The sequence below is a fragment of the Pseudomonas sp. GW821-FHT01A09 genome, assembly GCF_058986725.1.
Window position 1 is genome coordinate 1 of sequence record NZ_JBYSWB010000024.1, and the last position, 82,404, is coordinate 82,404.

General features: G+C 62.8%; 65 protein-coding genes and 1 pseudogene. 28 read left to right on the forward strand and 38 right to left on the reverse strand.

The window, feature by feature from the left end:
• Positions 1 to 190: 190 nt before the first annotated feature.
• Together AC3WJP_RS22330 and AC3WJP_RS22335 are read right to left on the reverse strand one after the other, a co-directional pair.
• Positions 191 to 475, reverse strand: a complete 285-nt coding sequence (locus tag AC3WJP_RS22330) for a HigA family addiction module antitoxin (protein WP_493722884.1) — start codon at positions 473 to 475, stop codon at positions 191 to 193.
• Between the two features lie 13 nt (positions 476 to 488).
• Positions 489 to 767, reverse strand: a complete 279-nt coding sequence (locus AC3WJP_RS22335; RefSeq protein WP_493722883.1) for a type II toxin-antitoxin system RelE/ParE family toxin — start codon at positions 765 to 767, stop codon at positions 489 to 491.
• A 285-nt stretch (positions 768 to 1,052) separates the two neighbouring features.
• Here AC3WJP_RS22335 and AC3WJP_RS22340 point away from each other — a divergent pair, with 285 nt between their 5' ends.
• Genes AC3WJP_RS22340 through AC3WJP_RS22360 form a run of 5 tightly spaced genes read left to right on the forward strand, consistent with a single transcriptional unit; the run spans position 1,053 to position 8,678 of the window.
• A complete protein-coding gene (locus AC3WJP_RS22340; protein WP_493722882.1) occupies positions 1,053 to 2,435 on the forward strand; it encodes an efflux transporter outer membrane subunit in 1,383 nt (460 codons plus the stop codon).
• On the forward strand, positions 2,432 to 3,616 hold the full coding sequence (locus tag AC3WJP_RS22345) for an efflux RND transporter periplasmic adaptor subunit (RefSeq protein WP_493735693.1): 1,185 nt from the start codon (positions 2,432 to 2,434) through the stop codon (positions 3,614 to 3,616). The genes AC3WJP_RS22340 and AC3WJP_RS22345 overlap by 4 nt, the downstream gene beginning before the upstream one ends.
• Entirely contained in the window at positions 3,613 to 6,693 is a 3,081-nt protein-coding gene (locus AC3WJP_RS22350; RefSeq protein ID WP_493722880.1) for an efflux RND transporter permease subunit, read from the forward strand. The genes AC3WJP_RS22345 and AC3WJP_RS22350 overlap by 4 nt, the downstream gene beginning before the upstream one ends.
• Before the next feature lie 25 nt (positions 6,694 to 6,718).
• Positions 6,719 to 7,993, forward strand: coding sequence for a sensor histidine kinase (locus tag AC3WJP_RS22355; protein WP_493722879.1), 1,275 nt, complete (start codon positions 6,719 to 6,721; stop codon positions 7,991 to 7,993).
• A gap of 10 nt (positions 7,994 to 8,003) precedes the next feature.
• The gene (locus AC3WJP_RS22360; protein WP_493722878.1) at positions 8,004 to 8,678 is read left to right on the forward strand and encodes a response regulator transcription factor; all 675 of its coding nucleotides are present in this window, start codon (positions 8,004 to 8,006) and stop codon (positions 8,676 to 8,678) included.
• A gap of 191 nt (positions 8,679 to 8,869) precedes the next feature.
• On the opposite strand, the gene AC3WJP_RS22365 is transcribed toward AC3WJP_RS22360, so the two are convergent.
• From AC3WJP_RS22365 to AC3WJP_RS22385, 5 genes are all read right to left on the reverse strand, one after another.
• A complete protein-coding gene (locus AC3WJP_RS22365) occupies positions 8,870 to 9,814 on the reverse strand; it encodes a hypothetical protein (protein ID WP_493722877.1) in 945 nt (314 codons plus the stop codon).
• Positions 9,815 to 10,037: 223 nt separating this feature from the next.
• Positions 10,038 to 11,159 carry an ABC transporter substrate-binding protein gene (locus AC3WJP_RS22370; RefSeq protein WP_493722876.1) on the reverse strand — a complete coding sequence of 374 codons (1,122 nt, stop codon included), beginning with the start codon at positions 11,157 to 11,159 and terminating at the stop codon, positions 10,038 to 10,040.
• Complete coding sequence (locus AC3WJP_RS22375) at positions 11,160 to 13,268, reverse strand: TonB-dependent receptor (protein ID WP_493722875.1); 2,109 nt, start codon at positions 13,266 to 13,268, stop codon at positions 11,160 to 11,162.
• An 11-nt stretch (positions 13,269 to 13,279) separates the two neighbouring features.
• A complete protein-coding gene (locus tag AC3WJP_RS22380; protein WP_493722874.1) occupies positions 13,280 to 14,044 on the reverse strand; it encodes an ABC transporter ATP-binding protein in 765 nt (254 codons plus the stop codon).
• Positions 14,041 to 15,060 carry a FecCD family ABC transporter permease gene (locus AC3WJP_RS22385; RefSeq protein ID WP_493722873.1) on the reverse strand — a complete coding sequence of 340 codons (1,020 nt, stop codon included), beginning with the start codon at positions 15,058 to 15,060 and terminating at the stop codon, positions 14,041 to 14,043. Before AC3WJP_RS22385 ends, AC3WJP_RS22380 begins: the two co-directional genes overlap by 4 nt.
• A gap of 223 nt (positions 15,061 to 15,283) precedes the next feature.
• On the opposite strand from AC3WJP_RS22385, the gene AC3WJP_RS22390 reads away from it, so the two are divergent.
• Positions 15,284 to 15,925 carry an HAD family hydrolase gene (locus tag AC3WJP_RS22390; protein ID WP_493722872.1) on the forward strand — a complete coding sequence of 214 codons (642 nt, stop codon included), beginning with the start codon at positions 15,284 to 15,286 and terminating at the stop codon, positions 15,923 to 15,925.
• 199 nt (positions 15,926 to 16,124) lie between these two features.
• Here the strand turns inward: AC3WJP_RS22390 and AC3WJP_RS22395 are convergent, their stop codons facing one another.
• Positions 16,125 to 17,471, reverse strand: coding sequence for a cation:proton antiporter (locus AC3WJP_RS22395; protein WP_493722871.1), 1,347 nt, complete (start codon positions 17,469 to 17,471; stop codon positions 16,125 to 16,127).
• 245 nt (positions 17,472 to 17,716) lie between these two features.
• Between AC3WJP_RS22395 and AC3WJP_RS22400 the strand changes: the two genes are divergently transcribed.
• The 3 genes from AC3WJP_RS22400 (at position 17,717) to AC3WJP_RS22410 (ending at position 21,481) form a co-directional block, all read left to right on the forward strand.
• Positions 17,717 to 19,165, forward strand: coding sequence for an ATPase domain-containing protein (locus AC3WJP_RS22400; protein WP_493722906.1), 1,449 nt, complete (start codon positions 17,717 to 17,719; stop codon positions 19,163 to 19,165).
• 21 nt (positions 19,166 to 19,186) lie between these two features.
• A complete protein-coding gene (locus AC3WJP_RS22405) occupies positions 19,187 to 19,555 on the forward strand; it encodes a response regulator (RefSeq protein WP_493722870.1) in 369 nt (122 codons plus the stop codon).
• Positions 19,556 to 19,669: 114 nt separating this feature from the next.
• Positions 19,670 to 21,481 carry a monovalent cation:proton antiporter-2 (CPA2) family protein gene (locus tag AC3WJP_RS22410; RefSeq protein ID WP_493722869.1) on the forward strand — a complete coding sequence of 604 codons (1,812 nt, stop codon included), beginning with the start codon at positions 19,670 to 19,672 and terminating at the stop codon, positions 21,479 to 21,481.
• A gap of 237 nt (positions 21,482 to 21,718) precedes the next feature.
• On the opposite strand, the gene AC3WJP_RS22415 is transcribed toward AC3WJP_RS22410, so the two are convergent.
• The 5 genes from AC3WJP_RS22415 to AC3WJP_RS22435 form a co-directional block, all read right to left on the reverse strand.
• Positions 21,719 to 22,468, reverse strand: a complete 750-nt coding sequence (locus AC3WJP_RS22415) for a substrate-binding periplasmic protein (protein WP_493722868.1) — start codon at positions 22,466 to 22,468, stop codon at positions 21,719 to 21,721.
• Positions 22,468 to 23,817: a GGDEF domain-containing protein gene (locus tag AC3WJP_RS22420; protein WP_493722867.1), complete on the reverse strand. Its 1,350-nt coding sequence runs from the start codon at positions 23,815 to 23,817 to the stop codon at positions 22,468 to 22,470. The genes AC3WJP_RS22415 and AC3WJP_RS22420 overlap by 1 nt, the downstream gene beginning before the upstream one ends.
• A complete protein-coding gene (locus tag AC3WJP_RS22425; RefSeq protein WP_493722905.1) occupies positions 23,818 to 24,534 on the reverse strand; it encodes a substrate-binding periplasmic protein in 717 nt (238 codons plus the stop codon).
• Between the two features lie 232 nt (positions 24,535 to 24,766).
• On the reverse strand, positions 24,767 to 25,387 hold the full coding sequence (locus AC3WJP_RS22430) for a trimeric intracellular cation channel family protein (RefSeq protein ID WP_493722866.1): 621 nt from the start codon (positions 25,385 to 25,387) through the stop codon (positions 24,767 to 24,769).
• 96 nt (positions 25,388 to 25,483) lie between these two features.
• Positions 25,484 to 26,491, reverse strand: a complete 1,008-nt coding sequence (locus tag AC3WJP_RS22435) for a zinc-binding alcohol dehydrogenase family protein (protein WP_493722865.1) — start codon at positions 26,489 to 26,491, stop codon at positions 25,484 to 25,486.
• A 107-nt stretch (positions 26,492 to 26,598) separates the two neighbouring features.
• On the opposite strand from AC3WJP_RS22435, the gene AC3WJP_RS22440 reads away from it, so the two are divergent.
• Together AC3WJP_RS22440 and AC3WJP_RS22445 are read left to right on the forward strand one after the other, a co-directional pair.
• Positions 26,599 to 27,495: a LysR family transcriptional regulator gene (locus AC3WJP_RS22440; RefSeq protein ID WP_493722864.1), complete on the forward strand. Its 897-nt coding sequence runs from the start codon at positions 26,599 to 26,601 to the stop codon at positions 27,493 to 27,495.
• A gap of 128 nt (positions 27,496 to 27,623) precedes the next feature.
• The gene (locus tag AC3WJP_RS22445; RefSeq protein ID WP_493722863.1) at positions 27,624 to 28,934 is read left to right on the forward strand and encodes an Nramp family divalent metal transporter; all 1,311 of its coding nucleotides are present in this window, start codon (positions 27,624 to 27,626) and stop codon (positions 28,932 to 28,934) included.
• A 22-nt stretch (positions 28,935 to 28,956) separates the two neighbouring features.
• On the opposite strand, the gene AC3WJP_RS22450 is transcribed toward AC3WJP_RS22445, so the two are convergent.
• Positions 28,957 to 30,036 (reverse strand): hypothetical protein, encoded by a 1,080-nt coding sequence (locus tag AC3WJP_RS22450; RefSeq protein WP_493722862.1) that lies wholly within the window; start codon positions 30,034 to 30,036, stop codon positions 28,957 to 28,959.
• A 509-nt stretch (positions 30,037 to 30,545) separates the two neighbouring features.
• Between AC3WJP_RS22450 and AC3WJP_RS22455 the strand changes: the two genes are divergently transcribed.
• Together AC3WJP_RS22455 and garD are read left to right on the forward strand one after the other, a co-directional pair.
• A complete protein-coding gene (locus tag AC3WJP_RS22455) occupies positions 30,546 to 31,904 on the forward strand; it encodes an MFS transporter (RefSeq protein ID WP_493722861.1) in 1,359 nt (452 codons plus the stop codon).
• An 85-nt stretch (positions 31,905 to 31,989) separates the two neighbouring features.
• Positions 31,990 to 33,543, forward strand: coding sequence for a galactarate dehydratase (gene garD, locus AC3WJP_RS22460; protein WP_493722860.1), 1,554 nt, complete (start codon positions 31,990 to 31,992; stop codon positions 33,541 to 33,543).
• A gap of 27 nt (positions 33,544 to 33,570) precedes the next feature.
• Here garD and AC3WJP_RS22465 read toward each other — a convergent pair whose 3' ends face one another.
• Both AC3WJP_RS22465 and AC3WJP_RS22470 read right to left on the reverse strand, forming a co-directional pair.
• A complete protein-coding gene (locus AC3WJP_RS22465) occupies positions 33,571 to 34,035 on the reverse strand; it encodes a DUF2442 domain-containing protein (protein ID WP_493722859.1) in 465 nt (154 codons plus the stop codon).
• Positions 34,019 to 34,270: a DUF4160 domain-containing protein gene (locus AC3WJP_RS22470; RefSeq protein WP_493735694.1), complete on the reverse strand. Its 252-nt coding sequence runs from the start codon at positions 34,268 to 34,270 to the stop codon at positions 34,019 to 34,021. The genes AC3WJP_RS22465 and AC3WJP_RS22470 overlap by 17 nt, the downstream gene beginning before the upstream one ends.
• Before the next feature lie 163 nt (positions 34,271 to 34,433).
• Between AC3WJP_RS22470 and AC3WJP_RS22475 the strand changes: the two genes are divergently transcribed.
• Positions 34,434 to 35,693 carry a 3-phosphoshikimate 1-carboxyvinyltransferase gene (locus AC3WJP_RS22475; RefSeq protein WP_493722858.1) on the forward strand — a complete coding sequence of 420 codons (1,260 nt, stop codon included), beginning with the start codon at positions 34,434 to 34,436 and terminating at the stop codon, positions 35,691 to 35,693.
• Between the two features lie 102 nt (positions 35,694 to 35,795).
• Here the strand turns inward: AC3WJP_RS22475 and AC3WJP_RS22480 are convergent, their stop codons facing one another.
• From AC3WJP_RS22480 to AC3WJP_RS22490, 3 genes are all read right to left on the reverse strand, one after another.
• Positions 35,796 to 38,024 (reverse strand): xanthine dehydrogenase family protein molybdopterin-binding subunit, encoded by a 2,229-nt coding sequence (locus tag AC3WJP_RS22480; protein WP_493722857.1) that lies wholly within the window; start codon positions 38,022 to 38,024, stop codon positions 35,796 to 35,798.
• 175 nt (positions 38,025 to 38,199) lie between these two features.
• Positions 38,200 to 39,204, reverse strand: a complete 1,005-nt coding sequence (locus AC3WJP_RS22485) for an FAD binding domain-containing protein (RefSeq protein ID WP_493722856.1) — start codon at positions 39,202 to 39,204, stop codon at positions 38,200 to 38,202.
• A gap of 10 nt (positions 39,205 to 39,214) precedes the next feature.
• Entirely contained in the window at positions 39,215 to 39,856 is a 642-nt protein-coding gene (locus tag AC3WJP_RS22490) for a (2Fe-2S)-binding protein (RefSeq protein ID WP_493722855.1), read from the reverse strand.
• A gap of 214 nt (positions 39,857 to 40,070) precedes the next feature.
• On the opposite strand from AC3WJP_RS22490, the gene ligD reads away from it, so the two are divergent.
• The 6 genes from ligD (at position 40,071) to AC3WJP_RS22520 (ending at position 46,589) form a co-directional block, all read left to right on the forward strand.
• Positions 40,071 to 42,827 carry a DNA ligase D gene (gene ligD / locus AC3WJP_RS22495; protein WP_493722854.1) on the forward strand — a complete coding sequence of 919 codons (2,757 nt, stop codon included), beginning with the start codon at positions 40,071 to 40,073 and terminating at the stop codon, positions 42,825 to 42,827.
• Positions 42,828 to 42,862: 35 nt separating this feature from the next.
• Complete coding sequence (locus tag AC3WJP_RS22500; RefSeq protein WP_493722853.1) at positions 42,863 to 43,396, forward strand: hypothetical protein; 534 nt, start codon at positions 42,863 to 42,865, stop codon at positions 43,394 to 43,396.
• 103 nt (positions 43,397 to 43,499) lie between these two features.
• Complete coding sequence (locus AC3WJP_RS22505; protein ID WP_493722852.1) at positions 43,500 to 44,519, forward strand: acyl-CoA dehydrogenase family protein; 1,020 nt, start codon at positions 43,500 to 43,502, stop codon at positions 44,517 to 44,519.
• Complete coding sequence (locus tag AC3WJP_RS22510) at positions 44,516 to 45,295, forward strand: PIG-L deacetylase family protein (RefSeq protein WP_493722851.1); 780 nt, start codon at positions 44,516 to 44,518, stop codon at positions 45,293 to 45,295. Before AC3WJP_RS22505 ends, AC3WJP_RS22510 begins: the two co-directional genes overlap by 4 nt.
• Before the next feature lie 11 nt (positions 45,296 to 45,306).
• Positions 45,307 to 45,936: a class I SAM-dependent DNA methyltransferase gene (locus AC3WJP_RS22515; RefSeq protein WP_493722850.1), complete on the forward strand. Its 630-nt coding sequence runs from the start codon at positions 45,307 to 45,309 to the stop codon at positions 45,934 to 45,936.
• On the forward strand, positions 45,933 to 46,589 hold the full coding sequence (locus AC3WJP_RS22520; RefSeq protein ID WP_493722849.1) for a glycosyltransferase family 2 protein: 657 nt from the start codon (positions 45,933 to 45,935) through the stop codon (positions 46,587 to 46,589). Before AC3WJP_RS22515 ends, AC3WJP_RS22520 begins: the two co-directional genes overlap by 4 nt.
• A gap of 71 nt (positions 46,590 to 46,660) precedes the next feature.
• On the opposite strand, the gene AC3WJP_RS22525 is transcribed toward AC3WJP_RS22520, so the two are convergent.
• The 16 genes from AC3WJP_RS22525 to AC3WJP_RS22600 form a co-directional block, all read right to left on the reverse strand.
• Complete coding sequence (locus AC3WJP_RS22525) at positions 46,661 to 46,921, reverse strand: hypothetical protein (protein ID WP_493722848.1); 261 nt, start codon at positions 46,919 to 46,921, stop codon at positions 46,661 to 46,663.
• Between the two features lie 164 nt (positions 46,922 to 47,085).
• Complete coding sequence (locus AC3WJP_RS22530) at positions 47,086 to 48,123, reverse strand: NADP(H)-dependent aldo-keto reductase (RefSeq protein WP_493722847.1); 1,038 nt, start codon at positions 48,121 to 48,123, stop codon at positions 47,086 to 47,088.
• Positions 48,124 to 48,237: 114 nt separating this feature from the next.
• Positions 48,238 to 49,629 carry an undecaprenyl-phosphate glucose phosphotransferase gene (locus AC3WJP_RS22535; RefSeq protein ID WP_493722846.1) on the reverse strand — a complete coding sequence of 464 codons (1,392 nt, stop codon included), beginning with the start codon at positions 49,627 to 49,629 and terminating at the stop codon, positions 48,238 to 48,240.
• 405 nt (positions 49,630 to 50,034) lie between these two features.
• Positions 50,035 to 51,120: an acyltransferase family protein gene (locus AC3WJP_RS22540; RefSeq protein WP_493722845.1), complete on the reverse strand. Its 1,086-nt coding sequence runs from the start codon at positions 51,118 to 51,120 to the stop codon at positions 50,035 to 50,037.
• 71 nt (positions 51,121 to 51,191) lie between these two features.
• Positions 51,192 to 52,148, reverse strand: coding sequence for an acyltransferase family protein (locus tag AC3WJP_RS22545; protein WP_493722844.1), 957 nt, complete (start codon positions 52,146 to 52,148; stop codon positions 51,192 to 51,194).
• 127 nt (positions 52,149 to 52,275) lie between these two features.
• On the reverse strand, positions 52,276 to 53,484 hold the full coding sequence (locus tag AC3WJP_RS22550; RefSeq protein WP_493722843.1) for a glycosyltransferase family 4 protein: 1,209 nt from the start codon (positions 53,482 to 53,484) through the stop codon (positions 52,276 to 52,278).
• Positions 53,485 to 53,520: 36 nt separating this feature from the next.
• Positions 53,521 to 54,594, reverse strand: coding sequence for an acyltransferase family protein (locus AC3WJP_RS22555; protein ID WP_493722842.1), 1,074 nt, complete (start codon positions 54,592 to 54,594; stop codon positions 53,521 to 53,523).
• A gap of 24 nt (positions 54,595 to 54,618) precedes the next feature.
• Positions 54,619 to 55,392 (reverse strand): WecB/TagA/CpsF family glycosyltransferase, encoded by a 774-nt coding sequence (locus AC3WJP_RS22560; RefSeq protein ID WP_493722841.1) that lies wholly within the window; start codon positions 55,390 to 55,392, stop codon positions 54,619 to 54,621.
• Between the two features lie 147 nt (positions 55,393 to 55,539).
• Positions 55,540 to 56,073 (reverse strand): polysaccharide biosynthesis/export family protein, encoded by a 534-nt coding sequence (locus AC3WJP_RS22565; RefSeq protein WP_493722840.1) that lies wholly within the window; start codon positions 56,071 to 56,073, stop codon positions 55,540 to 55,542.
• A gap of 19 nt (positions 56,074 to 56,092) precedes the next feature.
• The gene (locus AC3WJP_RS22570; protein ID WP_493722839.1) at positions 56,093 to 57,250 is read right to left on the reverse strand and encodes an outer membrane beta-barrel protein; all 1,158 of its coding nucleotides are present in this window, start codon (positions 57,248 to 57,250) and stop codon (positions 56,093 to 56,095) included.
• A gap of 84 nt (positions 57,251 to 57,334) precedes the next feature.
• Entirely contained in the window at positions 57,335 to 58,567 is a 1,233-nt protein-coding gene (locus AC3WJP_RS22575) for a lipopolysaccharide biosynthesis protein (protein ID WP_493722838.1), read from the reverse strand.
• 12 nt (positions 58,568 to 58,579) lie between these two features.
• Positions 58,580 to 59,701 carry an acyltransferase family protein gene (locus tag AC3WJP_RS22580; protein WP_493722837.1) on the reverse strand — a complete coding sequence of 374 codons (1,122 nt, stop codon included), beginning with the start codon at positions 59,699 to 59,701 and terminating at the stop codon, positions 58,580 to 58,582.
• Entirely contained in the window at positions 59,698 to 60,825 is a 1,128-nt protein-coding gene (locus AC3WJP_RS22585; RefSeq protein WP_493722836.1) for a glycosyltransferase family 4 protein, read from the reverse strand. The genes AC3WJP_RS22580 and AC3WJP_RS22585 overlap by 4 nt, the downstream gene beginning before the upstream one ends.
• Positions 60,822 to 62,114, reverse strand: a complete 1,293-nt coding sequence (locus tag AC3WJP_RS22590; protein WP_493722835.1) for a hypothetical protein — start codon at positions 62,112 to 62,114, stop codon at positions 60,822 to 60,824. The genes AC3WJP_RS22585 and AC3WJP_RS22590 overlap by 4 nt, the downstream gene beginning before the upstream one ends.
• A gap of 20 nt (positions 62,115 to 62,134) precedes the next feature.
• The gene (locus tag AC3WJP_RS22595; RefSeq protein WP_493722834.1) at positions 62,135 to 64,384 is read right to left on the reverse strand and encodes a GumC family protein; all 2,250 of its coding nucleotides are present in this window, start codon (positions 64,382 to 64,384) and stop codon (positions 62,135 to 62,137) included.
• A gap of 158 nt (positions 64,385 to 64,542) precedes the next feature.
• Complete coding sequence (locus AC3WJP_RS22600; RefSeq protein ID WP_493722833.1) at positions 64,543 to 65,574, reverse strand: glycoside hydrolase family 5 protein; 1,032 nt, start codon at positions 65,572 to 65,574, stop codon at positions 64,543 to 64,545.
• Positions 65,575 to 66,254: 680 nt separating this feature from the next.
• Between AC3WJP_RS22600 and AC3WJP_RS22605 the strand changes: the two genes are divergently transcribed.
• Positions 66,255 to 66,524 (forward strand): hypothetical protein, encoded by a 270-nt coding sequence (locus AC3WJP_RS22605; RefSeq protein WP_493722832.1) that lies wholly within the window; start codon positions 66,255 to 66,257, stop codon positions 66,522 to 66,524.
• A 71-nt stretch (positions 66,525 to 66,595) separates the two neighbouring features.
• On the opposite strand, the gene AC3WJP_RS22610 is transcribed toward AC3WJP_RS22605, so the two are convergent.
• The 3 genes from AC3WJP_RS22610 to egtB all read right to left on the reverse strand — a co-directional run bounded on the left by AC3WJP_RS22610 (position 66,596) and on the right by egtB (position 70,388).
• Positions 66,596 to 67,726: a mechanosensitive ion channel family protein gene (locus AC3WJP_RS22610; protein ID WP_493722831.1), complete on the reverse strand. Its 1,131-nt coding sequence runs from the start codon at positions 67,724 to 67,726 to the stop codon at positions 66,596 to 66,598.
• Between the two features lie 184 nt (positions 67,727 to 67,910).
• Entirely contained in the window at positions 67,911 to 68,135 is a 225-nt protein-coding gene (locus tag AC3WJP_RS22615; RefSeq protein ID WP_493722830.1) for a DUF6555 family protein, read from the reverse strand.
• A gap of 87 nt (positions 68,136 to 68,222) precedes the next feature.
• Positions 68,223 to 70,388 (reverse strand): ergothioneine biosynthesis protein EgtB, encoded by a 2,166-nt coding sequence (gene egtB / locus AC3WJP_RS22620; RefSeq protein ID WP_493722829.1) that lies wholly within the window; start codon positions 70,386 to 70,388, stop codon positions 68,223 to 68,225.
• A gap of 344 nt (positions 70,389 to 70,732) precedes the next feature.
• Here egtB and AC3WJP_RS22625 point away from each other — a divergent pair, with 344 nt between their 5' ends.
• The 7 genes and pseudogenes from AC3WJP_RS22625 to AC3WJP_RS22655 all read left to right on the forward strand — a co-directional run bounded on the left by AC3WJP_RS22625 (position 70,733) and on the right by AC3WJP_RS22655 (position 82,083).
• The gene (locus tag AC3WJP_RS22625) at positions 70,733 to 71,641 is read left to right on the forward strand and encodes a DUF72 domain-containing protein (RefSeq protein ID WP_493722828.1); all 909 of its coding nucleotides are present in this window, start codon (positions 70,733 to 70,735) and stop codon (positions 71,639 to 71,641) included.
• Positions 71,642 to 71,866: 225 nt separating this feature from the next.
• On the forward strand, positions 71,867 to 72,127 hold the full coding sequence (locus AC3WJP_RS22630; protein ID WP_493722827.1) for a DUF1652 domain-containing protein: 261 nt from the start codon (positions 71,867 to 71,869) through the stop codon (positions 72,125 to 72,127).
• A 140-nt stretch (positions 72,128 to 72,267) separates the two neighbouring features.
• Positions 72,268 to 72,768 (forward strand): thiol peroxidase, encoded by a 501-nt coding sequence (tpx, locus tag AC3WJP_RS22635; protein ID WP_493722826.1) that lies wholly within the window; start codon positions 72,268 to 72,270, stop codon positions 72,766 to 72,768.
• Positions 72,769 to 72,989: 221 nt separating this feature from the next.
• Positions 72,990 to 74,291 carry an MdtA/MuxA family multidrug efflux RND transporter periplasmic adaptor subunit gene (locus AC3WJP_RS22640; protein WP_493722825.1) on the forward strand — a complete coding sequence of 434 codons (1,302 nt, stop codon included), beginning with the start codon at positions 72,990 to 72,992 and terminating at the stop codon, positions 74,289 to 74,291.
• A pseudogene (locus tag AC3WJP_RS22645) lies at positions 74,288 to 77,416 on the forward strand (MdtB/MuxB family multidrug efflux RND transporter permease subunit); the annotation flags it as partial. The gene AC3WJP_RS22640 and the pseudogene AC3WJP_RS22645, both read left to right, overlap by 4 nt.
• A 78-nt stretch (positions 77,417 to 77,494) precedes the next feature.
• Complete coding sequence (locus tag AC3WJP_RS22650; RefSeq protein WP_493722824.1) at positions 77,495 to 80,602, forward strand: efflux RND transporter permease subunit; 3,108 nt, start codon at positions 77,495 to 77,497, stop codon at positions 80,600 to 80,602.
• Entirely contained in the window at positions 80,599 to 82,083 is a 1,485-nt protein-coding gene (locus AC3WJP_RS22655; RefSeq protein WP_493722823.1) for an efflux transporter outer membrane subunit, read from the forward strand. The genes AC3WJP_RS22650 and AC3WJP_RS22655 overlap by 4 nt, the downstream gene beginning before the upstream one ends.
• Positions 82,084 to 82,404: the final 321 nt, after the last annotated feature.

The following is an 82,404-nucleotide window of genomic DNA, read 5'->3' on the forward strand; positions in this document are numbered from 1 at the left end:
AGCCGGAACGCGGGAACCCCGAGCGTCAGCGAGGGGCCAATGTGGGGCGCCGCCCAGGCTGGAGCGCAAGCAGGGCCACTCCCCAATCCCAATCCCCCCAGAAATCAGCAGATCAGCAGATCAGCAGATCAGCCATCGCCTGAGCAAGCTCGGTATTCGCGTCAACATCGCACGGTAATAGCTGCCGCGATCACGCGACCGCCAGCCGCTCGATGGTCGGGCGGGTCTGCTGGCGAGCCCGCCACAGATCATAGTCAGCCTGGATCCCAACCCACAGCCTTGCGGAACTGATGCCTGCTTGTTCCAGCCGCAGCGCAAGGTCGATAGAGATACCCGCCCGGCCATGCAGGACGCGCGACAGCGCTTCGCGGGAGATACCCAGATGGCGGGAGAACGCGGCGATCGTCAGGCCTAAAGCAGGCAGTACATCTTCGAGTAGTGTTTCGCCGGGGTGGGGCGGGTTATGCATAGCCATGCGAGGGCTCCTTTCAATGGTAATCAAGATAATCGACCAGTTCGATATCCGAGCCAATGAAGCGAAATATCAGGCGCCAGTTGCCAGAAACGCTCACTGACCAATAGCCGTCCAGCTTGCCTTTGAGCGGGTGTAGCCGCCAGCCGGGAATATCGACATCGCCAGGAACCGCCGCCCGATCGATAATCGGCAGCATTCGGGCGAGCCGCCGCGCATGCTCAACGCGGATCCCGCGGGTAGAGCCACTCTGGTAGAAGGCTTTGAGGCCTTGATGCTGGAAGGTCTTGATCATCAGCATAGCGTGACGTCAGGCGTCACACAATGCAAATGACCAACTGTGTCTCGATACGTCCGCGCGTCAACAGGAAGGTTTGTCCTCACCGAGGCCGCTGCAGGCGATCCGAACGGCTACGCAGTCTGGTCCACCGTCCACTTGAGCGACAGGGTCAAGGCTTCAACGGCCGATGCGGCATCCCTAAACAAAAGTTTATCCCGCGGCGAATCCGGCGCTAAACGCCGCCCCCTAATCTGCACCCTGTTCACAACCGTTCGTGTTGGCTTGGGGTGCTGTGTGTCGATGTCCCGTGGATTGCTCAATGTTCCCGCTGTAGTGATGCTGGCCACGCTGGCAGGCTGTTCCATTGTGCCCAGTTACCACACGCCCGATCTGCCGGTGGCCGATCGCTGGGACGGTCAGTCCGCAGTCGCACCTGCGGCCGGTGGGCAGTGGTGGCACGGCTTCGCCAGCCCCGAGCTCGATCAACTGATCGATCAAGGCCTGAGTCGCAACTACGATCTCAAGGCCGCCATCAGCCGCATTGACGAAGCCCGAGGCAGCGCTCAGCTAGTCGGCGCGGCGCAGTTCCCGCAGGTCAGTCTGGGCGGCCTCAAGCAACGCCAGAACAACTACGGCGTCACCCCCAAGGCCAGCGTGTTTGGCGAGGCCACCTACGAGCTCGACTTCTGGGGCAGGAACCGCGCCCGGGCCAGCTCCGCCGATGCCCTGGCCGACGCCACGGTATTTGACGCGCAGACGTTGCGCATGACCCTCAGCGCCGACATCGCCAACGCCTATTTCACCGTGCTGTCGCTGGACGAACGCCTGAACCTGGCGCGCTCGATCGCCAAGGACGCCGAACAAGTGCTCGAACTGGTGCAATACCAGGCCAGCCAGGGCGCGGTGTCCAACCTTGAAGTCGAGCAACAGCGCAACGCTCTGCAAACTTTCCAGGCGGCCGTGCCGACCCTGCAGCAACAGCGCGATCAGGCCTTGTATCAGCTGGCCGTGCTGACGGGCGTGCCCCCCGAAGGTTTCAATATCCATGGCCCGGCGCTGCACACCCTGCAGGCACCGCAGCCGTCGGCCGGCTTGCCCATCGGCCTGCTGCGTCAGCGCCCGGACGTGCAGGCAGCCGAAGCACGGTTGCAATCGGCCAACTTCGATGTCGGCGTCGCCCGTGCGGCGTTCCTGCCGAGCCTGTCCATTGACCTGCTGGCGGGTGTCGACACCCTCGCCGGCGGTGGCATCTGGAGTGCCATCGGCACCCTGGCCCAACCGGTGTTCACGGGCGGCCAACTCAAGGGCCAGTTGAAGTTCGATCAGGCCCATGTGCAGGAGCTGACCGCCAGCTATCGGCAATCGATGCTGCTCGCCCTGCAAGACGTCGAAACCCAGCTCAGCGCCACCCGCGAGCTCGACAAGAACTACAGCCTCAGCCAGGCCGCTGTCACCTCGGCCCGCGAATCCGCGCGCCTGGCCCAAGTGCGCTATCGCCTCGGCTCCACCGACTTCCAGACCCTGCTGATCGTCGAGCGCACCCAATACCAGGCCGAAGACTCGCTGCTGCAAGTGCGACTGGCGCACCTGCAGGCCGCCGTCGGTCTGTTCCGCGCCTTGGGTGGCGACTTCTCGCCGCAGGCCATTGCCGCTTCTACTTCCTCTCAGGCTGTCAAACGATGAACGCGCCGATGAATGTCCACGATCCTGTCGTCAAACCTCGGCTGCGCCTGCGCTCGGTGGTCATCCTCGTGGTGCTCGCCGCCCTGGTTGCGCTGGTGTATGCCTACTGGCCCGCCGAAAAGCCCATCAGCGCCCACGCTGGCGGCGGCCCGGTACCGGTGCGAGTGGCCAAGGTCACCCAGCAGGACTTGCCGATCTGGCTCGACGCCATCGGCAATGTTCAGGCCCTCAATACCGTCAACGTGCGGGTGCGGGTGGATGGCGAGCTGCAGAAGGTGCTGTTCGAGGAAGGCCAGACGGTCAAGGCCGGCGCTTTGCTGGGGCAGATCGATCCGCGGGTCTATCAGGCCCAGGTCGATCAGGCCAAGGCGCTGGTGGCCAAGGACCAGGCGCAGCTGGCCAGCCTCAAGGTCAATCTGGATCGCGCCGTCAACCTGGCCAACGCCAAGGCCGGCCCGACCCAGGACGTCGATACCTATCGCGCCGAGGTCGCCGCTCAGGTCGCCTCGGTCCAGGCTGACCAGGCCGCGCTGGATAACGCCCGGCTGCAGCTGGAATTCACTCAGGTGCGGGCACCAATCGACGGCCGCACCGGTCAGCGCCTGCTGGATGTCGGTGCCATCGCCCACGGCGCCGAAGCCACCGGCCTGGTGACCGTCACGCAGATGAATCCGATCAGCGTGGCCTTTTCCGTGTCCCAGGATCAACTCCCGGAAATCCTCGAAGAAAACGCCAAAGGCCAGCCCCTGCAAGTGCTGGCCCTGCGTCGCGACGCCAGCAGGACCTTGGCCAGCGGCAAGCTGAGCTTTATCGATAGCCAGGTGGCGGCCAGCAGTGGCCAGATCCAGCTCAAGGCACAGTTCGACAACAGCCAGTACCAGCTGTGGCCGGGGGAGCTGGTGAGCGCGCGGTTGCTGGTCAACACCCAGCGCAACGTCACCGTGGTGCCGGTCAACGCCGTGCAGCTGGGCCGTGACGGCAACTTCGTCTACGTGCTCGGCGCCGATGACAAGGTTCAGGTGCGCCCGGTCAAGGCCAAGCAAGTGGTCGACGGCATGCAGTGGATCAGCAGCGGCCTGCAGCCCGGTGAAACCGTCGTCATCCAAGGCCAATCGCGCATCGCCAGCGGCGTCAAGGTCAGGGTGCTGCCAGCGGCCAGCACCCCGGCGGTGCAGCCATGAACGCGCTGGTCAGCCTGATTCAGCGGCGCGTCGGCCTGTGCATGCTGGCGGCGGGAGTGTTGTTGCTGGGGATTTTCTCCTACCTGCAACTGCCGGTGGCAGCGCTGCCGACCGTGGATTTCCCGACCATTCAGGTCACCGCGACGCTGTCCGGTGCCAGCGCCGAGACCATGGCCTCCTCGGTGGCCACGCCTCTGGAACGAGCCTTCGCGGCGGTGCCGCAGGTGACCTCGATGACCTCGTCGAGCGCCGCCGGCAAGACCCAGATCGCCTTGCAATTCGACCTCAACCGCAACATCGACGGCGCCGCCGGTGACGTGCAGGCGGCGCTGTCGGCGGCCAAGTCGCAGTTGCCGAAGACCATGACCACCGACCCGACCTTCCACAAGATCAACCCGGCCGAAGCCACGGTGCTGTCGCTGGCGGTCACCTCGCCGACCCGCACCCTGCCAGAGCTCAACCTCTACGCCGATAACTACCTGGCCCAGCGCCTGTCGCAGCTGCCCGGCGTCGGCCAGGTGGATTTCCATGGCCAGCAGGTGCCGGCCATTCGCATCCAGATCGACCCCGACGCCATGGCCGCCCGCGGCCTGACCCTCGAAGACGTGCGCAGCATCGTCGGCATCAGTACCCTCGACCAGCCCAAGGGGAACCTCGACGGCGCGACGCGCACCGTGACCCTGGGCACTTCCGATCAGTTGCTCGAACCCCAGGGCTATCGTGATCAGGTGGTCGCCTATCGCAACGGCGTGCCGATCAAGGTCAGCGACATCGGCCGGGTGGTGGCGGGGGCCGAGGACACCGAGCAGTACGCGCGCATCAATGGCGAGCCGACGGTGATCGTCGACATCCACAAGCAGCCGGGCTTCAACGTGCTGTCGACGATCAACGGCATCAAGGCCAATCTGCCGGTACTGACTGCCTCGCTGCCGCGGGACGTGCAGATCCTGGTCGCCGGGGATCGCACCCAGACCATCGACGCCTCGATCAAGGACGTGCAGTTCACTCTGATGATTTCGGTGCTGCTGGTGGTCGTGGTGATCTACCTGTTCCTGCGCAAGGCCACCGCCACGCTGATCCCGGCGATGACCATCCCGCTGTCGCTGATCGGCACCTTCGGGGTCATGTACCTGCTGGGCTACAGCCTCGACAACCTGTCGATCATGGGCCTGGCGATCGCCGTCGGCTTCGTGGTGGATGATGCCATCGTGGTGATGGAAAACATCGTTCGCCATCTGGAAATGGGCAAGTCGCGCTTGCAGGCGGCCGGCGATGGCTTGCGCGAGGTGGGCTTTACCATTGTCTCGATGACCATCTCGCTGATCGCGGTGTTCTTGCCGATCCTGCTGATGTCGGGGATGGTCGGGCGCTTGATGCGCGAGTTCGCGGTGACCGTCAGTGTGGCGATCCTGGTGTCGTGCGCGGTGTCCCTGACCATGACGCCGATGCTCTGCGCCTGGTTGCTCAAGCCCCACGCCGAGGATCGGCCCGCCAATCGCTTCGAGCGGGCCTGCGAGCGCGTGCTGGACCACATCAACGACGGCTATCGGCGCAGCCTCGACTGGGTGCTGGGCCATCAGCGCCTGACCCTGGCCTTCGCCATCGTCACGGTGCTGGCCACCGCGGCGCTGTATGTGGTCATCCCCAAGGGTTTTTTTCCGCAGCAGGACACCGGCCTGATGACCGGTATCGCCGAAGGCGGCGCCGATACCTCACCGGCGCAGATGCTCGGGCTGGTGTCGCAGCTCGCCGATGTGGTCCAGGCTGACCCGGCCGTGGCCAAGGTGTACTTCTGGATCGGGCCCAACCCGACCATCAGTCAGGCGCGGATGGTGGTCAACCTCAGGCCGTTCGAGGCGCGCACGGCCAGTGCCCAGCAAGTCATCCGCCGCCTGCAACCGGCGCTCGATGCGGTGCCGGGCATCAAGCTGTACCTGCAACCCCAGCAGGACATCCAGGTGGGTGGGCGGGTCAGCAAGACCCAGTACCAGTACACCCTGCAGGACCCGGACACCGCCGAGCTGGAGCGCTGGAGCAAGGTGCTGATGGACAAGCTCAAGACCTTGCCGCAATTGACTGGCGTGACCTCGGACCAGCAGCAGGGCACCCAGCAGGCGACCCTGACCATCGACCGCGCCACGGCGGCGCGGCTGGGCGTGAGCATTCAGGCCATCGACGACGTGCTCTACGACGCCTTCGGCCAACGCCAGGTGGCAACCATGTTCACCGCGCTGGACCAGAACCACGTGATCCTCGAGCTGGACCCCAGCTGGCAGACTTCGACCGAGACCCTGGCGCACCTGTACGTGCGCTCCACCAGCGGCGCCATGGTGCCCCTCGACCTGCTGACGCACCTGAGCCACGAGCAGGTGCCGATCATCATCAACCACCAGGGCGTGTTCCCGGCCATCACCTTGTCGTTCGATCTGGCGCCGGGCATGGCCTTGAGCGATGCGGTCAACGCCATCGATCAGGCGGCCCTGCAGGTGGGCCTGCCCGATGCCGTACAGGGCAGCTTCCAGGGCACCGCCCAGGCCTTCCAGGCTTCGCTCAAGTCTCAGCCGTGGTTGATTCTGGCGGCGATCATCACCGTGTATATCGTGCTCGGGGTGTTGTACGAGAACGCCATTCATCCGCTGACCATCATCTCGACGCTGCCCTCGGCCGGGTTCGGCGCGCTGCTGGCCCTGCTGCTGGCGGGGCTGGACCTGTCGGTGCTGGGGATGATCGGCATCATCCTGCTGATCGGCATCGTCAAGAAGAACGCGATCATGATCGTCGACTTCACCCTCGAGTGTCAGGCCCGGGGTATGGAACCGCTGGACGCGGTGCGCGAAGCCTGCCTGCTGCGCCTGCGGCCGATCCTGATGACGTCGATGGCGGCCTTGCTGGGCGCCATCCCGCTGGCCTTCGGGCACGGCGCCGGCGCCGAGCTGCGCCAGCCGCTGGGGATCACAATTGTTGGCGGATTGCTGGTATCGCAAGTGCTTACCCTGTATACCACCCCCGTGGTCTATCTTTGGTTCGAGCGTCGCCGCACCAAAGGGTTGGTAATCAGGGGGAACGTACCGGTTTGAGGTCGGTGCGTCGTTTTGGAGCGTTATGGAATTCAAACAAAGCCTGGCGAGGCGAATCGTTGTGGTCTTCGCCTTGATGAGCGCCTTTGTCGCTGGGGTGTTCGCCGTCGGTATCGTTGCCACCGTGCATGTGGTGGAGCGCAAGCTGACCACCATCAGCCTGAGCGGCAACCTGCATCGCCTGTTGATGATGGACAACGCCGATGACTGGCGTTTCCAGCCGGACAAGGACGAGTTGTTCTTCGCCACCGAAGGCCAGGGCGACATGGCCATGACCGAGGACCTCAAGCCGCTGCCCGAGGGTTTCCAGGAAATCAGCCGCGACGACAAGACCTACTACGCCATGGTGCAGACCGTGGGCGATCGCAAGTACGTGCTGTTGCGTGACCAGGAAGACCTCAAGCAGCGCGAGCGGTTGCTGTTCACCGTGGTCACCTCGGGCTTCGTGCTCAGCATCATCCTCGCCGTGCTGCTGGGCTGGATGCTCGCCCGCCGGGTGATGGCACCGGTCATCCGCCTGTCGCGCCAGGTGCGCCATCGCGATCAGTTGCTGGAAATGGCGCCGCCGTTGTCCCCTGATTACGCCGCCGACGAGGTGGGCGAGGTGGCCCTGGCCTTCGATGAGGCCTTGAGCAAGCTGCGCGCGGCGCTGGGTCGCGAGCAGATGTTCACCAGCGATGTCAGCCATGAACTGCGCACGCCATTGATGATCCTCGCCAGTTCCTGCGACGTGCTGCTGGAGACCTCGGTGCTGGACCCGCGCGCTCGTCAGCAGGTCACGCGCATTGCCCGCGCCACCGAGGCCATGACGCAGCTGGTAGCGACCTTTCTGCTGCTGGCGCGGGACAAGGACAACGTCACCGCGCAAGGCAACCTGGTGACCCTGCGAGCGACCGCCGACGAGCTGGCGGACATCTGGGGCAAGCAGATCGAGGCCAAGGGCCTGGAATTCATCTATCACCCGGACCAAGCCATGACCGGTCTCTACAATCAGACATTCCTGCACTCGGTCATGGGCAATCTGCTGCGCAACGCCTGGCACTACTCGGATTACGGTTTCGTCAGCCTGACCCTGACGCCGACCGGTTTTACCGTCGAGGACAGCGGTATCGGCATCGCCCCGGATCAACAGGATGCGATGTTCGAGCCGTTCATCCGCGGGCCGGAAAAACGCGGTGAAGGGCTGGGCCTTGGGCTCTCGCTGGTGCAGCGCATCTGCAACAGCCAGGGCTGGGAAGTCAGCCTGAGCACCCGCGAACCCAATGGCTGCCGGTTCACCGTGCAGCTGCTAAAAGTTTAGGAGACGGCCGATGCGTATTCTCGTGGTGGAAGATCACCAGGACATTCACGACAACCTGATCGAGTTCTTCACCCTCAAAGGGCACGAAGTCGAGGGCGCGCTTACCGGCCTGATCGGTTTGAACCTTGCGGCCTCGAAACCATTCGACGCGATCGTGCTGGACATCATGCTGCCCGGCATCGACGGCAACCAGATCTGCCATACGCTGCGCCATCATTCCAAGTCCAACGTTGCTATTGTCATGCTCAGTGCCCGGGACGAGTTGGCCGATCGCTTGACCGGCTTCGATGTCGGCGCCGATGACTACGTCACCAAGCCCTTCGCCATGAGCGAGGTGCTGGCGCGGATAGAAGCGGTGGTGGCGCGGCGCAGCCGACGGGGCAATCGCATGCTGAAGGTCGGTGCCTTGCATTTCGACCTGGACACCCTGGAAGTGACTCGAGATGGGCAGTTGCTCAGGCTCAACCCGACCAACCTGAAAATCCTCGAACTGCTGATGCGCAAGAGCCCCGGCATCGTGCAACGCCGGGAACTGGAAGAGGCGGTGTGGGGGCGGGATGTGCCCAGCAGCGACAGCCTGCGCAGCAACATCCATCTGTTGCGGCGCACCCTGGACAAGGACTTCGAGCAGCCGCTGCTGCACACCGTGCATGGCTTGGGTTACAAACTGGCGCCAGAAGCGTAGCGGGGGGGCTTGCCCCCGAAAAACTGCCGCCTTGAACATCTTCATCAGGCGGAGCATTTTCGGGGGCAAGCCCCCCCGCTACAGGGTTGCGGTCAATGCATGAACAGGGCGATCAGGATGATCACAGGGATTGGCACACCGAGAAAGAACAACAGTAATGAACGCATGATGGATCTCCTTTCGGGTTTGATTCAGATCGCGCTGGCGCGGTGATGTTCGGTTTCGACATAGGTCACGGCGTCGCGACGGCGACCGCCATAGATGGCTGCGAAGCTGGCGAAGAACGCACCGCACAGCAGTGCCACGAACATCCACAAAGCAGCAGCGGCAGCGACCTTGGCAGCCTGGTCAGCGGCTTTCTGGGCGGCGACCTTGGCGTCTTCGACGCTTTGACGCGCCTGACCGTAGATCTGGTCGACCCGCTGCTCGGCCTGGGCCTGGGTGAGGTTGGTGCGCTGAGTGACCATCTGGGCCAGGTAGGCGCGGTCATCAGCGGCCAGTTGGCCACCATTGGAGATCGTGCGACCGATGATGCGGCTCACTACACCGTGGGCAGCGTCATCGCTGACCGCGACCGGACGGCTGTCGCGGAACAGCGCATCGATAAAGTAGCCGTAGGGGTCGCTGCTGTTGGCAGCAGCTGCACCGGCAACGCTCGCGCCGCCGACCGCTACTGCCGCTCCCGCCTTGGCACCACCGCTGACCACGGCGCTGGCCGAACCGACAACCAGCGCGACAGTAACCAGTGTGGCAACGGCCCACGCCAGAAAACCGTGGGCGGTGTCGCGGAAATACACCTCGTCACCGTGAGTATTCACCCAGCGTGAGCGCAGGCGACCGGCCAGATAGCCGCCCATGCCTGCCGAAATGATCTGCGTCAACGCCAGCCAGACGACCGACGAGATGCCCAGGGTGGTGGCGCTGGCGCCGCGATCCGCCCAAGGCGACATGGCAGAAAAGCCGAGGCCGCTGCCCAGCAGGATCAATATCAACGACAAGGCCGCGGCCCCCGCCGCGCCAGCGAAGATCGCTGCCCAGGAAACCCCTGATCGGTGCGTGTGGCTGCGGTCTGTGACGGTATCTCTGGCCAGCCCGCCGGGCTGGGTCAGGGTAGGTGTTTCGGCGTAGGTAACCATTGTTGTAATACTCCAATGTCGCGGGCAGTGAAGATCCAAAGCAGATCCGTACCAGTGCAGGAGCAGATGTCATGCCAACGCCTGTGTTTTATAAATACCTTAGAAATCAAATAGCTATGTAAAGTTGTAAATCCTTTTTCATGCATTCTGCATGATTGTGCCGTCCATGCCGGGCGAACTGCACAGGAGGTCATGGCTCAGCCGAGCTAGCCACTCGGTCGGATCAGCGAGGAACCTGCGGTGGCAGGCCGGCGAGAATGCGTTGAGCGTCCTCTGTGGTCAGCGAGTAATCGAAAAACTGCCGGTAAAAATCCTGGGTCCTGGAGACCATGTCGACGTCCTTGAAGCGCTCCGGGTGCAGCAGTTGTGCGGCCCACTGCAACTGCAGCGCGACTTCGGTGCCATAGCGGTCCCACGGGAACACTCCGGCGGGGTTGCGCACCACGTGGCCTTGCTGCACGGCGGGCAGTTGGCGCAATAGCGAAGACGGGCCGATGTCGCCCGCGTTGGCGGCGAGCACGATCACATCGGGCTGCCAGACCAGCAACTGCTCGGCCGAGACTGCTTGCAGGTTGCCTTTGAGGCCTTGCGCGGCATTGCGTCCGCCTGCCAACCGAATCCACTGGTCGATCAGGGTATCGCTGCCATCGACCTTCAACGGGTCGAGGGAGGCGATATGCAGCACCCGTGGACGCTGGGCCGGGAGCAGGTCGCCGACACGGGCCATGAGCCTGGTCAGTTGCGCGTCCAGATAGCTGTTGTAAGCCTTGGCGCGAACCATCGGCTGGGTCCCGCCCAGCGCCTGTGCGGTGGCCAGCATGGAGCGTTGCAGGCCGGGCAGGTCGGTATAGCCCATGCGCATCACTGGCACGCCGGCCTGCTCATAGGCCAGCGCCTGGCGATCGCCGCTGCTGGCGAACACCAGATCGACGCGCTCGCTCAGCAGGGTTTCGACATTGAAGGCAGTGCCGTTGATGGCGGTGGCCTGGTTCAGGCTGGGTAGCACCTTGAACATCCACGGCTGGCCTTGCGGATGATTGACCGTGGCGACGATCCGCTGGCCGGCGCCCAGGGTCATCAGCAACACGTGGTGGGCGTACCAGCCATCGGCGATGCGCTTGACCTGAGCGGGTAGCTCGACCTCGCGGCCGCTGTCGTCGCGTACGCACCTGGCCGCGCTGGTGGCTCCTGTGGCGAGGGGGCTTGCTCCCGATTGCGGTGTATCTGACGGTGCAACTGTGACTGCCGAGCCCTGATCGGCAGCAAGCCCGCTCACCACTGGGTTGGCTGCATGTGCGGCGCTGGTCAGGCACATCGCAGCCAGCAATAGAGGGTACCTGCGCATTTACAGATCCACCTGCACCGAGGCCTGCAGCATCCGCGGTGCGCCGAGGCTGGCGCTGGTCTGCCCGGCGCCGGTGTAGCCGTTGAGCCCGCCCGGCACGATGTTGGTCCAGTAATGGCTGTTGCCGACGTTGGTCATTTCCAGGCGATACACCGTGTCGCGCTTGAGCACGCGGGTGCTGTAGCTGGCCCCCAGGTCGAAGGTCTCGTAGCTGCCGACCCAGTGATCGTTGCTGTCATCGATGGGGCGCGCGCTCATGTAGCGTGCGTTGAGGTTGACCGCCAACCCCGGTACCTGCTCGATCTGGTAGGTGGTCAAGAGGTTGGCGGTGGTGCGCGCCAGGCCGACGATGCGGGTGTCTTCGGTGCTGGGGGTACCGGTGTCGAGCAGTTTGGGATCGAGCCAGGTGACCCCGCCGAACATCCGCAGATTACGGGTCAAGCTGCCGTCGGCCATGAATTCCAGGCCGCGGTTGCGTTGCTGGCCGGCAATTGCGTAGACGTCGTTCTGGGCGTAAGCGAACGGGCGTTTCATCTGGAACGCCGCCAGCGACAGGTTGACGCCATCGACCACCCACTTGCCGCCCACTTCCACCATGCGGCTGCGGTATGGCGAGAGGATCTGCCCGGCATTGAGGCTGCCGGCAGGGATGCTGTCGCCTTGTTGCAGGCTGTCGGCGTAGGTCACGTACAGGGTCAAGTCCTCGACCGGCTTGTACATCAGGCTCTCGGCGCTGCTGATGCCGGTGGCCTGGTTGCTGAAGTGTCCGGCCGTTTGCGTGTAGTTGTCGGTGGTCAGGCGACTCTGACTGCCGCTGAGCATCAGGCTCCACTGCGGATTGAAGGTCAGGGTGTCGCCGACTATCAGCGAGCGCGAGGTGGCGTTTGCCGAATGGTAGCGGTCGGTGAAGTCCGGATAGTCGGGTTCGGCAAAGTTGGGCGGGTCGCTCAACGACGAGCTGCCCAGCTTTTGCGTGGCACCCGCCACCGGGTTGTAGTTGTCCCAGTCGAAGCCGGTGAGGCCGAAGGTCAGCTGATGTTGAATACTGCCGGTGTACACCGTGCCATTGAGGTTGGCCAGGTAGCTGTTGATGGTGAAGCGGCTGGCCGTGGCACTTGAGACCGAACTGTTGTAGTGGCCGGCATTGTCGGTGAAGGTGTTGGTGACGGCCGTGGATTCGCGGTCGGCGATCTGCCGCAGGGCGCCGATGTCGAGCTTCCAGTTGTCGTTGAGGTTGTGCTTGAAATGCACACTGGCAGTGTCGGTGGTGTTGTTGTCGCCGGCGTAGTTCTGACCCAGATTGCTGCGGGTGGCATCGAGGGCGTGGGGCAGGGTGACACCGTTGCCGCTGGTGGCGAATTTGCCTGGCAAGCCCTTGTCCAGATAGTTGTAGTGGCTCAGGTTGGTCTCGATGACCGTGTCGTCACTGAGCTGAAAATCCGTGGCCAGGCTCACCAGCTGGCGGCGCAAGGTGCTGCCGGGGGCATAGCTGTGGCCTTGCTCGTCGACCAGGTTGAGGCGGTACCTGATCTTGCCTTCGGGATCGAAGGGGCCGCTGAGGTCGACCGCCTTGAGCCAGCTCATGCCGGTGCCCAGGCCGATCGTGACGCGGTTGCGGGTGAAGTCTGTGGGGCGTTTGGACAGCAGGTTGAAGGTACCGGCCGGGTTGGCCGGGCCGTACAGCGAGCCGGACAATCCGCTAAGCACCTCGACGCCGCCCAATTGCTCGGCCGGGTAGTCGGTGGTCGAGACCACGTTGAGGCCGTCCAGTCGCGAGTTCTGCACCACGCTGCCCTGGAACCCTCGGGTCTGCGGGCGCGCGCCGTCGGCCTGGACCGAGGGCAGGTAGCGGATCATGTCCTTGAAGCTCTTGAGCTGCTGGTCTTGCGTCAGGTCGCGGGGCACCACGCTGATGGAGTAGGGCGTGTCCTGCAATTTGCGCTGGCCCATGGGCCCGACGGTGGCGGATTTGTCCCGCGCCTGCTGCTGGGCACTGTCCACGGCGTTGACGTCGATGGGGGCCAGTTGCACCTCGTCGGCGTGGGCCAGATGAACCGCAGCGCTGAGCAGCAGCGGGGTGAAGGGCAAGCGACGGCGGTTGCGCAGCATGGTGGGGCTTCTCACAAGGGGACGAAAAAGCGTTGGCCTTCGGTGTCGATCTGGCGCACCGAGACGTGATAGAGGCGGTGCATCAGGGCACTGTCGATGACCTCGTGGGGCGCGCCATCGGCGAGCAGGCGGCCGTCGTGCAGCACCAGCACGCGGTTGCTGGCGGCCAGTGCCTGTTCCGGGCGGTGGCTGCTCGACAGCACGCACAGGCCTTGCTCGGCCAGGCGCTGGAGCAAGGCCAGCAAGCGTAATTGGTGGCCGAAATCCAGGCCGGTGATGGGCTCGTCGAGGATGATCAGGCGCGCTTGCTGCACCAGCGCACGGGCGATCAGCACCAATTGCCGTTCACCACCGGACAGCTCGGTGTACAGCCGCTCGCGCAGCGCTTCGATGCCCAATTGTGCCAAGGCAAGGCTGACGGCGTGCAGATCGGCGGCGCCCGGTGCGCGGCCCAGGCCGGTGACCGGCAGGCGACCCTGGGCGACGATGTGTTCGACCCTGTACGGGAAGCTCGGCACATGGCTTTGCGGCACGTAGGCCAATTGCCGGGCGATGGCGCGACGACTCAGGGCATTGAGTGGCTGGTCGTCCAGATAGACCTGGCCACTGGCGGGACGAATCAACCCCAGCAGCAGGCGCAGCAGGGTGCTTTTGCCGGCACCGTTGGCGCCGAGCAGGGCGATGTTGTCGCCGGCGTGCAGGGTCACGGACAGGTCCTGCAGGATCGGCCGCTGGCCCAGGTGGTAACTGAGTGACTCGGTGCGCAACAAGGTCATAGCCAGCCCTTGCGCACGCGTTGCAGCACCAGCACGAAGGCCACTGCGCCGAACAGTTCGGTGATGATCCCCAGTGGAATCTCCCCCGGCGCCAGGCTGCGCGCGGCACCGTCGGCGGCCAGCAGAAAAACCCCGCCCAGACACGCGCTGACCGGCAACAGCCGGGCGTTGCTCGGGCCCACCAGCAGCCGCGCCAGATGCGGCACCAGCAAGCCGACCCAGCCGACCATGCCGGCCAGGCTGACCGTCAGTGCGCAAATCAGGGTGGCCAGCACGATCACCCCGTAGCGGATACTGCGCACCGGTACGCCGAGGCTATGGGCTTCGTCGTCGCTCAAGGACAGCGCATCGATGGCACGACCGCCCAGGCACAGCAGCACGATCCCCATCATCAGCAAAGGCGCGATGACCCCCAGCGCTTGGTGATCGACGGCACTGAGGCTGCCGAGCAGCCAGTAGACGATGCTCGGCAGTTGATCCACCGGATCGGCCAGGTACTGAGTGATCGACAGCAGCGCGGTGAACAGCGCATTGGCGACGATGCCGCCGAGCACCAGCAGCATGATCGAGGGGTTGTAAAACAGATTGGCGATGCCCACCCCGACGGCCACGGCAATCAGCCCGGTGACGCAGGCCAGCGCCGGGATGGCCAGGCCGTGCAGTTGCAGGATGATCCCCAGCGCGGCGCCGAACGCGCAGCCGCTCAGTACGCCCAGCAGCCCCGGGGACACCAGTGGATTGCGAAACACCGCCTGGTACGCAGCGCCGGATACCGAGAGCCCGGCGCCCACCAGCAAGCCGGCCACCACCCGTGGCAGCCGTGATTCGATGATCAGACCGTGCAGCAGCTGAAAACGCCCGGCCGGCATGTCGCCCAGGCCAGCGGCGGCCTTGAAGAATTGCACGGATTCGCTCAGGGATATCGCGTAACGCCCGCATGACAATGCCAGCAGGCTTGCCGCCAGCAGCGATAGCGCGCTGAGCCACGGCAGGGAACATCGGGGGAGGCGGGGCATTGAACGCTCAGAACAATCGGTGTGTAGTGGAATATATAGCGATGCGCTATGAGGCGCTACCTAGACGGCTCGCGGCTGAGTTATCTTTCACTTTCGCGCCTCCGAGACGCGGGCTTTCCCGCTTGCGGCTGAACTCTAGGGTGTCGCAAAGATCAGATGGGCGTTACGCCCGGGGGTACGCTACAGGCGGCCACGGGCCAATGAATGAGCCGAGGAGTGGCATGTGGCTATAAAAGGTGTGATTTTCGATTCCGACGGAACCCTGGTCGACAGTGAAAACGTCGCGGCAGCCTTGCTGCACAAGATGCTCATCGAGCGCGGCATCGAACTGCCCGAAGCCGAAGTGCTGCGGCGTTTTCGCGGCGTGCAGTTCGCGGTGTTCATCGCCGAACTGTGCAAGGAGCACCCGAGCCTGGATGGCGAGCCGTTCATGGTGGCGTTCCGCGAGCGCAGTCTGGAGGCGTTTCGCCAAGGTCTGCAGCCCATGCCCGGCGCCAAGGCCTTCGTCACCAGTCTCGACCTGCCCAAGTCCGTGGCCTCCAATGGTCCGCGGCTGAAGATCGAGACCTGCCTGGGGCAGGCGGGGCTGCTCGAACATTTCGAGCATATCGCCAGTGCCTATGAAGTGCGTTCCTGGAAGCCGGCGCCGGGCTTGATCATCGAAGCTGCGCGCTTGCTGGGGCTGGAGCCCCATGAATGCCTGTTGGTCGAAGACAGCATCGCCGGGGCAGAGGCAGGATTGGCGGCCGGTGCGCAGGTAGCGGGGTTTGGCGAGTTCGATTTCTCGACCTTCGACAACACCGCCAACTTTCACCGCACCCCGACCTATGACGATGTGAACGCATTGCTGCAGCGGCTGCGTTGATTGCATTCTCGGGGATAACTCAAATGCCCGATATAACATCGATGGTCGATACAACCCTGATGCCCGATCTAACGCTGCTGCCCGATACAACCCTGTAGTGAGGGGGCTTGCCCCCGATGCGGTGGGCCAGACACCATCATGGCGTCAGACATACCCCATCGGGAGCAAGCCCCCTCACCAAAGGGCAGGCCGGTAGCGGCTACACCTGTTCGCTGTTGCGCCGCTCATAATGCTCCAGCAGCGGCTGGGTGCTGACGCCATGCAACAGGATGCTCAGCGCCACCACTGACACCGTCAAACCTATGCAGGTCCGCGCGACGTCATCGGGCAGGCCATGGCCCAGCGCGAAGCACAGGTAATAGATAGACCCAATCCCACGAATCCCGAACCAGCCCAGCAACGCCCGCTGATGGCGGTTGAGCAGCCGTGGGCCGACCAGCAACCACACGCTCAACGGCCGGATCACGCAGAACAGCGCCAGCCCCAGGCCCATGGCGCGCCAGTCCCAGTAACTGGCCAGCAGGGTGCCGAGCAAGGTGATCAGCAACACCTCCATCGAGCGCTCCACCAGGCTGCCGAACGCCAGCATGTCGCCCATCATCACCCCGGCCGCCAGCTGCGGCGCTTCCAGCTCATCGTAATTGCCAGCCACCGCCTGCTCGGGTTTGGCCGACAGGCTATGGCCCAGGACCGGTTGAGTCAGATGTTCGGCCGGCACTTCGCTGCCCGACGAACGCGCCTCGGCCTGTCGCAGCCCCAATCCGGCGGCGAATACCGACAGAAAGCCGAACGCCCCCACTGACGACGCGGCGACATAGCTCAGGGCAATCAGCGCCAGGGCCAGGAAGTCGTTGGGCGACATCGTGCTGTCGGCGTACTTGATACGCAGGTAGATCATCAACTGGCCGATCAGCCGCCCGAGGGCGTAGCCGATCAACAGGCCTACCGGCACCGCCCAGAGCAGACTCTTCAGCGCCCATTGGCCGACCCAGTCGCCGCCCAGCGAGCCTTGCTGCAGCAGCAACAGGCTGAAAATCACGAATGGGAAGGCCGTGCCATCGTTCAGGCCCGCCTCGCCGGACAGGCCGAAGCGCACCCGGTCGAAGTCCTGGGCATTGTTGACCTGCACCATGTTGGCCAGTACCGGATCAGTAGGCGCCAGCATCGCGCCGAGCAGCGCGGCTACGCCCCAGTCCAGGTTCAAGGCGTAATGGGCGACCAGCGTCGCGCCGAGAATGGTCATGATCATCACCGGCCCGGCCAACATATAGGCGGCGCGCCAGGCCGAGCGTCCCAGGGACAGGCGCAATTTGATGCCGGTGCCGAACAGCGAGAACAGCACCGCGACTTCGGTCAGGCGTTCCAGCCACGGCGCGGCGTCTTGCAGATCCAGATCGAACAGGTTCAGGCCCAGCGGGCCGATGCCCAGGCCGAACAGCAGGCACACCGCCGAAGTGGTGACAGGCAACCAGCGCAGGTAGGAAGACGTCAGCGCCAGGATCAGCAACAGGACGCCCATGACCGTCAGGCAAAGGATAAAACTCATGTAACCTCGAGGCCGGGTGGAAGAACAGGGGCCACACTGGCCACGCAGTTGTGACTTTGCCGAGCCGCAATAGTTGAGTCTTTTACTGTCAATACTCTTTTCAATGCAGAAAATGTCCGAAACGGATAGAATCGCCGCTACTTTCAAAAGCGCCCGCCCCGCCAACGGTCCAGCACCCCTTGGCTCCCGGCGCTTATTGCGCTCGCGCAACAGACTTCTAGCGACAATTGACAAAGGCAGACCGGATCTTGGAACAGCTAACACGCCTCAAGAGCGGAATAGAAGGGCTTGATGCCTTGTTGAAGGGCGGTCTGGTGGCCGGTTCGTCCTATATCATCCAAGGTCGTCCGGGCTCCGGCAAAACCATCCTGGCCAACCAGCTGGGCTTCAATCATGTGCGCAACGGCGGCCGCGTGCTGGTCGCCACCTTGCTGTCCGAATCCCATGAGCGATTGTTCCAGTACCTGTCCACGCTGAGTTTCTTCGACGCCTCGAAAATCGGCGGCGACATTCAGTTCGTCAGTGCCTTCGATACCCTCGAAAACGAAGGCCTGGACGAAGTCGTCAAGTTGCTGCGCCGCGAAATCAGCCGGCAGAAAGCCACGGTGATGATCGTCGACGGCCTGCTCAACGCACGCTCCAAGGCCGACTCGCAGATCGACACGAAAAAATTCATTTCCGAACTGCAAGGCCATGCGGCCTTTGCCGGTTGCACCGTACTGTTTCTCACCAGTTCGCGTCTGGACGACGGCAGCCCTGAGCACACCATGGTCGATGGCGTCATCGAGATGGGCGAAGAACTGTTCGGCACGCGCTCGGTGCGGCGCATTCAGCTGCGCAAGACCCGTGGCAGCGGTGCGCTGTCGGGCCTGCACGAGTGCGAGATCACCGACGACGGTATCGTCATCTACCCGCGCCTCGAGTCGCTCTACAGTCATCCGTCCCGCGCCGATCAGGCCGACATGACCCGTGTCACCAGTGGCATGGCGTCCCTCGACAGTCTGATCGGTGGCGGCCTGGCGCGCTCGTCGGTGACCCTGGCCATGGGGCCGTCGGGTATCGGCAAGACCAGCCTGGGGATCAACTTCCTGGCGGCGTCCACGGTCGAGGAGCCGGGTCTGCATTTCGGTTTCTACGAGACCCCGCAGCGCCTGTGCATGAAGGCCAGCGCATTGGGCTTCGACTTTACCGGCATGCTCGATACCGGCGCGCTGCATGTGGCGTGGCAGCCGACCACTGAAGGCTTGCTCGATGGCCTGGGCGCCAATCTGCTGCGCCTGGTCGACGAGAAGAACATCAGGCGGGTGATGATCGACAGCCTCGGTGGCATGACCCGCGTGGCCAGCAATCCAGTGCGTCTGACCGAGTTCTTCAGCGCCTTGATGGGCGAGTTGCGCGCACGCGGGGTTACGGTATTTGCAACTTGGGAAGTGCGGGGTTTATTTGGGCCTGAAATAACCTCGCCCGTGCCGGATTTATCCAGTGTGGTCGACAATATACTGTTGATGCGCTTCGTTGAATTTGAATCTGAACTTAAGCGCTTGCTGACCATTCTTAAAGTCAGAGACAGTATTTACGATTCATCCTTGCTGGAGATGGTCATCAAAGACAAAGGAATAAACCTGAGCAAGGCGGCGTTCAAGAACGCCGAATCCGTGCTATCAGGTTCTGCCACTCCGACAACAAATCGCTGATGTCATCCGGATCGATGTGAAATGACCACCATCCTGATCGTCGATGACGAGTATTTGATTGCCGACATAATCGGGTTAGCGCTCGAGGATGAAGGTTATATGACCGTCACCGCGAGCAATGGCATTAAGGGATTAGAGGTGCTGGCGCGCGAGCGGCCTGAACTGGTCATCACCGACTTCATGATGCCGGGGATGGACGGGCTCGAGTTCGCCAAGGCCATCAGGGCCCGCGAAGATTGTCAAAGTTTGCCGATCTTGCTGATGAGCGGCGCTCAAAGCGCCCAAGGTCGTGAACATCCCGAGTTGTTCAACGCCGTTTTCGACAAGCCATTCAAGATCGATGACGTGATCGGGATGGTCAAGAAATTCACCCCGCCCGACAAAGGCTGAAAAAGTCCTTTTTCAGTCTTATTCCTCGTTTATTCTTTGCGCCTGTGGCGTCCTCGCGCGCCCGTTTTGTGCCGTCATCGGTTTATCGCTCAACTGCAAAGGGAGATCTGGCGAATGCCGGAACAAGGCAACATGCTTCAGGTGGCTGTGGTTTTCCTGCTGGCGGCGGTCATTACCGTGCCCTTGGCCAAGCGCCTGCAATTGGGGGCGGTACTGGGTTACCTGCTGGCGGGGGTGATCATCGGGCCCTCATTGTTGGGGTTGATTGGCAATCCGCAGAGCGTTGCCCATGTCTCGGAGCTGGGCGTGGTGCTGCTGCTGTTCATCATCGGCCTGGAGCTGTCGCCCAAGCGCTTGTGGGTGATGCGCAAATCGGTGTTCGGTGTGGGCCTGGCGCAGGTGCTGCTGACCGGTCTGGTGATCGGCTGTGTGGCCTTGCTCGGGTTCGGCCAGCCGCTCAACAGCGCGGTGGTGCTGGGGTTGGGGCTGGCGCTGTCGTCCACCGCATTCGGATTGCAGAGTCTGGCCGAACGCAAGGAGCTCAACGCGCCCCACGGTCGCCTGGCCTTCGCCATTCTGTTGTTTCAAGACATCGCGGCCATCCCGCTGATCGCCCTGGTGCCGCTGTTGGCCGGTGGTAATCAGGGCGAGGGCGGCGATGCGCTCAATCACGGCCTGCGAGTGCTGGGCAGCATCGCCGTGGTGGTGGTGGGTGGACGTTATCTGCTGCGCCCGGTGTTTCGCATCGTCGCCCGTACCGGTCTGCCGGAGGTGTCCACCGCCACGGCGTTGCTGGTGGTCATCGGCACGGCATGGCTGATGGATCTGGCGGGGGTGTCCATGGCCCTGGGGGCGTTTCTCGCCGGTCTGCTGCTGGCCGATTCCGAATACCGTCACGAACTCGAATCGCAAATCGAACCGTTCAAGGGCCTGCTGCTGGGGCTGTTTTTCATCAGCGTCGGCATGGGCGCCAATATCGGCCTGCTGTTCCAGGCGCCGGCTCAGGTACTGGGCCTGACCCTGCTGCTGGTGCTGATCAAGTTGCCGTTGCTGATATTCATCGGGCGCCTGGGGGGCGGGCTTGATCGGCGCAGTGCGCTACGCCTGGGGCTGGTGCTGGCGGCCGGCGGTGAATTCGCCTTTGTGGTGTTCAAGATCGGCCGCGATCAGGGGCTGTTCGATGCCGCGCTGTATGACCTGCTAGTGCTGACCATCACCTTGTCGATGGCCCTGACCCCGCTGTTGCTGCTGTTGGGCCGGCGTCTGCTCAAGGCGCGCCCGCTGCCACCGCGGGAGATACCCGCCGAGTACAGCGAGATCGAAAGCGATGCGCCGCGAGTAGTGATCGCCGGCATGGGCCGCATGGGGCAGATCATCGCGCGGATCCTGCGGGCGCAGAAGGTCAATTTCGTCGCCCTCGACACTGCGGTGGAGAGTGTCGAGTTCTCCCGCAGCTTTGGCCACGTACCGGTGTTCTACGGCGACCCGTTGCGCCCGGAAATCCTCCAGGCGGCCAAGGTCGAGCAGGCGGAATACTTCGTGATTGCCACCGACGACCCGGACATCAACATCCGTACCGCCGAGCTGGTCAGCCGTCTGTATCCGCACATCAAGATCATCGCCCGCGCGCGCAACCGTCAGCATGTGCATCGGCTGGTGGATGTGGGGGCGGTGGCCGTGCGCGAGACCTATTACTCAAGCCTGGAGATGAGCCGGCGCACACTGATGGGGCTGGGCTTGAGCCAGTCTCAGGCGGATGCGCGGATTCGGCGGTTCAAGCTGCACGACGAGCAGTTGCTGCAGAAGCAGCACAAGGTCTACGACGACGCTGCCAAGGTCATGCAAAGCGCCCAGGAAGCACGGGCCGAACTGTCGCGGTTGTTCGATGCCGACCGCGCGCAGGAAGAGGCCGAGAAGGTGCGTTGACGCGGCTGGGGCGTTCGCGGCCGAGCCTGGCTCACAGTTGACTCGAGCCTGTGGGAGATTCTATGTATTTGGGCAAACCGTGCCGGCCCCTTCGCCAGCAAGCTGTGCTCCCACAGGCGTAAGGCTCAGGCCCGGTTTGTACTGTGGGAGACAGGCTTGCCGGCCCCTTCGCCACACCTGTGGGAGCACAGCTTGCTGGCGAAGGGGCCGGAGGGTTCACCGCCGCTCTAACGCCACTCAGGGTTGTTCCTGCAACAGGCGCTGGAGCACTCCGGTGCTTTGCAATTGCGCGTAGGCGGCGCGCACGCGCTCGACCACTTCATCCGCGGTGGCGCGGCTGAAGGCGATGTAGATCTCGCGGGTCAGATCGTCCATGGCATAGGCCTTTTCCAGCGTCTCGAAGGGCACGCGCGCGTCGGCGCAGAACTTGCGCGCATCGCGCTCGGGCATCGCCACCAGTTGCACCTGGCCGTTAAGCAAGCGGTTGAAATTTTCCTGGTTGCTGGCCGCAACTACCAGCCGCGTGAAGCCCTGGTCGTGCAGGTATTTTTCCCGGTAGTCGTCGCGCAGCACGCCCACTCGGTAGGCCATGGCGTCCTGCAGGATGGCAATGCGCAATTGCGGGCCCGCGCGCAGTTTGTAGAGCACGGGCAGAGTCCAGTCGAGATGACCCACCCATTTGAATAGATCCTCTCGATCTTGAGTACGCAAAATGGGGTATATGATGACATTCGGTTCGCGCAGCGCTCGATCGTAGGCGCGCGCCCATGGGTAGATCGCCATGTGGTAGTCATCCATCCCGGCCTGCTTGAGCACTGCCTCGACGATACGGCCGGCGACACCCCCCACCTTGCCGTCCTGCATGTAGCTGTAGGACGAATCCTCGGTGACGGTCTCGATGGTTTCAGCACTGGCGGCGTGCCAATACAGGATCAGCGCCAGGGCCGACAGGGCGTGGCGCAGGCCTCGGGCGGGCAGGCGCAGCATCAGCTGACGCTCCGGGCGCGGCCTTGGCTTTTCGCTCGATACAGCGCCTGGTCGGCACGTTGCAGCAGTTGATCGAATCGGTCCATGGTTGCGCGATCCAGTTCGGCGACGCCGATGCTCAAGGTCATGTAGGGCGACACGGGAGAAGCGCCGTGGGCCAGTCGGGCGGCAGCCAGCGCCGCTTGCAGTCGTTCGGCCGCCTGATGGGCCTGGAGCAGATCGAAGCCCGGCAACAGCACGGCGAACTCTTCACCGCCCAGACGCGCCACCAGCTCGCCGGAACGGGTGAACACGTTGCTCATGACCATCGCCACGTTGCTCAGACACTGGTCGCCCATGGCGTGGCCGTGGCTATCGTTGTAAGGCTTGAAGTGGTCGATGTCACACATCAGCACCGACAAGGGATGCTCGTGGCGCACCGCCCGGTTGAATTCCAGCGCCTTGAGTTCATCGAAATGGCGGCGGTTGGCCAGGCCGGTCAACGGGTCGAAGCGCGACAACGCCTCGAGACGCACGTTGGCGGCGCGCAACTCGGCGGTGCGCTGCTCGACCAGTTCGGCCAGCTGGTCGCGGCTGGCGGCCAGGGCCAGTTCGTCCTGGTGCTGGCGCTGCAGGTAGGTGGCCAGTTTGTCCTGGACCAGATTGACGCCTGCTTCGAGCAGGTCGAGTTCATCACCGTTGCGGCGCTGGCGACGCAGGCGCAGGTGCTGCATCAGGGTCGCGGGGGTCAGTTGCGACAGGTGCCGCGCCACGTGACGTACGTGCACGGTGACGGTGCGGTTGAACATCGCCATGATCAGCCCGGCCAGGGCCAGCGACTGGATCACCTGGGTGAGGATGATTACCGCCACCTCTTTCCACAGGCGCTGCCAGAGCAGGCTGGGGTCGCCGACGATGGTCAGGTCGCCGACCTGTTCACTGGCGTCGGGGTAGGGGGTAACGGCCAGATCGCGGTGCAGCGAAGGCGCACCGGCGTTGTCGGGTTGGCGGTCGCGGCGGCGTTCGAGGACCTCTGGGTCGCGGCCGGGGCGCAAGATGCGCAGGGTCACCTGGCCGACCGGCGCGGCGGCGGCGACGCTGTCGAGTTGTTCCTTGAGAGCGTCGCGATCCATTTCCCAAACCGCCTTGGCCAGGGTGCCCTGGAACACCTGGTCGATCAGGTGCAATTCGGCGTTCATGGCCTTGAGGTTGTTGTTCCAGGCGAACCAGGTACGCACGGCCACGGTGCCCAGGGTAAAGACCAGGCAAAACAGCAGCGTCGCGACCACCAGCCGGCGCCCCAGCGAGGCGGAGGTGCGGCTGTGGGGCCATAGGTGTTCGGTGATTTCCGGGTCGGGGTGGGCGGCCATCTACATCCACTTCCGGGCGATGGCCGCGTAGGTACCGTTGTCGTGGATACGCTGCAGGGCCTGGCGCAAGCGCGCGACCACCGGCGCCGGGGTTTTCAGGCTGAACGCCATGTAGAGGCCGGCGTCACCGCCCAGATCGGGCAGGGCGAGGGCGTGTACGAGCGTCTTGGCCGGATCGTCGCCGGCCTGACGTGCCAGCCAGATGGCATTGAGTTCGTTGGCGATCCACAGGTCGATGTGGCCGGACTTGAGCTTTTCGTAGTTGAGTTCGCGACGGTTGCTGGATTGCATATTGATGCCATTGCTGAAGCCGCGAGCGATCAGGTACAGCTCGCCGACATCCTGCTTGACCACACCATTCTGATAGGCCTTGGCGTCGTCCAGGCTATTGAGCGGGATTGGCCGTTCGGCATACGAATACATGTACCAGGTGGTTGGCGCGATGGGCCCCACCCATTGGAACTGGGCCTCGCGCTCGGGAATGCGGGCCATGGAATAGATCAGTACGTTGTCGTCATTCAGGGCCAGGTCATAGGCCCGCGCCCAGGGCATGGACTGGATGGGGCCGCTCAGGCCGGCTTCCTTGAGGGCTGCCTCGACCACTTCGGTGCCCATGCCGGTCAGACGACCGTCGACGGTCATGTTGTAGGGCGGCAACTCTTCGGTGACCACTTGCAAAGGCACCTGCAACGCCGCCTCCACAGCGGGCTGCATCATTTGCGCTTGCACCGCCGGCAAGGCAAAGGTCGCCAGCACCGCCAGAAGCAGGGGCAAGCGTAGGGTGCTGGACAACAGCGGCGCATTCATCACGGGCGACCTCATTACTGCAGATCGATGACCTGGACGCCCAATAGGGTCGCCGTCAAGTGGCCGACTGCTCTTCTGGCCACGCTATCGGCGGTACCTGGCGAATCTTGAGACCGTCGAGCGCCGATGATGGCATTTTGCTTCAGTTGTCGCCGGTAAAGCGCGGCAGGTTCCACTTGTACCGCAGCGCCATCAGGCGCAGCCCCACACCCGCTATCATGCCAAGCGCCGACCAACTGGCGGCGCGCACCCCGGCCCAGTCGCCTGCCACCTGGATCAGCGCCGCCAGCAACGCTGCCAGCGCATAGACTTCCTTCTCGAGAATCTGCGGGGTGCGGTTGAGCAGAATGTCGCGGATCACGCCGCCACCGACCGCGCTGAGTACGCCCATCATCACCGCCAGTTGCGGGTTGCCGGTGTAGAGCCAGGCTTTATGGGCGCCCGCCACGGCGAAAAAACCTAGGCCCAGGGCGTCGAACAACTGCACCGGCTGGCTGATGCGCTGCACGGTGGCGTAGGCGAGGATGGTCAGCAGCGAAGCGCCGAAGGCAATGCCCAGGTAGCGCACGTCGAGCAAACCTGCCGCCGGCACCGCACCCAGGCACACGTCACGCACGATACCGCCACCGCAGGCCACGCAGAATGCCACGGTGACGATGCCGAACAGATCAAGGCCCCGTTGCCGCGCGGCAATGGCGCCGCTGAGGGCGAACGCCAGGGTGCCGAGCAGATCGAAAAACGTGTAGACCCAAGGCATATCCATGCTGAACGCCGCTACCGGTGGTGAGGTGGCGATTCTTGCTGTTTACGCTGCGGTTGGGAAGCACGATCGGTGCAGGGCGCTTGTCACCGAATGGCCTCAGAACCCTTCTAGCACGATCTTGCCCTGGGCCTTGCCGCTCTCCAGCAGTGCATGGGCACGTATCAGGTTGGCGGCATTGATGGTGCCGAAGTGTTCGCCCAAGGTGGTTTTCAGCACGCCGCTGTCGATCAGTTCCGCCACCCGCGTCAGCAACTGGTGCTGGGCGATCATGTCGGCGGTCTGGTACATCGAGCGGGTGAACATCAGCTCCCAGTGCAGCGACAGCGATTTGCGCTTCATCGGTACCACGTCGAGGGTCTTGGGGTCGTCGATCAAGGCCAGGTGGCCCTGGGGCTGCAGCGCCTCGATCAGTTCGGCGAAGCGGCTATCGGTGTGGGTCAGGCTGATGACGTGGCTGACCTGGCCGACGCCGATGCGCGCCAGTTTCTCGGGAATCGAGCGGCTATGGTCGATCACGTGGTGGGCGCCCAGCTCGGTTACCCATTGCTGGGTCTGAGGGCGCGAGGCGCTGCCGATCACAGTCATCCGGGTGAGCTGGCGCGCCAACTGGGTGAGGATCGAGCCGACGCCACCCGCCGCACCGATGATCAGCAACGACTGCCCCTCGCCACCGCCTTCGGTCACCCCCAGGCGGTCGAACAGCAGCTCCCAGGCGGTGATGCTGGTCAGCGGCAGGGCTGCGGCGCTGGCGTTGTCCAGGCTTTTGGGCTTGAGCGCGGCGATGCGTTCGTCCACCAGGTGCAGTTCGCTGTTGCTGCCCGGGCGGGTCAGGTCGCCGGCGTAGTACACCTCGTCACCGACCTTGAACAGGCTGACCTCGCTGCCCACTGCCTGGACCACGCCGACTGCATCCCAGCCCAGCACGCGGGGCTCGGTAACCGCGGCGTTAGCGCGGATCTTGGTGTCCACCGGGTTGACGGAAATGGCCTTGACCGCCACCAGCAGGTCGCGCGCAGCGGCTTGCGGGGCGGGCAGTTCGAGGTCGATCAGCGCCTGCGGGTCGGTGATCGGCAGGCCGTGTTGGCGATAGGCGATGGCTTTCATGGGGTTTCCTTTCAAGGGTGAGGAGCAGTAATGAGGCCAAGGATGGACGTTTTAACTTGATTGAAAAACCTGCAGAATCGATCAGCACTTTCACTGCAGGAATGAAAATGGTCCGCTTTGACGATCTCAATCTCTTCGTACGCACCGCCGCGCTCGGCAGTTTCTCCAACGCCGCACGTGAGGTCGACTTGCTGCCTGGCCAGGTCAGCGCGGCGATCAAGCGCCTGGAGGGCGAGTTGGGCATCCGCCTGTTCGCGCGTTCGACCCGCAGCCTGCGCCTGACCCCCGAGGGCGAACTGTATCTGCCCAGCGCCCGGCAGGCACTGGACGCCCTGCGTGAGGGGCAGGAGCGCCTGCGTCCCGTGGAGGCGGGCCTCAGCGGCGTGCTGCAAGTGGCAGCGCCGTCGGACCTGGGCCGCAATATCGTGCTCGGCTGGCTGAGCGCTTTTCGCCGCGAGCATCCACAGATCACCTTGCGGTTGTTTCTCTCCGATCAGGTCGCCGACGTATTTCGCGAGCCTATCGACGTCGCGTTGCGATACGGGCGCATGGACGACGCCAGTTTCATCGCCATGCCCCTGGCCCCGGACAACCGTCGCGTGCTGGTCGCGGCGCCGGCCTATCTGGCCCGCCACGGTCGCCCACAGGCGCTGGAGCAGGTGGCGCAGCATGCGTGCCTGCTGTACCTGCTGAAGGGGCGGGTCTACGACAAGTGGAGCTTCGCCGATGGCGCAGGAAGGGCGCAGACCATTGCGGTGGCCGGGCACTTGCTCAGTGACGATGCCGATGTGGTCCGTCGCTGGGCGGTGGCAGGCGAGGGCATCGCCTACAAATCATGGCTGGACGTCAGCACGGACGTGCGTGCCGGGCGCTTGGAGGTGCTGTTGCCGCAAGTGCTGGGCGACAGTGTGCCGCTGCAACTGGTGTGCCCGCACCGTCGGCAATTTTCGCCGGCGGTGCAATTGCTCCATCGCTATCTGAAAGAGCAATGCGCAACCTTGTAGGGGGGAGCGGGGTGGAAAATGAGAATGATAATCGACATAATTGGAAACATTTATAGGGCTGACAGTCTGACTCTGTATAAGCTGCCATCAGTGCCCTTCGCCCTTGCAGGTTTTGTGTGAAATATAAATTGCCTACTCTCGCCACCGAGCCGTTCTGCCCGTCAGCCGCGACCGAGACGGTTACAGTGCCCGCCAATGCGTCCGCGCTGCGCAAGATGCTGCTGTTTTTCGGCCCCGGGCTGATGGTGTCGGTCGGTTACATGGACCCCGGCAACTGGGCGACGGCGATCGAGGCCGGTTCGCGGTTCGGCTACTCCTTGCTGTTCGTCGTGGTATTGGCGAGCCTGGCGGGGATGGTCTTGCAGAATCTCAGCTCGCGCCTGGGCATCGCCACCGGGCGTGACTTGGCGCAGCTGTCGCGGGAGCGTTATCGACCCGGCGTGGCACGGGGTCAATGGCTGTTGGCGGAGCTGTCGATTCTGGCCACCGACCTCGCGGAAGTGCTGGGCGCGGCGTTGGCCTTCCACCTGTTGCTGGGGGTGCCGATCATCGGCGGCGTGGTATTGACCGCCTTCGATACGCTGCTGGTGCTGGCCTTGCAGGGCGCCAACTTTCGCCGGCTGGAGGCGATCATTCTCGGGCTGATCGGCACGATCGGCGTGTGCTTCTTCATCGAGCTGGTGCTGATCAAGCCCTATTGGCCCGAGGTGGCCGCGGGCCTGCGGCCCAGTTGGGAGGTGCTCAGCCACCAGGAGCCTTTGTACCTCGCCATCGGCATCCTCGGCGCCACGGTGATGCCGCACAACCTGTACCTGCATTCCTCGGTGGTGCAGACCCGTGTGCGCCAGCATGAGCCCAACGCCAAGGCCACCGCGATCAAGTACGCGCGGCTGGATACCTTCGCTTCGCTACTGCTGGCGCTGCTGATCAACGCAGCGATCCTGATCCTCGCGGCGGCGGCGTTTCACCGCACCGGCCACACCAATGTAGTGGAGATTCAGGATGCCTATCACTTGCTCGATCCGCTGGTGGGCGGCACCTTGGCCAGCCTGTTGTTCGGGGTGGCGTTGTTGGCCTCGGGGCAGAGCTCGACCTTTACCGGCACCATCGCCGGCCAGGTGGTGCTCGAAGGTTTTCTGCAGCGTTCCATTCCTTGCTGGCAGCGGCGTCTGATCACCCGCGGCATGGCGTTGGTGCCGGCGTTGATCGGCGTGTGGTGGCTGGGGGACGGTGCGGTGGGCAAGATGCTGGTGCTGAGCCAGGTGGTCCTCAGTCTGCAATTGCCCTTTGCCTTGTGGCCGCTGATCCGCTTTACCAGCGACCCGGCGCTGATGGGGCAATTCGTCAACCGTCCCTGGGTGCGCTGGTTGGCCTGGGGCTTGTTCGGGCTGATCTCGGTGGCGAATCTGATGCTGCTGTCATTCGCCTTCAGCGACTGAACCAGGGGCTGGGCAGCCCTGGCTAAAAGGCGAAAGTCTGGCGGGGTGGATTCTGCTTGGGCAACTGGACTTCGGCATTGCGCAGTGCATCGTCGCGCTTTTTCTGCTCGGCGGCGGCGGTCGCTGCCGAGGCGGCTGCAGCGGCGGCCTTGACGACTTTTTGAGCCGCCTTGTTGGAGGCGTTGGCCTCGGCGATGGCGCTGGCCTTGTCGGAGCCGGGCAGGGTCTGCCAGGCGGTGTTCACCGAGCGAGCCTGGGCGATCACCTGGTTGAGCTCGAAGAGCGCCTGCGGCGCCTCGGCCACCGCTGCGCGAACATCGACGCCGCAGCCGGAATGGCTGGTGATGCTGCTTTGCGGCGCCAGGGCGATGGTCTGCACGAAGTGCGGATCGGCGACGGTCACGGTAAATTGCTGGCGAGTCAGGGGCGCAGTGAGGAAGGTCACCGTGGCGGTGCGGCAAGCGGAATAGAAGTACAGCCCGGACGCTTTGCCCAGGTCGAGCTGGCGGGTTTCGATCGCGTCCGTCGGCACGGCGTCGAAGGCGATTTCGAAGGCGATCTTGCGATTGGAGTTTTCGGCCACCGCCCACATGGTGGTAGGCCCACGGAACGCCTGCTCGAGCAAGTGCCCGGTATCGATCGCCAGCGGCAGGCTGAGCGCGGCGCCGGGCTTTTTGCTGGCGGGCAGGTCGATGCTGGACGCCACTGCTGCGGGCAACCCGGTGGGCGCTGCGTCCTTGTTCTGAATGTAAGGTTGCACTTGCGCATCGCTGGTCAGCCGGTGCACCAGGTTGGAGTTGTCGAGTTTGGTCACGGTCAGCAGGTGATCGCCGCTGCCGGGTGCTTGCTGTACGCCGAAGTGCGTCAAGGGGCCGGAAGCTTCGGCGGGGACCGAGGTCATCAGCGCGGCGCCGCCGGCATCACCGTGTCGAACCAGCAGGATGGACTTGGCCAGGCTGAATTTGGTCAGCCCGTTGTAATCCCCGCGGCCATCGCTGCGCCCGTCTTCATATTGAACATACTTGAGCTTTACCGGCGCGGAGCTGCACCCGACCAACAGGGGGCTGCCCAGCACGAAAGCCAGCAGGGGCGAAATCCTCACGATATGCACCTCAATCGCGTAAGTAGAGTGCGCAAAACGCCTCCATGGCGTCACTACCAAAGTGGTAAAGCTAATCCTCGCGAATGCCCTTGTCCAGTGCCGCATGGCCCCCTGTTTGCAGGGGCAAGGGGCCTGGATCAAAGGATGTGAACTATTACCGGAATCTGTTCATCGGGCGGGGGACTGACTCACGAAAATGATTGATTCCTATAGCAACACCGGCATTGTGCCATCTCTTTTCCGGGTGGCGACCCTAGGCGTACTAGGTCCATGCGGTAGTCGGACAACTGTCAATGGCCGAAACCGATTGACATCGCAGGATCAATAGCCATTTCGTCTAACAATCACAGGGAGATAAGATTAATTCTCATATTGATCGAGCCTGTACCTTGTCTGCAAAAAAAGAACAACTGGGGATGGATATTCCGATGCTTGTACGATAACTTGTCTCCCATCGCGGCGCCGACCGTGAAACTGTCCAATAAAAATAATCGTGGGAGTACCACTGCATGCAAGCGTCTAAAACCACGCATGTACGTTATCTGATCCTCTTTCTGTTGTTTGTGGTTACCACGATCAACTACGCCGACCGGGCGACCATTGCGATTGCCGGGTCGAGCTTGCAGAAAGACCTTGGCATTGATGCCGTCACCCTGGGTTTTGTGTTTTCCGCTTTTGGCTGGGCCTATGTGCTCGGGCAGATTCCTGGCGGCTGGCTGCTGGACCGCTTCGGCTCGAAGAAGGTCTATGCCATCAGCATCTTCACCTGGTCCGCGTTCACCCTGTTGCAAGGCTTCGTCGGCTACCTGCCGCTGGCCAACGCGGTCATTGCCCTGTTCCTGTTGCGCTTCCTGGTAGGGGCGGCCGAGGCGCCGTCGTTCCCCGGCAACGCGCGTATCGTCGCGGCCTGGTTCCCGGCAGCTGAACGCGGTACCGCCTCGGCGATCTTCAACTCGGCGCAGTACTTCGCCACGGTGCTGTTCGCGCCGCTGATGGGCTGGATCGTTCACGCCTTTGGCTGGGAACACGTGTTCGTGGTCATGGGCGCCGCCGGTATCGCTTTCTCGCTGGCGTGGATCAAGTTCATCCACAACCCCAAGGAACACCCGATGATCGGCGCGCAAGAGCTAGATCACATCACCAAGGGTGGCGCCGTAGTCGACATGGACAGCGCGCAGAAGGGCAACAGCGGGCCGAAATGGGGCTACATCAAGCAGCTGCTGAAAAACCGTATGATGGCCGGCATCTACCTGGGCCAGTTCTGCATCAACGGCATCACTTATTTCTTCCTGACCTGGTTCCCGGTGTACCTGGTGCAGGAGCGCGGCATGACCATCCTCAAGGCCGGCTTCATCGCCTCGCTGCCGGCGATCTGCGGCTTTATCGGCGGTGTGCTGGGCGGGGTGATCTCCGACTGGCTGCTGCGCCGCGGGCATTCGCTGACGCTGGCGCGCAAGCTGCCGATCATTGGCGGCCTGCTGCTGTCGACCACCATCGTGGCCTGCAACTACGTCGAGCTGGAGTGGGTGGTGGTGGGCTTCATGGCCCTGGCGTTCTTCGGCAAGGGCGTGGGCGCGCTGGGCTGGGCGGTGATGTCCGATACCTCGCCCAAGCAGATCGCCGGCATCAGTGGCGGCCTGTTCAACATGTTTGGCAACCTGGCGTCGATCACCACGCCGATCGTCATCGGCTACATCATCTCCACCACGGGCTCGTTCAAATGGGCGCTGGTGTATGTCGGTGCCAACGCGCTGGTGGCGGTGTTCGCCTACCTGGTGATCGTCGGTCCGATCAAACGCGTCGAGCTGCGCGATCCAGATGGCAAGCTGCTGGTGGAGTCGCCTGCGGGCGCTGCGCCAGCGCATTGATATAAATGTTTTGAGGTCGATCATCCACCAGGGTGACCGACGTTTTACCCGATTCAGCCTGCGCGTCGATAAAAAGGGCCAACCCATGCAACTCATCGAACATTCCGACTCCCCCCGCTATGTGCGCCTGCACGAAGACGACAACGTAGTGGTGGTGGTCAACGATCAGGGCGTCACCGAGGGCAGCCGCTTCCCCGACGGCCTGACCACTGTCGAGGGCGTTCCGCAAAGCCACAAAGTGGCGTTGGTGGACATCCCCGAAGGCGGCGCGGTGCGTCGTTACGGGCAGATCATCGGTTATGCCTTGAAAGACCTGCGCCAAGGCAGCTGGGTGCAGGAAACCCAATTGGCGATGCCGTCCGCACCGCCACTGGACAGCCTGCCGATGTCCGATGCGGTCCCGGCCGCGCTGGCGCCGTTGGAAGGATTCACTTTCGAGGGCTACCGCAATGCCGATGGTACCGTCGGCACTCGCAACATCCTGGGCATCACCACCACCGTGCAATGTGTGACCGGCGTGCTCGACCATGCGGTCAAGCGCATCCGCGAAGAGCTGCTGCCCAAGTATCCCCACGTCGATGACGTGGTGGCGCTGACCCACAGCTATGGCTGCGGCGTGGCCATCAATGCGCGGGACGCCTATATCCCCATTCGTACCGTGCGTAATCTGGCGCGCAACCCCAACCTGGGCGGCGAAGCGCTGGTGATCAGCTTGGGCTGCGAGAAGCTGCAGGCCGGTCAGGTGATGCACGACAACGACGCCTCCGTGGATCTCAGCGATCCGTGGCTGTACCGCTTGCAGGATTCCAGTCACGGCTTCGTCGAGATGATCGAGCAGATCATGGAGCTGGCCGAGACGCGCCTGAAAAAACTCGATCAGCGTCGCCGCGAAACCGTGCCGGCCAGCGAGCTGATCCTGGGCATGCAGTGCGGTGGCAGCGATGCGTTTTCCGGGATCACCGCCAATCCGGCGCTAGGCTTCGCTTCGGATCTGCTGATTCGGGCGGGGGCGACGGTGATGTTTTCCGAAGTCACCGAGGTCCGCGACGCCATTTACATGCTGACCTCACGGGCGCAGGACATGGACGTGGCGCAGGCGCTGGTGCGCGAGATGGACTGGTACGACCAATACCTGGATCGCGGCGCCGCGGACCGTAGCGCCAACACCACGCCGGGCAACAAGAAAGGCGGGTTGTCGAATATCGTCGAAAAATCCCTGGGCTCCATCGTCAAGTCCGGCAGCAGCGCGATCAACGCGGTGGTCGGCCCGGGCGAGCGCGTCGAGCGCAAGGGCCTGATCTTCTGCGCCACGCCGGCCAGCGACTTTGTCTGCGGCACCCTGCAACTGGCGGCCGGGATGAACCTGCACGTGTTCACGACCGGCCGTGGCACCCCTTACGGCCTGGCGATGGCGCCGGTGGTCAAGGTCTCGACCCGCACCGAACTGGCCGAGCGCTGGCCCGATCTGATCGACGTCGATGCCGGCCGCATCGCCACCGGGCGCGCGACCATCGAGGAGCTGGGCTGGGAGTTGTTCCACTACTACCTGGATGTCGCCAGCGGCCGCAAGCAGACCTGGGCCGAACAGCATCGCCTGCATAACGACATCGTGCTGTTCAACCCGGCACCGGTGACCTGACCGGACGGGCAGGGCGGCGCCAGTGAGTCATGGCGCTGCCTTGTCGTCCGGTTTTTTCAAGCGTGGGCGCCCGCCCAGTTTGCCATTGGCCCGAGCGGCAGCGGATTTTGCCGCGCTGACGGTCGCCCCGCCTTTGCGGCCTAGTTGTTGCGCCATCCAGCGACGATCGCCGAATATGCCCTGCAGCAGTGCGGGTACATAAACATCCACATCCAGGCTGGGCACGTACAGCCCGAAACCTGTGGAGCTCAGCTCAAGCCCGTCGAAGTCCTTCGCTACCGCCTGTTCCAAGCCTTGCACCAAGGCGCATGGCACCGCGAGTTCTATGCCGCTGTTGAGGGTGATTTGCAAACGGTGCCTGGTAGCGTCGTAACCGGCAGTCACTGCACAGGGCGTCGACTGCAGCCGTTTCTGCATTCGTTGCTCGGCTTTGCGCACATCTTGCTCGCTGATGGGCGAGTCGGGGATTTTCAGTTTAGTAATGGTGGCCATGAATTTTTCTCCAGGCACCGCACAGCGTTTTCAGTTCGAGGGTCAATCGCGCAGCGGTGCGAGCTATTTCGTGCTGCCTGAAACCGTAGCTCTCATGCAACACGGCCGGCCCTTCAGGGCAATGCAGGTGAAAGACAGCCTCGCAACCGTTACCCATGACATGAACGTGAGCGGGGCGATGATCGTTGGGATAGATGACGACTCGCAAGCCATCGATTCTCAGTAATGTCGGCATCCGGCGACATTAACCCAACCTCTTGGGTTAAGGAGGAGGGTAGCATTTCCCCGGCAAAGCTGCACCGGGCACCTCCGGTCTTTTGCCTCGACCTTTTCATTAATGGCATCATGTGCGCCTTTCGCGCCGCAGGGCGCTGGTTCTGATCTGGAGAAACGCTGTCATGGGCGCGCCGCACACCGCTACCGTCATCCCGCCTGGGTTTGCCTTGCATGGCCAGGTATCGCCGCCCGGCTCCAAGTCGATCACCAACCGTGCCTTACTGCTGGCCGCCCTGGCCAAGGGCACCAGCCGCCTGACCGGTGCGCTCAAGAGCGACGACACCCGGCACATGTCCAACGCCCTGCGGGCCATGGGTGTGACTGTCGATGAACCGGACGAAACCACCTTCGTGGTCACCGGCTCCGGCCGCCTGCAAGCGCCGAGCGCGCCGCTGTTCCTCGGCAACGCTGGCACTGCGGTGCGCTTTCTGACTGCCGCCGTGGCCACGGTCGACGGCGCGGTGACGCTGGACGGCGATCACTACATGCAAAAACGCCCGATCGGCCCGCTGCTCGACGCCTTGCGCGCCGCTGGTGTGCAGGTGTCCAGCGCCACCGGCTGTCCGCCAGTGCTGGTCCAGGGCATCGGCAAGATTCCGGCACGGCAGTTCGAGATCGATGGCGGTCTGTCCAGCCAATATGTGTCGGCGCTGCTGATGCTGGCCGCGTGCGGCGAGTCGGCCATCGACGTCAGACTGTCCGGCAAGGACATCGGTGCCCGTGGCTATGTCGACCTGACCCTGGCCTGCATGAAGGCCTTCGGCGCCCAGGTGGAAGTGGTCGATGACAGCACCTGGCGTATCGCAGCTACGGGCTACACAGCCTGTGATTACCTGATCGAGCCGGATGCCTCCGCGGCCACTTACCTGTGGGCTGCCCAGGAACTGACCGGCGGCAAGATCGACCTCGGCGTAGCCGACCAGGACTTCACCCAGCCCGACGCCAAGGCCCAGGCCTTTATCGCCGCCTATCCGAACATGCCCGCTGTGATCAACGGCTCGCAGATGCAGGATGCGGTGCCGACCTTGGCGGTACTGGCGGCGTTCAACAACACCCCCGTGCGCTTCGTCGAATTGGCCAATCTGCGGGTCAAGGAATGCGATCGCGTGCAGGCCCTCTACGACGGCCTCAACGCCATTCGCCCAGGCCTGGCGACAGTGGAAGGGGATGACCTGTTGGTGGCGGCGGACCCGGCACTGGCCGGCACGAGCTGCGATGCCTTGATCGACACCCACAGCGACCATCGCATTGCCATGTGCTTTGCGCTCGCCGGGTTGAAGGTCAGCGGTATCCGCCTGCTCGACCCTGAATGCGTCGGCAAGACCTATCCGGGCTACTGGGATGCCCTGCGTTCGTTGGGCGTGACGGTGGACATGGCCTGAACGCTAAAGTCTGTGGCGAGGGGGCTTGCTCCCGATCGGTGTGTCAGACACAGATGTACTGTCTGATATTGCCAATCGGAAGCAAGCCCCCTCACCACAGCGTCAGGCAGGCAGGGTCGAGCCAAGCAGATCCTCGATCCGCACCGGCAGATCCCGCACTACCACCCCCGTCGCATGGCGCACCGCATCGGTAATCGCCGCGCTCACGCCTGCCAGCCCGATTTCACCGATACCCCGCGCGCCCAGTGGATTGAGCGTGGTGTCTGGGTAATCGAGAAAGGTGATGTCCACCTCCGGCGCATCGGCATGGGTGGTGACGATGTAGTCCGCCAGATTGCTGTTGACCGGCTGCCCGGTACGCGGGTCGTATTCGGTGGCCTCGAACAGCGCCATGCCCACCCCCATGATGATCGCGCCTTCGATCTGGTTGCGCCCGGTTCGCGGGTTGATGACCTTGCCGCCATCGATCACCGTCACCACCCGATTGACCTTCAAGCGCGCCATCTCCGGCTCCCAGGTCACCTCGACAAAGTGCGCGCCATAGGAGTGGATCGAGAACTTTTCGTCGACGTCCTTGCTGCCCGGGGTCTTGCCGCTGCCGCTGATGTATTTCATCCGTGCATCGCTGAGCAATGCACCGACCTCCACACCGCTGGCAGGGTCGCTGTCCTTGGGGTAAATGCGCATCTGCGCGAACGCCAGCGCTTCGGGCTTCATGCCATGAAACGGCGGATGCTCCTCGATCGCCACGCCAATGGCGGCATCGATGGCCGCTTTGGTCGCCTGTTGCACCGCAGGCACCAGCGAGCCGGTGGCCATCGAACCGCCGGACATCGGCCCGGGCGGCAGGCTGCTGTCGCCGATGGTCACCTGGATGCGCGCCAACGGCAGGCCGGTCAGCTGCGCGACCATCTGCGCTATCACGGTATAGGTGCCGGTGCCGATGTCCTGGGTGCCGCTGAGTACGGTAGCGCCGCCCTGACTGTCGAACTGCACGGTCACTTCGGCCGGCAACGCCTTGGCCATCCAGGTGCAGGCCGCCATTCCCCAGCCGATCACCACGCCGGCGCCATTGCGCATCGAGCCCGGGCGCGGGTCGCGTTGTGCCCAGCCAAAGCGTTCGGCACCGGTGGTCAGGCATTCGGTGAGATGACGAGAGCTGAAGGGGGTGCCGGTGCTTTCGTCGCTGGCCGGTTCGTTGATCAGGCGCAGCTGCAATGGGTCCATGTTCAGCGCCACGGCCAGCTCGTTCATGCCTGACTCCAGCGCATACAAGCCGGGCACTGCGCCGGGCCCGCGCATCGAGGTCGGCGGGGCGATATCGCGGCGCGCGAACGACCAGGCCGCGCGCAGGTTCGGCGAGCTGTACAGATACCCCGTGGCCTCCCCGCAGTTTTCCTTGTAGGTATCCAGGCGCGCGTTGTGGAACAGGTAATCGTGTTGCACCGATTGCAGCTTGCCGCTGGTGTCGGCGCTGAGGCGGATACGTTGCTGGGTGTTGGTACGGTGGCCGACGTTGTGGAACATCATCTCGCGGTCGACCACCAGCTTGACCGGGCGCTGCAGCTGCCGTGCGGCCGCGGCGGCGAGCAGGGAATGGCTCCACGGCCACAGCTTGCCGCCGAAGCCCGACCCCAGGTACTCGGTGATGATGCGCACCTGTTCCGGCGCGACGCCGAGCATCTGCGCCATGACCATGCGGTGGTTCATGATCGCCTGGGAGGTTTCGTACAGCGTGAACTCCTTGCCGTTCCACAGGGCAACGGTGGCGTGCAGTTCGATCGGGTTGTGGGCGTGAGGGGGCGTGGTGTAGGTATGGTCGATCTTTACGGGCGCGCTGGCGAATGCCTTGGCGACGTCGCCGCGTTCGGTGTCGACCGATTCCTTTTCCTCGGCGCTCAGGCGCATGGCGACGTTGGCCTGGTCCGCGGCATAGCTGACCTTGACCGCTGCGGCGCCCGCCACGGCTTGTTCGTAGGTGTTGGCCACCACCAGCGCGACGTACTGGCCGTAGTAGGTGATGCGGTCATCGGTCAGCGGCGGCCGCGCCTCGTCGGTCTTGCCGCCGCCGCTTTGCTTGCGATAGACCTGATCGCTGAAGTTGCCCGAGTGGAACACCTGAATGACGCCGGGCATGCGCAAGGCCGCCTCAGGGTCGAGGGCCGTGATGCGGCCAGTGGTGATGGTCGCGGTTACGGGCACGGCATGCACCAGGCCGGGAAAGGCATGGTCTGAGGTGTAGCGGGCGGCACCGGTGACTTTCTTCGGGCCGTCGATGCGGGCAAAGCCGTGGCCGATCACGACCTCGGCGGTGTTGGATGCTGGTGCCATGTGGCCTCCGTTGGTTCGCCGCTTAGAGCGAAGCGAATCCTGAATTGATGTCGATCATAACGGCCCCTTCGCGGGCAAGCCCTGCTCCCACATGTCCGGTCGGAGCAGAGCCTGCCCGCAAAAGGACTCCATGCACCTGAGGGAGCAGGGCTTGCCCGCGAAGAGGCCATCCGCCTCACGCCAACGCGGCAACATTCGCCAACGCCTGCGCGACGCAGCGCTTGGCCAATTCGACCTTGAAACCATTCTCGCTCTGCGGTTGCGCGCCTTTTACCGCCGCCTCCGCCGCCAGCTGCCAGCTCGCCGCCGAGGCCGGTGCCCCGATCAACGCCTGCTCGGCAGCAATGGCACGCCAGGGTTTGGTGCCGACTCCGCCCATGGCGATCCGTGCCTGACGCACCCGCCCAGCGTCGATCTGCAACACCACGGCGGCCGAGGCGAGGGCGAACTCATAAGACGCGCGATCCCGCAGTTTCAGGTAGCCAGAGCGGCTATCGGGAGGCATGGCGGGCAGGCCGACATGGGTGACCAGATCGCCGGGCTGGAGGACGTTTTCCTGATCCGGCGTAGCACCGGGCAACAGGAAAAAATCCTCGATAGGCACCACGCGCTCACCGCCATTGCCACGAATATGCACCTGAGCCTCCAGGGCCGTCAGCGCGACGTTCATGTCCGACGGGTTGGTGGCGATGCAATGCTCGCTGGTACCGAAAATCGCCAGCGTGCGGTTGATGCCGCCAATCGCCGCGCAGCCGCTGCCCGGTTCGCGCTTGTTGCAGGGGCTGTGGTTGTCCCGGAAATAGGTGCAACGCGTGCGCTGCAACAGATTGCCGCCGGTGCTGGCCATATTGCGCAACTGCGCCGAAGCGCCCGACAGCAAGGCTTGCGACAGCACCGCGTACTCGGCCTTGACCGTCGCGTGCTGCGCCAGATCGCTGTTGCGCACCAGCGCGCCGACCTTGAGGCCGCCGCCGTCCGCGGCGCTGACTTCAGCCAACGGCAGATGATTGATGTCGACCAACTGCTGGGGATGTTCGACGCCCAGCTTCATCAGGTCGGTAAGGGTGGTGCCGCCGGCGATGAAACGCACGCTGGCGCCCTGTTGCGCGGTCTGGCTGGCGAGGCCCAGGCGAATGGCCTGGTCGGCGCTACTGGCGCGATTGAAAGCAAATGTCTGCATGACGGAGGCCTCAGGCTTTGCGAGTCTGCTGGATGGCAGCAAGGATGTTGGAGTAGGCGCCGCAGCGGCAGATGTTGCCGCTCATGGCTTCCTTGATCTCGGCATCCGAGCCGCCGCACGGCTCATTGGCCAGGGCCACCGCCGACATGATCTGGCCGCTGGTGCAGTAGCCACACTGGTAAGCATCGTGCTCGACGAACGCGGCCTGCATCGGGTGCATGTCGATCGGCGTGCCGAGGCCTTCGATGGTGGTGATCTCGTCACCCTCGTGCATCAAGGCGAAGCTCAGGCACGAGTTCACCCGCCGACCGTTGACCTGCACGGTGCAGGCGCCGCATTGGCCGTGGTCGCAGCCTTTCTTGGTGCCGGTCAGTTGCAGACGCTCGCGCAGGGCATCGAGCAGCGTGGTGCGTGGGTCGACGCGCAGAGAATGCTGCTTGCCGTTGATCAACAGCTTGAGCGGCTGGCTGCCGGGTTCGGTGGGCGCGGCATCGCGGGTGTCAGCGACGGCTTCAGCTGCCAGGCCGCTGCCCAAGGCAGCAGCGGTACTGCTGACACCAATGGCCTGCAACACCGAGCGGCGCGACATCGGCAGCAGCGGGGCGCCGACCTCGCTGGGATCGGCGGCGCGATCGTGGTTCTTCTTGCTCATGGGAGCATCTCCATCAGGACGGTAGGATCAGCCGGCACCTCTGGCGGGTACTCTGGCGGTTACTGGACACGGGCTTCGCAGCAGCGGACTCGCGTTATCCCTATTGGTCCTGCAGATTCGCGCGCTCGTTCCATCGGATGTCGCCGATCAACGGTTTGAACTCCTGAACGGTTGCCGCTTCGCATTCATATAAAGCCGATGACCGAGGTGGGCGATGAGTGAAGCGCTGCACGACTACAATCAGAAACGCAATTTCGACGCCACCCCCGAGCCTTCCGGCAGCGCCCGACGCGGCAAGGCCAAGAGGGGCGACCAGGCCTTGCAATTCTGCATCCAGAAACACGACGCCAGCCACTTGCACTACGATTTTCGTCTGGAGCTGGACGGCACCCTGAAGAGCTGGGCAGTGCCCAAGGGACCGTCGCTGGACCCGAAAGCCAAACGCCTGGCGGTGCATGTGGAGGATCACCCGCTCGACTACGCCAGCTTCGAGGGCCACATTCCCGAGGGCCACTATGGCGCCGGCGACGTGATCGTCTGGGACCGCGGTGTGTGGATACCCGAGGGCGATCCGCAGCAGAGTTACGCCAAGGGCAAGCTCAAGTTCACCTTGCAAGGCGAGAAGCTCGGGGGCCTGTGGAACCTGGTGCGCACCCATATGCCCGGACGCAAGGAGCAGTGGTTTCTGATCAAGCATCAAGACGAGCAGGCGCGTGCGCTGGAAGACTACGACGTGCTGGTCGCCGAGCCAGATAGCGTGTTGAGCGAGCGCACGCTTGTGCCCAAAGCGCGCGGCAAAGGCAAGACTGCAGCCGCCAGGCCGGCCAGCAGAAAAAAGGCCGGCACTGAGCCGGACATTCAGCCCGAGCCCGAGGCCGATACCGCCAAACCCGTCGCCACGCCGCACGCGTCGCCTCGGCGCAGCCGCAGTGGCAAGCTCGAAGGCGCTCGTGAAGCATCGCTGCCCACCAGCCTGAAGCCCGAACTCGCCACCCTGGTCGACTCCGCCCCCGCCAGCGGCGAATGGCGCTACGAGATCAAGTTCGACGGCTACCGCGTGCTGGCGCGCATCGACGGCGACAAGGTCCGCCTGTTCACTCGCAACGGTCACGACTGGACCGCGAAGATGCCGCGGCAGGCCCAGGCCCTGGCAGAGCTCGGGTTAGCCTCTGGGTGGCTCGACGGCGAGATGGTGGTGGCCAACGAACACGGCGTGCCGGACTTCCAGGCCCTGCAAAATGCCTTCGAGACCGAGCGCAGCGAACAGATCGTCTATTACCTGTTCGACGTCCCGTACCTCAATGGCATGGACCTCACCGAGGTGCCAGTGGAACAGCGCCGGGCGGCGCTGAAAAAGCTGCTCAAGGACAATGACAAAGGCACGCTGCGGTTCTCCGATGATTTCGACGAGTCCGCCACCTCGCTGCTCGAAAGCGCCTGCCAGATGCAGATGGAGGGCCTGATCGGCAAGCGCGTGGGCAGCCCGTATCGTTCGCGACGCAGCGCTGACTGGATCAAGCTCAAGTGCAAGCATCGCCAGGAGTTCGTGGTGGTGGGCTACACCGATCCCAAGGGCAGTCGCAGCGGATTCGGTGCGCTGCTGCTGGGGCTGCATGCCGAGGACGGCGGCGAGTTGCGCTATGCCGGCAAGGTTGGCACGGGGTTCAGCGACGCCACGTTGCAGTCGATCCTGCAACGCCTGGAGCCGCTGAAAAGCCGCAACAAAGCCGTGGTCAACCCACCGACAGGTGCCGATGCCAAGGGGGTGCACTGGCTGGAGCCGCGGTTGCTGGCCGAGGTGGCTTATGCCGAGATGACCCGCGACGGGGTGGTGCGACACTCGGTATTCCATGGCCTGCGCGACGACAAGGCGGCGCGGGATATCACTGAAGAGAAGCCTGGCGCTGCAGACTCGGTGGCAGCGGATGCTGCGCGCGATACGTCCAGCGTCGTGCGCAAGGGCAAGAAGCTCGGCAGGCAAAGCCCGCTCCCACCGCAGGGCGATGGCGCCAAGGCTCATGCAAAAGATGGCGCCAAGGCCAGCAAGGCGCCTGCAAGCGGCGGCGCCAAGGCGAGCAAAAGCGCCAGCAGCAATCAGGTGCGCATCACCCACCCGGACCGCGTCATCGACGCCAGCAGCGGCACTACCAAACAGCAACTGGCCGAGTACTACGCCAGTGTCGCCCCTTGGCTGTTGCCGCAACTCGAAGACCGCCCCGTGGCCCTGGTGCGTGCGCCCGATGGCATCGCCGGTGAACTGTTCTTCCAGAAAAACGCCGGCCAGCTGGCCATCGACGAACTGCTGCACTACGACAAGGCCGAGGCCGGGCAGGCGTGCATGGTCATCAACTCGCCCAAGGCATTGATCGGCGCCATCCAGATGGGCACCGTCGAACTGCACACCTGGAACGCCACCAGTGCCGACTTCGCCCACCCGGATCGGTTCATCCTCGACCTCGACCCGGACCCGGCACTGCCCTGGAAAGCCATGGTCGAGGCGACCCAGCTGACCCTCACCGTGCTCGACGAGCTGGGCCTCAAGTCGTTCCTCAAGACCAGCGGCGGCAAGGGTATCCATATCGTCGTGCCGCTCAAGCCCAAGGCCGACTGGGACAGCGTCAAGGATTTCAGCCACGCCATCGTCAACCATATCGCCAAGCTGGTGCCGGAGCGCTTCTCGGCGGTCTCGGGGCCGAAAAACCGCGTTGGCAAGATTTTCATCGATTACCTGCGCAACGGCCTGGGTGCCACCACTGCCTGCGCCTATGGGGCGCGAGCGCGCGAGGGCTTGCCGGTGTCGGTGCCGATTGAACGAGATGAAGTTGCGCAGCTCAAAAGCGCCAGCGAGTGGAATGTTCACAACCTGCATGAGCGCCTTGCCGAACTGCACACAGACCCATGGGCGGACTTGCACAAGAGCCGCCAAAGTATCACCGCCGCCATGCGCAAGCGCCTGGGGCTCAAAGCCTGATCCCTGGGATTGGGCCACTATCCAAAGAGAAACCCGTGTCGAAGATCATCACTGAAACCGATCTGCCTGCCAGCGAATCCAGCGCCACCCACATGTTCGGCTCGGCGAAGGACCGCCTGGATTTCTATCGCAAGGAAATCCACTACGAAACCGCGCTGCTGTCCAACCGCACCAACGCCTACCTGTCGGCGCAGTCGTTTCTGGTGATCGCCTTCGCTTCGTCGATGGCCAACCTCAACCCCGAATGGGGCAAGCTGTTCACGCTGTTCGTGCCGCCCTTGCTGGCGTTGCTGGGCATCGTCAGCTCCTTGCACGCCTGGCCCGGTATCCGCGCCGCCTATGACATCATCGATCACTGGCATTTCAAGCAAAGCCAGCTGTTGCAAAGCGAGCCCATCATGGGCATGGCCTACGACGACTCGCCGCTGTTCAGCACCCATGAGTCCACGGAAAAAGGCTATGCCAAATCGTTGCTGTTCTCCCTGCGTACGCCGTGGCTGTTCTCGATTTTCTGGTGCGTGCTGGGAGTCTTCGCCCTGTATGTGCAGTTCGGCAATCCGGGTGTCTGAAGCCCGCGAAATAGATTGAACCCCGGCGGCGGCAGGATGCCGTATGTCAATAGGCCGAGCGGTGACGGCTGCGATGCGATTCACAAGGACAGGTGCCCCCACCATGAATAGTCAGCTTCACAAGGACGCGCTCAGCGACTTCGCGCAAAGGCCAATCGCGCTCAGCGTCAATGAAAGCCTGCGCCAGGCCATGCTGAGCTGTATCGATCAGCGCTTGACCGAGCTGCCGCTACCGGGCGATGGCGATACTTTGGGGCGCTGGCAGGTGCTGGCCAAGGTAGCCGGAATGGACCTGGCCCTGCTCAAACTGTTCGAAGGCCATACCGATGCCATGGCGATCATGGAGGAGCTGGGCGCCAGCGACTTGCAGGCGCCGGGCATCTGGGGCGTCTGGGCCGCCGAGCCGCCGGACGCCAAGGTGCGGATCAGCGCAGGCAACCATGGCAGCGTGCTGCTTCAGGGCCGCAAGGCCTGGTGCTCCGGCGCGTTGCAGGTGGACCACGCATTGGTGAGTGCCTGGGACGAACAGGACCAGCCGCAGTTGGTGGCGGTCAAACTCGATCAACCGGGCGTGCGGCGTTCCGAGCAGGGTTGGCAGGCGGTGGGCATGGCCCAGACCGCCAGTGTCGACGTGCATTTCGATCAGGCGCAGGCCTGGCTTGTAGGGGCCAGCGGTGAGTACCTGAGCCGTCCGGGCTTCTGGCAGGGCGGTGCCGGCATCGCTGCGGCCTGGTATGGCGCAGCCCAGGCGCTGGCCGAATACCTGCGTGGCAGCCGCGGGCGCAGTGACCCCCACGCCGATGCCCATCTGGGCGCGGTGGACGCGGCGTTATTCGGTGCGGCATCGGCCCTGCGTGAGTGCGCGGCGTGGATCGACGCCTACCCGTTCGACAACGCGCAGCTGCCGGTGCAACGGGTTCGCGCCCAGGTGGAAGCCGCGGTCGAAACCGTCGTGCAGCACGTCGGGCGCGCGCTGGGCGCCGGGCCTTATTGTCGAGACCCGCACTTCGCTCGGCTGATCGCCGACTTGCCGGTGTTCATCCGCCAAAGCCATGCCGAGCGTGACCTGGCGGGCCTTGGCCGACTGGTGGCGGCGTTGCCGGCAGGGGAGTGGTCGCTATGAGTCGGGCCAACGTTGAATCCGTGGATGCACCGTTCGGTGTGGTGGGCACGCCCCTGCAGGACTGGCAGGCCAGCCGCTCGTTGCGCAAGGCCCCGGTGGTGTCGATTGATGACCTGATTCCGCAGGGCTCGCGTCTGGTGGTGGTCGCGCCTCACCCGGACGACGAGATCCTCGCCTGTGGCGGCCTGCTGGCGGCGATGGCTGACCGCGTGGCGGATCTGCACCTGATCTCGGTGACTGACGGCGACGCCAGCCATCCGGGTTCCCAACAATGGCCGGTGGCGCGCCTGCGTGCCCAGCGCCGGGTAGAAAGCGAATGCGCCCTGGCGCGGCTCGGCCTGGATCTGTCACGTCTCAGCTGGCAGCGCCTGGCGTTGCCCGACGCGCGGGTCGCCGAGCATGAAGCGGCGCTGGTGCTCGCCATCAGTGGCAGCCTGCAAGCCGGTGATTACATTCTCGCGACTTGGCGCCATGACGGCCATGGCGATCACGAGGCGGTCGGCCGCGCCGCTGCCCAGGCGGCGCGGATGCGCAATGCGACCTTGCTCGAAGTGCCGGTGTGGGCCTGGCATTGGGCCAATCCTGAAGACTCGCGTCTGCCGTGGGGGCGTGCCTGCAAATTCCTGCTCACCGACGATCAGCTCGAGCGCAAGCGCGAGGCCATTCGCGCCCACGCCAGCCAGTTGCACGACGACACCAGTACCGGAGCACCACCGGTACTGGATCGAACCACCCTGGAGCGGCTGCTGCAGCCCTTTGAACTGGTCTTTACCTGAGTGATGCCAACATGAGTCAAGCCGCCATGAAAGAAGGCAGCACCAGCGTGCCTGCCGAATACTTCGAGCAAATGTTCGCCGACAACGACGACCCCTGGGCTTTCCGCACCCGCTGGTATGAGCAGCGCAAACGCGACCTGACCATGGCGGCGTTGCCGCGCCAGCGTTATGAGCGCATTTTCGAGCCCGCCTGCGCCAACGGCGAGCTTAGCGTGCTGCTGGCCGAGCGCTGCGAGTCGATGCTGTGCATGGACCTGAGCAGCGAGGCGGTGCGCCTGGCTACCGAGCGATTGCGCGATTTCGCCGGGGTCGAAGTCATTCAGGGGCGCTTGCCGGGCGACTGGCCGGGCGGCGAGTTCGACCTGATCGTGCTCAGTGAAGTCGCTTATTACCTGTCGCCCGCCGACCTGTCGACGCTGATCGATCGCGCGGTGGCCAGCCTCAGCCCGGGCGGCGCTTTGCTCGCCTGCCACTGGCTGCATCCTATCGACGGCTGCCCCCAGGATGGGCGTCAGGTGCATGCCATGCTCGATGCGCAATTGCCGCTGCATCGCGCTGTGCGTCATGAGGAGGCGGATTTTCTCCTGGAATACTGGTGTGTGCAGCCCTGCGCCATCGACCTCGATGAGGCAGCGCTATGATCGGCGTCATCGTCCCCGCCCATAATGAGCAGGATCTTCTGCCGCATTGCCTCAAGTCCTTGCGCATCGCTGCTGGTCATTCGGGCCTTGGCGGCGAGGCGGTGGAAATACTGGTGGTGTTGGACAGCTGCGACGATGAGTCAGGGAGGGTAGCGCGTGGTTTCGACGCCATGACCCTGTCGATCAGCGCGCGCAATGTCGGCCATGCTCGCCGTGTCGGTGCTGCGTGCATGCTGTCGCGGGGCGCGCGCTGGCTGGCCTGCACCGATGCTGACAGCCAGGTGCCCGCCGATTGGCTGATGCAGCAGCTGTCGTTCAAGGCCGACGTGGTGTGTGGCACCGTGCAGGTGCTGGATTGGCAGAGCCATGGCGTGGAGACCCAGACGCGCTATCTGGACGGCTACCAGGCATGCGAGGACCACCGGCATATCCACGGCGCCAATCTGGGCATCTGCGCCAAGGCCTACCGCCGCGCGGGTGGCTTCAAGCCGCTGACCGCGCACGAAGATGTCGGCCTGGTGCAGGCGCTGGAGCGCAGCGGGGCGAAGATCGTCTGGACGGCGCTTAACAGTGTCAGCACCAGTGCGCGTTCCGATCCCCGGGCGCGAGAAGGTTTCGGGGATTATCTGAAGTCGCTGGCGGTGGCGGTCTGATCGATTTGGGTCCCTTGTGGTCAGGGGCTTGCTGCCAGTGGCTGTTCATCCTGTGGTGAGGGGGCGATGCCTCAAACATCAATCTGCAGTTCCAGATCCCCATTATCCAGGCGGCGCGCATGGACGAGGCTGCCGCTCAGGCGATTTTCCGGGGAGAGGGTGATGATCAGCGAGTGCGCTTTGTGCAAGTCGTCCGGCACCGGGGCCAGCACTTGTACTTGAAAGGCGCCCGGGGTGATGGGCGTGATGATGACGTCGCAGTCGACGCTTTTGGGGATGGGCCCGAACAAGGTGCCATGGGCGTAATCGAGGCGGGCAGGGGTAGCGGTCATGGCGCGGTCCTCGCGAAATCACAGCGTTATCACTGTGAGACCGCGAGGGGCGCCGGAGTTTCAATCCAACTGTAGCGGGGGGGCTTGCCCCCGAAAATCTTCCATTCAGCCACTTACCACCGGAGCCGAATCTTTCGGGGGCAAGCCCCCTCGCTACAGGGCAGTCAGGGCGCCGGGTTCGGCTGCTCGACGTGGATCGCTTCCAACCCGGCCAGCACCTCTGGCGACAGCACCAGATCGATACTCTTCAGGTTGCTTTCCAGCTGTTCCAGCGTCGTGGCACCTATGATGTTGCTGGTCACGAACGGACGCCCGGTCACGAACGCCAACGCCATCTGCGCCGGGTCAAGGCCATGCTCGCGCGCCAGCGACACGTAGGCCGCTGCGGCACGGTCGGTCTGTGGGTTGTTGTAACGCTGAAAGCGATCGAACAGGGTCAGACGGCCCTTGGGCGGGCGAGCGCCATTGAGGTATTTGCCCGCCAGCACGCCGAACGCCAGCGGCGAATAGGCCAGCAGGCCGATCTGCTCGCGAATGGCGATTTCGGCCAGGCCCACTTCGAAGCTGCGGTTGACCAGGTTGTAGGGGTTCTGGATCGACACCGCGCGCGGCCAGCCACGGGTTTCGGCCAGGTGCAGGAAGCGCTGCGTGCCCCAGGGGGTTTCGTTGGACAAGCCGATATGGCGGATCTTGCCGGCCTTGACCTGCTCGTCGAGCACCTCGAGGGTCTCCTCGATGGCGGTGAACTCGTCGTCCAGGTCATGCTGGTAATTGAGCTGGCCGAAGAAGTTGGTCTTGCGATCCGGCCAATGCAACTGGTACAGGTCCAGGTAATCGGTGTGCAGACGCTTGAGGCTGGCATCCAGGGCGGCGGGGATGTTCTTGCGGTCGAGCCGCGGATTGCCATCACGGATGTGGGCCATACGGCCGGGGCCGGCGACCTTGCTGGCGAGGATCCAGTCGGCGCGGTCGCCATGCTGCTTGAAGTACTCACCGATATAGCGCTCGGTGGTCGCGTATGTCTCGCCGTTCGGCGGTACCGGATACATCTCGGCGGTGTCCATGAAGTTGACACCGGCGGCCTTGGCCAGAAGGATCTGTTCGAAGGCTTCGGCCTGGGTGTTCTGCTCACCCCAGGTCATGGTACCGAGGGCGATGGCGCTGACGTTGATATCCGTCTTGCCAAGGGGACGAAACTGCATGACTGGCTTCCTTATGTATCGGCTCTTTTCAGCCCCAAACCATAGTGGAATGGGGCATTCAATGCCAGTGAAACCCAATGCAGCCAGCGGTGGGCGTCCTGCCACTTTGGCATATCAATAGATGTTTTTCGAAAACAGCGTGAACGGCGTCTTCACCAGAATCTTGATGTCCAGCCACAACGACCACTGGTTGATGTAGTTCAGGTCCTGGGCCACGCGCTGCTGCATCTTCTCCAGGGTTTCGGTCTCGCCGCGGTGCCCGGTGATCTGCGCCAGCCCGGTGATCCCAGGCTTGAGACGGTGGCGCGCCATGTAGGCTTCGACCTTGCCGGTGTAGTACAGGTTGTGAGTCACCGCATGGGGGCGCGGACCAACCAGTGCCATTTCGCCGAACAGCACATTGAACAACTGCGGCAGTTCATCGATGGAGCTGCGACGCAAAAAGGCGCCGACTTTGGTGATGCGGTCATCGGTGCGGGTGGCCTGGCGCACTTCGGTATCGTCATGCACGCGCATCGAGCGGAATTTCCACACCTTGATCACTTCACCGTTACAGCCGTGGCGGTTCTGCTTGAACAGCACCGGGCCGGGTGAGGACAGCTTGACGGCGATGGATGCGCCGATCAGCACCGGGCTGAGGGCGACGATCGCCAAGGCGGCCAGGGTGCGCTCCATCAGCTCCTTGCCCAGCAGAGCAGCGGGGTGGGAGCTGATCGGGCTTTCGTTGAGGTAGATCGCCGGCATCCGCTCGATCTCGGAAATCGACTGGTTGAGCAGCATCATACTGCCGAAGTCCGGGATCCAGACCACATCGACGCTCATGTCCAGCAGGTCGATGTAGAGCCCTTCGATGGTCGCCAGTTGCGCCAGCGGCAGCGCGATGTAGACGCGGCGTACCTCTTCGCGAACGATGATGTCGCGCAGTTCGTCGACATTGCCGAGCAGCGGCAGGGTAGTGGGGACCAGGCCGTTTTCACCGGAAGCGGCAATGAAGCCGATCACCGGTACGCGATTGGGGCTGGTCAGTTTTTTCGCCAGGGCGTCGGCCATGGGGCTGATGCCGATGATCACCGAGCGCCGTTCGTTGCGCACCTTGCGCGAGTGCATGCGCGCCAGGTAATGCAGCGGCAAAAAGCTGGCCACCTGGGCCAGATAGCCCAGGCCGGCCCAGAGCATGATCACCTGACGGGAAAACACCGCGGTGGTCTGGGTCAGGAAGGCGATGGCGATCAACGCGCCCAGCAGGCTCATCCAGCCCGCCAGCAAGCGGCCCATGCCCGACAGAATGCCGTGACGTTTGTGGTAGACCTGCAAGAAGCTGTAGGCCGGCACCGAGCCGAGCACGGTCAGAATCATCGCCACGCGGTATTCGCTGTCGACGCTGCCGACGCGATCCCACACCAGCAGAATCAGCACCAGATTGGCCAGGGCCATACCGCAGGCCCATTGGCTCCAGAACGTCAGGCCCTTGCGATGTGTAATGCGACTTGTGTATTGCGACGTCATAGTCTGGTCTCCGACACGTGTGGCTGTCCCGATAACGACGCACGAAAAATCGCGCGCGCACTTTCCTGCCACGCTGAAAATCAGCACGGGTTGAAAAGAAGTAGTAAGAAGGGCTCGGCACCGCGGCCGAACGGGTAAAACGCCATGCTACCGCCACAAGGTGGTTGATGACCTTGAGCAGCATGGAGATATCGTTGAGGTAAAGCAGGTGAAAGGGTTTTGCAACACGCTTACCAGGCGGGATCAGGACCGCCTGATATTAGGCGCCAGATAATAGTTGTCCGGCGCGTTTGAAACAGTATGTCGCGAGGCTGAATTTACACCAGCACCCGCTGCATTGCCAGTGAGTGAGCGAAATTAAAGTGCCGTTAATCGGTGGGGTGACATGCAACTTTTCAGTTGTCGTCAGGTCGCCGCCTGACGGTGCAGATTGGACTTTTGCGCAAACATCAGCGTCGCCAGGAAACGGTTGCTGCGACACAGATAGTAAAGCGCAATGGACACGCCGATCGCAATCACATAGGCCGCGCAGCCCACTATCAGATCCGAACTAATCCAGCGCGGCAATACTCGCAATAGTGTGTATTGCACCGGCGCGTGAAAGATCAGAATGAACAAGCTGACCCGACCGAAATAACCAAAGAACTTCGATATCTTTTCCGATTTCGAAAGGCCGTAGCACAGGCACAACATTACATAGATGCCGAATAGCGCCTCGATTGGAGTCAGTAATAAGTCGTCATAGAGTCGACCGTTCAGATCCAGTTTTAGCGGGAACGCCTGGCGCAGCAACATCAGGCACATCAATGCGCTCACCGCCTGGATCACGCTCGGCCGCAACTGTCGGGTGCGTGTCGACAAAAAGTGCCCGGCAAAAAAGAAGAAACAGGTAATCAACAGCAGGTCGGCGCTGAATGGCAAGCCGCAGTCGAACAGGTGCATGCTGAAGTCCAGCTGTTTGATGCACATGTCGTTCTGGTACGGCGAATCGAACAGGTGGACGAGGTAGAAACCACCCGCAGCGCACAGCCCCAGCAAGGTGATCCTGCTTAATGCCGAGGTCAGCCAGACCTGCCCGATAATCAACAGCGCTGCGCTGCAGCAATACACCAACCATAGATGCGGGAGAAACCACAACGGTGGCCAGGCGAGCGTGAAGCCAGCACCAAAGCTCAAACCGACCAGCAGGTTTTCGAGGGTGGCGCTACCGGCCAGGATCTTCGCCACCCCCACTGCGATGATCACCACGGCGCAGGGCTTGAGCCACGCATCGGCGCGCTCCGTGAGGATACGGCGCAGATCCCGGTCGCCCAGCGACAGGGTGACCCCGGAGACGAAGAAGAAAAACGGCAAGCGGAACGAAGTCAGCGTACGGGAGAACAGCTCGAAGTGGTCGATGAACACCAGATTGTGGCCCAGCACGATCAGCAGGATGCCGAGGCCTTTGGCGATGTCTATCATGGGCAGCCGAAGCTGGGTACGTCGGTTCACAGCAACTTCGGGTTCAGCTAACACCGACGATTGGGGCATCGAGGATCGTTCCTTGAAATGTGTGTCAGGGCCTAGAGGATAACTTTCAGGCGCTTGTTTATTTTGATCAGGAAAAACGACGCAATCAGTGACAGTCCCAAAATGACGAAGGTCAGGCGGGTACCGTCCATATCAAACAAGCGCAGACAGGCGAGCAAAAAGAAGATATGTACGAAGTAGATGCCGGCACTGTACAGCGACAGATTCTTGCTGCCTCCCTGGATATTCATTTTCAACGTACAAATGAAGATGGCCGGGCATACCAGTATCAACGAGGCCATGTTATCGAAACCCGTATCATTGGCCAGGTTATGGAAGTTCATCCACGACTCCGCCAGCAGTGAAATCAGCCCGACGCACGCAGCTGCCATCGCCACGCGGAGGGTGATCGTGCGATGCAGAGAAAACTTATTGATGAAGTAGCCCATGCAGAAGAACGGGAATGCGCTAAACAGGAAGTTGCGGTGGGTCCAACTGTCGGCGAGGAATCTGTCCACTGCCGGGTCATTTGATAACTGATAACTCACTGTGTATTGGAGCAGGGTGCCGACGCCGTACGCGAGCACCACCAGCGCCGTCACCCACGGCCATCGCCAATCTCGCATGAACGTCATCATCAGCGCCGCGCCTATCACCCCGGCGACATACCAGAGATGGTAATAACCGAGAAATACTATCAGCAACAGTCGCCCGAGCTCTTCAGACGACCAGGCGGTGGGCCTGAACCAGAAGTAGGAATAGAACAGCATCCAGAACGCGTACAGCATCAGCACGCGTTTCAACCAGCGGGCGTGCGTGTCCCCTGCCAGTGCTTGATAAAAATAGAAGCCGCTCGTCAGGAAGAATATCGGCACGGCCATCCTGAAAATGCCGTTTACGGTCAGATATTCAGCCAGTGAATTGATATCTCGAAGAAAAAACGTATGAATGCCGACGACCATGATGGCGAGCAAGACCTTCAAGATGTCCAATGCGATGTTACGCGTCACGATACGCCCTCCATGGAGCTATCAGGGTGCACGACAGTCCTCATATCTTGGCCGGGTAGGGCAGGCATGAAGTCAATTCCAAAGGCGGCCAAGGTGCAGACCCAATCGATGGGTCTGCTGGTTTTTATTAGCGGACGGGGGACGCGACGGCGTTTTTCTCGACCTGTCTGAGGCTGTTCAAGGCATTGATGTAGCCAGGCCGCGCGAAGAAGCTCTGCAGCTGCAAGGCCTGAGCGGTCTTGCGCGCCATCAGTTGCGGATCGTCCTTGATCGAGCGCAACTGCGCGGCGGCGTGATCGACATCGGCGTCAGCCCAGGTCATGGCGCCCATGCCAGCGAATTCCGGATGCCCGGAGTCGACGGCAATGGGCGTGTAACGCACGGGATAGCTGTTTTCTTCGGTGCAGAAGTCGGTGTTGCCGGACCAGTCCGTGGCCACTACCGGAGTGCCGACCAGCATGGCTTCGGCCATCGTCAGGCCGAAGCCTTCGGAGCGGTGCAGAGACAGGCAGACGTCCGACTCCTTGAGCAGGCCGACGATCTTTTCCTTGTCCCAGATCTCGCCGATCTGGGTGATGTTGGCATGCTGGGCGATCATCTTCATGAATGCCTGGGTGGTGTCCGAGTCATCGGCGCGGTTGGTCTTGAGCACCAGATGCGCATCCGGGGTATCGCCGAATGCCTGCAAAAAGGCCGCCACCATCGCGTAAGGATTCTTGCGTTCCAGCGCCGAGCCAAAGCTGAACACGCTGGTCACCACAAAGGCGTCTTCGTTCAACCCGAGCGCCTGGCGTACACCTTCTTGAGCAACGCCCGCGGTGACTGGGTGGGCGACCGTCAATACCGGTTTGTCGGTGTATTGGCGAATGGCCGTGGAGGTGAACTCGGACGGGCAGATGACCGCGTTGACATAGCCCAGCGCATTGCGCCATTCCTGCGGGATCTTTTCCAGTTCCCAGGCCCACACGCCGACGTTGAACACCCGTCGATAGCGACTCAGGCCCAGGCGAAAGATCACCGGCGGCATCATGGGCGGATTCAGGTGCAGGACGCGGCAACCGACCTCGTGTTCCTCGGCGGTGTCGCCCAAGTGCCACTCCAACTCCACCGGCTTGAGAAAGAACCGCTCGACACTGATGCAGCGAATCTTGTGACCCTGCTGATGGAGTTGCAGGGCGCACTGGCGCGCCGATTCGCCGAGCCCCGAAGCGGTATGGAAAAATCCGACGATCTCGATAGCGTGTTTCTGGCCGGCAAAGATAGGTGTGCGGCTACGCGGAATCATGCGCTGCAGCACCGTGGCGCGCAGGCCTCTGTAAAGGCGGCGAATAAACATCGTGCAACTCCAGTGGACAGTAAGCGAGGCGGTCAATCAGTCGGTGGGTTTCTTGGCGATCAGCGGCAGCGACGCGAGGCCGAAGCGGGTCTTGATCAACGCTTCACCGTTACGTTTCATCCAGCGACCACCAGGCGTCTCGATCAAACGGAAGCACAGGTAAGCGCACACCAGGATCACCACGGTGATGACCGCCGCCAACACGGCGGGATGAGGCGCCGGGCCCATGAATTTCTGCGCCACGTAGATGATCGGCAGATTCAGCAGGTAGATCGAGAAGCTCCACTCACCGCAGCGTTGCAGCGCGCGGTTTTCGAACAGCACGCGGTTGAGCAGGGTAGGGAACGAGAACACGAAGATGAACAGCCCCGCGAACAGCGACGGCAGCAGATCGTTGTACATCTCTTTCTTGGTGCCGACGTCGACGTAGATGACGTTGCTCACCACCAGCGCAATCAGCGCCAGCGCGGTGACCTGCAGCAAGGTGGTGCTCAGATGATTGAATTTGGCTGACGACGCCTGGGTACGGATCAGGCCGAACACCACACCAATGAAGAAGTAATGAATCATCGAGCCGACGAAGGTACCGGGCAGGTTGGCTCGCAGGCCCATGACCACGGCGATCAGCAGGCCGACCAGGGCGATCATGCTGAAGTCTTTCTGGCTGATGGCGCGCCAGATCGCGAACCAGATACCGACGAACACGGCGTAGAACTGCACTTCCGGCGGGATGCTCCAGAGCGCCGAGACGTTGCCCGAGAACAGGATGTGACGAGCGAAGTTCCAGCCGAAGATGCTGTAGACGAACTCCGGATCGATAAAGCGGCAGATCAGAAACGACGCGATGACCACCGTCAGGTAGGCCGGGGCGATGCGCGAGAAGCGCGCCACCGCGTACTTGAGCACGGTATCGGTGTTGAAGGGCTTTTCGCAGTACAGGTACGACATGAGAAAGCCGCTGAGGGTAAAGAACACCATCACGCCGACTTCACCGGGATGCAGGCGGTGAATGCTGAAAAAACCGTTCTCGGTGAGGTGGGCGTAGACCACCAAGAGCGCTGCAAATCCTCGGATGCCGGTGAGGGCGTCGATCCGCTTGTTACTGTCCATAGGGGTCACCTGGTGAAGATGGTTTCAGGGGCGTGACGCGGATGCGCGCGGCGTTTCTTTGTTGCGGTTACGCAGGATGTACAGAAAGAACAGGGGAATGCCGAGGATGTAGCGCTTGAACAAGCGCCGCGGTTCTCGGTAGAGCCGATAGGCCCATTCCAGCCCGAACCGGCGTGCCCATTGCGGAGCGCGTTCAACGCGCCCGGCGGCGAAGTCGACGATCGCGCCACCGCAGATGATCACCGCCGGGATACTCAGCGCGCGCTTGAGGCGCGCCGCTACAGCTTCCTGTTTGGGCATGCCCATCGCCAGCACCACCAGCGCCAGGTGGCCTGGCAGGTAATGCTGTTCGAAGAAGCGCAGATAGGCATCTTCGTCCTGAAACCCGTCCAGCGTATGTACCTCGCTGGTCCCCACCAGTGCCCGAGCGCCCGTGCCGAGCCATGGCTCCTGGGTGCCGAACACGAAATACTGCAGGGGCAGGGTGGCATGGGCCTTGAGGTGGCTGACGACCTGCGGAATGAAGTCGGTGCCGTTGAGGTTGAGCCCTGGGTCCAGACCATTGAGCTTGCAGGCGAGCTTGATGCCGGCCCCGTCGCGCAAGAGGTAGTCCATTTCCAGAAAATATTGTCGAAAGCCTGGTTGTTGCTCGATCAGGTTGTACCCGTGCTGGTTCAGAAACCCGACGATCTGTGCGCGTTCGGGGTTCTGCAAGCGGTGCAGCAACTGCTGGTACGCCTCTTCATCGCACAAATCCAGGCGGCTGAGAATGGCATCTCGGCGAGCGGTGGTCGTCATCGTGTATCCCGGCGATGTGGAGGTTCTGTGGCCCGGTGCGGTGATTTTCGGCAAGGCGCTACCGCCTCACCGAAGAAATAAGGTGCCCGGAGGGTCAAGGGCGCGCGGGCGCCCGGCAAAAAAACGTGGTGCGGTGAACGCCAGGGCTTAGAAGAAGCCTTCATCCACGGTGATGGTGTCGCCAGCGTTGACAGGGGTGTTGAGCGTTGCTTTTTCGGCGGTCCGGGCGCTGTCCGAACCGTGAATGATGGTGATGCGCTTGCTCGAACCTCGTTCGGTCAGGCCGCCCGCGAGGGCGATGGCGCCGTCGACCGTCAAGCCCGGCTTGAAGGCATAGCCGTTAGGGGTCTTGACCTCACCGCCGATGAAGAACGGGCGGTAACTGGCGACGCTGACCGATACCCGTGGGGAGACCAGATAGCCTTGACTCAGGCGAGCGGTCACGTCCTTTTCTACTTCGCTGGTGGTCTTGCCACCGGCTTTCACTTCGCCGATGAAGGGATAGGTGAAGGTCCCGCTGTCGTTGAGTTCGAGTTTGTCGATGCTCAGGTCTTTTTCGCCGTAGACGCTGATGTTGATGGTGTCTCCGGAACCCAGGCGATAAGGCGCGGAATCCGCTTGGGCAACCAAGGGCGAGGAGAGCAGCAGGATGAGGGTGGTGAAGGCGGCGCGAATATTCATGAGGATAGTCCTGAAGTCGTCAAAGGCTGAGTTCTACGCTGAGCAGATAGATGTTGCGGGTAAAACCTTCCAGCTCGGCGGTGGAGTCGTTCTTGATGTGCAGATAACCGAGGCTGACGTTGACCCAGCGGCGCGGGCCGTAGGTGATCTTGCTGCCAAGGATGTTCTGCTTGTCCTCGCGATCGACACCCTCGTACTCGAGATTGGCGTGGGAGTAGTCGACCGAGGTCTTGATGCGTTCGCTCCAGTGGTGCTCCCAACCGAGCTTGGTGGTCACCAAATGGATCGCGCTGGCGCCGTCGTCACCTTCGTCATAGGACTTGTGGGTGTTGAGACTGAAGGTCGAGTAGGTGCGCGGCTTGTAATCGATGCCCACTTCCCAGGTCGGGCTCTTGTCGTTGCGGTCGCTGTCGTTGAAGTCCTTTTGCTCTTCACCGATGCGCACCTTGCCTTTGGTCTTGGCGGTGGCGTCCCATTCCAGGCCGACCAGCGCCGCAGTGCCCACGCTGTTGCGCGGGTTGCCGCTTTGCAGGTAGTCGAAGTCGGTGTAGCGCACCTCGCCCAAGGCGCGGGTCTTGCCGCTGAGGCGGTGGTACCAGGTGCCGATGAAGGCCGTGGTATTGCGCTCCATGTCATCGTTGATGCCGTTGGCGTTCTGGAACCTGCGCTGTTCGTAATCCAGGCCCAGGTCGATCTGGTTCTGCGCGGTGGCGGCGCCGAAGGTGTAGCCGAGGCCGGCGTTCTTGACGGTGTAGCGATCGTTCTCGGTGCGCACCGTGGTGTCGGTGGTCTGCTCGAGCTTCTTGTAGCCCAGGTCGTAGCGCAGGCGGTTGCGCGAATCGAACTCCAGCACGCTGCGAAAGGTGAGCTGGTGATCGGTGTGGTTGGCGCTGGAGTCGTCCCAGTACGTCTGGTCGTTGCCGATGTACTGCAACTGATAACCGGTGTTGCGGGTTTCTGCCTGAAGCAGAAATATCGGCGCCACCGAGGTGATCCACGATGCCTGCTGGTGGTTGGGCAGCGTGCGGAAGTTATCGTCGTAGGACTGGGTCAGGTTCAGCGTCGGGGTGAAATCCAAGCCGCCGATGTCAATGCTGGCCGGCTTGGCCAGCTCGGCATGGGCATTGATCGAGAACGTACTGACGAGGGTGGCGGCCAAGGCGGATCTTTTGATCATTTGTGCAATCCTTTGGGAGGTACAGCAACACAAGGCTGTGCAGTGACGTCTTGTTGTTGTCGGTGTTGTCAGTTCAAGGCCCGTTCAAGCCAACAGTACGTTGGCGATGCGCTGGCGCCACAGGTAGACGGCCAGAGCGGTGATCAGCATGGCGACGGCAACGCCGGGCAAGCCGAACAAAGGCGCGGTAATCAGGGTGAAAAGCGCCGACAGCCCCATCGAAGCCAATGAGATCACGGCGATTTCGCGATCCTTGTGGTAGCCGTACAGAATGTTGCTGGTGCCTTCGGACACCGTGCGCAGCAGAATCGCCGCGAGCATGATGAACAGCACGCTCTTGTGCTCTTCGAACTTGTCGTTGCCCAGGTGCGAGAGCAGAGGTGGCATCAGACACACCAGCACCACCGACATGCCCAGGCACCACATCCAGATCTCGCGCTGCATCGCGCGGCAGGATGAACCGATCGAGGCCTTGTCGCCGCCCTGGATCACCGCAATGATGCGCGGCCCCAGCTGGCTGGTGACACCGAAGAAGATCACGTTGTTGATGGCGTTGGTCAGCGACCAGAAGAACGTATAGACCCCGGTGGCCTCGAGGCCGAGAAAACTGGTGACCAGAAAGCGGTCCAGATACAGCGAGCCGGAACTGCCGATATCGGAGATATAGAAGTTGCGGCCCTTGCGGATCATGTCCCAGGCCTGCTCGCGATCGAAACGCAGCAGTTTCCAAGCTTGCGTGACCAGTGCTGCGGCCCCGCAGATCAGCATCACCACCAGCAGGCTCGCCAGCCAGAACTCGACGATCACTGTAACGCTGCGGTACTGCGGCAGGTACCAGGCCATGGCGATGAACACCAACGGCCACGCACCGGAGCGAATGAACACCAGTATGGCGGCGAACTTGGACTTGAAGCGCGCCACCAGGGCGGCGTTGATGTCGGTGGCCAGGTGTTCCAGAAACAGGGTGATCGCCACCATCAGCAACAGCAGATGGTCCGCCGCCGGGATCAACAGGCTGATGATGAACACCGCCAGGGGCGTCAGCAGCGCATGCAGGATCAGGGTGATGCTGATCCGGGTCGACAGCAGCACCATCGCTTGCGGCCGGCTGACATTGACCAGGCTGCGGCTGCACGGGCCATTGAGGCCCAGGCCGTACAGCGCCGGGATCAGGGTCGCGCCGACGGCGATCAGTCCATACAGGCCGAGGTCCGAGAGGGTCATCTCCTTGGCGATGAACAGCGTCAGGACGAACTTCGACAGCAACCCGGTACCGCGCAGGCCCAGCAGGAACAGACGTTCGATGATTCTTTGCATACCAGCTCCGGCTCAGCGTCGATAACGACTGAGGTAATTGGCTATGGGCTGTTCATAGCCGCGAAATACAAGCAGGCCGACGGCTACCGACAGCAACTCGCACGCCAGGCAGAACACCACCTGGGTAAACAGGTCGTCGGCCGTGGTGAGGCGTTGGAACACCAGGCGGCACAGCGGCAGGCTGAACACATGGGTCAGGTACAGGCTGTATGAGGCATCGCCGATCGCCTGCAGCCATTTCGACTGTATGGCCGGGCGTTGCAACTCCAGAGCGCAGAGGCAGTAGACGATCCAGGTGGCCGGCAGGCCAAAGGCCCAGAGGCGATCTTCGACGGTGAAGCGCAGGTTGAGACCGAGCATCACCACGATACCGGCGGCCAGCATCATGGCCGCTATCGCTGGCCGGGGATACCAGCCGCGCTTGACCATCACCGCGACCAGGGTGCCCAGGTAAAACTCGAAGATGATCGGGTGGCCGAACACCGCCAACGCCGGCGAACCGCTGTTCAAGCTGGCATTGGCCCAGGTCAGCACGCCGAACAGCGCCGGCAACAACAGCAGCCGGGCCGAGGGCTTGGCGAACATGAACAGGCCGAACACCACGTAGAAGAACGCTTCGTAGTTCAGCGTCCATCCCGGCACCAGCAGCGGCGTGAGCAACATGCCGGTGTCGGCGTCACCGAGATAGGCCGGGTTCGGAGCTGGCCAGAACAGCAGCGAGGCGAGCAGGTGATGACCTTCGAGCACGGTGTGCTTGAGCACGTTAGGAGCCACCAGTGCCACTGCGGCGGCGCACAGGGTCAGGCTCCAGTACAGCGGAATGACGCGGATGATGCGTTTACGCATGAAGGTCAGCGGCGTCATCTTGCTGTTGACCGTGGTGATCCACATCAAAAAGCCACTGAGCACGAAAAACAGGTCGACACCGGGTTCGCCCAGCTTGGGCAGCGGCGACTTGATACCCATGGTCTCCAGCTGCACCAGAGCATGAAAGTAGACCACCATCAGCGCCGCGATACCGCGCAGGTATTGCAGGTAGTAGAAGTTGTGTACGGTCTTGGCCACGGCAGCAGCGGGGCGGGCGGCAGGCGCTGCGGTGCCGGCCAGTGCGCTGTCAGGGGTCATGTTGCTCATATCACTCCCTCGCTGGTGCCGTCGATGGCCGATGCCAAGGTATTTTGGTAAACCGCCATGATGTCCTTGGCCACAGCCGGCCAGGAGAACTGTTCGGCGTAGGTCTGCGCTTGTAGCGCTGCGGTGTGCGACCAGCTGTGGGTGAGCAGCAGATAGGCCTGCTCGAACGATTGGGTGTCGTGAGCGAACAAGCGCCCGCAACCGGAGCCGCGGACGAAATCGATAAAGGACGGCGGTTGGTCGGCCAGAAACGGCAGCAAGCCGTACGACATCATTTCCACCACGCCCAGGCCGAAGCCTTCGTATTCCGAAGCGCTGACCGTGTAGCGCGCGCAAGTCAGGTGCTGGCGGATCTGCTCGTCGCTCTGGTCGAGCACCAGTTGCACGCGCTCGCCACAGCCCAGTCGCTCGATGAGCGCGGTCAGGGCCTCGGCATCGCCGGTCTTGGTGCGCCCGATGATCTTCAGCACGCCCATCGGGCAGCTCAACTGCGCGTAGGCTTCGATCAGCCAGGGCAGGCGCTTGTTGGAGCTGAAGCGTCCCAGATAGACCATGTCATGGGTCCGGCTGGTGGCCTCGATCTGGCCGAATTTGCGCAGGCGCGTGCCGTTCTTGATCAGTTGCGTGCGCGGCGCGATCTGCTGGAACAGCGCATGGTCGTTGTCGCTGCAACTGAGGATGGCGTCGGCACCTGACAGGGTGAAGCGGGTGACGCTGCGGAAGAACAGCTGCTTGAGGCGCTGGTTCTTGTTGGTATGGAAGAAGCCACCGTGGGTCGAGACCACCAGCTTGCTGCCAAAGCGTCCCAGGCGCTTCATCAGGGACAGGTAGTCGACGATGAAATCGATGGCATGCACATGGACGATATCGACGCCGTCCAGGGCCTTGAGGTCCAGGCTGCATACCGGGTAGCGCTGCGAACCCTTCCAGGCGAAACGACGCACCGGGATGCCTTTGCAGACTTCGCTGGCGGGCAGGCGTTCATCAGTCTGGAAATCGCTGTCGAGGGTGAATACCTGGACCTCGTGGCCCGCACCGAGCTGCTCGTGCGCGAGGTTTTCCACGTAGTCCTCCAGGCCGCCGACGCTAGGATGAAATTGGCGGACTACATGGATGATATTCATGCTCGGCTCCTTGCTGGCTGTGGCGTTTGGGTGGCGGCCGAGCGCTCTTCAACGAAGCGCTCGGGGCTGGAAATGAAACCCACCAGAAGCCACAGCAATGCTGCGACCTTGATGGAAAAGATGGCCGTCCCGCCAATCAGCAGGTTGACGAAGATGTAGATCGTCAGGCCATAGGCGCAGCGCATCTGCGACGGTGTGCGCTGTGGAATCACGAACGACACCAGCAGCCAGAACAGGATGAAGCCGATGAAGCTGCTGGAGTAGATGACATAGGGGTAGCCGGCGTCCATGAGCACGGCCAGCTGATTGATCTGCAGCCCCAGGTACTCCGGGAAGCCCATGTTGGAAATGATCCTGCCGGTGTGGGAGACCCGGCCGGCGAAGTCGTCGTTGATGTAGTGCGGATACATGGTGTAGATGGTCACGCCGGCGACGATGATCAGCGGCGCGACCAGCACGTTCAGGTAGCGCGGCAGCCGCGGGTAGACGAAGTAGCCGACGATCGACAACACGAACAGGATCGAGGTGGTACGGGTGTTGTTCGACAGGATGATCAACGCCGCCAGGGCCACGTGCACCACGCGCTCGCGCAGGCTCAGGCGTGGCCAGCAGGCCAGCAGGAATACGCACAGGACGGCGGCGAAGTTGGCCAGCGACACCTGTTCCAGAAACAGCGACGAGGTACGCGGCCCGGCGAAGATACCGAACGAGAAACGACCGGCGAAACCCAGGGCGTTGCGGAAGATGCCGGTGTCATCCAGTTCGAACTCGGGCATGCCGCGGGTATTGAGGAAATACACCGCCGGCTTGAAGATCTGCGCATAGGTGAGCAGCGAGGTCATCTCGATCAACATGACCCCGAGCACCAGCACGCTGACCACCAGGAACGTCTTGCGCAAGGTCGCGAACTCGATGTTGCGCCCCAGACACAGAAACAAGGTGATGATCAGTGCATTGCGAAAGGCATCCACGAACAGCACGCCGTTCATGAGGCTGATGGTCATGGCGATGATCAGCGACGCCGCGCAGTACCAGAGGATATTGGCGCAATCCTGCTTGATGCCGTCCCTGGCCAACTTCGCCAGGCAGGCCCCCAGGATCATGATCTCGGTGACCGCGACCAAGCCGAAATTGACTGCGAACACATGGGCGTTGATGAACGCCAGCAAGGCGTTGTAGGTCACCGCCAGCAGTGTCAGTCCGAGCACCCAGCGATCCACGGGCGCTTGGGCTTGTACCTGCTGCACGGCGACCGGTCGGTCGTGGAATCGCAAGGTTGAATCGTTCATGTGCGTACTACCCCAGTGATTCAGATCGTCTTGGCGGAGCTTTTGTCAGGGTTGGGCAGGGCGCTGTAGTCGTAGTAGTCGTAGAAGCCGTCGAAGCGGCCGCCGTTCTGCAAGGACTTCTTGATGTCGACCTGGTTGAGGACCACGCCACGCAGCGGTGCGTTTTCCTGCGCCAGGCGATCAAGGCCTTTTTCCGCCAGACGTGCCGAGGTGGAAGCGGCCTTGATGATGTAGATCACCGAGTCGGCGAAGTACGACAGCACCAGTGCGTCGCTGACCGCGTGGGTCGGCGGGGAGTCGATGATGATAGTGTCGTAGCGCTCCTTGAGGACCTTCAGGGTATTCATGAAAGCGCGCGAAGACAGCATCTCCAGCGGGTTCGACACCTGAGTACCGGCGGCGAGGAAGTCGAAGCCGTCCTTGGTCTGGATGCACGCCTCGATGGACGCTTGACCGTTGACCAGGTCCGTCAGGCCGACGCCGTTGACCGGCGAGCCGAGCATGGCGGCCAGGCTGCGACGGCGCAGGTCGACGTCGACGATCAGGGTCTTTTTCAATTGGCCCATGGCACCGGCGAAGTTGATCGAGAAGGTCGACTTGCCTTCACGAGGAACCGAAGAGGTCACCAGGATGACTTGCTCGGCTTTCTCGATGGTGTTGAGGATCACGCCGGTGCGGATGGTGCGGATGGATTCGCTGAAACGCTGCTCGGTCACATCGCCGAAGAGGATGCCGGGGTGGCGTTTCTTGTTCAGCTTGGTTTTCGGCACGATGCCCAGCACCGGTACGTTGAGGCGGTTTTCGACCTGTTCGATGGTCTTGAAGGTCTTGTTCAGCGCTTCCATGATCAAGGCCAGGGCGCTGCCCAGGATCAAGGTCAGGACCGCGGCCAGGGCGACGATCAGCGGCTTGTTCGGACGCACCGGTACCATCGGCGTGATCGCCGGGTCGACGACGCGAATGCTGGCGCTGCCCAGATCGGACGTCGCCGAGGTTTCGCGCAGACGGGTGGCGAAGGTCTCATAAAGGGCGCGGTCGCCATCGACTTCACGCTGCAGTTCGCGCAGCTTGAATTCCTTGCGGGAGATGTCCTGGATCTGCGACTTGTTGTCGTTGAACGAGGACACCAGCGAACCTTCGTTGGCCTGGGCCAGTTGGTAATTGCGCTGGATGCTGGCGACCACTTGCTCGACCTGCGCCTTGAGGCTGCTTGTCGCGGCAGCGACGTCGGAGTTGGCGGCTTCCATGGCCGGGTGGCGCGGGCCATAGCGGCGCGACAGTTCGTCGGCCTTGCCTTGGGCCTCGGCCTGCTGCGCGCGGAATTTCTGTACCAGCGGGTCGGCCAGAACGGCAGGCAGGCTGACCAGCTTCTCCCAGCCGCCGGCCTGGTTGCTTTGCACCTGACGGTACTGGCTTTCAGCCTCGGCGCGTTGACGACGGGCTTCGATCATTTTTTCGCCGGTGACCGACAGCTGTGCGGCGCTCACGGTGCTGACACCCTGCACGTCGACCAGGTTTTCGGCATCGCGATACTGCTGCAGGCGTTCTTCGGAGTCCTTGAGCTTGGCGCCCAGCTCGCCCAGGCGGCTGTTCATCCAGGCGCTGGCGGTGCCCGACGCGCCGATGGCGGCTTGCAGCTGGCTTTCCATATAGGCATTGGCCAGGGCGTTGGCGGCCTTGGCGGCCATGACCGGATCGGTCATGTCGACTTGAATCTGCACCAATTGGCTCTTGCCGAGCTGCGCGATGTTGACCCGGCTCTGGAATTGGCGAGTGACGTTGTTGGCGACCTGATCCGGGGTCGGCGCCACATCTTCAGCCTTGAGCCAGGAGCCGCCGATGCCGTGGCTCTGCAGCCAGGTGGTGACCTGCTGCTTGATCGACGGGTGCTTGCTCTGATCGAACTCCGGATATTGCGCGAGCCCCAACTGGTCCACGACCTTGTTGGCGGTGGTGCGCGACTTCATCAGTTCGAACTGGCTTTCCAGGTACTGATTCGCTGCGTTGGAGTCACTGGCGGTATTGGGGTCGAAGGACACCACCTTGGCGTTCTTCTCGGTCACCATCAGCGTCGTGGTGGCCTCGAATACCGGCGCCATCTGCAGTGCCACGAAGGCGGTCGCAGCGGCAACCACCACCGTGCAACCGATGATCGGCCATTTTCTGCGCCAGACGGTCGCGGCCAGTTGCATCAGGTCGATATTGCCGGGGGCGCTATCGGCGCGATGGACATTCACAGCAGGGGACATCACGCGAACATTGGTTTGCATAGCTTGGGCTCTCATCAATAGGACAGCTACCCGCACACAGGGGCGGGTACCGACAGGGGCATGGCAGGACGGCGCGAAGGGACGCGGCTTGATTCGATCAGGTCAGGAAACGACGAAGGGCGTTACGGCAGCGCCGGGGCGCTGCTTGAATTGTGGTGTCATTTGCAGCTATTGGCCTGGGTCACATGGGGGCCTACGACGGCCCACTGCGGTTTGTCGACCTTGCCGTCAGGTTCGATCGACAACGCATAGTTGCCCCATAGCGGGCCGGCAGCCCAGTACGCCAGTGGCACGCACTTGGTATGCAGGTAGGTCAGTAACCGATCCATGGCTTGCAGGTAACGAGGGTCGTTGGGAACGCCAAACTCACCCAGCTGCCCGCGGCGATTGTTACGCGCTAGCCACTCGACGAAGGGCTTGACGCGGTTGACGGCCAGGTCCGGGTCGAAGTTGGCTGCAATGGCGGTCTGGTAAGTGCCGCTGGCGTCGACGTCGGCATACATGTGTGCCGAGAACACCAGATTGTTGGCAGGATCCTTGAGCAGCAGCAGATCACCGTTGAGGGTCGGCCAGTTCAGGGCGTTGGACCACGACTTGCCTTCCACATAAATAGCCTTGAGCGGATCGGAGGCGCGAACCCCATTGATGCCGGCCTGAGCGACGGCTGGCCAGTAAGCGTCGGCGTCGCCATAGGGTTCGTTCATCAAGTCATAGCCCACCAGGCCAGGTGTGTCTTTCCAACGATGGGCCACTCGGCGCATGAAGCTCTGGTAGTACGACAGGGGCACGTCGGCGGTACCGATGACCTTCTGGTAGTAGCGACCATAGTTGTGGATGTCGAGAATGACGCCCATGTTGCGCTTGGCTGCCTGGTTGAGGAATTTGTCGATGCTTTGGGCATATTCCGTATTCAACTCTTTATCAGGCACCGGCTGCAGTCGTTCCCACAGCACAGACAGGCGGATGATGCGGATGCCGCGGGTCTGCCAGCGATCCAGATAGTCGCTGGCGGGGAACGCATAGTCGTAACCATTACGCCCGGGCAGCACCCGGTCGTTGAAGCCAGGCCCTGCGACATTCATGTGCACCAATGGCAATCCGTTACCGTAGGGCACGAGTGCATCGGCTTCGACCTCAACTGCTGCCAACAGGCAATGGGAAACAAGCAGAGCTCCGATCAACTTTTTCATCATGGCGTCCTGTGCTGATGTGGCGTAAGGCCCGAATGCGAACGACAAAGGCCGCTGACACAGGGCAGTAAATCCTGAAACAGGCCAGATAGAGAGGTTAGTGGAGCGACAACAGCGGGCAGGGCACACAAGACGAGTGGTGCGCGTCGGGATCAGGCGATCAACCACGCTACCGCCACAAGATTCGTATGAACCTTGTGAATAAAAAATCATTTTTGGGGTGAGGCAGGATGACGAAAGCGTCAATCAACCGTCATTTGTCAATAAGCAATTTGCGGGCCGCAGATTGCGGTAGTGGCGCCAATTTACACGAGTTATATCCCTGTCGCCAATAACTCCTAGAAATATAAGGAGAGATTGTGACTATATCGTGATGAGTTCGACAGTCGGAAGCTCGAATCGTAGTCAATAAAATGTCGATATTTGTCTGTCGCAGTTGAAAACGCCCCCCGATGTTACGACAGGGCGGTTCAGGTGCACCGATTCAGGTCGCACGTGGATGTCAATTTGTCGCAGCACGTCCGTCGCAATACCTTGCATCATGTTCGAAACCGAAAATCAAATCAGTTATCATACAACTGCCACGGGGCTAATGGCCTTTTCATGGCATTTCTCGCGATCGGAAGGTCAGACACGCCTTCATCGCCACCGTTCCATTCAATCGAGGTGAAATTTCAGCCATGGGGCGCATCGTTCTGTTGTACCTGTTTCAATTTGCCAGACGCGTACTGCAAGGCTTCACCGCGCAGCCGCGCGAAGAGTCCTACAGCAGCTATGAAGACAGCGAAGGTCGTCTGTCGAAAACCGCCATCGCTATCATCGCCGGCCTGGCGTTCTACATCGTTGGTGGCTTGTGCTACTACGTCAAAGTGCACTGCTGGGATGAGCTGACCGACGCACAGAAAGGCGTCGTGGTTCAGGCGATGATCGCCAACGATCAAGCTCTGTAAGTCGAAGCAGCAACACGGTTGTACCCGCTACACCCCGTCCAGCGCGTTCGTGCGGACTCCCACAAGAATAATCACACCGGTGGCTGACGTTCGATCTCATGAGTCATATCAGGCTCTTGCGGGTTCGGCCGCGCCGTTTTTGTCGACATTTCGGCACGAAGCTGCGGCAGGCATTCGGGATATTGATGATTGACGAAGGCGATCAGACGCTCGCGCACGTGACAGCGCGCATCGAAGTTCCTGGATGAATCCAGCGAGCTGAGAAGGATGCGTATCTGCATGGTTTTCTCGCTGGTGTCGGTGACCTGCAGCACGAAGACGCGTCCATCGAACAGATGAGGGATCTCGTCGCAGGCGCGCTTGGCCTCTTCACGCAGGGCTTCGAGCGGCATGGAATAGTCGACCCAGAGGAACACCGAGCCGATGATCCTGGCGCTGGCGCGGGTCCAGTTCTGGAAAGGCTTTTCGATGAAGTAGGTGAGCGGTACCACCAGGCGGCGCTCGTCCCAGATCTTGACCACCACGTAGCTGCCGGTGATTTCCTCGATGCGCCCCCATTCGCCTTCGACGATGACCACGTCATCGAGGCGGATGGGCTGGCTGATGGCGATCTGCAGCCCGGCGATCAGGTTGCCCAGCACCGGCTTGGCGGCAAAGCCGGCAGCCAGCCCGGCGAGCCCGGCCGAGGCCAGCAGGCTGGTGCCGATCTGCTGCACGGCCGGGAAGCTCATGAGGATCAGGCCGCTGCCGAACAGGATGACCAGCACGTTGAGGCAGCGCACCAGCACCCGCACCTGGGTCTGGATGCGCCTGGCATTGAGGTTGTCTTCGACTTCCAGCGGGTTGCGCAGGGCGATGGTGTGAGCGACGGCGCGCACGAAGCGCAGGGCGAGCCAGATCACTGCGGCGGTGACCAGCAGGCCGTTGACGTGGCGCACGCTCTTGATTAGCAGCAGATCGTCGTCGGCCGAGGTCCACACCGATTGCAGTGCCAGCAACGGCATCAGCCACAGCGAGGGCTGCTCGGCGTTGTGCAGCAGCTGCTGAGCGAGCAAGAAGGGTTTGGAGAGGCGGCGCAGGACGACCAGGCCGATCCAGCGGATCAATAGAATGACGATGACGGCGACAAGGGCGGCGGCGAGGGTGGCCAGCCAGGGCATGGGCAGTTTATCGAGCCAGCGTTCGGGCAACAGATGATCCATGCGTAGGCAGCTCCGGTGAAAGGGTTCAGTAAGAACCGACCCTGCGCTGGAGCTGGGGTTCCCGGGCTAGACGCATTACTCACCGATGTAGCGAGGGGGCTTGCCCCCGAAAAAGCGTGCAGCCGCGACCAATACCACTGACACACCCTATCGGGGGCAAGCCCCCTCGCTACAGGTATCGGGTTCAGGCTTGGCGCCAGTGCACCTCTTCGATACCGAACTTCTCGGCGATCGGCTTGCTGGTCTTCTTGACCTGCTCGCGGCCGAATTTGCCGATGCGGCCAACGCCCGCGTCACAACTCGCCCAATGCCAGGCTTCGGCGTTGTCCATGTTTGCGGCACGAATCACAAAGGATTTCGGCGCCCCGTGGAGGGTGTAGTCGATGACGAAGAGTTTTGCGCTGTTCATGGTGCTGTGAATCCTCCTTGTGATGCAGTACAGAGTGTGACGTGCTTCAAATAATTCCATTTGATCGCTCGGCGGTTACCCTCCGGCCTAGGCCAGGCAGAACAGCGCTACTTGTGGGTCGTCGCTCAGCCACTGGTGGCTGACTTTCCAGCCGGCCTGGGCGGCCATTGCGGTGAAGGACTGTACGGTGAACTTGTGCGAGTTCTCGGTATGCAGCGATTCGCCAGCCTTGAAGGCGAATGCCTGCCCGGCTGCATGGACGATCTGGTCGCGCTGGCTCACCAGGTGCATCTCGATCCGAGCCAGCTCGGGGTTCCACAGCGCCTTGTGGGCGAAGGTGTCGAGATCGAAGTCGGCGTCCAGCTCGCGGTTCATGCGGGTCAGCAGGTTCTTGTTGAACCGCGCTGTCACTTGCCCGGCATCGTCATAGGCGGCTTCGAGGATGGCGCTGTCCTTGACCATGTCGACACCGATGATGAAGCGTGCGCCGCGGCCCAGCAGGTGGTGGGTCGCGCGCAGGAAGTCTACGGCCTGATCGTGGGTGAAGTTGCCCAGGGTCGAACCCGGGAAGAAGCCCACTCGGGCTCGCTCGCGGGTCACTTCGGGCAGGTGCATGACTTTGCTGAAGTCGCCCACCTGCGGCACGATCTGCAGCTTCGGATAGGCGCTGCGCAGTTGCTCGCTGGCACGCTGCAACGCGTTCGGGCAGATGTCGATCGGCACATAGGCGCCCAGCTGCGGGGTGGCATCGAGCAGCAGTCGAGTCTTCTCGCTGGCGCCGCTGCCGAATTCGATCAAGGCGGCATCGTCCGGGATCAAGGCGGCCATTTGCCCGGCCACGCGGGTCAGCAGTGCTGCTTCGGCGCGGGTCGGATAGTATTCCGGCGCTTCGCAGATGTCCTCGAAGAGCTGCGAGCCGAGGGTGTCGTAGAAATACTTGGGCGACAGGCTCTTCTGTGGCGCCGACAGGCCGACGATAACATCCGCAGCGAACGCTTTGCGCTCCTCACTCTGGCCCTCGGTTTCAGGGCCGTTGCACAGGGCAGGGCGGGTATCCCTGGCGAGGCGCACGGCGCTGAACATCCAGCGCAAGTTGGGGGCGAAGAAGTTGCGATAGGCAGGCCGCGCGTGGTCGGGGCTGGTGACGCTGGCGCCACCGCGCAGCACCATCTGATTGATCATGAACTTGCCGTTGTATTCGCCCACTGCGCTGGCAGCGGGGCGAAAGCCCGGGTAGGCGCTGTAGGCGCTCTGGGTCCACTGCCAGCCGACCGTGTCGATCTGCTCCAGCAGCCCTGCATGGGCCGCGACTTCCCATTCGGCTTCGGTGGGCAGGCGCGCCTCGGCCCAGTGGGCGTAGGCGGCGGCTTCGAAGTAGCTGACATGGGTCACCGGTGCATTCAGGTCCAGTGGGTGCAGGCCGCGCAGGGTGAACTCATGCCATTCATCCCCTTGGCGGTACCAATAGAACGGTGCCTGCCACTCTTGGGCTTGAACCGTCGCCCAGCCTTCGGACAGCCACCAGTTGGCTTGCTGATAACCGCCTGCTTCGATGAATGCCAACCATTGGCCGTTGGTGACCAGGCGATCGCTGATCTCGAAGGGCTCGAGCCAGACCTTGTGACGGGGGCTCTCGTTGTCGAACGAGAAACCTTCGCCGCGATGACCGATATCCTGCAGCCCGCCGTCCAGCGCGCGCCACTTGCCCTTGCGCCCCGGCTTGTCCCGTGGCCACAGCGCATCGTAGGCAGGCTTGAGCGAAGACAGGCTGAACAGATGCAGGGTGTCCATGAGCAGCAACTCCTGGTGCTGCTGCTCGTGAGCCAGGCCGAGCTCGAACAGTTCGCTGGCTTCTTCGTTCAGGGTGGTTTGCAGCAGGTCCTGCATGTGCAGGTCGACATAGGTGCGGTAGGCCAGCACCTGATCGAGCGTCGGCCGGGTCATCATGCCGCGCTGCGGGCGTGGCTGGCGGGGGCCTACGGCCTCGTAATAAGAGTTGAACAGGTAGGCGAAGTGCGCGTCGAACGGGCGGTAATCGGCCACGTTGGGCTGCAGCAGGAAGGTTTCGAAAAACCAGGTGGTATGCGCCAAGTGCCATTTGCCGGGGCTGGCATCGGGCATGGACTGCACGACCAGGTCTTCGGGGCTCAAGGGCGCGATCAATTGTTCGGTGTAGCGACGCACGTGCTGATAGCGTTGGGCCGCATCGCTGTGAGCGAGCGCGGATTTTACACTGTGGGCGATCTGGTTCATCTGTAGCGGCTCCAACGGCTCCGTCGCGGGCGACGATGGGGGACGGTAGGGGACTGCTGTCTGGACATGCACATGGCCGATGGCAGTGATGCGCGGGTTGCCCGGGGTCAGAGCGTTGGCACGACGCCGCACTCTGGCAAAGTCGGGTACCGTTGCGCTGCCCTGCAGCGCTCATGCCTGCAAGCTCCGGATCGAATCTGAAAGATGTGACTGGACTGAGCGTCCGTGGTTCGGATTATTTTCTTGCGCATGGCCGCCGACCGAACCGGGGCTCCAGGGTTTGGGAGTGAACTGGCCGTCTGCAGCCCGGGTCGGACCTTTAATACCCCAAGGCGGAGAAGCGTATGGCCGGCGTGCACATTGGTATTTCAGGTTGGCGCTACGCGCCGTGGCGCAAGGACTTCTATCCCGAAGGCCTGACGCAGAAGAACGAACTGCACTTCGCCTCGCGAGCGGTCAGCAGTATCGAAATCAATGGTTCGTTCTATGCCCTGCAGACTCCCGAGCGATATGCCCAGTGGTACAGCGAAGCGCCCCAGGGCTTTGTCTTCAGCGTCAAGGGGCCGCGTTACATCACCCACACGCGGCGGTTGCGCGAGGTCGAAACGCCGCTGGCGAATTTTTTCGCCTCGGGGGTGTTACAGCTCAAGGAGAAGCTCGGGGCGTTGCTGTGGCAGTTTCCACCGAGCTTCAAATTCGATGCCGAGCGTTTCGAGGCTTTTCTCAAGCTGCTGCCGCACACGTTTGCCCAGGCGCGCCAGTGTGCCGAGGGCTGTGACGAGCGGTTGCGCAAGCCGGGCTATCTGGATATCCCCAAGCGGGGCAGGTTGCGTCACGCGGTGGAGATTCGCCACGCCAGCTTTGCCGTCGCGGAATTTGTCGCCTTGTTGCGAAAGTACGAGGTGGCGCTGGTGATAGCCGACACTGCAGGCAAATGGCCCTACGCGGAAGACCTTACGGCGGATTTCGTCTATATGCGCTTGCATGGCGATGCCGAACTGTACAAAAGCGGCTATTCGAAGGACGCGCTTGAACACTGGCGTTGGCGTATCGAACGCTGGGCGGCGGGCGGGCAGGTCAGCGATGCCGTCACTATCGGTTCGGCAAAGAATGCCAAGCGCCAGTCGCGCGAGGTGTTCTGCTATTTCGACAATGACGTCAAGGTACGCGCGCCCTACGATGCTCGGGCGTTGATCGATCTGTTGCAGCTTGGTGCGCCGCTGGAGGCGACGCCGGGTGAAGCCTTGCGCTGAAGAGCCATGGGGAAACCAGACAAGTGGTCGTCTTGGTTTATCTGCCTGCTGAATCGGTTGTTGATGGGAGCTTGGTCGCCAGGTTGCCTGATCTGGATCAACCCTCGTGCGATTGCCGACGCTGCGGGTGCTGGGGCTTTTGCGGTCCATGGCTGACAGGTATATACCAGAAGACTAGTGCAGGCCCTGCCTGCCGCGTCGAATCACTGCCTGAGGACCGCCATCATGCAAGCGTTAGGTTTATGTCCGTTGGAAATGCGCCAGATCATCGAGTCGGAGTTTCTGCCCCTCAGGTGCGAGTGCCTGGAGGAAGAGGGGAACACCTTGAAGATCATGATTCACAACCCCGATACCGGATTGCTCGACCTGTGTGTCAGCGGGATTACCCATGAGCAGTTCAGCAGCAGTCGTGCGATCCTGCAGCTGGTGGGTCGATTGCATGAACAACTTGATCGCAAGTCGGTGCCGCACGCCAAGGCCAGCTGATCGGCTTTACCGCTGCAAAGGCCCCGCAGGCGCCGACTGTCCGCGCCTGCGTCCCGGGCGGCGATAGTGACCGGCTTTCTTGGTCACGGGAATCGTGGTTAACTTTGCCTCTTTCCCAAACAACCAGAAGGAATCCGTTCATGGCTCAAGTGACGCTTGGTGGCAACCCGATCACCGTTGATGGTCAACTGCCGCAACCGGGTGCTGCGGCACCGGCCTTCACCCTGGTCGCTGGTGATCTGTCCGAAGCGACCCTGGCGACCTTCGCCGGCAAGCGCAAAGTCGTCAATATCTTCCCGAGCGTCGACACGCCGACCTGCGCCACCTCGGTGCGCAGGTTCAACGCTCAAGCCAACGAACTGGCCAACACTGTCGTGCTGTGCGTCTCTGCGGACCTGCCTTTTGCCCAAGCGCGTTTCTGCGGCGCCGAAGGCCTGGAAAACGTCAAGAACCTCTCGACTTTCCGGGCTGCTGACTTCGCCAGCAGCTACGGTGTGGCCATCGCCTCCGGTCCGCTCAAAGGGCTGACCGCGCGCGCCGTGGTGGTACTGGACGAAAACGACAAAGTCCTGCACAGCGAACTGGTGCCCGAAATCAAGCAAGAACCTGATTACGAAGCGGCGCTGGCCGTGCTCAAGTAATTCGCGCGAGCACAGCGACGGCCTGGCCTATTTGCCAGGCCGTTTTTATTTGTGCGACGCCCGTCCGTCCCGTAATGGCCTAGTACTGGCGAGGGAAATCAACCCGCTGACATCTATCGATACGTAAATTGCCAGTAAAGGAGCTTTGCTAAATACGTATCAATGCTTATCTTGCATCCCTCTGAATGTAATAGCCTTCTTGAACAAGGGTCGTCCACCCCATGCAATCGTCCGATTCGCGCCGTTTCCCCCTTCGCTGGCTGTTGTTCGTGGTGCTATTACTGGGGCTGGCGGGCGCTGCCTGGTGGTACTGGGCGCACCGCGCTGAAACCAGTGAAACCGGCGCTGGCCACAGCGCTGCGGCGGGCAGCCATGGCGGGCACTCCGGGCGTCGCGCAGGCGGACCGGGCCGGCCCGGCTTCGGCGGTTCGGAGGAGCCCACGCCGGTGCGCGTCGCGGCGGTCACCCAGGGCGATTTCCCGGTCTATTACAAAGCGCTGGGGACAGTGACATCGACCAACACCGTGAGCGTGCGCAGCCGCGTTGCCGGGGAGCTGGTCAAGGTCAATTATCAGGAAGGGCAAGTGGTCAAGGCCGGCGATCTGTTGGCGCAGATCGACCCGCGCAGCTACCAGATCGCCCTGCAGCAGGCGCAAGGCACCCTGGCGCAGAATCAGGCGTTGCTCAAGAACGCCCAGATCGACCTGCAGCGTTATCAAGGGCTGTTCAAAGAGGACAGCATCGCCAAGCAGACCCTCGACACCCAGGCATCGCTGGTGGGGCAGTATCAGGGCACCATCAAGACCAACGAGGCCGCAGTCAACGATGCCAGGCTCAATCTCGATTTCACTCAGATTCGCTCGCCGATCAGCGGCCGCGTCGGGCTGCGCCAGTTGGACGTCGGCAACCTGGTAGCCGCCAATGACACCACCGCACTGGCGGTCATCACCCAGATGCAGCCGATCACCGTGGTGTTCACCCTGCCGGAAGCCGAGCTCAACCCGGTGCTGGAGCGCTATCACAGTGGCGCCACGCTACCCGCCGAGGCCTGGGACCGTGGCGATGCCAAGCTGCAGGCCACCGGCGTGCTGGCCAGCCTCGACAACCAGATCGATATCACCACCGGCACCTTGAAGTTCAAGGCGCGCTTCGAGAACCGTGACGAGGCGCTGTTCCCCAATCAGTTCGTCAATATCCGTCTGCTCGCCAATACCCTGAAGAATGTCGTGCTGGCGCCGAGTGCGGCGATCCAGTTCGGCACCGATGGCAGTTATGTCTACGTGGTCGGAGAGGACAAGAAGGTCAGCCTGCGCCAGCTCAAACTCGGCGCCAGCGACGGCTCGTCGACGGTCATCGTCGATGGCCTCAAGGCCGGCGAACGGGTGGTGCTCGAAGGCACCGATCGCCTGCGCGATGGCAACGTCGTAGAGGTGGTCAACGATCCGAGTCAGGTGCCCACGGAGCCGCGCCAGCATCTGCAAGGCAAGGACGCGAACGTCGGTGAAGGCAAGCGCGGCGCATGAACCTCTCCCGCCTGTTCATCCTGCGCCCGGTCGCCACCACCCTGAGCATGCTGGCCATCATCCTTGCGGGTGCCTTGGCCTATCGGCTGCTGCCGGTGGCGGCGCTGCCCCAGGTGGATTACCCGACCATCCGGGTCATGACGCTGTACCCCGGCGCCAGCCCCCATGTGATGACCAGCGCGGTGACGGCGCCGCTGGAGCGCCAGTTCGGGCAGATGCCGGGCCTGCAGCAGATGGCCTCGACCAGTTCCGGCGGTGCTTCGGTGCTGACCCTGCGGTTCAGTCTCGACATCAATATGGACGTCGCCGAGCAGGAAGTGCAGGCCGCCATCAACGCCGCCACCAACCTGCTACCCAGCGATCTGCCGGCGCCACCGGTGTACAACAAGGTCAATCCGGCCGATACCCCGGTGTTGACGGTCGCGGTCAGCTCGAAAACCATGCCGCTGCCCAAGCTCAACGACCTGGTCGACACCCGTATGGCGCAGAAGCTGGCGCAGGTGTCGGGCGTCGGCATGGTCACCATCGCCGGCGGCCAGCGCCAGGCGGTACGGATCAAGGTTAACACCCAGGCGCTGGCAGCCCACGGCCTCAATCTGGAGGATGTGCGCACCTTGATCGGTGCCTCCAACGTCAACCAGCCCAAGGGCAATTTCGACGGCCCGACGCGGGTGGCGATGCTCGATGCCAACGACCAGCTGCGCTCGCCGCAGGAATACGCCAACCTCATTCTCGCCTACAGCAACGGCTCGCCGCTGCGACTCAAGGACGTTGCCGAGATCGCCGACGGTGCCGAGAACGAACGCCTCGCGGCCTGGGCCAACAAGAACCAGGCGGTGCTGCTGAATATCCAGCGCCAGCCAGGCGCCAACGTCATCGAGGTGGTCGATCGCATCAAGGCGGTACTGCCCTCGATTACCGACAACCTGCCCGCCGGCTTCGATGTCACCGTACTGACCGATCGCACCCAGACCATCCGCGCCTCGGTCAAGGATGTGCAGCTCGAGCTGTTCATCGCTATCGCCCTGGTGGTGATGGTGACCTTCATCTTCTTGCGCCGTGCCAGCGCCACACTGATTCCGTCGGTAGCGGTGCCGCTGTCGCTGATCGGAACCTTCGGGGTGATGTACCTGGCGGGTTTCTCCATCAATAACCTGACGCTGATGGCCATGACCATCGCCACAGGCTTCGTGGTGGACGACGCCATCGTCATGCTGGAAAACATCTCCCGGCATATCGAGGAGGGCGAAACACCGATGCAGGCAGCGCTCAAGGGCGCCCGGCAGATCGGTTTCACCCTGGTGTCCCTCACCCTGTCGCTGATCGCGGTGCTGATTCCGTTGCTGTTCATGGCCGACGTGGTGGGGCGCTTGTTCCGCGAGTTCGCCATCACCCTGGCGGTAGCGATCCTGATTTCGCTGGTGGTGTCCCTGACCCTGACGCCGATGATGTGCGCGCGACTGCTCAAACGTGAACCGCAACCCCACGAGCAGGGGCGTTTCTACCGGGCCAGCGGGCTGTGGATCGACTGGCTGATCGAACGCTACAGCCACGGCCTGCGCTGGGTGCTGCGGCATCAGCCACTCACCCTGCTGGTGGCCGTCGCCACGTTGGGCCTGACCGTGGTGCTCTACATCCTGGTGCCCAAGGGCTTCTTCCCGGTGCAGGACACCGGCGTGATCCAGGGTATTTCCGAGGCGCCCCAGGCAATTTCGTTCAAGGCCATGAGCCAGCGCCAGCAAGCGCTGGCGGACATCATCCTGCAAGACCCGGATGTCGATAGCCTGTCGTCGTACATCGGCGTCGATGGCGACAACGCCACGCTCAACAGCGGGCGCTTGCTCATCAACCTCAAGCCCCATGATCAGCGCAGCCTCACCGCCAGCCAGATCATCGCCCGCCTGCAGCCCAAGGTCGATACGCAGGTGGGCGTGCGCCTGTTCATGCAGCCGGTACAGGACCTGACCATCGAGGACCGCGTCAGCCGGACCCAGTATCAATTCAGCCTGTCGTCCCCCGACGCCGACATGCTCGCCACCTGGAGCGACCGCCTGGTGCAGGCGCTCAAGCAGCACCCCCAGCTCACCGACGTCGCCAGCGACCTGCAGGACAAGGGCCTGCAGCTGTACCTGAACATCGATCGGGACACTGCCAAACGCTTGGGCGTCAATGTGTCCGATATCACCAATGCGCTTTACGACGCCTTCGGTCAGCGGCAGATTTCCACCATCTATACCCAGGCCAGCCAATACCGTGTGGTGCTGCAAGCGGCCGACGGCGGCGTGATCGGCCCGCAGGCGCTGGAGCAGATCTACGTCAAGACCAGCAATGGCGCCGCCACCTCGACCAGCAATACCGCCACGGGCACCAACTCCGACACCTCGACCACCGCAACGGGCGGCCAGGTCCGGCTGTCGAGCCTGGCGCGCATCGAGCAGCGCCAGACGCAGTTGGCGATCGCCCACATCGGCCAGTTCCCGGCGGTCATGATGTCGTTCAACCTGGCGCAGGGCGTATCCCTGGGCGAAGCCGTCGCGCTGATCGATCAGGTGCAGCAGGACATCGGCATGCCGCTGGGAGTACGTACCGAATTCCAGGGCGCGGCGCAGGCCTTCCAGGCATCGCTATCGAGCACCCTGTGGTTGATCCTGGCGGCCATCGTGACCATGTACATCGTGCTCGGGGTGCTCTACGAGAGTTTCATTCACCCGGTCACCATTCTGTCGACGCTGCCATCCGCTGCCGTCGGCGCCTTGCTGGCGCTGATCCTCACCGGTAACGATCTGGGCATGATCGCCATCATCGGCATCATCCTGTTGATCGGCATCGTCAAGAAGAACGCCATCATGATGATCGACTTCGCCCTCGACGCCGAGCGCAGCCGCGGTATCGATCCGCAGACGGCGATCTTCGAGGCGGCGCTGCTGCGTTTTCGGCCCATTCTCATGACCACGCTGGCAGCGCTGTTCGGTGCGGTGCCGCTGATGCTGGCAACAGGTTCCGGCGCGGAATTGCGTCAGCCACTGGGCCTGGTGATGGTCGGCGGGCTGCTGGTGAGCCAGGTGTTGACCTTGTTCACTACGCCGGTGATCTACCTGTATTTCGATCGACTGGGCCGTCGCTGGCGGCCGAAGACTCGTCCTCAGGAACCGCAAGGCGATGACAGCGCGCTAGCGACAGGGCCGCGCCATGAGTGACGCGCGATGAACATCTCCGGGCCGTTCATTCGCCGCCCCGTGGCGACGCTGCTCCTGAGCCTGGCGGTGATGCTGCTGGGTGGGGTGGCGTTCCGGCTGCTGCCGGTGTCGCCGTTGCCGCAGATGGACTTTCCGGTGATCGTGGTCACGGCGCAGTTGGCCGGCGCCAGCCCCGAGGTCATGGCTTCGACGGTCGCTACGCCACTCGAGCGTGCCTTCGGCAGCATCGCCGGGGTCACCAGCCTCAATAGCCGTTCCACCCAGGGCTCGACCCGGGTGATTCTGCAGTTCGATCTCAAGCGCGACATCAACGGCGCCGCCCGTGAAGTCCAGGCCGCCATCAACGCCTCGCGTTCGCTGCTGCCCAGCGGCATGCGCAGCATGCCCACCTATAAAAAGGTCAACCCCTCGCAAGCGCCGATCATGGTGCTGGCGTTGACCTCGACGGTGCTGCAGAAGGGCGAGCTCTACGACCTGGCCTCGACCATCCTGTCCCAGAGCCTGTCCCAGGTGAATGGCGTCGGCGAAGTGCAGGTGGGGGGCAGTTCGTTGCCGGCGGTGCGAGTCGAGCTCGAGCCCCAGGCGCTCAGCCATTACGCCGTGTCGCTGGACGACGTGCGCAGCGCCATCGCCAATGCCAACGTGCGCCAGCCCACCGGCTTCGTCGAGGACGCCGCCAACAGCTGGCAGGTGCAGACCAACGACCAGCTGGAAAAGGCCAAGGACTATCGACCGCTGATCATCCGCACCCAGGACGGTGCGGTGTTGCGGCTGTCGGATGTCGCTCGGGTCAGCGATGGCGTCGAGAACCGCTACAACGCCGGCTTCTTCAACAAGCAGGCAGCGGTGTTGCTGGTGATCAACCGCCAGACCGGCGCCAACATCATCGAGACGGTCAGGCAGATCAAGGCGCAGTTGCCGGTGCTGGAGTCGCTGCTGCCGGCCAGCGTCAAGCTCGACCTGGCGATGGACCGCTCGCCGGTCATCACCGCCAACCTGCACGAAGCCGAGCTGACCTTGCTGATCGCCGTCGGCCTGGTGATCCTGGTGGTGTTCCTGTTCCTCGGCAACTTCCGCGCCTCGGTGATCCCGTCGCTGGCGGTGCCGGTGTCTCTGGTCGGCACCTTTGCGGTGATGTACCTGTACGGGTTTTCCCTCAACAACCTTTCCTTGATGGCCTTGATCCTCGCCACCGGGCTGGTGGTGGACGATGCCATCGTGGTGCTGGAGAACATCTCGCGGCGCATCGACGAGGGCGAGGCGCCGCTGCAGGCCTCTTACAACGGCGCTCGGGAGGTGGGTTTCACCTTGCTGGCGATGAACGTCTCGCTGGTGGCGGTGTTCCTCTCGATCCTGTTCATGGGTGGCCTGGTCGAAAGCCTGTTCCGCGAGTTTTCCGTGACCCTGGCGGCGGCGGTGCTGGTGTCGTTGCTGGTGTCGGTGACGCTGACCCCGATGCTCTGCTCGCGCTGGCTGCGGCCACACACCAAAGGCACGGAAACCCGTCTGCAGCTTGCCAGCGCGCGGCTCAACGAGCGGCTGGTGGCCGGCTACGACCGCACCCTGGGCTGGGTGCTGCGCCATCCGCGCCTGACCTTGCTGGTGCTGCTGGTGACCATCGGCGTCAATATCGCCCTCTACGTGGTGGTGCCCAAGACCCTGCTGCCCCAGCAGGATACCGGGCAATTGATGGGGTTCATCCGTGGCGACGACGGCATGTCGTTCGCAGTGATGCAGCCGAAAATGGAAATCTATCGCCACGCCTTGCTGGCGGACAAATCGGTGGCCAGCGTCGCCGGCTTCATCGGTGGCAACAACGGCACCAACAACGCCACGGTGCTGGTGCGCCTCAAGCCCATCGAGCAGCGCGACGACAACGCCCAGCAGATCATCGATCGACTGCGCAAGGATCTGCCGCCGGTACCAGGCGCGCGGCTGTTCCTGATGGCCGATCAGGACTTGCAGTTCGGCGGCGCCCGCGACCAGCAGACTTCGCAGTACAACTATGTGGTGCAGAGCGACGACCTCGCGGCGTTGCGCCTGTGGTTTCCCAAGGTGGTGGCGGCGTTCCGGGGGCTGCCGCAGCTGACCGCCATCGACGCCCGCGAAGGCCATGGCACTGCCCAGGTCACGCTGGTGGTCGATCGCGATCAGGCCAAGCGCCTGGGCATCGACATGAGCAGGGTCACGGCGGTACTCAACAACGCCTATAGCCAGCGACAGGTTTCGACCATCTACGACAGCCTCAATCAGTACAAGGTGGTGATGGAAATCAACCCCAAGTACGCTCAGGACCCGATCACCCTCAATCAAGTGCAGATCATCACTGCGTCCGGTGCCACGGTGCCGCTGTCGGCAATTGCCCATTACCAGAACAGCCTGGCGGACGACTCGGTCAGCCACGAGGGGCAGTTCGCATCGGAAGACATCTCGTTCGATCTGGCCGAAGGCGTATCTCTGGATCAGGCCGGTGCGGCCATCGAGCGGGCACTGGCTGGCGTCGGCCTGCCATCGAGCATCATCGTCAAGAATGGCGGCACCGGCGGTGCCTTCGCCGCGGCTCAAAGCGGCCAGCCGCTGATGATTCTGGGGGCCTTGGTGATGGTGTACCTGGTGCTCGGGATCCTCTACGAAAGCTATGTGCATCCACTGACCATCCTCTCCACCTTGCCGTCGGCGGGGGTAGGGGCCTTGCTGGCCATTTACCTGACTGGCGGGGAATTCAGTCTGATTTCGTTGTTGGGCTTGTTCCTGCTGATCGGCGTGGTGAAGAAAAACGCCATCCTGATGATCGACCTGGCCTTGCAACTGGAGCGCAACGAGGGCATGACCCCGCTCCAATCGATCCGCCATGCCTGTCTGCAACGCTTGCGGCCGATCCTGATGACCACCATGGCCGCCATCCTCGGCGCCTTGCCCTTGCTGCTGGGCACGGCGGCCGGGGCCGAGATGCGCCGTCCGCTGGGCCTGACCATCATCGGCGGGCTGGTGCTCAGCCAGATTTTGACGCTTTACACCACCCCGGTGGTTTACCTTTCTCTGGATCGCCTTCGTCACCGGGTCAACCGCTGGCGCGGGGTGCGTACCGATGTTGCCCTGGAAACTCCGCTATGACTGCTCGCTTTCCTGATTCCCCGCCCGCGGCCCTGACGGTGCATCTGTTCGCGGCCCGCGGCTCGCGCGTGGTGGGGCTCGCGCTGTGCGCGCTGATGCTCAGCGCGTGCGCCGTGGGGCCGGATTACCATCGCCCGACGGTCGCCGCGCCTGCGCAGTTCAAGGAGGCCAGCGGCTGGCGCCAGGCTCAGCCCAGTGACGCCTTGGCGCGCGGTGCCTGGTGGGAGTTGTATGGCGATGCACAGCTGAACGGGCTGGTGGAACAGCTCAACCGCTCGAACCAGACGGTCGCGCAATACGAGGCCCAATACCGTCAGGCGGTGGCGTTGGTGCGCAGCGCCCGCGGCGCGTTCTTCCCCAGCCTGACGCTGAACGCCAGCAAGAACCGCGCGAGCCAAGGCACCGGCAGCAGCGGTTCGAGCCTGAGCAGTTCCAGCAGTGGTATCCGCGACACCTACAGCACCCAGCTCGGGGTCAGTTGGGAGGCCGATGTATGGGGGCGCCTGCGCCGCGGCCTGGAGGCCGATACGGCCAGCGCCCAGGCCAGCTATGCCGATCTGGCCGCGATGCGCCTGAGTCTGCAATCGCAACTGGTGCAAGCCTATCTGCAGTTGCGGGTACTGGATGAACAGAAGCGTCTGCTGGAATCGACCCTCGAAACCTATCAGCGCTCCCTGACCCTGACCCAGAACCAATACAAGGCTGGCATCTCGGGCCAGGACGCTGTGGCACAGGCGCAGACGCAGTTGAAGTCGACCCAGGCCGATCTGATCGACCTGATCTGGCAGCGCGCCCAGCAGGAAAACGCGATCGCCGTGCTCACCGGGCAGGCGCCGGCGAACTTCAGCCTAGCGGCGGTGCAGAGCGTGCCGCAATTGCCGGCGATTCCCTTGGGCGTGCCGTCACAGTGGCTGGAGCGCCGCCCTGACATCGCTTCCGCCGAGCGCGCGGTGATCGCCGCGAACGCCAATATCGGCGTGGCCAGGACCGCCTATTATCCGGACCTGACCCTGAGCATGGCCGGTGGCTACAGCAGCAGTACCTTTGCCAATTGGATCACCTTGCCCAACCGCTTCTGGTCGGTGGGGCCGCAATTGGCCATGACCCTGTTCGACGGCGGCCAGCGCGCCGCTGAAGTGCAGCGCACCGAGGCGGTCTACGACCAGACCGTGGCGCAATACCGGCAAACGGTGCTCAACGGTTTTCAGGAGGTGGAAAACTACCTGAGCCAGTTGAAGGTGTACGAGGACGAGGCGGGGGTACGCCAGCAGGCGCTGGATGCGGCGCGACAGTCGTTGCGCTTGACCACCAACCAGTATCGCGCAGGGGTGATCGGCTATCTGGACGTGGTGACGGTGCAAGCGACGGCGCTGAGCAATGAACGCACGGTGTTGGCGTTGCAGCAAAGCCGCCTGATCGCTAGTGTGCAGCTGATTGCCGCATTGGGTGGCGGCTGGGATGGGGCGTTGAATCGCCCGTGACGTAGGGCACTGTAGGAGCAGAGCTTGCTCGCGAAGGGGCCGGTGGCCACACCACATGATTCAGGGTGCTACACCTGACGCCTTCGCGGGCAAGCCCGGCTCCCACAGGCTACTGCGGTGTACGGCACTGTAGGAGCAGAGCTTGCTCGCGAAGGGGCCGGCAGCCACACAACATGATTCAGGGTGTTGCGCCTGACGCCTTCGCGGGCAAGCCCGGCTCCTACAAGTTATTGCGGTGTAGGCCACTGTAGGAGCAGAGCTTGCTCGCGAAGGGGCCGGTGGCCACACCACATGATTCAGGGTGCTACACCTGACGCCTTC

Excerpts from the sequence above, each read along its gene's own strand:
- AC3WJP_RS22330 (WP_493722884.1), bottom strand. The coding sequence starts at position 475 with ATGGCTATGCATAACCCGCCCCACCCCGGCGAAACACTACTCGAAGAT.
- AC3WJP_RS22335 (WP_493722883.1), bottom strand. The coding sequence starts at position 767 with ATGATCAAGACCTTCCAGCATCAAGGCCTCAAAGCCTTCTACCAGAGT.
- AC3WJP_RS22340 (WP_493722882.1), top strand. The coding sequence starts at position 1,053 with ATGTCCCGTGGATTGCTCAATGTTCCCGCTGTAGTGATGCTGGCCACG.
- AC3WJP_RS22345 (WP_493735693.1), top strand. The coding sequence starts at position 2,432 with ATGAACGCGCCGATGAATGTCCACGATCCTGTCGTCAAACCTCGGCTG.
- AC3WJP_RS22350 (WP_493722880.1), top strand. The coding sequence starts at position 3,613 with ATGAACGCGCTGGTCAGCCTGATTCAGCGGCGCGTCGGCCTGTGCATG.
- AC3WJP_RS22355 (WP_493722879.1), top strand. The coding sequence starts at position 6,719 with ATGGAATTCAAACAAAGCCTGGCGAGGCGAATCGTTGTGGTCTTCGCC.
- AC3WJP_RS22360 (WP_493722878.1), top strand. The coding sequence starts at position 8,004 with ATGCGTATTCTCGTGGTGGAAGATCACCAGGACATTCACGACAACCTG.
- AC3WJP_RS22365 (WP_493722877.1), bottom strand. The coding sequence starts at position 9,814 with ATGGTTACCTACGCCGAAACACCTACCCTGACCCAGCCCGGCGGGCTG.
- AC3WJP_RS22370 (WP_493722876.1), bottom strand. The coding sequence starts at position 11,159 with ATGCGCAGGTACCCTCTATTGCTGGCTGCGATGTGCCTGACCAGCGCC.
- AC3WJP_RS22375 (WP_493722875.1), bottom strand. The coding sequence starts at position 13,268 with ATGCTGCGCAACCGCCGTCGCTTGCCCTTCACCCCGCTGCTGCTCAGC.
- AC3WJP_RS22380 (WP_493722874.1), bottom strand. The coding sequence starts at position 14,044 with ATGACCTTGTTGCGCACCGAGTCACTCAGTTACCACCTGGGCCAGCGG.
- AC3WJP_RS22385 (WP_493722873.1), bottom strand. The coding sequence starts at position 15,060 with ATGCCCCGCCTCCCCCGATGTTCCCTGCCGTGGCTCAGCGCGCTATCG.
- AC3WJP_RS22395 (WP_493722871.1), bottom strand. The coding sequence starts at position 17,471 with ATGAGTTTTATCCTTTGCCTGACGGTCATGGGCGTCCTGTTGCTGATC.
- AC3WJP_RS22405 (WP_493722870.1), top strand. The coding sequence starts at position 19,187 with ATGACCACCATCCTGATCGTCGATGACGAGTATTTGATTGCCGACATA.
- AC3WJP_RS22410 (WP_493722869.1), top strand. The coding sequence starts at position 19,670 with ATGCCGGAACAAGGCAACATGCTTCAGGTGGCTGTGGTTTTCCTGCTG.
- AC3WJP_RS22415 (WP_493722868.1), bottom strand. The coding sequence starts at position 22,468 with ATGCTGCGCCTGCCCGCCCGAGGCCTGCGCCACGCCCTGTCGGCCCTG.
- AC3WJP_RS22420 (WP_493722867.1), bottom strand. The coding sequence starts at position 23,817 with ATGGCCGCCCACCCCGACCCGGAAATCACCGAACACCTATGGCCCCAC.
- AC3WJP_RS22425 (WP_493722905.1), bottom strand. The coding sequence starts at position 24,534 with ATGATGCAGCCCGCTGTGGAGGCGGCGTTGCAGGTGCCTTTGCAAGTG.
- AC3WJP_RS22430 (WP_493722866.1), bottom strand. The coding sequence starts at position 25,387 with ATGGATATGCCTTGGGTCTACACGTTTTTCGATCTGCTCGGCACCCTG.
- AC3WJP_RS22435 (WP_493722865.1), bottom strand. The coding sequence starts at position 26,491 with ATGAAAGCCATCGCCTATCGCCAACACGGCCTGCCGATCACCGACCCG.
- AC3WJP_RS22440 (WP_493722864.1), top strand. The coding sequence starts at position 26,599 with ATGGTCCGCTTTGACGATCTCAATCTCTTCGTACGCACCGCCGCGCTC.
- AC3WJP_RS22455 (WP_493722861.1), top strand. The coding sequence starts at position 30,546 with ATGCAAGCGTCTAAAACCACGCATGTACGTTATCTGATCCTCTTTCTG.
- garD (WP_493722860.1), top strand. The coding sequence starts at position 31,990 with ATGCAACTCATCGAACATTCCGACTCCCCCCGCTATGTGCGCCTGCAC.
- AC3WJP_RS22465 (WP_493722859.1), bottom strand. The coding sequence starts at position 34,035 with ATGGCCACCATTACTAAACTGAAAATCCCCGACTCGCCCATCAGCGAG.
- AC3WJP_RS22470 (WP_493735694.1), bottom strand. The coding sequence starts at position 34,270 with ATGCCGACATTACTGAGAATCGATGGCTTGCGAGTCGTCATCTATCCC.
- AC3WJP_RS22475 (WP_493722858.1), top strand. The coding sequence starts at position 34,434 with ATGGGCGCGCCGCACACCGCTACCGTCATCCCGCCTGGGTTTGCCTTG.
- AC3WJP_RS22480 (WP_493722857.1), bottom strand. The coding sequence starts at position 38,024 with ATGGCACCAGCATCCAACACCGCCGAGGTCGTGATCGGCCACGGCTTT.
- AC3WJP_RS22485 (WP_493722856.1), bottom strand. The coding sequence starts at position 39,204 with ATGCAGACATTTGCTTTCAATCGCGCCAGTAGCGCCGACCAGGCCATT.
- AC3WJP_RS22490 (WP_493722855.1), bottom strand. The coding sequence starts at position 39,856 with ATGAGCAAGAAGAACCACGATCGCGCCGCCGATCCCAGCGAGGTCGGC.
- ligD (WP_493722854.1), top strand. The coding sequence starts at position 40,071 with ATGAGTGAAGCGCTGCACGACTACAATCAGAAACGCAATTTCGACGCC.
- AC3WJP_RS22505 (WP_493722852.1), top strand. The coding sequence starts at position 43,500 with ATGAATAGTCAGCTTCACAAGGACGCGCTCAGCGACTTCGCGCAAAGG.
- AC3WJP_RS22510 (WP_493722851.1), top strand. The coding sequence starts at position 44,516 with ATGAGTCGGGCCAACGTTGAATCCGTGGATGCACCGTTCGGTGTGGTG.
- AC3WJP_RS22515 (WP_493722850.1), top strand. The coding sequence starts at position 45,307 with ATGAGTCAAGCCGCCATGAAAGAAGGCAGCACCAGCGTGCCTGCCGAA.
- AC3WJP_RS22520 (WP_493722849.1), top strand. The coding sequence starts at position 45,933 with ATGATCGGCGTCATCGTCCCCGCCCATAATGAGCAGGATCTTCTGCCG.
- AC3WJP_RS22525 (WP_493722848.1), bottom strand. The coding sequence starts at position 46,921 with ATGACCGCTACCCCTGCCCGCCTCGATTACGCCCATGGCACCTTGTTC.
- AC3WJP_RS22530 (WP_493722847.1), bottom strand. The coding sequence starts at position 48,123 with ATGCAGTTTCGTCCCCTTGGCAAGACGGATATCAACGTCAGCGCCATC.
- AC3WJP_RS22535 (WP_493722846.1), bottom strand. The coding sequence starts at position 49,629 with ATGACGTCGCAATACACAAGTCGCATTACACATCGCAAGGGCCTGACG.
- AC3WJP_RS22550 (WP_493722843.1), bottom strand. The coding sequence starts at position 53,484 with ATGTTTATTCGCCGCCTTTACAGAGGCCTGCGCGCCACGGTGCTGCAG.
- AC3WJP_RS22555 (WP_493722842.1), bottom strand. The coding sequence starts at position 54,594 with ATGGACAGTAACAAGCGGATCGACGCCCTCACCGGCATCCGAGGATTT.
- AC3WJP_RS22560 (WP_493722841.1), bottom strand. The coding sequence starts at position 55,392 with ATGACGACCACCGCTCGCCGAGATGCCATTCTCAGCCGCCTGGATTTG.
- AC3WJP_RS22565 (WP_493722840.1), bottom strand. The coding sequence starts at position 56,073 with ATGAATATTCGCGCCGCCTTCACCACCCTCATCCTGCTGCTCTCCTCG.
- AC3WJP_RS22570 (WP_493722839.1), bottom strand. The coding sequence starts at position 57,250 with ATGATCAAAAGATCCGCCTTGGCCGCCACCCTCGTCAGTACGTTCTCG.
- AC3WJP_RS22575 (WP_493722838.1), bottom strand. The coding sequence starts at position 58,567 with ATGCAAAGAATCATCGAACGTCTGTTCCTGCTGGGCCTGCGCGGTACC.
- AC3WJP_RS22580 (WP_493722837.1), bottom strand. The coding sequence starts at position 59,701 with ATGAGCAACATGACCCCTGACAGCGCACTGGCCGGCACCGCAGCGCCT.
- AC3WJP_RS22585 (WP_493722836.1), bottom strand. The coding sequence starts at position 60,825 with ATGAATATCATCCATGTAGTCCGCCAATTTCATCCTAGCGTCGGCGGC.
- AC3WJP_RS22590 (WP_493722835.1), bottom strand. The coding sequence starts at position 62,114 with ATGAACGATTCAACCTTGCGATTCCACGACCGACCGGTCGCCGTGCAG.
- AC3WJP_RS22595 (WP_493722834.1), bottom strand. The coding sequence starts at position 64,384 with ATGCAAACCAATGTTCGCGTGATGTCCCCTGCTGTGAATGTCCATCGC.
- AC3WJP_RS22600 (WP_493722833.1), bottom strand. The coding sequence starts at position 65,574 with ATGAAAAAGTTGATCGGAGCTCTGCTTGTTTCCCATTGCCTGTTGGCA.
- AC3WJP_RS22605 (WP_493722832.1), top strand. The coding sequence starts at position 66,255 with ATGGGGCGCATCGTTCTGTTGTACCTGTTTCAATTTGCCAGACGCGTA.
- AC3WJP_RS22610 (WP_493722831.1), bottom strand. The coding sequence starts at position 67,726 with ATGGATCATCTGTTGCCCGAACGCTGGCTCGATAAACTGCCCATGCCC.
- AC3WJP_RS22615 (WP_493722830.1), bottom strand. The coding sequence starts at position 68,135 with ATGAACAGCGCAAAACTCTTCGTCATCGACTACACCCTCCACGGGGCG.
- egtB (WP_493722829.1), bottom strand. The coding sequence starts at position 70,388 with ATGAACCAGATCGCCCACAGTGTAAAATCCGCGCTCGCTCACAGCGAT.
- AC3WJP_RS22625 (WP_493722828.1), top strand. The coding sequence starts at position 70,733 with ATGGCCGGCGTGCACATTGGTATTTCAGGTTGGCGCTACGCGCCGTGG.
- AC3WJP_RS22630 (WP_493722827.1), top strand. The coding sequence starts at position 71,867 with ATGCAAGCGTTAGGTTTATGTCCGTTGGAAATGCGCCAGATCATCGAG.
- tpx (WP_493722826.1), top strand. The coding sequence starts at position 72,268 with ATGGCTCAAGTGACGCTTGGTGGCAACCCGATCACCGTTGATGGTCAA.
- AC3WJP_RS22640 (WP_493722825.1), top strand. The coding sequence starts at position 72,990 with ATGCAATCGTCCGATTCGCGCCGTTTCCCCCTTCGCTGGCTGTTGTTC.
- AC3WJP_RS22650 (WP_493722824.1), top strand. The coding sequence starts at position 77,495 with ATGAACATCTCCGGGCCGTTCATTCGCCGCCCCGTGGCGACGCTGCTC.
- AC3WJP_RS22655 (WP_493722823.1), top strand. The coding sequence starts at position 80,599 with ATGACTGCTCGCTTTCCTGATTCCCCGCCCGCGGCCCTGACGGTGCAT.